Annotated in this window: 107 protein-coding genes, 1 rRNA gene and 1 riboswitch (1 of these 109 cut by a window edge); of the genes, 51 read left to right on the top strand and 57 right to left on the bottom strand. The window is 71.7% G+C overall.

Annotation, left to right across the window (positions count from 1 at the left end; translation table 11 throughout):
- Together ACFWJX_RS07985 and ACFWJX_RS07990 are read right to left on the bottom strand one after the other, a co-directional pair.
- Nucleotides 1–85 (bottom strand): 16S ribosomal RNA (locus ACFWJX_RS07985); the annotation flags it as partial.
- A gap of 560 nt (nt 86–645) precedes the next feature.
- A complete protein-coding gene (locus ACFWJX_RS07990; protein ID WP_383238496.1) occupies nt 646–1287 on the bottom strand; it encodes a DNA-3-methyladenine glycosylase in 642 nt (213 codons plus the stop codon).
- Between the two features lie 155 nt (nt 1288–1442).
- Between ACFWJX_RS07990 and ACFWJX_RS07995 the strand changes: the two genes are divergently transcribed.
- From ACFWJX_RS07995 to ACFWJX_RS08005, 3 genes are all read left to right on the top strand, one after another.
- A complete protein-coding gene (locus ACFWJX_RS07995; RefSeq protein WP_383238499.1) occupies nt 1443–2225 on the top strand; it encodes a sporulation protein in 783 nt (260 codons plus the stop codon).
- 43 nt (nt 2226–2268) lie between these two features.
- The gene (locus ACFWJX_RS08000) at nt 2269–2805 is read left to right on the top strand and encodes a YbhB/YbcL family Raf kinase inhibitor-like protein (RefSeq protein ID WP_383238502.1); all 537 of its coding nucleotides are present in this window, start codon (nt 2269–2271) and stop codon (nt 2803–2805) included.
- Nucleotides 2806–3018: 213 nt separating this feature from the next.
- The gene (locus tag ACFWJX_RS08005) at nt 3019–3525 is read left to right on the top strand and encodes an HNH endonuclease (RefSeq protein ID WP_383238505.1); all 507 of its coding nucleotides are present in this window, start codon (nt 3019–3021) and stop codon (nt 3523–3525) included.
- A gap of 103 nt (nt 3526–3628) precedes the next feature.
- On the opposite strand, the gene ACFWJX_RS08010 is transcribed toward ACFWJX_RS08005, so the two are convergent.
- From ACFWJX_RS08010 to ACFWJX_RS08020, 3 genes are all read right to left on the bottom strand, one after another.
- Nucleotides 3629–4579, bottom strand: a complete 951-nt coding sequence (locus ACFWJX_RS08010; protein WP_086772527.1) for an SPFH domain-containing protein — start codon at nt 4577–4579, stop codon at nt 3629–3631.
- A gap of 140 nt (nt 4580–4719) precedes the next feature.
- A complete protein-coding gene (locus tag ACFWJX_RS08015; RefSeq protein ID WP_383238509.1) occupies nt 4720–5151 on the bottom strand; it encodes an NfeD family protein in 432 nt (143 codons plus the stop codon).
- Between the two features lie 54 nt (nt 5152–5205).
- The gene (locus ACFWJX_RS08020; RefSeq protein WP_383238512.1) at nt 5206–6003 is read right to left on the bottom strand and encodes an ABC transporter ATP-binding protein; all 798 of its coding nucleotides are present in this window, start codon (nt 6001–6003) and stop codon (nt 5206–5208) included.
- Between the two features lie 154 nt (nt 6004–6157).
- On the opposite strand from ACFWJX_RS08020, the gene ACFWJX_RS08025 reads away from it, so the two are divergent.
- The gene (locus ACFWJX_RS08025) at nt 6158–6952 is read left to right on the top strand and encodes a hypothetical protein (protein WP_383238515.1); all 795 of its coding nucleotides are present in this window, start codon (nt 6158–6160) and stop codon (nt 6950–6952) included.
- A gap of 385 nt (nt 6953–7337) precedes the next feature.
- Here the strand turns inward: ACFWJX_RS08025 and ACFWJX_RS08030 are convergent, their stop codons facing one another.
- From ACFWJX_RS08030 to ACFWJX_RS08045, 4 genes are all read right to left on the bottom strand, one after another.
- Entirely contained in the window at nt 7338–7577 is a 240-nt protein-coding gene (locus ACFWJX_RS08030) for a chaplin (protein ID WP_383238518.1), read from the bottom strand.
- Nucleotides 7578–7752: 175 nt separating this feature from the next.
- A complete protein-coding gene (locus tag ACFWJX_RS08035; RefSeq protein ID WP_086772532.1) occupies nt 7753–7998 on the bottom strand; it encodes a chaplin in 246 nt (81 codons plus the stop codon).
- 147 nt (nt 7999–8145) lie between these two features.
- Complete coding sequence (locus ACFWJX_RS08040) at nt 8146–8787, bottom strand: response regulator (protein WP_383238522.1); 642 nt, start codon at nt 8785–8787, stop codon at nt 8146–8148.
- Nucleotides 8780–9949, bottom strand: a complete 1170-nt coding sequence (locus ACFWJX_RS08045; protein ID WP_383238525.1) for a GAF domain-containing sensor histidine kinase — start codon at nt 9947–9949, stop codon at nt 8780–8782. Before ACFWJX_RS08045 ends, ACFWJX_RS08040 begins: the two co-directional genes overlap by 8 nt.
- A gap of 211 nt (nt 9950–10160) precedes the next feature.
- Between ACFWJX_RS08045 and ACFWJX_RS08050 the strand changes: the two genes are divergently transcribed.
- From ACFWJX_RS08050 to ACFWJX_RS08060, 3 genes are all read left to right on the top strand, one after another.
- Nucleotides 10161–10859: an SDR family NAD(P)-dependent oxidoreductase gene (locus ACFWJX_RS08050; RefSeq protein WP_383238528.1), complete on the top strand. Its 699-nt coding sequence runs from the start codon at nt 10161–10163 to the stop codon at nt 10857–10859.
- A complete protein-coding gene (locus ACFWJX_RS08055; protein WP_383238531.1) occupies nt 10856–11935 on the top strand; it encodes an S-adenosylmethionine:tRNA ribosyltransferase-isomerase in 1080 nt (359 codons plus the stop codon). Before ACFWJX_RS08050 ends, ACFWJX_RS08055 begins: the two co-directional genes overlap by 4 nt.
- Before the next feature lie 302 nt (nt 11936–12237).
- On the top strand, nt 12238–12960 hold the full coding sequence (locus ACFWJX_RS08060) for a transglycosylase SLT domain-containing protein (protein WP_383238534.1): 723 nt from the start codon (nt 12238–12240) through the stop codon (nt 12958–12960).
- 90 nt (nt 12961–13050) lie between these two features.
- Here ACFWJX_RS08060 and ACFWJX_RS08065 read toward each other — a convergent pair whose 3' ends face one another.
- Entirely contained in the window at nt 13051–15573 is a 2523-nt protein-coding gene (locus ACFWJX_RS08065; RefSeq protein WP_383238537.1) for an FHA domain-containing protein, read from the bottom strand.
- Between the two features lie 245 nt (nt 15574–15818).
- Here ACFWJX_RS08065 and ACFWJX_RS08070 point away from each other — a divergent pair, with 245 nt between their 5' ends.
- Nucleotides 15819–17687 carry a streptophobe family protein gene (locus ACFWJX_RS08070; RefSeq protein WP_383238540.1) on the top strand — a complete coding sequence of 623 codons (1869 nt, stop codon included), beginning with the start codon at nt 15819–15821 and terminating at the stop codon, nt 17685–17687.
- Between the two features lie 215 nt (nt 17688–17902).
- On the top strand, nt 17903–19126 hold the full coding sequence (gene serB / locus ACFWJX_RS08075) for a phosphoserine phosphatase SerB (RefSeq protein WP_383238542.1): 1224 nt from the start codon (nt 17903–17905) through the stop codon (nt 19124–19126).
- A gap of 64 nt (nt 19127–19190) precedes the next feature.
- On the opposite strand, the gene ACFWJX_RS08080 is transcribed toward serB, so the two are convergent.
- The 4 genes from ACFWJX_RS08080 to ACFWJX_RS08095 all read right to left on the bottom strand — a co-directional run bounded on the left by ACFWJX_RS08080 (nt 19191) and on the right by ACFWJX_RS08095 (nt 21693).
- Nucleotides 19191–19709 carry a SixA phosphatase family protein gene (locus tag ACFWJX_RS08080; protein WP_383238545.1) on the bottom strand — a complete coding sequence of 173 codons (519 nt, stop codon included), beginning with the start codon at nt 19707–19709 and terminating at the stop codon, nt 19191–19193.
- Between the two features lie 106 nt (nt 19710–19815).
- The gene (locus ACFWJX_RS08085) at nt 19816–20022 is read right to left on the bottom strand and encodes a hypothetical protein (RefSeq protein WP_383238548.1); all 207 of its coding nucleotides are present in this window, start codon (nt 20020–20022) and stop codon (nt 19816–19818) included.
- Nucleotides 20023–20195: 173 nt separating this feature from the next.
- Nucleotides 20196–20312, bottom strand: coding sequence for an SGM_5486 family transporter-associated protein (locus ACFWJX_RS08090; RefSeq protein WP_383238551.1), 117 nt, complete (start codon nt 20310–20312; stop codon nt 20196–20198).
- 70 nt (nt 20313–20382) lie between these two features.
- A complete protein-coding gene (locus ACFWJX_RS08095; protein ID WP_383238554.1) occupies nt 20383–21693 on the bottom strand; it encodes a CynX/NimT family MFS transporter in 1311 nt (436 codons plus the stop codon).
- 82 nt (nt 21694–21775) lie between these two features.
- Between ACFWJX_RS08095 and ACFWJX_RS08100 the strand changes: the two genes are divergently transcribed.
- Nucleotides 21776–22465, top strand: a complete 690-nt coding sequence (locus ACFWJX_RS08100; protein ID WP_383238557.1) for a FadR/GntR family transcriptional regulator — start codon at nt 21776–21778, stop codon at nt 22463–22465.
- Here ACFWJX_RS08100 and ACFWJX_RS08105 read toward each other — a convergent pair.
- The 3 genes from ACFWJX_RS08105 to fabG form a co-directional block, all read right to left on the bottom strand.
- The gene (locus tag ACFWJX_RS08105; RefSeq protein WP_383238560.1) at nt 22446–22799 is read right to left on the bottom strand and encodes a hypothetical protein; all 354 of its coding nucleotides are present in this window, start codon (nt 22797–22799) and stop codon (nt 22446–22448) included. The genes ACFWJX_RS08100 and ACFWJX_RS08105 overlap by 20 nt on opposite strands.
- A gap of 158 nt (nt 22800–22957) precedes the next feature.
- Nucleotides 22958–23725 carry an enoyl-ACP reductase FabI gene (gene fabI, locus ACFWJX_RS08110; protein ID WP_073496525.1) on the bottom strand — a complete coding sequence of 256 codons (768 nt, stop codon included), beginning with the start codon at nt 23723–23725 and terminating at the stop codon, nt 22958–22960.
- Nucleotides 23726–23730: 5 nt separating this feature from the next.
- Nucleotides 23731–24435, bottom strand: a complete 705-nt coding sequence (gene fabG / locus ACFWJX_RS08115; RefSeq protein WP_383238562.1) for a 3-oxoacyl-[acyl-carrier-protein] reductase — start codon at nt 24433–24435, stop codon at nt 23731–23733.
- A 242-nt stretch (nt 24436–24677) separates the two neighbouring features.
- Between fabG and ACFWJX_RS08120 the strand changes: the two genes are divergently transcribed.
- Genes ACFWJX_RS08120 through tyrS form a run of 3 tightly spaced genes read left to right on the top strand, consistent with a single transcriptional unit; the run spans nt 24678 to nt 28917 of the window.
- A complete protein-coding gene (locus ACFWJX_RS08120; RefSeq protein WP_383238564.1) occupies nt 24678–26201 on the top strand; it encodes a TldD/PmbA family protein in 1524 nt (507 codons plus the stop codon).
- Nucleotides 26198–27592, top strand: coding sequence for a metallopeptidase TldD-related protein (locus ACFWJX_RS08125; RefSeq protein ID WP_383238567.1), 1395 nt, complete (start codon nt 26198–26200; stop codon nt 27590–27592). Before ACFWJX_RS08120 ends, ACFWJX_RS08125 begins: the two co-directional genes overlap by 4 nt.
- 56 nt (nt 27593–27648) lie before the next feature.
- A complete protein-coding gene (tyrS, locus tag ACFWJX_RS08130; protein ID WP_383238569.1) occupies nt 27649–28917 on the top strand; it encodes a tyrosine--tRNA ligase in 1269 nt (422 codons plus the stop codon).
- An 80-nt stretch (nt 28918–28997) separates the two neighbouring features.
- On the opposite strand, the gene ACFWJX_RS08135 is transcribed toward tyrS, so the two are convergent.
- Nucleotides 28998–29276, bottom strand: coding sequence for a GlsB/YeaQ/YmgE family stress response membrane protein (locus ACFWJX_RS08135; RefSeq protein WP_086769327.1), 279 nt, complete (start codon nt 29274–29276; stop codon nt 28998–29000).
- Between the two features lie 199 nt (nt 29277–29475).
- On the opposite strand from ACFWJX_RS08135, the gene ACFWJX_RS08140 reads away from it, so the two are divergent.
- Together ACFWJX_RS08140 and ACFWJX_RS08145 are read left to right on the top strand one after the other, a co-directional pair.
- Entirely contained in the window at nt 29476–29922 is a 447-nt protein-coding gene (locus tag ACFWJX_RS08140) for a DUF3099 domain-containing protein (protein ID WP_383238572.1), read from the top strand.
- 175 nt (nt 29923–30097) lie between these two features.
- Nucleotides 30098–30355 carry a hypothetical protein gene (locus ACFWJX_RS08145; RefSeq protein ID WP_383238575.1) on the top strand — a complete coding sequence of 86 codons (258 nt, stop codon included), beginning with the start codon at nt 30098–30100 and terminating at the stop codon, nt 30353–30355.
- Here ACFWJX_RS08145 and moaA read toward each other — a convergent pair.
- The 3 genes from moaA to ACFWJX_RS08160 all read right to left on the bottom strand — a co-directional run bounded on the left by moaA (nt 30352) and on the right by ACFWJX_RS08160 (nt 33493).
- Nucleotides 30352–31341, bottom strand: a complete 990-nt coding sequence (moaA, locus tag ACFWJX_RS08150; protein ID WP_383238578.1) for a GTP 3',8-cyclase MoaA — start codon at nt 31339–31341, stop codon at nt 30352–30354. The two genes, ACFWJX_RS08145 and moaA, sit on opposite strands and share 4 nt — an antisense overlap.
- A gap of 161 nt (nt 31342–31502) precedes the next feature.
- Complete coding sequence (locus ACFWJX_RS08155) at nt 31503–33140, bottom strand: cation acetate symporter (RefSeq protein WP_383238581.1); 1638 nt, start codon at nt 33138–33140, stop codon at nt 31503–31505.
- Nucleotides 33137–33493, bottom strand: a complete 357-nt coding sequence (locus ACFWJX_RS08160) for a DUF485 domain-containing protein (protein ID WP_383238584.1) — start codon at nt 33491–33493, stop codon at nt 33137–33139. The genes ACFWJX_RS08155 and ACFWJX_RS08160 overlap by 4 nt, the downstream gene beginning before the upstream one ends.
- A gap of 309 nt (nt 33494–33802) precedes the next feature.
- Between ACFWJX_RS08160 and ACFWJX_RS08165 the strand changes: the two genes are divergently transcribed.
- Both ACFWJX_RS08165 and ACFWJX_RS08170 read left to right on the top strand, forming a co-directional pair.
- On the top strand, nt 33803–35332 hold the full coding sequence (locus tag ACFWJX_RS08165) for a S8 family serine peptidase (protein WP_383238587.1): 1530 nt from the start codon (nt 33803–33805) through the stop codon (nt 35330–35332).
- 92 nt (nt 35333–35424) lie between these two features.
- Nucleotides 35425–36786 carry a CoA transferase gene (locus tag ACFWJX_RS08170; protein ID WP_383238590.1) on the top strand — a complete coding sequence of 454 codons (1362 nt, stop codon included), beginning with the start codon at nt 35425–35427 and terminating at the stop codon, nt 36784–36786.
- Between the two features lie 18 nt (nt 36787–36804).
- On the opposite strand, the gene ACFWJX_RS08175 is transcribed toward ACFWJX_RS08170, so the two are convergent.
- Nucleotides 36805–37515: a VIT family protein gene (locus ACFWJX_RS08175; RefSeq protein WP_383238593.1), complete on the bottom strand. Its 711-nt coding sequence runs from the start codon at nt 37513–37515 to the stop codon at nt 36805–36807.
- Nucleotides 37516–37780: 265 nt separating this feature from the next.
- Here ACFWJX_RS08175 and ACFWJX_RS08180 point away from each other — a divergent pair, with 265 nt between their 5' ends.
- The 5 genes from ACFWJX_RS08180 (at nt 37781) to ACFWJX_RS08200 (ending at nt 42637) form a co-directional block, all read left to right on the top strand.
- Entirely contained in the window at nt 37781–38773 is a 993-nt protein-coding gene (locus ACFWJX_RS08180; RefSeq protein ID WP_383238595.1) for a DEDDh family exonuclease, read from the top strand.
- 79 nt (nt 38774–38852) lie between these two features.
- Nucleotides 38853–39086, top strand: coding sequence for a hypothetical protein (locus ACFWJX_RS08185; protein ID WP_073496546.1), 234 nt, complete (start codon nt 38853–38855; stop codon nt 39084–39086).
- Nucleotides 39087–39136: 50 nt separating this feature from the next.
- Nucleotides 39137–39943 (top strand): SURF1 family protein, encoded by an 807-nt coding sequence (locus tag ACFWJX_RS08190; RefSeq protein WP_383238600.1) that lies wholly within the window; start codon nt 39137–39139, stop codon nt 39941–39943.
- 142 nt (nt 39944–40085) lie between these two features.
- Complete coding sequence (locus tag ACFWJX_RS08195; RefSeq protein WP_383238603.1) at nt 40086–41876, top strand: glycoside hydrolase family 15 protein; 1791 nt, start codon at nt 40086–40088, stop codon at nt 41874–41876.
- 5 nt (nt 41877–41881) lie between these two features.
- Nucleotides 41882–42637 carry an SDR family oxidoreductase gene (locus tag ACFWJX_RS08200; RefSeq protein ID WP_383238606.1) on the top strand — a complete coding sequence of 252 codons (756 nt, stop codon included), beginning with the start codon at nt 41882–41884 and terminating at the stop codon, nt 42635–42637.
- A gap of 19 nt (nt 42638–42656) precedes the next feature.
- On the opposite strand, the gene amaP is transcribed toward ACFWJX_RS08200, so the two are convergent.
- From amaP to ACFWJX_RS08225, 5 genes are read right to left on the bottom strand one after another with little or no spacing between them, the layout of a single operon-like run.
- The gene (amaP, locus tag ACFWJX_RS08205) at nt 42657–43244 is read right to left on the bottom strand and encodes an alkaline shock response membrane anchor protein AmaP (protein ID WP_383238609.1); all 588 of its coding nucleotides are present in this window, start codon (nt 43242–43244) and stop codon (nt 42657–42659) included.
- Nucleotides 43241–43888 carry a DUF6286 domain-containing protein gene (locus ACFWJX_RS08210; RefSeq protein ID WP_383238612.1) on the bottom strand — a complete coding sequence of 216 codons (648 nt, stop codon included), beginning with the start codon at nt 43886–43888 and terminating at the stop codon, nt 43241–43243. The genes amaP and ACFWJX_RS08210 overlap by 4 nt, the downstream gene beginning before the upstream one ends.
- Complete coding sequence (locus tag ACFWJX_RS08215; RefSeq protein ID WP_383238615.1) at nt 43885–44268, bottom strand: Asp23/Gls24 family envelope stress response protein; 384 nt, start codon at nt 44266–44268, stop codon at nt 43885–43887. The genes ACFWJX_RS08210 and ACFWJX_RS08215 overlap by 4 nt, the downstream gene beginning before the upstream one ends.
- A gap of 5 nt (nt 44269–44273) precedes the next feature.
- On the bottom strand, nt 44274–44459 hold the full coding sequence (locus ACFWJX_RS08220; protein ID WP_073499200.1) for a hypothetical protein: 186 nt from the start codon (nt 44457–44459) through the stop codon (nt 44274–44276).
- A 43-nt stretch (nt 44460–44502) separates the two neighbouring features.
- Nucleotides 44503–44985 carry an Asp23/Gls24 family envelope stress response protein gene (locus ACFWJX_RS08225; protein WP_383238617.1) on the bottom strand — a complete coding sequence of 161 codons (483 nt, stop codon included), beginning with the start codon at nt 44983–44985 and terminating at the stop codon, nt 44503–44505.
- Nucleotides 44986–45072: 87 nt separating this feature from the next.
- On the opposite strand from ACFWJX_RS08225, the gene ACFWJX_RS08230 reads away from it, so the two are divergent.
- Nucleotides 45073–45789, top strand: a complete 717-nt coding sequence (locus tag ACFWJX_RS08230) for a nucleopolyhedrovirus P10 family protein (RefSeq protein WP_383238620.1) — start codon at nt 45073–45075, stop codon at nt 45787–45789.
- A gap of 40 nt (nt 45790–45829) precedes the next feature.
- Here the strand turns inward: ACFWJX_RS08230 and ACFWJX_RS08235 are convergent, their stop codons facing one another.
- The 3 genes from ACFWJX_RS08235 to ACFWJX_RS08245 all read right to left on the bottom strand — a co-directional run bounded on the left by ACFWJX_RS08235 (nt 45830) and on the right by ACFWJX_RS08245 (nt 48920).
- Nucleotides 45830–46633, bottom strand: coding sequence for an enoyl-CoA hydratase/isomerase family protein (locus ACFWJX_RS08235; protein WP_383238623.1), 804 nt, complete (start codon nt 46631–46633; stop codon nt 45830–45832).
- Nucleotides 46634–46751: 118 nt separating this feature from the next.
- Complete coding sequence (locus ACFWJX_RS08240) at nt 46752–46973, bottom strand: helix-turn-helix domain-containing protein (protein WP_004002281.1); 222 nt, start codon at nt 46971–46973, stop codon at nt 46752–46754.
- A gap of 348 nt (nt 46974–47321) precedes the next feature.
- Entirely contained in the window at nt 47322–48920 is a 1599-nt protein-coding gene (locus ACFWJX_RS08245) for an ABC-F family ATP-binding cassette domain-containing protein (RefSeq protein ID WP_383238627.1), read from the bottom strand.
- 314 nt (nt 48921–49234) lie between these two features.
- Between ACFWJX_RS08245 and ACFWJX_RS08250 the strand changes: the two genes are divergently transcribed.
- Nucleotides 49235–49648, top strand: a complete 414-nt coding sequence (locus tag ACFWJX_RS08250; protein ID WP_383238630.1) for a VOC family protein — start codon at nt 49235–49237, stop codon at nt 49646–49648.
- A gap of 14 nt (nt 49649–49662) precedes the next feature.
- Here ACFWJX_RS08250 and ACFWJX_RS08255 read toward each other — a convergent pair whose 3' ends face one another.
- The 3 genes from ACFWJX_RS08255 to ACFWJX_RS08265 form a co-directional block, all read right to left on the bottom strand.
- On the bottom strand, nt 49663–51099 hold the full coding sequence (locus ACFWJX_RS08255) for a hypothetical protein (protein ID WP_383238633.1): 1437 nt from the start codon (nt 51097–51099) through the stop codon (nt 49663–49665).
- Between the two features lie 184 nt (nt 51100–51283).
- Nucleotides 51284–52423 (bottom strand): alpha/beta hydrolase, encoded by a 1140-nt coding sequence (locus ACFWJX_RS08260; protein ID WP_383238636.1) that lies wholly within the window; start codon nt 52421–52423, stop codon nt 51284–51286.
- 95 nt (nt 52424–52518) lie between these two features.
- Nucleotides 52519–53211 carry a class II aldolase/adducin family protein gene (locus tag ACFWJX_RS08265; RefSeq protein WP_383238639.1) on the bottom strand — a complete coding sequence of 231 codons (693 nt, stop codon included), beginning with the start codon at nt 53209–53211 and terminating at the stop codon, nt 52519–52521.
- 220 nt (nt 53212–53431) lie between these two features.
- On the opposite strand from ACFWJX_RS08265, the gene ACFWJX_RS08270 reads away from it, so the two are divergent.
- From ACFWJX_RS08270 to cobI, 9 genes are all read left to right on the top strand, one after another.
- Nucleotides 53432–54670, top strand: a complete 1239-nt coding sequence (locus ACFWJX_RS08270; protein WP_383238641.1) for an anion permease — start codon at nt 53432–53434, stop codon at nt 54668–54670.
- A gap of 34 nt (nt 54671–54704) precedes the next feature.
- Nucleotides 54705–54926, top strand: a complete 222-nt coding sequence (locus tag ACFWJX_RS08275; protein WP_383238644.1) for a hypothetical protein — start codon at nt 54705–54707, stop codon at nt 54924–54926.
- A gap of 143 nt (nt 54927–55069) precedes the next feature.
- Nucleotides 55070–55202, top strand: a riboswitch (cobalamin riboswitch).
- Nucleotides 55203–55302: 100 nt separating this feature from the next.
- Nucleotides 55303–56271: a cobalamin biosynthesis protein gene (locus ACFWJX_RS08280; protein ID WP_383238646.1), complete on the top strand. Its 969-nt coding sequence runs from the start codon at nt 55303–55305 to the stop codon at nt 56269–56271.
- Nucleotides 56268–57800 carry a cobyric acid synthase gene (locus tag ACFWJX_RS08285; RefSeq protein ID WP_383238649.1) on the top strand — a complete coding sequence of 511 codons (1533 nt, stop codon included), beginning with the start codon at nt 56268–56270 and terminating at the stop codon, nt 57798–57800. Before ACFWJX_RS08280 ends, ACFWJX_RS08285 begins: the two co-directional genes overlap by 4 nt.
- A complete protein-coding gene (gene cobN / locus ACFWJX_RS08290) occupies nt 57797–61453 on the top strand; it encodes a cobaltochelatase subunit CobN (protein WP_383238651.1) in 3657 nt (1218 codons plus the stop codon). Before ACFWJX_RS08285 ends, cobN begins: the two co-directional genes overlap by 4 nt.
- Nucleotides 61450–63465: a putative cobaltochelatase gene (locus tag ACFWJX_RS08295; protein ID WP_383238654.1), complete on the top strand. Its 2016-nt coding sequence runs from the start codon at nt 61450–61452 to the stop codon at nt 63463–63465. Before cobN ends, ACFWJX_RS08295 begins: the two co-directional genes overlap by 4 nt.
- Nucleotides 63465–64064, top strand: coding sequence for a cob(I)yrinic acid a,c-diamide adenosyltransferase (gene cobO / locus ACFWJX_RS08300; RefSeq protein WP_383238657.1), 600 nt, complete (start codon nt 63465–63467; stop codon nt 64062–64064). The genes ACFWJX_RS08295 and cobO overlap by 1 nt, the downstream gene beginning before the upstream one ends.
- Nucleotides 64061–65446, top strand: coding sequence for a cobyrinate a,c-diamide synthase (locus ACFWJX_RS08305; protein WP_383238658.1), 1386 nt, complete (start codon nt 64061–64063; stop codon nt 65444–65446). Before cobO ends, ACFWJX_RS08305 begins: the two co-directional genes overlap by 4 nt.
- Nucleotides 65443–66192 carry a precorrin-2 C(20)-methyltransferase gene (gene cobI, locus ACFWJX_RS08310; protein WP_383238661.1) on the top strand — a complete coding sequence of 250 codons (750 nt, stop codon included), beginning with the start codon at nt 65443–65445 and terminating at the stop codon, nt 66190–66192. Before ACFWJX_RS08305 ends, cobI begins: the two co-directional genes overlap by 4 nt.
- Nucleotides 66193–66866: 674 nt before the next feature.
- Here the strand turns inward: cobI and ACFWJX_RS08315 are convergent.
- A complete protein-coding gene (locus ACFWJX_RS08315) occupies nt 66867–67631 on the bottom strand; it encodes a ZIP family metal transporter (protein WP_383238663.1) in 765 nt (254 codons plus the stop codon).
- Nucleotides 67632–67738: 107 nt separating this feature from the next.
- On the opposite strand from ACFWJX_RS08315, the gene cobM reads away from it, so the two are divergent.
- The 6 genes from cobM to cobC are packed head-to-tail and all read left to right on the top strand — an operon-like array spanning nt 67739 to nt 74044.
- A complete protein-coding gene (cobM, locus tag ACFWJX_RS08320; RefSeq protein WP_383238666.1) occupies nt 67739–68557 on the top strand; it encodes a precorrin-4 C(11)-methyltransferase in 819 nt (272 codons plus the stop codon).
- Nucleotides 68554–69804 carry a precorrin-6y C5,15-methyltransferase (decarboxylating) subunit CbiE gene (gene cbiE, locus ACFWJX_RS08325; RefSeq protein WP_383238668.1) on the top strand — a complete coding sequence of 417 codons (1251 nt, stop codon included), beginning with the start codon at nt 68554–68556 and terminating at the stop codon, nt 69802–69804. The genes cobM and cbiE overlap by 4 nt, the downstream gene beginning before the upstream one ends.
- Nucleotides 69801–71483, top strand: a complete 1683-nt coding sequence (gene cobJ, locus ACFWJX_RS08330; RefSeq protein WP_383238671.1) for a precorrin-3B C(17)-methyltransferase — start codon at nt 69801–69803, stop codon at nt 71481–71483. Before cbiE ends, cobJ begins: the two co-directional genes overlap by 4 nt.
- Complete coding sequence (locus tag ACFWJX_RS08335) at nt 71480–72070, top strand: precorrin-8X methylmutase (RefSeq protein WP_383238674.1); 591 nt, start codon at nt 71480–71482, stop codon at nt 72068–72070. Before cobJ ends, ACFWJX_RS08335 begins: the two co-directional genes overlap by 4 nt.
- Nucleotides 72067–72999, top strand: a complete 933-nt coding sequence (locus ACFWJX_RS08340; protein WP_383238677.1) for a sirohydrochlorin chelatase — start codon at nt 72067–72069, stop codon at nt 72997–72999. The genes ACFWJX_RS08335 and ACFWJX_RS08340 overlap by 4 nt, the downstream gene beginning before the upstream one ends.
- Nucleotides 72977–74044, top strand: a complete 1068-nt coding sequence (gene cobC / locus ACFWJX_RS08345; RefSeq protein WP_383238680.1) for an Rv2231c family pyridoxal phosphate-dependent protein CobC — start codon at nt 72977–72979, stop codon at nt 74042–74044. Before ACFWJX_RS08340 ends, cobC begins: the two co-directional genes overlap by 23 nt.
- Before the next feature lie 97 nt (nt 74045–74141).
- On the opposite strand, the gene ACFWJX_RS08350 is transcribed toward cobC, so the two are convergent.
- The 5 genes from ACFWJX_RS08350 to ACFWJX_RS08370 all read right to left on the bottom strand — a co-directional run bounded on the left by ACFWJX_RS08350 (nt 74142) and on the right by ACFWJX_RS08370 (nt 78751).
- Nucleotides 74142–75044, bottom strand: a complete 903-nt coding sequence (locus tag ACFWJX_RS08350; protein ID WP_383238683.1) for an SCO1860 family LAETG-anchored protein — start codon at nt 75042–75044, stop codon at nt 74142–74144.
- Nucleotides 75045–75166: 122 nt separating this feature from the next.
- A complete protein-coding gene (locus ACFWJX_RS08355) occupies nt 75167–76264 on the bottom strand; it encodes an amidohydrolase family protein (protein ID WP_383238686.1) in 1098 nt (365 codons plus the stop codon).
- Between the two features lie 14 nt (nt 76265–76278).
- Entirely contained in the window at nt 76279–77070 is a 792-nt protein-coding gene (locus ACFWJX_RS08360; protein ID WP_383238690.1) for an amino acid ABC transporter ATP-binding protein, read from the bottom strand.
- On the bottom strand, nt 77067–77903 hold the full coding sequence (locus tag ACFWJX_RS08365; RefSeq protein ID WP_383238693.1) for an amino acid ABC transporter permease: 837 nt from the start codon (nt 77901–77903) through the stop codon (nt 77067–77069). The genes ACFWJX_RS08360 and ACFWJX_RS08365 overlap by 4 nt, the downstream gene beginning before the upstream one ends.
- Entirely contained in the window at nt 77900–78751 is an 852-nt protein-coding gene (locus ACFWJX_RS08370; RefSeq protein ID WP_383238696.1) for a transporter substrate-binding domain-containing protein, read from the bottom strand. The genes ACFWJX_RS08365 and ACFWJX_RS08370 overlap by 4 nt, the downstream gene beginning before the upstream one ends.
- Nucleotides 78752–78925: 174 nt before the next feature.
- On the opposite strand from ACFWJX_RS08370, the gene ACFWJX_RS08375 reads away from it, so the two are divergent.
- The 6 genes from ACFWJX_RS08375 (at nt 78926) to thpD (ending at nt 84144) form a co-directional block, all read left to right on the top strand.
- Nucleotides 78926–80026 carry a pyridoxal-phosphate-dependent aminotransferase family protein gene (locus ACFWJX_RS08375; RefSeq protein WP_383239677.1) on the top strand — a complete coding sequence of 367 codons (1101 nt, stop codon included), beginning with the start codon at nt 78926–78928 and terminating at the stop codon, nt 80024–80026.
- Nucleotides 80027–80115: 89 nt separating this feature from the next.
- Nucleotides 80116–80628 (top strand): DinB family protein, encoded by a 513-nt coding sequence (locus ACFWJX_RS08380; RefSeq protein WP_383238699.1) that lies wholly within the window; start codon nt 80116–80118, stop codon nt 80626–80628.
- A 284-nt stretch (nt 80629–80912) separates the two neighbouring features.
- Nucleotides 80913–81422 (top strand): diaminobutyrate acetyltransferase, encoded by a 510-nt coding sequence (ectA, locus tag ACFWJX_RS08385; protein WP_383238701.1) that lies wholly within the window; start codon nt 80913–80915, stop codon nt 81420–81422.
- A 76-nt stretch (nt 81423–81498) separates the two neighbouring features.
- On the top strand, nt 81499–82788 hold the full coding sequence (gene ectB, locus ACFWJX_RS08390) for a diaminobutyrate--2-oxoglutarate transaminase (protein WP_383238704.1): 1290 nt from the start codon (nt 81499–81501) through the stop codon (nt 82786–82788).
- 41 nt (nt 82789–82829) lie between these two features.
- On the top strand, nt 82830–83234 hold the full coding sequence (locus ACFWJX_RS08395) for an ectoine synthase (RefSeq protein WP_150470364.1): 405 nt from the start codon (nt 82830–82832) through the stop codon (nt 83232–83234).
- A gap of 7 nt (nt 83235–83241) precedes the next feature.
- The gene (gene thpD, locus ACFWJX_RS08400; RefSeq protein ID WP_383238708.1) at nt 83242–84144 is read left to right on the top strand and encodes an ectoine hydroxylase; all 903 of its coding nucleotides are present in this window, start codon (nt 83242–83244) and stop codon (nt 84142–84144) included.
- Between the two features lie 180 nt (nt 84145–84324).
- On the opposite strand, the gene ACFWJX_RS08405 is transcribed toward thpD, so the two are convergent.
- The 4 genes from ACFWJX_RS08405 to ACFWJX_RS08420 form a co-directional block, all read right to left on the bottom strand.
- Nucleotides 84325–85377 carry an aminotransferase class V-fold PLP-dependent enzyme gene (locus ACFWJX_RS08405; protein ID WP_383238711.1) on the bottom strand — a complete coding sequence of 351 codons (1053 nt, stop codon included), beginning with the start codon at nt 85375–85377 and terminating at the stop codon, nt 84325–84327.
- A gap of 112 nt (nt 85378–85489) precedes the next feature.
- Nucleotides 85490–86215, bottom strand: coding sequence for a DsbA family oxidoreductase (locus ACFWJX_RS08410; protein ID WP_383238714.1), 726 nt, complete (start codon nt 86213–86215; stop codon nt 85490–85492).
- A gap of 192 nt (nt 86216–86407) precedes the next feature.
- The gene (locus ACFWJX_RS08415; RefSeq protein WP_383238716.1) at nt 86408–87016 is read right to left on the bottom strand and encodes a DUF1349 domain-containing protein; all 609 of its coding nucleotides are present in this window, start codon (nt 87014–87016) and stop codon (nt 86408–86410) included.
- Between the two features lie 40 nt (nt 87017–87056).
- Nucleotides 87057–88586 carry an aldehyde dehydrogenase (NADP(+)) gene (locus ACFWJX_RS08420; RefSeq protein ID WP_383238719.1) on the bottom strand — a complete coding sequence of 510 codons (1530 nt, stop codon included), beginning with the start codon at nt 88584–88586 and terminating at the stop codon, nt 87057–87059.
- A 144-nt stretch (nt 88587–88730) separates the two neighbouring features.
- On the opposite strand from ACFWJX_RS08420, the gene ACFWJX_RS08425 reads away from it, so the two are divergent.
- The 3 genes from ACFWJX_RS08425 (at nt 88731) to ACFWJX_RS08435 (ending at nt 91564) form a co-directional block, all read left to right on the top strand.
- On the top strand, nt 88731–89504 hold the full coding sequence (locus tag ACFWJX_RS08425; protein ID WP_033283195.1) for an IclR family transcriptional regulator: 774 nt from the start codon (nt 88731–88733) through the stop codon (nt 89502–89504).
- 3 nt (nt 89505–89507) lie between these two features.
- Nucleotides 89508–89990 carry a GNAT family N-acetyltransferase gene (locus ACFWJX_RS08430; RefSeq protein WP_383238722.1) on the top strand — a complete coding sequence of 161 codons (483 nt, stop codon included), beginning with the start codon at nt 89508–89510 and terminating at the stop codon, nt 89988–89990.
- A gap of 125 nt (nt 89991–90115) precedes the next feature.
- A complete protein-coding gene (locus ACFWJX_RS08435) occupies nt 90116–91564 on the top strand; it encodes a peptidoglycan D,D-transpeptidase FtsI family protein (RefSeq protein WP_383239680.1) in 1449 nt (482 codons plus the stop codon).
- Nucleotides 91565–91627: 63 nt separating this feature from the next.
- Here ACFWJX_RS08435 and ACFWJX_RS08440 read toward each other — a convergent pair whose 3' ends face one another.
- Nucleotides 91628–93079: an NCS2 family permease gene (locus ACFWJX_RS08440; protein ID WP_383238724.1), complete on the bottom strand. Its 1452-nt coding sequence runs from the start codon at nt 93077–93079 to the stop codon at nt 91628–91630.
- Between the two features lie 273 nt (nt 93080–93352).
- Here ACFWJX_RS08440 and ACFWJX_RS08445 point away from each other — a divergent pair, with 273 nt between their 5' ends.
- From ACFWJX_RS08445 to ACFWJX_RS08455, 3 genes are all read left to right on the top strand, one after another.
- Nucleotides 93353–93922 carry a SigE family RNA polymerase sigma factor gene (locus tag ACFWJX_RS08445; protein ID WP_383238727.1) on the top strand — a complete coding sequence of 190 codons (570 nt, stop codon included), beginning with the start codon at nt 93353–93355 and terminating at the stop codon, nt 93920–93922.
- A complete protein-coding gene (locus tag ACFWJX_RS08450; protein ID WP_383238730.1) occupies nt 93919–94785 on the top strand; it encodes a hypothetical protein in 867 nt (288 codons plus the stop codon). Before ACFWJX_RS08445 ends, ACFWJX_RS08450 begins: the two co-directional genes overlap by 4 nt.
- A gap of 118 nt (nt 94786–94903) precedes the next feature.
- Nucleotides 94904–95734: a pectate lyase gene (locus tag ACFWJX_RS08455; RefSeq protein WP_383238733.1), complete on the top strand. Its 831-nt coding sequence runs from the start codon at nt 94904–94906 to the stop codon at nt 95732–95734.
- 194 nt (nt 95735–95928) lie between these two features.
- Here ACFWJX_RS08455 and ACFWJX_RS08460 read toward each other — a convergent pair whose 3' ends face one another.
- The 13 genes from ACFWJX_RS08460 to ACFWJX_RS08520 all read right to left on the bottom strand — a co-directional run.
- Complete coding sequence (locus tag ACFWJX_RS08460) at nt 95929–97083, bottom strand: right-handed parallel beta-helix repeat-containing protein (RefSeq protein ID WP_383238735.1); 1155 nt, start codon at nt 97081–97083, stop codon at nt 95929–95931.
- Between the two features lie 138 nt (nt 97084–97221).
- Complete coding sequence (locus ACFWJX_RS08465) at nt 97222–98334, bottom strand: chondroitinase-B domain-containing protein (protein ID WP_383238738.1); 1113 nt, start codon at nt 98332–98334, stop codon at nt 97222–97224.
- A gap of 77 nt (nt 98335–98411) precedes the next feature.
- On the bottom strand, nt 98412–99566 hold the full coding sequence (locus ACFWJX_RS08470; RefSeq protein ID WP_383238741.1) for a dienelactone hydrolase family protein: 1155 nt from the start codon (nt 99564–99566) through the stop codon (nt 98412–98414).
- Nucleotides 99553–100593 carry a pectinesterase family protein gene (locus ACFWJX_RS08475; protein ID WP_383238744.1) on the bottom strand — a complete coding sequence of 347 codons (1041 nt, stop codon included), beginning with the start codon at nt 100591–100593 and terminating at the stop codon, nt 99553–99555. Before ACFWJX_RS08475 ends, ACFWJX_RS08470 begins: the two co-directional genes overlap by 14 nt.
- A gap of 1 nt (nt 100594) precedes the next feature.
- A complete protein-coding gene (locus ACFWJX_RS08480) occupies nt 100595–101722 on the bottom strand; it encodes a pectinesterase family protein (protein WP_383238747.1) in 1128 nt (375 codons plus the stop codon).
- A 245-nt stretch (nt 101723–101967) separates the two neighbouring features.
- Nucleotides 101968–103287, bottom strand: coding sequence for a polysaccharide lyase family 1 protein (locus ACFWJX_RS08485; RefSeq protein WP_383238750.1), 1320 nt, complete (start codon nt 103285–103287; stop codon nt 101968–101970).
- A gap of 54 nt (nt 103288–103341) precedes the next feature.
- Complete coding sequence (locus tag ACFWJX_RS08490; RefSeq protein ID WP_383238753.1) at nt 103342–104136, bottom strand: rhamnogalacturonan acetylesterase; 795 nt, start codon at nt 104134–104136, stop codon at nt 103342–103344.
- A 147-nt stretch (nt 104137–104283) separates the two neighbouring features.
- Nucleotides 104284–105624, bottom strand: a complete 1341-nt coding sequence (locus ACFWJX_RS08495; RefSeq protein WP_383238756.1) for an ABC transporter substrate-binding protein — start codon at nt 105622–105624, stop codon at nt 104284–104286.
- A 69-nt stretch (nt 105625–105693) separates the two neighbouring features.
- Nucleotides 105694–107673 carry a pectinesterase family protein gene (locus ACFWJX_RS08500; RefSeq protein ID WP_383238759.1) on the bottom strand — a complete coding sequence of 660 codons (1980 nt, stop codon included), beginning with the start codon at nt 107671–107673 and terminating at the stop codon, nt 105694–105696.
- A gap of 33 nt (nt 107674–107706) precedes the next feature.
- Nucleotides 107707–109215 (bottom strand): family 43 glycosylhydrolase, encoded by a 1509-nt coding sequence (locus tag ACFWJX_RS08505; RefSeq protein ID WP_383238762.1) that lies wholly within the window; start codon nt 109213–109215, stop codon nt 107707–107709.
- A complete protein-coding gene (locus ACFWJX_RS08510) occupies nt 109212–110063 on the bottom strand; it encodes a PmoA family protein (protein ID WP_383238765.1) in 852 nt (283 codons plus the stop codon). The genes ACFWJX_RS08505 and ACFWJX_RS08510 overlap by 4 nt, the downstream gene beginning before the upstream one ends.
- Nucleotides 110063–111259: a Gfo/Idh/MocA family protein gene (locus ACFWJX_RS08515; protein WP_383238768.1), complete on the bottom strand. Its 1197-nt coding sequence runs from the start codon at nt 111257–111259 to the stop codon at nt 110063–110065. Before ACFWJX_RS08515 ends, ACFWJX_RS08510 begins: the two co-directional genes overlap by 1 nt.
- Nucleotides 111256–112111, bottom strand: partial view of a polysaccharide lyase family 1 protein gene (locus ACFWJX_RS08520; RefSeq protein ID WP_383238771.1) — the 3' portion only. 425 nt of this gene lie beyond the right edge of the window; only the last 856 of its 1281 coding nucleotides appear in the window; its start codon lies beyond the right edge, outside the window; the stop codon is at nt 111256–111258. Before ACFWJX_RS08520 ends, ACFWJX_RS08515 begins: the two co-directional genes overlap by 4 nt.

Below are 112111 nucleotides of genomic sequence, written 5' to 3' on the forward strand. Positions count from 1 at the left end.
CCACCGAAGTGGTTCATCGTTCGACTTGCATGTGTTAAGCACGCCGCCAGCGTTCGTCCTGAGCCAGGATCAAACTCTCCGTGAATGTTTTCCCGACTGCGTCTAATAAAAGACTGCGGGATCGCACATCACGAGAGCGGAACGGTCAGGCGGAATAGGCCCGACCGTTCACAGCGTCCTCGCTGTGTTTTCTTCAAAGGAACCTCATCCTCGGCTATCACTGCCGGGGACGGGGTATCAACATATCTGGCGTTGATTTTTGGCACGCTGTTGAGTTCTCAAGGAACGGACGCTTCCTTTGTACTCACCCGAGAGACTCTCTCAGGCTTTCCTCCGGGCGCTTCCCTTCGGTCTTGCGTTTCCGACTCTATCAGACCGTTTTTTCCGGTCCGATTCCCTGTCGGCGGGATTTGTCTTGGGCTTTTGGCTTTCGCCTGTCGGCCTTTCGACATTCACTACGTTAGCCGATTCCCTCGCCAGCTCATAATCGAGCTTCGCCGAGTTCGAATTCAGACATGCGGACACGTCGAATTCGACCCCCGCTGAGGGGCGTTGTAGGTAGTGGGTTGACCGCTTCCGGCTGCAGGCGAACGCCGTACCCGGGTCAAGCGGCTCGGGCTACGTTACGCCGCTGCCCAAGGCGAGTCAACTTCGGCGGCGCCGGGGGGCATGGGCCCGATACGGGCTCACTGTCGGGTCGTTGGCGACCCAGTACCGCCAGGGGTGGACGGCTCCGTCGCCGGAGACTCCGGTGCGAGGACCGTTGCGCACCTGGTCGGCGGGTACCGGGGTACCCGAGAGGATGCGGATCGGGGTGTCGCCGGCGGCGCAGGCGTCCGTGCCGTCGAGGGCCCGGTCGACGTCCAGGGCCGTGGCCAGGCGGGCGGGGCCTTTGGCCAGTTCCTTGTCGTTGCGGGCCGAGAGTCGACGTTTGCGGGCCTGCTCGGCGCCCTCGGTCACCTCGCCGGCGCGGAGGAGGACACCGCTCGCTTCGCCCTCCGGGCCACAGACGAGGTTCATGCAGTGCCACATGCCGTAGGTGAAGTAGACGTACACATGTCCCGCCGGGCCGAACATGACGCCGTTACGGGCCGTGCGGCCGCGGAAGGCGTGGGAACCCGGATCGTTGGGGCCGTCGTAGGCCTCGACCTCGGTGAGGCGCAGGGTGATCGGGCCGTCCGGGGTGGTGCGCACGATGAGGCGACCGAGGAGGTCGGGGGCGACCTCCAGGACAGGGCGCTCGAAGAAGGTCCTGGACAGGGGCGTACGGTCGGGGGTCGCGATCATGCCCTCCGAGCGTAGTGGAGACGGTCGGTGCGCCGGGGTGGCCAGCCCGCACTCGGCTTGTCAGGGTGGAGCGCGGAACCGGCCCCGGCCGGATTGCGTTGGTAGGGATCAAGGATCTCGTCGTACAGGTCCGTAAAGGTCGTAGAGGGAGAGTCATGGCGTTCAAGAAGCTGCTCGCGAGTCTCGGGGCCGGTGGGGCCTCGGTCGAGACGGTGCTGACCGAGGTCAACGTCGTCCCGGGTGGCGTGGTGCAGGGTGAGGTGCGGATCCAGGGCGGGTCCGTCAGCCAGCAGATCGAGGGGCTGTCGGTCGGCCTTCAGGCCAAGGTCGAGGTCGAGAACGGCGACCAGGAGTACAAGCAGGACATCGAGTTCACCAAGCAGCGTCTGGGCGGGGCCTTCGAGCTCCAGGCGAACGCGGTGCACGCCGTGCCGTTCGGGCTGGAGATTCCGTGGGAGACGCCGATCACGATGATCGACGGACAGGCGCTGCGCGGGATGAACATCGGGGTGACCACCGAGCTGGAGATCGCTCGGGCCGTGGACTCCGGTGACCTGGACCCGGTGAACGTGCACCCGCTCCCCGCGCAGAAGGCGATCCTGGACGCCTTCCTCCAGCTCGGCTTCCGCTTCAAGAACGCGGACCTCGAGCGCGGTCACATCCGGGGTACGCGGCAGAAGCTGCCGTTCTACCAGGAGATCGAGTTCTTCCCGCCGACGCAGTACCGCGGTCTCAACCAGGTCGAGCTGAGCTTCGTGGCCGACGAGCAGGCGATGGACGTCGTCCTGGAGATGGACAAGAAGCCGGGCCTGTTCAGCGAGGGCAGCGACACCTTCCGCTCGTTCAAGGTCGGGCTGAACGACTTCCAGGGGACCGACTGGACGGCGTACCTCAACCAGTGGCTGTCCGAGGTCGGCAGCAAGCGCAACTGGTTCTAGGCTCGGAGCCACTGATTCCAGAACCGATTCGGGAGGTACCGAGGTGACCCAGCTCCAGCGGCGGCCGCTCCCCCATGACTTCCATCCGCCCGTGCCGTCGTTCACGGTGACGAGCGAGGACGTCGAGGAGGGCGCGAAACTCAAGGGCGACCAGGTCCAGGCCGGCGGGAACACCTCGCCGCACCTGCGGTGGGAGGGTTTCCCACCGGAGACCAGGAGCTTCGCGGTGACCTGCTACGACCCTGACGCCCCCACGGGCAGCGGGTTCTGGCACTGGGTGCTGTTCGACATCCCCGCCTCGGTGACCGAGCTTCCCGCGGGTGCGGGCGGCGGCAAGTTCGAGGGCCTGCCCGAAGGCGCCGTACACGCGCGCAACGACTACGGGACGAAGGACTTCGGCGGGGCCGCGCCGCCGCCCGGGGACGGCCCGCACCGGTACGTCTTCACGGTGTATGCGGTGGACCAGGAGAAACTCGGTCCTGATTCCGATGCCTCTCCGGCCGTCGTCGGGTTCAACCTGCGGTTCCACACGATCGCGCGAGCCCGGCTCATCGGTGAGTACGAGAACCCCGCGAGCTGAGCCGGCCCTCGGCTGAGTCAGCTCATCGTTCATTCAACGTTTGCCCGTCCCCGGTCTTGGAAGTGATCAGGGGCGGGCATTTTGTTGCCGGGGGCGCGGGGGGGCACCCCCCGTGGGAGCAGCAGATATTGCGTTGTCCATCTCGGCGTGCCCGGCCAGAGTTGACCCCAGCCCGCCAGGGGGTGGGCCGGTGCACACAGGAGGTGGGCTGGTATGCGGGACACGCTGGTGCTGAACGCGAGCTTCGAGCCGCTGTCGACGGTGACGTTGAACCGCGCCGTCGTTCTGGTGCTTCAGGACAAGGCCGTCGTCGAGCAGGCCCACCCCGAACTGCGGATGCGGGGAGCGGAGGTGGACATACCGGCACCCCGGGTCATCAGGCTGTGCAGGTACGTACGGGTGCCGTTCCGAAGACAAGCTCCGTGGTCGAGGCGGGGTGTGCTGGTCAGGGACCGGCACCGGTGCGCGTACTGCGGCCGCCGCGCGACCACGGTGGACCACGTGGTGCCGCGGGCTCAGGGCGGTCAGGACTCCTGGCTCAATACCGTCGCCTCGTGCGCGGAGGACAACCACCGTAAGGCGGACCGGACTCCGGACCAGGCGGGGATGCCGTTGCTGCGGCTGCCGTTCGAGCCGACACCGCAGGACGCGATGCTTCTCGCCCTGGGCCAGGACGACTTGGCCGCGCTGCCGGAGTGGCTGACCATGGACGCCGCCTAGCGGACCCGTCGTCGTCCGCGGCTCGTACGTGGCTGTACGCGCAGTTCCCCGCGCCCCCTGAGGAGGGGACGCGGGGAACTGTTCGTTTGCGGGGTTTTGCGTGTCAGTCGATCGACGGCTTCTCGCGGCGTTCCTTCGGACTGTCCGAGCCGCCGCCGTTGGAGCCCGAACCACCGCCCATGCCGCCGAAGTTGCCCATGGCGCCGGACAGGCCCTTGAGGGCGTCGCCGATTTCGCTGGGGACGATCCAGAGCTTGTTGGCATCGCCCTCGGCGATCTTCGGGAGCATCTGGAGGTACTGGTAGGAGAGAAGCTTCTGGTCCGCGTCGCCGGCGTGGATCGCCTCGAAGACCGTGCGGACGGCCTGGGCTTCACCCTCGGCGCGCAGGGCGGCGGCCTTGGCCTCACCCTCGGCCCTGAGGATGGCGGACTGCTTCTCGCCCTCGGCCGTGAGGATCGCGGCCTGGCGCGTGCCTTCGGCGGTGAGGATCGCGGCGCGCTTGTCACGGTCGGCGCGCATCTGCTTCTCCATCGAGTCCTGGATGGAGGTCGGGGGCTCGATCGCCTTCAGTTCCACGCGGTTGACGCGGATGCCCCACTTGCCGGTGGCCTCGTCGAGGACTCCGCGCAGGGCCGCGTTGATCTCCTCGCGGGAGGTCAGGGTGCGTTCGAGGTCCATGCCACCGATGATGTTGCGCAGGGTGGTGACGGTGAGCTGCTCGATCGCCTGGATGTAGCTGGCGACCTCGTAGGTCGCGGCGCGGGCGTCGGTCACCTGGTAGTAGATGACCGTGTCGATGTTGACGACCAGGTTGTCCTGGGTGATCACCGGCTGCGGCGGGAACGGCACGACCTGTTCACGCAGGTCGATGCGGTTGCGGATGGTGTCGATGAACGGAACGACGATGTTGAGGCCCGCGTTGAGCGTCCGCGTGTAGCGGCCGAACCGCTCCACGATCGCGGCGCTCGCCTGTGGGATGACCTGGATCGTCTTGATCAGGGCGATGAAGACCAACACCACCAGGATGATCAAGACGATGATGACCGGTTCCATCGTGCTCCCCGTACCCTTCTCCGCCTCGGCGCTTTCGGAAGATCTTAGGCTTGTCGAAGATCTTGCTGGTCGAGTGTGACAGACCGTCGTCCGGCTCGTGGGCTGTTCTGTTCACTTACGCGGTGCGGGAGTTGACGAGGTCAGATGATGATCGCCGTGGCCCCCTCGATGTCCACGACATCGACTTCCTGCCCCACGTCATAGACCCGGTCGGTGTCGAGAGCGCGCGCCGACCAGACTTCGCCGGCCAGCTTGATGCGTCCACCCGAGCCGTCGACCCGCTCCAGGACAACGGCTTGCTTGCCCTTCAACGCGTCCACTCCGCTGGCGAATTGGGGCCGCTGGGCGCTGTGCCGGGCCGCGATGGGCCGTACGACGGCGATGAGGGCGACGGAGACGGCCACGAAGACGAGTACCTGGGCGACCACGTCGAAGCCGAGCCCTGCCGCGATTGCCGCCGCCACCGCGCCGACCGCGAACATGCCGAACTCCGGCATCGCGGTGACCACCAGCGGGATTCCGAGCGCTGCCGCGCCTACGAGCCACCACACCCACGCGTCGATGTCGTTCACACGTTCATGGTAGGTCCGGCAGGTGTGCCGCCGACAGGGCGCGGACGGGGGCGGTCAGGCGAGCGGCAGTCCTTGGGCCGTCCAGCGGTCGCCGACCTGTTCCACGACGAGGGGCAGGCCGAAGCAGAGGGAGAGGTTGCGGGAGGTCAGTTCGAGTTCGACCGGTCCTGCCGCGAGGACCTTGCCCTGACGGATCATCAGGACGTGCGTGAAGCCGGGGGCGATCTCCTCGACATGGTGCGTGACCATGATCATCGAGGGGGCGATCGGGTCGCGGGCGAGGCGGCCGAGGCGGCGGACGAGGTCCTCGCGGCCGCCGAGGTCGAGACCGGCGGCCGGCTCGTCCAGCAGCAGCAGCTCGGGGTCGGTCATCAGGGCGCGGGCGATGAGCGTGCGCTTGCGCTCGCCCTCGGAGAGGGTGCCGAACTTGCGGTCCAGGTAGTCGGTCATACCGAGACGGTCGAGGAAGGCGCGGGCGCGCTGCTCGTCGATCTCCTCGTAGTCCTCCTGCCAGCTGGCCGTCATGCCGTACGCGGCGGTCAGGACGGTCTGCAGGACCGTCTGGCGCTTGGGGAGCTTGTCGGCCATCGCGATGCCGGCCATGCCGATGCGGGGGCGCAGCTCGAAGACGTCGGTGCCGGGGGTGCCGAGGGTCTCGCCGAGGATGGTGGCGGTGCCGGTGCTGGGGTAGAGGTAGCTGGACGCGACGTTCAGCAGGGTCGTCTTGCCGGCTCCGTTGGGGCCGAGGATGACCCAGCGCTCGCCTTCCTTGACCGACCAGGAGACCTGGTCCACCAGAGCCCGGCCCTCGCGGACCACGGATACGTCCTGAAGCTCCAGAACATCGCTCATGAGCGCGTTGTCTCCCCTTGCAGTGTGGCCGGTCTCGGTTGTCGCGTACGCCAGTGGCTCGGACCGCCGCGCGCGGGTGGGCGCGGCCCTCCGGGAAAATCTACGCCACCGGTCGGGGGGACCGTTCCATCGGTCCGGTCCTTAGGCTGGGGGCATGCTTTCGGAACCGCGCTCTGGTCGCCTCGCCGCTTGGGGAAATGCCCTTTTGGCCGGACTTGTCTCTCCGGACGACGCCGTACTCGCCATCGTCGGGTCGGACGCCGTACACCGGGTGGAGGGACTGCCCGGCGAGTCCGCGCCCGTCGGACTCACGCTCGCCCTGGGGCGGCTGCGGACGCTCGGGGTGAGCGGGCTACGGGTGGCGCTGCCGGCGCCGGGGCATCCGCTGGGGCTGAGCGGGCCGCCGGAGTTCAACGCGCGGGCGCTGGAGGCCGAGGAGGCGGTGGTCTGTCACGGGGCCGCGCTCGGGCTGGTGCCGGAGGTGTACGAGGCGGGGCCCGAGGGTGATGCGCATGTGGAGGATGTACACGTGGAGGTGGTCTGGCACTGCCTCCCGGTGCGGGAGGCTCCGCCGGCGGACGTGCCGTCGCTGGGCGAGGCCGAGCGGGAGCTGGCGGAGGCGCTGCGCGACGCTACGACCGTGCTGGCGCGGTTGGACGTGGCCGGCTCGGGGCCGGTGGCGGAGGCGGCGATCGAGGCGTACCGGGCTCGGGCGGAGCGGGGACGGGAGATGTTGGCACCGGGGTATCCGCCGCGGGCGGTGCGGGTGCTGGAGCTTGCGCAGCGGGTGGGGTTGTTGGTGTCGCTGGCGCACGAGAACGGGCACGGGGGTGCGGTGAGTGCGTCGGAGATGGGGGCTCGGGTTGCCGCGTTGCGGCCGGTGGAGCGGACGGGGCGGCGGGCGCAGGTGGCTGCGTACAACGCGTATGTGGAGGAGCGGGAGCGGTGAGGTTCTGTGGGTGGGTGGGTGGGGTGAGCGTGCCTTGAGCGGTGGCCGGGGTTGGGGCGGGGGCGGGGTGGGTCGCGCGGCCCGGCGCTTTTGGGGTGCCGCCTGTGCCCACCCGTGCCGCCCCAGGCGGCACGCATGCCCACAGCCTGACGGCGGCGGGTGACCACAGGCGGCCGCAGGCCGGGCGGGGGCACGGCGGCTGACGGCGGCGGGTGGCCGTTGGCCGGGGTGGGGGCGGGTGCCATAGGCCGGAATGGGGGCGGGTGGCCGGCAGTCGGGCCGAGGCCGGTAACCGGCAGCCGGGCCGAGGCCGGTGGCCGGTGGCTTGGTGTGGCGAAGGGCCCCGCACCTTGGTGGTGTGGGGCCCTTGGCTGTCGTGGGGGTGTCAGTCGTTGACGCCCGTGTTGCCGAAGGCCGGGTTCAGGAGACCGATGACGTTGACGCTGTTGCCGACGACGTTGACCGGGATGTGGACCGGGACCTGGACGACGTTGCCCGAGCCGACGCCCGGCGACTTCACGGCCGCGCCCTCGGCGCCCGCGTCGGCGACAGCGGCACCGGCGGAGGCGCCGGCCGCGATACCGGCGACCGTGAGGGCCAGAGCGGCCTTCTTGGCGATGTTCATGAGAAGGGTTCCTCCTGCTGTTGCATGGGCAACCCGGCCGCGGATCGTGGATCAACACGGGAGGGCCGCCAGTGGTACGGGACCTGGCGCGGAACGGCCCGTTCGGGCGATTCGGGCGACAAGCAGACCGGCCTCCCCCGGAGTGGGGTCGGGGGAGGCCGTAGGGGCTGGGGACTCAGTGGTTGAGGCCCAGGTTGCCGAAGGCGGGGTTCAGCACGCCGATGACGTTCACGCTGTTGCCGACGGCGTTGACCGGGATGTGCACCGGGGCCTGGATGACGTTGCCCGAGACGACGCCCGGCGAGCGCTCGGCCACACCGTCGGCCGAGGCACCGCTGGTGGCGGAGGCCATCCCGGCGCCCGCGGCCACCAGCCCACCGGCCACCATCGTCACGGCCGCTGCCTTCTTCAGGTTCTTCACTTCTGACCCCTCCTGGCGATTGCCGCGGCGATCACCGCGGCACGCACTGGAGAACGCCGGTGGCCGATGAAGGATGCGCCATTCGGGGGACATTCCCACGACGGTATGAATCTCAGACCGGAGGAGACACGTCCGGATGGGCGGGGTTCAGCCGGCCGCGCCGTGGCGTACGGCCCACAGGGCGGCCTGGGTGCGGTCGGCGAGGTCGAGCTTCATCAGGATGTTCGAGACGTGGGTCTTGACGGTCTTCTCGGACAGCACGAGGGCTCGGGCGATCTCCCGGTTGGAGCGGCCGTCCGCTATCAGGGCGAGGACCTCACGCTCCCGCTCGGTGAGCGAACCGCCCCTGCCCTGACCGGAGTTGGCCTCCTCCTGGGAGAGGAGGGCGCCGGCGACCTCCGGCTGGAGCAGGATGTGGCCGGCGTGGACCGAGCGGATGGCGCCGGCCAGCGCCTCGGGGTCGACGTCCTTGTAGACGTACCCGGCGGCGCCCGCGCGCAGGGCGGGGACCACCGTGCGCTGCTCGGTGAAGCTGGTGACGATCAGCACGCGCGCGGGGTTGGCCAGTTCCCGGAGTTTGCGGAGTGCCTCCACGCCGTCCATGCCCGGCATCTTGACGTCCATCAGGACGACGTCGGGCTTCAGTTCCTCGGCGCGGGCGACTCCCTCGGCGCCGTCGGCCGCCTCGCCGACGACCTCGATGTCGTCCTGCACCTCCAGGAAGGTGCGCAGGCCCCGGCGGACGACCTGGTGGTCGTCGACGAGCAGCACCTTGATTGCGTCAGCCACCGGGAGCCTCCAGTTCGATCGTGGTGCCCTTGCCGGGCGCCGATTCCACGGTCAGGCTGCCGCCGATCCCGCCGGCCCGGTCGCGCATGGACACCAGGCCGAGGTGGCGGCCGGCCCTGCGGACCGTCGTGGGGTCGAATCCGCTGCCGTCGTCCGTGACGCGCAGGACGGTGTCCGGGCCCCGCTTGTGGAGGGTCACGTCGACATGCTCCGCGCCGGAGTGGCGCAGCGCGTTGTGCAGGGCCTCCTGGGCGACGCGCAGAAAGGCCTCCTCCTGGGCGGCGGGCAGGGCGCGGACGCCGTGGCCGGTGAAGGTCACGCGCGCGGAGTGGGCGCGGTCCAGGACCTGGATCTGGGTGCGGAGGGTGGCCACCAGGCCGTCCTCGTCGAGAGCGGCGGGGCGCAGCTCGACGACGGCGGCGCGCAGTTCGTCGGCGGCCTCGGCGGCGAGGGCGGCTACCTGCTGGAGTTCGCCCTTGGCGCGGGAGGGGTCGCGGTCGACGAGGGTGGCGGCGGCCTGGGCGGTCAGGCGCAGGGAGAACAGTTTCTGGCTGACGGCGTCGTGCAGTTCGTGGGCGAGCCGGGAGCGCTCCTCGGCGATGGTGAGTTCGCGGCTGCGCTCGTAGAGGCGGGCGTTGGTGAGAGCGATCGCGGCGTGCTGGGCGAGGATCGAGAGCAGTTCCTCGTCGTCCTCGGTGAAGCCGCAGCGGCCCTCGGGCTTGGGGCGCGGGGGGCTTCCCTCCGCGGTGCACAGTTTGTTGGCGAGGAAGAGGGCGCCGATGACCTCGTCGCCGTCACGGATGGGCAGACCCAGGAAGTCGGACATCTCCGGATGGGCGGACGGCCAGCCCTCGAAGCGGGGGTCCTTGCGCACGTCGGCGAGGCGCTCGGCCTTGGCCTCGTGCAGCATCGCGGCCAGGATGCCGTGCTGCCGGGGCAGCGGGCCGATGGCCTTCCACTGTTCCTCCCCGATCCCGTCGACGACGAACTGGGCGAAGCCTCCGTGGTCGTCCGGGACGCCGAGCGCGGCGTACTGCGCGTCGAGCAGCTCGCGGGCCGAGGCGACGATCGTCTTCAGGACGTCGCGCACCTCGAGGTGTCTGCTCATGGCCAGCAGCGCGGAACTGACCGCGGCGAGGCCGGACCGGGGGCCTTGACTCATGCTCCTCACGGTACCGGCGGGGTGTGACAGCGGGCATCGGACCTGTGACCCAGCGGGGTAGGCCGCGAGGCCTAGGGCCGAGGTCCCCGGTGCCGAGGGCGTACGTCGAAGGGCCCCGGTGGGCCCCGTCCCGCGTCCGAGGCGGCAGGGGCGGTCGCGTTCCTACGGTGAGGGGACCGCCGAGTGGCGGGTCGACGAGGGGACGGTTGTCATGCCGGTTGCGATCATCACGGGGGCTTCGAAGGGGCTGGGCCGGGCGCTCGCCGATGCCCTGGCCGCACGGGGCTGGGACCTGGTGCTGGACGCCAGGACGGCGGAGGTGCTGAAGGAGACTGCTGCGGCGGTCGCGGAGCACGGGACGAGGGTCGAGGCGCTCGCGGGGGACGTGACCGATCCCGCTCACCGCAGCGCGCTGGTGGCGGCCGCCCGGCGGCTCGGGGGGTGCCGGCTGCTGGTGAACAACGCGAGCGCGCTGGGCGCAGAGCCGCTGGTACGGCTGGCGGAGCTGCCCCTGGACGGGCTGCGGCGGGCCCTGGAGGTGAACGTCGTGGCCGCGCTCGGCCTGGTCCAGGAGGCACTGCCGCTGCTCCGCGCGGCGCAGGACGGCGCGGTGATCACGGTCAGCTCGGACGCTGCGGCCGAGGCGTACGGGACGTGGGGCGGCTACGGGGCGTCGAAGGCGGCCCTCGACCAGCTCGCGGCGGTGCTCGGGGAGGAGGAGCCGGAGCTGCGGGTGTGGGCGGTGGACCCCGGGGACATGGCGACGGACCTGTACGCGGCGGCCGTACCGGAGGATGACGGGGCGCGGCCCGAGCCGGGCAGTGTGGTGCCGGCGTTTCTGCGGTTGCTGGACGAACGGCCGCCGAGCGGGCGGTTCGGGGCACCGGCCCTGCTGGAGGGACGGCGATGACGCTGGCCCTGAAGGTGCCGGAGGAGCTGTCGGCGCGGGTTCCGGTCGAGCAGCGCGGGCCGGGGCGCGAACGGGACTCCGTGCGGCTGCTGGTGTCGCGTGGGAGCGAGCCGGCGCATCACGTGTTCCGGGAGCTGCCGGGCCTGCTGCGGGCCGGGGATCTGCTGGTGGTGAACACCTCGCCGACGCTGGCCGCCGCCGTGGATGGGCGGATCGGGCACGCGCGCGTGGTGGTGCACTTCTCCACGCTCGGGGACGACGGGCGGTGGGCGGTCGAGCTGCGGGAACCGGACGGGCGGGGCACCACGCGCCCGCGTGCGGGAGGGCCGGCCGGGACGGAGGTGCGGCTGCCTGCGGGGGTACGGCTGGTGCTGGAGGAGCCGCTGAGCGGGCCCGGCGGACGGCTGTGGTGGGCGCGGGTGTCCGAGGGGGCGGTGCCGGGGCTGCTGCGGGAGCACGGGCGGCCCATCCGTTACTCGTACACGGAACGGGATCAGCCGTTGTCGGTGTACCAGACGGTGTTCGCGCTGCCGTCGGCCGACGGTTCGGGGAGCGCGGAGATGCCGAGCGCGGCGCGGCCCTTCACGGCGCGGCTGGTGGCCGAGCTGGTGAGCCGGGGGGTGCAGTTCGCGCCGGTCACGCTGCACACCGGGGTGGCGTCGGCGGAGGCGCACGAGCCGCCGTACCCGGAGCGGTTCGCGGTGCCGGAGGCGTCGGCCCGGCTGATCAACGCGGCGCGGGCGCGGGCCGGCCGGGTCGTCGCCGTGGGGACGACCGCCGTACGGGCCGTGGAGTCGGCGGCGGGGGCCGACGGGGTCGTACGCGCGCGTGCGGGGTGGACGGACCTTGTCGTCACTCCGGAGCGTGGCGTGCGGGTGGTGGACGGGCTGCTGACGGGGCTGCACGAGCCGGAGGCCTCGCATCTGCTGATGCTGGAGGCGGTGGCCGGGCGGGCCGCGATCGACCGCGGGTACGAGGAGGCGCTTCGGGGCTCCTACCTGTGGCACGAGTTCGGGGACGTGCACCTCCTCCTGCCGGAGGAGCCCACTCACACAGAGCATTGCGCCAGCAACTGATGGTGAGAAAACCTCTGCACCCCTGTGAGCCCGCACATAGGGCGCACATCACGTACGAAGGGCGATAGGAGTCAAAAGGTACCCCTCTGAACGGGATAGACGCCCTGATCTGTCCCGTTTTGCCCTTCCCCGATCCACTACCGAGGTTAGTACGTCACACCTTTGCCTGGGCATTTTGCGGCCGCTAACAATGGCTCTCGTCGCTCAGCGCCGCGGGTTTCTCCCCGCGGCGTCGTGCCGAAAGCACCCGCCGCCGGACGAAGAGAGCGACCTCCGCGCTATTCGAAGAGGTCCCTTCCGCCATGCCCAAGAACACTCACAAGATCGCGATCGCTGGTGTCGCCACCCTCGGCGCCGCAGCCATCGCCTTCACCGTGGTTCCGGCCGACGGTCAGACGACCACCACGGACTCCCTTTCCTCGTCCCGGGTGGCCTACAGCTCCGAGCAGGTGCGTGACGTCAAGGCCACCGTGACCGACCAGCTGGCCGGCGCCAGCCTGAAGGTCGAGGCCATCGAGGCCAAGAAGAAGGCCGCCGCCGACGCGGTGGCCGCGAAGAAGAAGGCGGCCGCCACGGCCGCGGCGAAGAAGAAGGCGGCAGCCGCTGCCGCCGCGAAGAAGGCCGCCGCCGTACGCAAGGCCAAGGCCGCCGCGAGCCGGTCCGTGAGCCGTCCCGTGGTCAAGCAGGTCGTCGTCAAGAGCTACCCGAACAACCTCGACGGCTGGATCCGCGAGTCTCTCGCCATCATGAAGAAGAAGGGCATCCCGGGCTCCTACCACGGGCTGCACAAGAACATCATCCGCGAGTCCTCGGGCAACCCGAAGGCCATCAACGACTGGGACATCAACGCCATCAACGGCATCCCGTCGAAGGGCCTGCTCCAGGTGATCCCGCCGACCTTCAAGGCGTACCACGTCCCGGGCACCTCCTGGAACATCTACGACCCGGTCGCCAACATCACCGCCGCCGCCAACTACGCGGCCGACCGGTACGGCACGATCGACAACGTCAACAGCGCGTACTGAGTGTCCTGAGTACCGCCGAGGCCCCCACGCGCCGAAGGGCGGCACCCCTGACCGGGGTGCCGCCCTTCGGCGTCGTACGACCGCTCGCGACTACTTGCGCATGACCTCGGGCTCGTGGCGGCGCAGGAAGCGGGCCACGAAGAAGCCGCAGATCACGCCGAGGACGAGCAGGGCGGCCATGTCCATGCTCCAGGCGCCGACGGTGTGCTCCCACAGCGGGTCGGGGTCGCCGCCGTCCGCGGGCGGGCTGATCTTGTTGAAGTCCAGCGTGGCGCCCGCCGCGGCGACCGCCCAGCGCGACGGCATCAGATACGAGAACTGGTTGACGCCCACCGCGCCGTTCAGCGAGAACAGGCAGCCGGTGAACACGACCTGGATGATCGCGAACATGACCAGCAGCGGCATGGTCTTCTCGGCCGTCTTCACCAGCGAGGAGATGATCAGGCCGAACATCATCGAGGTGAAGCCCAGCGCCATGATCGGGATGGACAGCTCGATCATCGTGGCGGTGCCGAGCACCAGGCCCTGCGCCGGGATCTCCCGGCTGGAGAAGCCGATGACACCGACCAGCAGGCCCTGGAGCACGGTGATCACACCGAGCACGAACACCTTGGACATCAGGTACGCCGAGCGCGACAGGCCGGTCGCGCGCTCCCGCTCGTAGATCACCCGTTCCTTGATCAGCTCACGGACGGAGTTCGCCGCGCCCGCGAAGCAGGCGCCGACCGCGAGGATCAGCAGCACCGTGGTGGCCGTGCCGTTGGGGATGATCCGCCCGCTCTTGGGGTTGACCGGGTTGGGCAGCAGGCTGTTGCCCGAGTCGATGAGGAGACTCACCGCGCCCAGGACGGCCGGCAGGATCACCATCAGGCCGAGGAAGCCCTTGTCGGAGACGATCACCGACGTGTAGCGGCGCACCAGCGTGACGAACTGGGACATCCAGCCCTGCGGCTTCGGCGGCTTCATCGCCTGCATGGGCGTCATCGATACGGGCTGCGGCGCGATGGCGTCGATGTCCGCGGCGTACATCTGGTAGTGCTGCGAGCCCTTCCAGCGGCCCGCCCAGTCGTAGTCGCGGTAGTTCTCGAAGGCGGAGAAGACATCGGCCCAGGTGTCGTAGCCGAAGAAGTTCAGCGCCTCCTCGGGCGGGCCGAAGTAGGCGACGCTGCCGCCGGGCGCCATCACGAGCAGCTTGTCGCAGATCGCGAGTTCGGCCACCGAGTGGGTGACCACCAGGACCGTACGGCCGTCGTCGGCGAGACCGCGCAGCAGCTGCATGACATCGCGGTCCATGCCCGGGTCGAGACCCGAGGTCGGCTCGTCGAGGAAGATCAGCGACGGCTTGGTCAGCAGCTCCAGGGCGACCGACACGCGCTTGCGCTGGCCACCGGAGAGGGAGGTGACCTTCTTCTCCTTGTGGATGTCCAGCTTCAGCTCGCGCAGCACCTCGTCGATGCGGGCGTCGCGCTCGGCGGCCGTGGTGTCGGCCGGGAAGCGGAGCTTGGCCGCGTACTTGAGGGCCTTCTTGACGGTCAGTTCCTTGTGCAGGATGTCGTCCTGCGGGACCAGACCGATGCGCTGGCGCAGCTCGGCGAACTGCTTGTAGAGGTTCCGGTTGTCGTAGAGGACGTCGCCCTCGTTGGCGGGCCGGTAGCCGGTCAGCGCCTTGAGCAGGGTGGACTTGCCGGAGCCGGACGGGCCGATGACCGCGATCAGCGACTTCTCCGGGACGCCGAAGGAGACGTCCTTGAGGATCTGCTTGCCGCCGTCGACCGTCACCGTCAGGTGGCGTGCGGAGAAGGAGACCGCACCGGTGTCGACGAACTCCTCGAGCCGGTCGCCCACGATCCGGAACGTCGAGTGGCCGACGCCCACGATGTCGGTGGGGCCGAGCAACTGCGAGCCGCCCTTGGCGATCGGCTGGCCGTTGACGTAGGTGCCGTTGTGCGAGCCGAGGTCGCGGATCTCCATGCGCCCGTCGGGCGTCGAGTGGAACTCGGCGTGGTTGCGCGAGACCTGGAGGTCGGACACGACCAGGTCGTTCTCCAGGGCACGGCCGATGCGCATGACGCGGCCGAGGGAGAACTGGTGGAACGTGGTCGGGCTGCGGTCGCCGTAGACCGGCGGCGCCCCCGCGCCGACGCCGGGGCCGTGCTGCTGCGGAATGGGCGCGTTGACCTTCTGCGGCGGCTCCCATCCGGGCTGCGGCTGCTGCGGCGCCTGCTGCTGGGGCGGAGCCTGCTGCGCCCAGCCCGGGTTGGCGGCCTGCGCGGCGTACGGCTGCTGCGGCTGCTGCGCGACCGCCGCCTGCGCGCCGGAGAGGTTCAGGCGCGGGCCGTCGGTGGCGTTGCCCAGGTGCACAGCCGAGCCGGGCCCGATGTCCACCTGGTGGACGCGCTGGCCCTGTACGAACGTTCCGTTGGTGCTGCCGTGGTCCTCCAGTGTCCAGCCGCGGCCGTTGAAGCTGACCGTGGCGTGACGCCAGGAGACCCTGGCGTCGTCGAGGACGACGTCCCCCTGCGGATCTCGTCCGAGGGTGTATGACCTGGACGGATCGAGCGTCCAGGTGCGTCCGTTCAATTCCAGTACGAGTTCCGGCACTCCATGCCCCACTGAGTAGTCCCCCGAGTTACCCCCATCACAGGGAGTCTAGGGATGTCGAACATCGTCGGGAACTATTTCAGGCCCGGCCCCCTGACCGAAAGTCGGGCCTTGCGAACGGGCCGTGCCGGGGTCACGCGGTCTCATCCGCCGTTGCCGTTGACGGGGTTGAAACCGGGCCGGAGAGTGGTAAACGCACGCGAGGGGGACGGAAGCGGTGATCTTCACCGCTCCGTGCCGCGGATCGGGGGGTCTGCATGGGTGCCGGCACGAGCATCGAGAACGGCGGGAGCGCGGCGTACGACCAGGGTGTGCCGTGGCTGGACGTGCTGCTGTCCGCGATCGCCGCGGTGAGCTGGGCGTTGATCGGGATGGCGGGGACGGCGGCGCTCGGCCTGCACCTGCTGGGGGCGGACAGCGCGGGTTCGCTGGGGCCGATGACGGCGGCGGTCGTGGCCCTCGGGGCGGGCGGGTCCGTGACGCCGTCGGGCGATGTGTCCGCGTTCGGCCTGACGGGCGCGGAGGCGCACACGGCCATCGACATCACGCCACTGGGCGTGAGCCTCGTCGGAGCGCTGCTGCTGTCGTGGTTCTTCCTACGGTCCCTGCGCACGGCCGGAGTTGTGGTCGCGCCGGCCGAACTGCTGGCGCGCGCGGGCACGGTGGTCGCGCTGTTCGTGGCCATGCTGGGCGGTCTGGCCTGGGCCGGGCACGATGTCGTCACGATCGACGGCGGGGCGCTCGGGCTGGACGACCTGCCCGGCGGGGGCGGCGGAGGCGGCGTCGAGATCCCGGGGCTGGGCGATCTCGGGGACATCGGCGGGCTACTGCCCGACCGGCTCGGGGATCTGGTCGACGCCCAGGCGGCGGTCGGGTTCACCGTGGACACGGCCGCGACCCTGCTCGGCGGGCTCCTCTGGTCGGCCGCGGTGCTGCTGATCGCCCTGCTGGCCTCGCGCCGTACGCCGTTGCCGCACGGCTGGGACGCCGTGCACCGGGTGGTACGGCCCGCCGTGTCCGCAATCGTGACGGTGCTGCTGGTGGCGGTGGCCGCCGGGTTCGCGGCGGCGGCGTACGCGGCGATCGGTGACGACCATCCGAAGCGGATCGCGGGCGCGGCCCTCCTGGGGGCGCCCAACGGGGTGTGGCTGGGCGTGGACGTCGGTCTGTTCGTGCCGTGGGACGGCAGGGCGACGGGTGTCCTGACGCGTGTGCTGCCGGATCCACTCGACGACGTGCTGGGCACCGACACCGATCAGTCGGTGACACTGGGCCGGCTGGCCGAACTGGACGGCCGTGTATGGCTGTTGGCGGTCGCGGCGGCGGCGATGATGCTGCTGGCCGGGGTGTTGGCGGCGGTGCGGAGCCCGATCGGACCGGTGAGCGCGGGCGCCGCGGATTCCGGTTCCTGGGTGGTACGGGGTACGGGCGTCGCCGGTTTCGTCGGGCGGTGCGCGGTGCGGCTGGCCGTCGTGACCGCGCTGGCGCTGCCGTTGCTCGCATGGCTGGCGGACGTGTCCGTGGGCGCCTCCCTGTCGGTGCTCGGGTTCGACGCCTTCGGCGCGGGCGTGGAGCTGCACGGGCATCTCGGCATGGCCTTTCCGCTCGGGGCCGCGTGGGGGGCGGGGGCGGGGGCGGCCGGTGCGCTGCTCGCCCGCGCGACCGGGGCGGCGGGAACGTGGGCGGCGGCGTTGGCACTGCGTGACACGGCCGCGGGAGGCGAGCGGGTGGCCCCGGTGCCTGGACCGGTCGGGCAGCGTCCGTACGGGCACGGTCCGGGGCGGACGGCGGAGGGGGCCGGGCAGCTCCGGGAGACGGACGGCCACTCCGGGCCGTACGTGCCGGGTGCGCCGTACCGGCCGCCCAACCCCGCGACCAATCCGTATCTGCGGATGCCGGACGGGCCGGGGAAACCGCGGGACACGCGGTCCGGGGACGACGATGTGTACGACGCCCCCACGGTGGTGGGCCCCTTCGAACCACCCTCCCGGCCACCCCGCCGCCCGTCCCGCCCGCCACGGTCCGGCTCTCCACGTTCCGGGAGGCGGTCACCGGACGACGGCCCCATGCCGCCGCCCCCGCCGCCTCCGCCCCCACCGCCGGACAGGCCGGGCGGGGGCCGGTGAGTCACGGAAGCGGGCGGTGTCCCGTTGCACGTCACGGATCCGGCCTGCGGACGGCGCCCGGACGGCGGCATGAGTGCGACTGCTCATCCGTGCCTCGCCAACTGCTTACCGTCGTTCCTCGACGCCATCGCCGCGCGCACGACACCCACTTTCCGTGTCCGCCAGGCGGACCTCGGCGGCGGGAGGCACTGGGTGCCGGATACGGTGGGTGCACCATGAGCGCTTCGCAGACCTCGCCGACCTCGCCCTCCGATGTCCCGACTCTCCTTGTCAAGATCTTCGGCAAGGACAGGCCGGGTATCACGGCCGGCCTCTTCGACACCCTCGCCGCCTACTCCGTCGACGTGGTCGACATCGAGCAGGTCGTCACCCGTGGCCGCATGGTGCTGTGCGCGCTCGTGACCGAGCCGCCGCGCGGGCTGGAGGGAGACCTGCGGTCGACCGTCCACAGCTGGGCTGAGTCGATGAAGATGCAGGCGGAGATCATCTCCGGCCTCGGCGACAACCGGCCGCGTGGCCTCGGGCGGTCCCTGGTCACCGTGCTCGGGCATCCGCTCACCGCGGAGGCCACCGCCTCCGTCGCCGCCACGATCACCAAGGTCGGCGGCAACATCGACCGTATCTTCCGGCTGGCGAAGTACCCGGTCACCGCCGTCGAATTCGCGGTCTCCGGGGTGGAGACGGCGCCGCTGCGCACCGCCCTGGTCACCGACGCTGCGGCACTCGGTGTCGACGTCGCCGTGGTGGCCGCGGGTCTGCACCGGCGCGCCCAGCGGCTGGTCGTCATGGACGTCGACTCCACACTCATCCAGGACGAGGTGATCGAACTCTTCGCGGCGCACGCCGGCTGCGAGAACGAGGTCGCGGAGGTCACGGCGGCGGCGATGCGCGGCGAGCTGGACTTCGAGCAGTCGCTGCACGCGCGGGTGGCGTTGCTGGAAGGGCTGGATGCCTCGGTCGTGGACAAGGTGCGCGCCGAAGTGCGGCTGACGCCGGGCGCCCGTACGTTGATCCGCACGCTGAAGCGGCTGGGCTACCAGGTGGGGGTCGTCTCCGGCGGCTTCACCCAGGTCACCGACGACCTCAAGGAACGGCTGGGGCTGGACTTCGCGCAGGCCAACACCCTGGAGATCGTCGACGGGAAGCTGACCGGCCGGGTCACCGGGGAGATCGTGGACCGCGCGGGCAAGGCGAGGCTGCTGCGCAGGTTCGCCGCGGAGGCGGGCGTACCGCTGTCGCAGACGGTGGCGATCGGTGATGGCGCCAATGACCTGGACATGCTGAACGCGGCCGGTCTCGGGGTCGCCTTCAACGCCAAGCCGGTGGTGCGGGAGGCCGCGCACACGGCGGTGAACGTGCCGTTCCTGGACACCGTCCTGTATCTGCTGGGCGTCACCCGGGAAGAGGTCGAGGCGGCGGACACGCACGACGACCGGTAGCGGCGGCGGATGTACGACCGCGGGGCCCGGCGTGCCGCCGGGCCTCACGCATGCCGGGCCGGTGCTACTCGGACGGCGCCCAGTAGTCGACGAGCGTGGCCGCACCGGGCTCCAGGGACTTCCAGGAGCCGTCGAAGGTCAGGACGGCGAAGGCGGCCGCGGGGAAGCCGCGGCGGGTCATCCGCTCGCGGGCGTCGCCCTCGGCGGCACCGGAGAGGATGTCGGCGAGGCCCTCGATGCCCGGGTTGTGGCCGACCAGGACGACGTTGCGCACGTCGTCCTGGACCTCGTTGAGCAGGGCGATCAGCTCGCCCGGGGAGGCCTCGTAGATCCGCTCCTCGTAGACCGTCTTCGGCCGGTGCGGAAGCTCGTGGACGGCGAGCTTCCACGTCTCGCGGGTGCGGGTCGCGCTGGAACACAGGGCCAGGTCGACGGGGATGCCGGTGTCGGTCAGCTTGCGTCCGGCGACGGCTGCGTCCTGGCGGCCCCGGTCAGCGAGCGGTCGCTCGTGGTCGGTCACCTGTGGCCAGTCGGCTTTCGCATGCCGGAAGAGGACGATCCTGCGGGGTTCTGCGACGCTCATGGCTCCCAGCTTCGCATGAAACAGGCCATGGGGCGCAGGGAGTTGACATGCGCCTTCACCTGGGGTCGGGGTGTGAAGCCGTGCGCCCGGGGCGTGATCGACAGCGCTAGCGCGCGACGAGCTGCCGTACGCGGTCGACGAGGTCGGTGATCAGCGGGTCGCCGGAGGCCGCCTGGGCGTCGGACGGGTTCAGTATCAGCGCGAGGAGGGCCACGAAGGCCAGGGTCGGCAGGGCCAGCGCCCACCAGGGCAGCCGGGTGCCGACTCCGCCCGGGGCGGCCCGGTGGGGCCTGGTGTGCGTGGTGGCCGACATGGGTGCCTCCGCTGGTCTTCGAGGGGTCCGGGCCGCGTCACGCGGCCACATCTCGAAGGTACGGACCCGGCGACTCCCGGCCCATCCGGTGATCCACCCACTTGACCCTGACCCTCACCCCCTAGGGGACAGGGGGGTTAACCCCACCGTGCCCGGCCGGGGGCCGGGCCGCGTCAGGGGGAGGCGATGGTGGCGATGATCCCGATGATCACAAAAATGAGGAGGAACGAGCCGAAGACGAGCAGCATCTTCTTCTGGCCGTTCTTGGGGTTCGGGTCGAGCACTGGCATGCGCCCAGTCTCGCACCCGGCGCACGGTGCGGTCCCCGCGGGGTCGGCGGGCTCTCAGGCTTCGGCGCCGTCAGCGGGCGGCCTCGTCCTCCACCGTGCGGTCACGGCCGGCGAGGACGCCCACGGCCATCTGCGGGATCATCAGCGCCGCCATCAGCGCGAGGGGCAGACCCCAGCCGCCGCTGTGCTGGTAGAGCACGCCGACCAGGAGTGGGCCCGGGATCGACAGCAGGTAGCCGGCGCTCTGCGCGAAGGCCGACAGCTGGGCCACTCCCCCGCCGGTCCTGGCCCGCATCCCGACCAGCGTGAGGGCCAGCGGGAAGGCGCAGTTCGAGACGCCGAGCAGCAGGGCCCAGGCCCAGGCGCCGGCGGCGGGGGCGAGGTGCAGACCGGCGTACCCGACGAGGCCGCACAGGCCGAGCGCGACGACGATGGGGCCCTGGTGCGGCAGCCGGGTCGCCACGCGCGGGATGACGAAGGCCAACGGCACCCCCATCACCATCGTGACCGCCAGGAGCAGTCCCGCCGTGCTCGCGGGCACGCCCGCGTCGCGGAAGATCTGCGGCATCCAGCCCATGGTGATGTAGGCGGCGGTGGCCTGGAGCCCGAAGAAGACGGCGAGCGCCCAGGCGGTGGGGCTGCGGGTGATGCGCAGAACCGCCGGTGCCTCCACGCGCGCGGAGGCCTGCGCGGCGGGCGTCGTCCCCCGCTCCCGGGCCGCCAGCGGCAGCCACGGCAGTACGGCCGCTGCCGCCAGGCCCGCCCAGACCACCAGCCCGGACCGCCAGCCGCCGCCCAGCGCGTCGGTCATGGGCACGGTGACCGCGGCGGCGGCCGAGGTGCCGAGGGCTAGGGCCATCGAGTAGAGGCCGGTCATGGAACCGACCCGGTCGGGGAACCAGCGCTTGACGATGACCGGCATCAGGACGTTGCTGACGGCGATGCCCATGAGGGCGAGGGCGCTGGCGGCGAGGAAGCCGGCCGTACCGCCCGCGTACGGCCGTATGAGCAGGCCCGCGGTGATGGCGGCCATGCCCGCGCAGACCACCGCGGCGGCGCCGAAGCGGCGGGCGAGGCGGGGCGCCATGACGCCGAAGACGGCGAAGCAGAGCGGGGGCACGGAGGTGAGGAGACCGGCCACGCTGCCACTCATGCCGAGGCCGTCACGGACCTCTTCCAGGAGGGCGCCGAGGCTGGTGATGGCCGGGCGGAGGTTGAGGGCGGCGAGCACGATGCCGACGACGACCAGGCGGGTCGCCCACGCGCGCGGGGCGGGCGGCCGGGGCACCGGGTGCCCCGGGGGGCCCGCCTCGCCGACCGGCGGGGGCCCGTCGGTCGCGGGGGCCGTGTCGCGCATGCTCGTGGTGTCCTTGCTCGCCATGCCACCCATCATAGAATCATGGGATGATTGGTTGTCCATCCCCGGATTCCCGCCGCCGGCCCGGCCCGTGCGAAGGTGTGCCATGCCCCTGAGCCATCCCCGTCGCTCGGCGCTGTCCGAGCAGGTCATCGCCGCGCTGCGCACCCAGATCACCTCGGGCGAGTGGCCGGTCGGCTCGCGCATCCCGACGGAGCCCGAGCTGGTCGAGCAGCTGGGCGTCGCGCGCAACACCGTCCGTGAGGCCGTCCGCGCGCTCGCGCACAACGGCCTGCTGGACATCCGTCAGGGATCGGGCACCTACGTGGTGGCGACCAGCGAGCTGGCGGGCGTGATGCACCGCCGCTTCGCGGACGCCGACCCGCGGCACATCGCGGAACTGCGCGCCACCCTGGAGTCGGGCGCGGCACGGCTGGCCGCCGAGCGGCGTACGGAGAAGGACCTCAAGCAGCTGGACACGCTGCTGCTGCGCCGCGAGGAGGCGTGGGAGTCGGGGGACGCCGAGGCCTTCGTGACGGCGGACGCGACCTTCCACCTGGCGGTGGTGGCCGCCTCCCACAACGACGCGATGACCGCCATGTACGCCGATCTCGGCGAGGTCCTGCGGGACTGGCTGCGCGAGGACGTCGGCGACGAACTGACGCCGGAGACGCACATGGACCACACGCGGCTGGTCGACGCGATCCGCGCGGGGGACGCGGAGACTGCGGCCGTCGAGGCGGCGAGCTATCCCTTCCTGTGCCGGCCCGGACGGTTCACACCCGCTGGTGGCTGACCCAGGCCGCGCCGACCTCCTTCCAGCAGCGACCGGTCAGCCGTACGGTCACGGCGGGTCCCACGTCGGCGGGGGCGCCGTCGGTGTCCAGGTCCCACCAGCGCGCGCACTCGATGTGCAGGCGTACCCGGTCGGTGACGGCGTAGGGGTTGTGGCAGTAGGCGGTCACCCGGGACCCGTCGACGCTGGTCCGGCACTCCGCGGCGAGCAGTTCCTCGGCTACGGCGGCGGCGTGCCCTGCCGGCACGCGCGCGTGGGGCAGCGCGTCGCGCGGCAGGGACAGGACGAGGGAGACGGCGACGGTCACTGGGGCCACGCTGCGGAACAGGCGCACAAAGGGACCTCCTCGGCCGGGCTGGGGAGGGAAGCGCTACGGACGCGCACTTCAGAGTGCGGTGCGCGGCTGCTCCGCCGCCCGGCCGGGTGCGCCGAACGGGTGACGCCCCGCTTCCCGCGCGAGGCGGGCGGCGGGGCGTCGACGAGGGGGGTGGATCAGGCGCCGATGGCGTGCAGGCCGCCGTCCACGTGGATGATCTCGCCGGTGGTCTTCGGGAACCAGTCGCTCAGCAGGGCGACGATGCCACGGCCGGCCGGATCGGGGTCCTTGAGGTCCCACTCGAGCGGGGAGCGGGTGTCCCACACGGCGGCCAGGTCGCCGAAGCCCGGGATGGACTTCGCGGCCATCGAGCCGAGGGGGCCCGCGGAGATGAGGTTGCAGCGGATGTTCTGCTTGCCCAGGTCGCGCGCCATGTAGCGGCTGGTGGCCTCCAGGGCCGCCTTGGCCGGGCCCATCCAGTCGTACTGCGGCCAGGCGTACTGCGCGTCGAAGGTGAGGCCGACGACGGAGCCGCCGTTCTGCATCAGCGGCAGGCAGGCCATGGTGAGCGACTTCAGGGAGAACGCCGAGACGTGCATCGCCGTGGCGACCGACTCGAACGGCGTGTTGAGGAAGTTGCCGCCGAGGGCGTCCTGCGGGGCGAAGCCGATGGAGTGCACGACGCCGTCGAGGCCGCCCAGCTCCTCGCCGACGACGTCGGCCAGGCGGCCCAGGTGCTCGTCGTTGGTCACGTCCAGCTCGATGACCTTGGTGGGCTTGGGCAGCTTCCGGGCGATGCGCTCGGTCAGCGTGGGCCGCGGGAACGCGGTCAGGATGATCTCCGCGCCCTGCTCCTGGGCCAGCTTGGCGGCGTGGAAGGCGATGGAGGACTCCATCAGCACACCGGAGATCAGGACGCGCTTGCCCTCGAGAATTCCGCTCATGGTGATCAGTGACCCATTCCCAGTCCGCCGTCTACGGGGATGACGGCTCCAGTGATGTACGAGGCGTCGTCCGAGGCGAGGAACCGCACCGTCGCGGCGATCTCGTCGGGCTGCGCGTACCGGCCGAGCGGCACCTGCGAGACGATGTTCGCGCGCTGCTCGTCGGTCAGCGCCTGCGTCATGTCGGTGTCGACGAAGCCCGGCGCGACGACGTTGAAGGTGATGTTGCGCGACCCCAGCTCACGGGCGAGGGAACGCGCGAAGCCGACCAGGCCGGCCTTGGAGGCGGCGTAGTTCGCCTGCCCCGCGGAGCCGAGCAGCCCGACCACCGAGGAGATGAGCACGACACGGCCCTTGCGGGCGCGCAGCATGGCGCGGTTGGCGCGCTTGACGACGCGGAAGGTTCCGGTGAGGTTGGTGTCCAGGACCGAGGTGAAGTCCTCCTCGGACATGCGCATCAGGAGCTGGTCCTTGGTGACGCCTGCGTTGGCGATCAGGACCTCGACCGGGCCGTGCTGGGCCTCGATCTCCTTGTAGGCCTGCTCCACCTGCTCGGGGTCGGTGATGTCGCACCTGACGGCCAAGAAGCCGGCCGGCGGCTCCCCCGACCGGTATGTGATCGCGACCTTGTCGCCTGCGTCGGCGAACGCGCGGGCGATGGCGAGGCCGATGCCTCGGTTGCCTCCGGTGACGAGAACCGAGCGGCTCAACGGATCACCCTTTCCGTAGGGGTCTTGACACACCGCCCGAGACCTGAAAGGCAGGCGGCTTCCCTCGAAACCTATCGGTACGCCGACGCCGTCGGACATCAGGGCACCGACAGCGCGTCACGGGGCTGGCTGTGGGGTTTCTACAGAAATTGCCTGAGCGGGCCGGAAAGCTGTGGTCCGGGGGTTCGCTCGCGCGACATGATCGAAGCCATCACAGGCGACGACCACAGGGAGATACCCAGGTGCCTCACAGCATCGACGAAAGTTTCACGGCACTGCCGTTGCGGGCCCTCGCGGACGCCGCCCTGGCACGCGCGCGTGCGCTCGGCGCGGACCACGCCGACTTCCGGTTCGAGCGGGTGCGCAGCGCGTCCTGGCGGCTCCGGGACGCCCGGCCCTCGGGGTCGTCGGACACCACCGACCTCGGGTACGCGGTGCGCGTGGTGCACGGCGGGACGTGGGGGTTCGCGTCCGGTGTGGATCTGACGATGGACGCCGCGGCCAAGGTCGCCTCGCAGGCGGTGGCGATGGCGAAGCTGTCCGCGCAGGTGATCAAGGCGGCCGGGTCCGACGAGCGCGTGGAGCTGGCCGGCGAGCCGGTGCACGCCGACCGCACCTGGGTCTCGTCGTACGAGATCGATCCGTTCACGGTGCCGGACGAGGAGAAGGCGGCGCTGCTCGCGGACTGGAGCGCGCGGCTGCTGGCGGCCGACGGGATCAACCATGTCGACGCGTCGCTGCTCACCGTCCACGAGAACAAGTTCTACGCCGACACGGCGGGCACGGTGACCACCCAGCAGCGGGTACGGCTGCACCCGGCGCTGACGGCGGTGTCGGTGGACGAGTCCAGCGGTGAGTTCGACTCGATGCGGACGATCGCGCCGCCGGCCGGGCGCGGCTGGGAGTACCTCACCGGCACCGGCTGGGACTGGGACGAGGAGCTGGAGCGGATCCCGGAGCTGCTCGCCGAGAAGATGCGGGCGCCGAGCGTCGAGCCGGGTCTGTACGACCTGGTGGTCGACCCGTCCAACCTGTGGCTGACCATCCACGAGTCCATCGGGCACGCCACCGAGCTGGACCGGGCCCTCGGCTACGAGGCGGCCTACGCCGGTACCTCCTTCGCCACCTTCGACCAGCTCGGCAAGCTGCGGTACGGCTCGGATCTGATGAACGTGACCGGTGACCGTACCGCCGAGCACGGTCTGGCGACCGTCGGCTTCGACGACGAGGGCGTCGAGGCGCAGTCATGGGACCTGGTCAAGGACGGCACGCTCGTCGGCTACCAGCTGGACCGGCGGATCGCGAAGCTGACCGGGTTCGAGCGCTCCAACGGGTGCGCGTTCGCCGACTCCCCCGGGCATGTGCCGGTGCAGCGCATGGCCAATGTGTCGTTGCGTCCCGACCCGGCGGGGATGCCCACCGAGGGCCTGATCGGCAGCGTGGACCGCGGGATCTACGTCGTCGGGGACCGGTCCTGGTCGATCGACATGCAGCGCTACAACTTCCAGTTCACCGGGCAGCGGTTCTTCCGGATCGAGAACGGGCGGATCACCGGGCAGCTGCGGGACGTGGCCTACCAGGCGACGACCACCGACTTCTGGGGCTCCATGGCGGCCGTCGGCGGCCCGCAGACGTACGTCCTGGGCGGCGCCTTCAACTGCGGCAAGGCCCAGCCGGGCCAGGTCGCGGCCGTGTCGCACGGCTGCCCGTCCGCCCTGTTCAAGGGCGTCAACATCCTCAACACGACGCAGGAGGCCGGCCGATGAGCGCCCGTACCGACAAGCCGCACGAGGTCGTGGAGCGCGCGCTGGAGCTGTCGCGGGCCGACGGCTGTGTCGTGATCGCCGACGAGCAGTCGACCGCCAATCTGCGCTGGGCGGGCAACGCGCTGACCACCAACGGCGTCACGCGCGGGCGCACGCTCACCGTGATCGCGACCGTCGACGGCAAGGAGGGCACCGCCTCCGGGGTCGTGTCGCGGTCCGCGGTGACCGCGGACGAGCTGGAGCCGCTGGTGCGGGCCGCCGAGGCCGCCGCGCGCGGTGCCGCACCCGCCGAGGACGCGCAGCCGCTGGTGACGGGCGTGGCGCAGTCCCCCGAGTTCACCGAGGCTCCCGTCGAGACCTCGTCCGCGGTGTTCGCCGACTTCGCCCCGGCCCTGGGCGAGGCGTTCGCCCGCGCGCGTGCGGGTGGCCGGGAGTTGTACGGCTTCGCCAATCACGAGCTGGTCTCGACCTACCTGGGCACGTCGACGGGGCTGCGGCTGCGGCACGACCAGCCCAACGGGACGCTGGAGTTGAACGCCAAGTCGCCGGACCGTACGCGGTCGGCCTGGGCGGGCCGCTCGACGCGGGACTTCAAGGACGTCGACCCGGCGGCGCTCGACGCCGAGCTGGCCGTACGGCTGGGCTGGGCGGAGCGGCGGATCGAGCTGCCCGCGGGGCGGTACGAGACGCTGCTGCCGCCGACCGCGGTCGCGGACCTGATGATCTACCAGCTGTGGTCGGCGTCGGGCCGGGACGCGGTCGAGGGGCGGACGGTGTTCTCGAAGCCGGGCGGTGGCACCCGTCTCGGCGAGCGGCTGACCGAGCTGCCGCTGACCCTGCGCAGCGACCCCAACGAGCCGGGTCTGGAGTCGGCGCCGTTCGTCGTGGCGCACTCCTCGGGCGGCGACCGGTCGGTGTTCGACAACGGGCTCCCGATCCCGGCCACCGAGTGGATCGGCGGCGGCGAACTGAAGCACCTCACCACGAGCCGGCACAGCGCGGCCCTGACCGGCCTGCCGGTGGCTCCCGGTACCGACAACCTCATCCTGGACGGCGGTTCCGACCGGTCGCTGGACGACATGGTCGCGAGCACCACGCGCGGGCTGCTGCTGACCTGCCTGTGGTACATCCGCGAGGTGGACCCGGCGACGCTGCTGCTGACCGGGCTGACCCGGGACGGCGTCTACCTCGTCGAGGACGGCGAGGTCGTGGGCGAGGTGACCAACTTCCGGTTCAACGAGTCCCCGGTCGGCCTGCTGGGCCGGGCCACGGAGGCCGGGCGCACGGAGAAGACGCTGCCCAGGGAGTGGAGCGACTGGTTCACCAGGTCCGCGATGCCCGCGCTGCGGGTGCCGGATTTCAATATGAGTTCTGTCAGTCAGGGCGTATAACCTCGTAGCCGGTGGTCGCTCGGCCGCCCGAAGATCATCAAGGAGATACGAGAACAGTGACGGACATCGTCGACGAACTGAAGTGGCGCGGGCTGATCGCCCTCTCCACCGACGAGGACGCATTGCGCAAGGCGTTCGCGGACGGTCCTGTCACGTTCTATTGCGGCTTCGACCCGACCGCGCCCAGCCTGCATCTCGGCAACCTCGTGCAGATCCTCACGATGCGCCGGATCCAGCAGGCGGGCAACCGCCCGCTGGGCCTGGTCGGGGGTGCCACCGGTCTGATCGGTGACCCGAAGCCGAACTCCGAGCGCACGCTGAACGCCCCCGAGGTCGTCGCCCAGTGGGTGGAGCGGCTGCGCGGCCAGATCGCCCCGCTGCTGGACTTCGAGGGCCCGAACGCGGCGGTCATGGTCAACAACCTGGACTGGACGCAGGGCCTGTCGGCCATCGAGTTCCTGCGCGACATCGGCAAGCACTTCCGGGTCAACAAGATGATCGCGAAGGAGGCCGTCGCCCGGCGGCTCAACTCCGACGCGGGCATCAGCTACACCGAGTTCAGTTACCAGATCCTGCAGGGCATGGACTTCCTGGAGCTGTACCGGCGGTACGGCTGCACGCTGCAGACCGGCGGCAGCGACCAGTGGGGCAACCTCACCTCGGGCACCGAGCTGATCCACAAGGTCGAGCCCGACGCCGTGGTGCACGCCCTGGGCACGCCGCTGATCACCAAGGCCGACGGCACCAAGTTCGGCAAGACGGAGTCCGGCACGGTCTGGCTCGACCCCGAGATGACCACGCCGTACGCCTTCTACCAGTTCTGGCTGAACGCGGACGACCGGGACGCCTCCAAGTTCCTGCGCATCTTCAGTTTCAGGTCGCGCGAGGAGATCGAGGAGCTGGAGCGGCAGACCGCGGAGCGGCCGCAGGCCCGTGCCGCGCAGCGCGCGCTGGCCGAGGAGCTGACGACGCTGGTGCACGGCGCCGACCAGACGGCAGCCGTGACCGCCGCGTCCAGGGCCCTCTTCGGGCAGGGCGAGCTGGCCGAACTCGACGAGAGGACGCTGGCCGCGTCCCTCTCCGAGGTGCCGCACATCCAGGTCTCCGAGCTGGGCCTCGTGGTCGACCTCTTCGCCGAGGTCGGCCTGGTGGCCAGCAAGTCCGCGGCCCGGCGGACGGTGAAGGAGGGCGGGGCCTACGTGAACAACGTCAAGGTCACCGCGGAGGACGCCGTCCCGGCGGCGGAGGATCTGCTGCACGGGCGCTGGCTGGTGCTGCGGCGCGGCAAGAAGAACCTGGCCGCCGTCGAGGTGACCGGGGCGTAGGCGCCTAAGGGGCGCGGGTCCGCTGCGCGGGCCGCGGGTTCCGCGGCCGGTCGCGCGCCGGCCCGCGCCCCTTCGCATGCTCAGGTGCGCTGCTTGCGCTTGCCCAGCGTCGCCATGTACAGCATGTCGCCGAAGGCCACGATGATGACCGCGGCGATCAGCTGGAAGATGTGACGGCTCCAGTCGATGCCGTTGGTCTCGTCGACTCCGAAGCCCCGGGCGACGGCGTTGCCGACGATCGCGCCCAGGATGCCGAAGATGGTGGTCAGCCACAGTGGGCTGTGCTGCTTGCCCGGGATGATCGCCTTCGCGATCAGGCCCAGCACGAATCCCACGATGATCGCCCACAACCAGCCCATGGCTGCCTCCTCGTACGGCTCTACGCCAGCATTGATCTCAGTGTCGGCCCGGCCTCCGTACGCCGCATGTCGGAGACGCCGTACGCGGTACGGCGCACCCCGTTCGCCCGGACCGGCGGCGACCCGCTTTCGGGGGCGGCCCGGCAGCGGCGTACCGTGGTGGACGGGGCGAGTTCGAGCGGGCGGATGGTGGAATGTGATGCGGAAGCAGCACGGCGGCGGCGACGTCCAGGTGTTCCGGATCACCGGGGCACGTCAGGGGCTCCAGGATGATGTGCGGGGCCGGCAGCGGCGGTATGTGATCTCGATGTCGGTCCGTACCGTGGCGGTGGTCCTGGCGGCGACGCTGTGGAACGTGGAACGGCATGTTGCGGTGGTGGCGCTGGTCCTGGGTGTGGTCCTGCCGTATGTCGCGGTGGTGATCGCCAATGCCGGGCGGGAGAACGCGCCGGGACTCCCGTCGACGTTCGTGACCGCCCCGCTGCCGCCGATGATCACTCCCCCGCGCGCGGACGAAGCGGAGGAACGGGCGGCGCAAGAGGAGCCCCTCGCGGAATCCGCGCGGGAGGAAACGGCATCCACGCGAGAGGAAACCGAGCCCCTTCCGGGGGACATGGAGGCCGGTCCGGCTGAACGGCGGCCCTGAGCCGGCTCTGCGCCGAGCCCAATAAAAGCTGTGGTTCCAGTGCCGTGGCCCCGGGTCGCCGTGACATACTTCGTACGCGCTCCGCATCCCCCGTCGGAGCGACGGACCGACGCCGGGCAGCTCCCCCCGTGGCTGCTCGGCGTCGCCTTTTTCAGCGCACCTGTGAGACGAACCTGTGAGTGACGAGACCCCGGTCTGCTCCGCGAAGGGCTGCCGCACCGACGCCCTGTGGGTGCTGGCGTGGAACAACCCGAAGATCCACACGCCGGAGCGCCGTAAGACGTGGCTGGCGTGCGAGGAGCATCGGGAGCACCTGTCGCAGTTCCTCGGGGTGCGCGGCTTCCTCAAGGACGTGGTCCTGCTGACGGAGTGGGAGGCCCCCGGCGGATCCGCCGGGGGATCCGCGGGCGGCTCCGCGCAGGGTGGTTCCTAGCCGCCGATCGCCGACATCGGCCGGTCCGGCTGGACGAACGTCGGGTCGTCCAGGCCCGCGCCCGCCTTCTTGCCCCACATCGCCAGGCGCCAGATGCGCGCGATCTCCTCGTCGGAGGCGTCCGAGCGCAGGGCCGCGCGCAGGTCGGTCTCCTCGCGGGCGAAGAGGCAGGTGCGGACCTGGCCGTCGGCCGTGAGGCGGGTGCGGTCGCAGGCCGAGCAGAACGGGCGGGTGACGGAGGCGATGACGCCGACGCGGTGCGGGCCGCCGTCGACGATCCAGCGTTCGGCCGGGGCCGAGCCGCGCTCCCCCGAGCCCTCCTCGGTGAGGTCGAAGCGGGTGCGCAGGGCGGCGAGGATGTCGCCTGCCGTGACCATGCCGTCGCGCTTCCAGCCGTGCTGGGCGTCCAGGGGCATCTGCTCGATGAACCGCAGTTCGTAATCGTGCTCGACGGCCCAGGCGAGGAGGTCGGGGGCCTCGTCGGCGTTCAGCCCCGGCATCAGGACCGAGTTCACCTTGACCGGGGTCAGGCCCGCGTCCCGGGCGGCCTGGAGACCTTCGAGGACGTCCTTGTGGCGGTCACGGCGGGTGAGGGTCTTGAAGACGTCCGGGCGGAGCGTGTCGAGGGAGACATTGACCCGGTCCAGACCCGCTGCCTTGAGGGCCGACGCCGTGCGCCTGAGGCCGATGCCGTTGGTGGTCAGGGACATCTGGGGGCGGGGGCTCAGGGCCGCGACGCGCTCGACGATGCCGACCAGGCCTGGGCGCAGCAGGGGCTCGCCGCCGGTGAAGCGGACCTCCTCGATGCCGAGGGAGGTGACGGCGATGTCTATCAGGCGGACGATCTCGTCGTCCGTGAGCAGGTCCGGCTTGGCCAGCCACTGCAAGCCCTCTTCGGGCATGCAGTAGGTACAGCGCAGGTTGCACCGGTCGGTCAGTGAGACGCGCAGGTCGGTGGCGACCCGGCCGTAGGTGTCGATGAGCACGTGGGCCCCCTCCCGCGTAGCGGATCGCAAGTCTTCCGTCACCTGTGAGCCTACGTGACCCCACCGACAACGAGGGGGCCCGATCTCCACGAGGTACGAAGGGGCCGCGTCGTAGGGATCTACGGATCACCCGCGACGCGGCCCCTTTCGGAAGGGGTGCGTCAGTGTGCGCCGGTGCCGGTCAGGGACCGTACCTCCAGCTCCGCGTACTTGCCGGTGTCGGGCTTCTCCTTGGTGAGGACGGTGCCGAGGAAGCCCATCAGGAAGCCGAAGGGGATGGAGATGATGCCGGGGTTCTTCAGCGGGAACCAGGCGAAGTCGACGTCGGGGAACATCGCCTTGGGGTCGCCGGAGACCACGGGCGAGAACAGCACCAGGCCGACCGCCACGATCAGGCCGCCGTAGATGGACCACAGGGCGCCCTGGGTGGTGAACCGCTTCCAGAACAGGCTGTAGAGGATGGTCGGCAGGTTGGCGGAGGCGGCGACCGCGAAGGCCAGTGCGACCAGGCCGGCCACGTTGAGGTCGCGGGCGAGGGCGCCCAGGCCGATGGAGACGATGCCGATGAAGACGGTCGCCCAGCGGGCCGCGCGGACCTCCTCCGCGCCGGTCGCCTCTCCCTTGCGGATGACGTTGGCGTAGATGTCGTGCGCGAAGGACGACGAGGACGCGAGGGTGAGGCCGGCGACCACGGCGAGGATCGTCGCGAAGGCCACCGCCGAGATCGTGGCCAGCAGGATGGCGCCCCAGGCCGAGTCGACGCCGCCCAGGTGCAGGGCGAGCAGGGGTGCCGCCGTGTTGCCGGACGGGTTGGACGCGATGATCTCTTCCTGCGAGATCAGGGCTGCGGCGCCGAAGCCGAGCGCGATGGTCATCAGGTAGAAACCGCCGATGATGCCGATCGCCCAGTTCACGGACTTCCGGGCGGCCTTGGCGTTGGGCACCGTGTAGAAGCGGATCAGGATGTGCGGCAGGCCGGCGGTGCCGAGGACCAGGGCGATGCCCAGGGAGATGAAGTCCAGCTTGGAGGTGCCGGTGGCGCCGTACTGGAGGCCGGGTTCCAGGAAGGCCGTGCCCTTGCCGCTGTTCTCGGCGGCGCTGCCGAGCAGGTCGGAGATGTTGAAGTTGAACTTCAGCAGCACCAGGAAGGTGATCAGCAGGGTGCCGGTGATGAGCAGCACGGCCTTGACCATCTGCACCCAGGTGGTGCCCTTCATGCCGCCGATGGAGACGTACACGACCATCAGGAGGCCGACCAGGGCGACGATGGCGATCTTGCCGGCGTCGGAGGTGATGCCGAGCAGCAGGGAGACGAGGACGCCCGCGCCCGCCATCTGGGCCAGCAGGTAGAAGATCGAGACGACGATCGTGGAGGTGCCGGCCGCGGTACGGACCGGGCGCTGGCGCATGCGGTAGGCGAGGACGTCGCCCATCGTGTAGCGGCCGGAGTTGCGCAGCGGTTCGGCCACCAGCAACAGGGCCACCAGCCAGGCGACCAGGAAGCCGATGGAGTAGAGGAAGCCGTCGTAGCCGAAGAGGGCGATGGCGCCGGCGATGCCGAGGAACGAGGCGGCCGACATGTAGTCACCGGAGACGGCGAGGCCGTTCTGGAAGGCGCTGAACTGGCGGCCGCCCGCGTAGAAGTCGGCCGCGTCCTTGGTCTGGCGACCCGCCCAGACGGTGATGATGAGCGTCGCTACGACGAACAGGCCGAACAGCGTGATGATGAGCGGCCGGTGCTCGCTGGCCTCGTTGGCCGCGAGGTCGGCGGCGAGAAGAGTCTGCTGCGCGGAAATCATGCGTTGCCCTCCATCCGGGACTTGATCGCCTCGGCCTTGGGGTCGAGCTTCGCGGCGGCGTGCCGCGAGTACCACCAGGCGATGAGGAACGTGGTGAGGAACTGGGCGAGCCCCAGCGCCATGGCGACGTTGATGTTGCCGACGAGCTTGGTGCCCATGAAGTCGCCCGCGTAGTTGGACAGCAGGACGTACAGCAGGTACCAGGCGATGAAGGCGACGGTCAGCGGGAAGGCGAAGCCGCGGTAGGAACGGCGCAGTTCACCGAACTCCGCGCTCTCCTGCACCGCGACGAACTCCTCGGTGGAGGGGAGTTGGGCTGGGGAATTCGAGGGGGGCGGTGTCTCGGTGGCCACGGAGTCTCCTCGCGTTGCGGATGTGGTGGGTAAAGGGGGCGGGCGAGTGTCCTCGCCGTCCCTGCCCAAGGTCACGGCGGCGCACGACGACGGGTTCAACACCTCGCACGGGTTTCCGAAGTGACCTCGGCAGCTCATGGCCAACGAGCGGCGCCCGCCGTAGGTCATGGCCGGTGAACTCACCTGCCGAAGGTCATTGCTGGCCGACGAGTCGGGGAGATAGTTTCGGGCGAGCACCACCCGTCATGTACCTGTCCAGGCACGACCCGTGTCCGGGCAGGTCTCGCTTCCGGATGATGTGGAGACCCCATGGCTCATCTGCCTTCCAGACGCCGCCTCGCCCTCGCGGTGCCCGTCGTGCTGTCGCTGACCGCCTCCCTCGGCTTCCTGCCGACGGCGGCCTCGGCGGCTCCGGTCACGGCTCAGGCCACCCTGACGGCCGACGCCGGAACGCTGGCGTACGTCGTCAACACCAAGGTGGACCACCGCACGATCGGGTCGGTGAAGAAGGCTATCGCCGCGGCCGACGGCACTGTCGTCGCGACCTACGCGAAGATCGGCGTCATCGTCGTGCACTCGGCGAACCCCGACTTCGGCGCACAGATACGCGCGGTGCGCGGGGTGCAGTCGGCGGGCGCGACCCGCACGGCGCCGCTGAGTCTCGCGGGGACGACCGACGAGGGCGCCGCCAAGCTGATGTCCGCGGCCGAGGCCGCGAAGACGGCGAGCGCGTCCGCCGCGGCGGGCGCGAGCGAGCCCCTCGAGGCCGACCAGTGGGACCTGCGCGCCATCGGCGCCGACAAGGCCGCCGCGATCAACCCGGGCAGCGGCAAGGTGACCGTCGCCGTCATCGACACCGGTGTGGACGACACCCACCCGGACCTCGCCCCGAACTTCTCCGCCGCCCAGTCGGCCAACTGTGTCGGCGGTGTCGCGGACACCTCCGAGGGGGCCTGGCGTCCGTACACCGCGGAGGACTACCACGGCACGCATGTCGCCGGTGAGATCGCCGCGGCCCGCAACGGCATCGGCGTGGCCGGCGTCGCGCCCGGCGTGAAGGTGTCCAGCATCAAGGTGAGCGACCCGAAGGACGGCCTCTTCTACCCGGAGAACGTCGTCTGCGCCTTCGTGTTCGCCGCAGATCACGGCGTCGAGGTCACGAACAACAGCTACTACGTGGACCCGTGGCTGTACAACTGCATGGACGACCCCGACCAGAAGGCCATCGTCGACGCGGTCAACAGGGCGCAGCTGTACGCGCAGAAGAAGGGCACGCTCAACGTCGCCTCGGCGGGCAACTCCAATCACGATCTGGACTCCGACGCGATCGTCGACTCCTCCAGCCCGGACGACTCCACTCCGGTGACGCGGACGATCGACCCGCACGAGTGCTTCGACGTGCCGACCCAGCTGCCGGGGGTCGTCACGGTGAGCGCGACGGGCGTCAAGGGCACCAAGTCGTACTACTCCACGTACGGTCTGGGCGCGGTCGACGTGGCGGCGCCGGGCGGCGACCGGTACCAGATCCCGGAGACCCCGTCGGCCAACGGCCGCATCCTGTCGACGATGCCGAACAACGCGTACGGCTTCCTTCAGGGCACCTCGATGGCGTCCCCGCACGTCGCCGGTGTGGCCGCGCTGCTGAAGTCGACCCACCCGTGGGCCTCTCCGGCGACGCTCCAGGCGCTGCTCAAGGCGCAGGCCGACAACCCGGGCTGCCCGGCCGAGCCGTACGACGGCAACGGTGACGGTGTGGTGGACGCGACCTGCGAGGGCGGCAAGCGCGTCAACGGCTTCTTCGGCTTCGGCGTGGTGAACGCGCTGCGTGCGGTGAAGTAGCGGGACGTTCCCGAAGGCCGGGCGGAGTGATCCGCCCGGCCTTTCCCGTCCGTCTCCATATGTTGATTCAATCAATCATGCATAGTGCAGTCATGACCGACATCGAGTTCGCCTGGTCCGAACTGGGCGGCGATCCCGCCCTCCTCGCGCGCGTGTCGACCGTCGCACGGCGGGACACGCTCCCGGCCCGGCTTCCCGTACGGGAGTTGGCGCGGGCCTCGGTGGGAGTGTGCGCGCTCGCCGCGGCCGAGCTGGGGGCGCGGCGGGCCGGGCTCGCCGAGGTGCCGCGGGTGCGTCTGGACGACGGGGCGGTGGCCACCGCGTTCGCCAGTGAGCGGCATCTGCTGGTCGACGGACGGGCGCCGGACACGTTCGCGCCGCTGTCACGGTTCTGGCGGACGGCCGACGGCTGGGTGCGCACGCACGCCAACTATCCGCACCACCGGGAACGGCTGCTGCGGGCACTGGACCTCCCCGAGGACCCGGCAGCCGTCGAGGCGGCCCTGGCCGAGCGGTCCGCCCTTGAGGTGGAGGAGACGGTGTACGCCGCCGGCGGCCTGGCCGTCGCGGTGCGTACGCCCGCCGAGTGGGCCGCGCACGAGCAGGCGGCGGCGATCGTCCGGCGGCCGCTGGTCGAGACCGAGCGCCTGGACACCGCACGCGCGCGCGTGCTCCCGTCGCTCACCGGCAGTCCCCTGCTGCCCGCCGCCGGGCTGCGCGTCCTGGACCTGACCCGGGTGATCGCGGGCCCGGTCGCCACCCGCACGCTCGCCCTGCTGGGCGCGGACGTGCTCCGCCTCGACGCCCCCGGGTCGGCCGAACTGCCCGACCAGCACGCCGACACCGGCTTCGGGAAGCGGTCGGCGACGCTGGACCTCGCCGTCGGCCGACGGACCTTCGAGGAGTTGCTGGCCGCGGCGGACATCGTCGTCACGGGATACCGGCCCGGCGCCCTGGACCGGTTCGGGCTCTCGCCGGAGGCGTTGGCGGAGCGTCGGCCGGGGCTGGTCGTGGCGCAGTTGTCGGCGTGGGGCGCGTACGGGCCGTGGGCCGGGCGGCGCGGCTTCGACAGCCTGGTGCAGGCCGCGACGGGCATCGCGGCCGTCGAGGGGAGCCCCGAACGGCCCGGCGCGCTGCCGGCCCAGGCCCTCGACCACGGCACCGGCCACCTCATGGCGGCGGCCGTCCTGCGGGCCCTCACCGAGCAGTCGTCCGAGGGCTACGGCCGTGTCGTGCGACTGGCGTTGGCGCGGACGGCGGCATGGCTGACGGACGGCATCGAGCCGGGCGGGGCGGGCCTCGGCGACGGCCTGCCGCAGTCCTGGCTCGCCGAGACCGACAGCCCGATCGGGCGGCTGCGGTACGCGCTGCCGCCGGTGTCCTTCGACGGCGGGCCGGGCGACTGGGCGCGGCCACCGGGCCCCTGGGGAGCGGACCCGGCGAGATGGGCGTAGAGAGACGACGAGGTCCGCTCACACCCCCGCGGCGCCCAGCAGCACCCCGGTCACGTACGTCACCGTCATCGCCACCGCGCCGCCGCCCATGTTGCGTACGACCGCCCGCGCGGGTGCCGCGGCTCCCAGGCGGGCGCTGCTCCAACCGGTGCAGGCGAGGGCGAGGAGGACCGACACCACGGTGACGGGCAGCCGCCGGTCCGACGGGGGCAGCACGATCGCCAGCAGCGGGAGCAGGGCGCCCGCCGTGAAGGCGAGGAAGCTCGCCCAGGCCGCGTGCCAGGGGTTGGTGAGGTCGTCGGGGTCGATGCCCAGCTCCACGCGCGCGTGGGCGCGCAGCGCGTCGCGTTCCGTCAGCTGGACGGCCGCGTCCCGGGCCACGGCGCGGGTCAGACCCCGTTCCTCCAGCAGCTCGGTCAGCTCCTCCAGCTCGGCCTCCGGCTGCTCCCGCAACTCGCGTCGCTCCAGCGCGAGGGCGGCCATCTCCGAGTCGCGCTGCGTGGACACCGACACGTACTCCCCCGCGGCCATCGACATCGACCCGGCGAGCAGACCGGCCAGCCCCGCCGTCAGCAACGTCGAACGGTCACCGGTGGCGCCGGCCACACCGACCACGAGGCCCGCGGTGGACACGATGCCGTCGTTGGCGCCGAGCACGGCGGCTCGCAGCCAGTTGAGGCGGGATCCGAGCGACCCGCCGTGGGCCTCGTCGTGGGTTGGTTCCGTCACACGGGGAGGATCGCATCCGGGACGGCGGGGACCCGTACCGACGCTCCACGCGCGCGTACCGAAGTGGGCCTGCCGGAGAGGAGGTTGGCGTCGAGAACCGGGGCGTGGCGGGCATCGGCCCGCGCCGGCCGGTCCCGGCGTCGAACTCCCGTGCGCCTACCGCGTCTTCCGTCCGGCTTCGTCTCGCACGCGCGTGTGGGTGTGTCCGGCGGCGAGGTGGGAGGCGTGCGTCCGCTGTCGGTGGCGGCCCGTATCCTCAATGACCATGCTCGAAGACCGTACGCCCACAGCGTCCTCCCCCACGGAGTGGCCGGCCGCGTATCCGCAGGGATACGCGGTCGTTGACGTGGAGACCACCGGCCTGGCCCGCGACGACCGGATCATCTCCGCCGCCGTCTACCGGCTGGACGCGCGCGGTGAGGTCGAGGACCACTGGTACACGCTGGTGAACCCGGAGCGCGACCCGGGCCCGGTGTGGATCCACGGTCTGACGAGCGAGGCGCTGGAGGGCGCGCCCCTCTTCCAGGACGTGGCGCAGGAGTTCGCGGACCGGCTCGACGGCCGGGTGCTGGTCGCGCACAACGCGGTGTTCGACTGGCAGATGATCGCCCGTGAGTACGCGCGCGCGAAGCGCGAGGCCCCGGTGCGGCAGCGGCTGTGCACCATCGCGCTCTCCAAGGAACTGGCCCTGCCGCTGCCCAACCACAAGCTGGAGTCGCTGGCCGCCCACTTCGGTGTCGTCCAGCGGCGGGCGCACCACGCGCTGGACGACGCGCGCGTGCTGGCCGAGGCGTTCCGGCCGAGCCTGCGGGCCGCGGCGGCGGGCGGCGTACGGCTGCCGCTGCACGAGTGCCGGCCGCTGACGGAGTGGCAGGACCGGCCCGCGCCGCGGATCGGGCAGCAGGCGGGCGGCCCCGGCGGCTATCGGCCGACGAGTTGGCGTCCGGCCCGCAAGCGGCCCGCGTGCCCCTACCCCAATCCCGGGCGGTACGAAGACGGCAAGCGCCTCAGGCAGGGCATGCGGATCGCGTTCTCCGGGGACACCTCGATCGAGCGCGAGCTGCTGGAGGACCGCGCGACCGAGGCCGGACTGCATGTGGCCACGTCGATCTCCCGGCTGACCAGCCTGCTCGTCACCAACGACCCGGACTCGGGCACCTCCAAGGTGGTCAAGGCCCGCCAGTTCGGCACGCCGGTGGTGGACGAGGCGGCGTTCGGCCAGCTGCTGCGCGATGTCGAGCCGGCCGCGGGGCAGTGACCGTACGGACGGGTGATTGGCGGGCGACTCGCCCGGCACCGTCTGGCCCGCGCCGCACCGACGGCTCACCCTGTGGCGCATGGCGACATGTGAAGTTTGCGGCAATAACTACGGAATGACCTTCGAGGTGCACGCGCAGGGCGCGGTGCACGTCTTCGACTGCTTCTCCTGTGCGATCCACCGCATGGCACCCATCTGCGAGCACTGCCGGGTGCAGATCATCGGCCAGGGCGTCGAGGTCGAGGGGCAGTGGTTCTGCGGTGCCCACTGCGCCCGCGCGGAGGGAAAGGCGGGCATCGTGGACCGGGTCTGAAGCGGGCCCCCACGCGAGGACACCCCACGGCCGGGAGGTACGGTCGTGGGGTGTACCGCTTCCTTTTGTCCCGGCAGTGGGTGATCATCACGCTCGTCGCCCTCCTCCTGATCCCCACGATGATCAGGCTGGGCATCTGGCAGATGCACCGCTACGACGAGCGCACCGCCCGCAATCAGCTGGTGTCCGACGCACTCACCGCCGACCCCGTGCCGGTGGAGAAGCTGACCTCCCCGGGCCACACCGTCAGCACCGATCAGCGGTACCGGTCCGTGACCGCCGTGGGCCGCTTCGACACCGATCGGGAGGTCGTCGTCCGGCGGCGCGTCAACGGCGACGAGGAGGTCGGCTTCCTCGTCCTCACCCCCTTCGTCCTGACGGACGGCAAGGTGCTGCTGGTCAACCGCGGCTGGATCCCCGCCGACGCCCCCAGCCAGACCACGTTCCCCAAGGTCCCCGCGCCGCCCGCCGGGCAGCTCACCGTGACCGGGCGGCTGATGCCCGACGAGACGACCGCGGCGAGCGGCATCAAGAACCTCCAGGGACTGCCGGACCGGCAGGTCATGCTGATCAACAGCGAGCAGGAGGCGCGCCGCCTCGGCGAGCGGGTCCTCGGCGGCTATGTGGCGCAGACGGCGCCCGAGCCGAAGAACGGCACCCCCGAGCTGGTCGGCCGGCCCGGCAACGAGGACGCCGCGCTCAACTACGCCTACGCCATCCAGTGGTGGCTGTTCTCCGCGGGCGTACCGATCGGCTGGGTGGTCCTGGTCCGGCGGGAGATGCGCGACCGCAGGGAGGCCGCCGCCCAGGAGTCGACGGCGGAGACGGCGGAGTCGGACCAGCCCGCGGCGGTCTGAGCCACCGCCGAACACGCATCCGCACGGGAGCGTCCCGCCCCGCCCTGCGGCCGGGCCGCAGTCGGCCGAACATCGCGCCCCCGTGTCACCCGCCCGGCCCCCGCCCCGGTTGCCCTGCCGTGCTGCTGGGAACCCGCACCCCGTGCACCCCCGCATCGAGGACTACGCCGTCATCGGCGACGAACAGACCGCGGCCCTGGTCGGTATGGACGGCTCGGTCGACTGGCTGTGCCTTCCCCGCTTCGACTCCGGGGCCTGCTTCGCGCGCCTCCTGGGCGACGAGGGGAACGGCCACTGGCGCATCGCGCCCAAGGGCGCGGACGGGCAGTACTGCACCCGCCGCGCCTACCGCCCCGACACGCTCGTCCTGGACACCGAGTGGGAGACGGACGAGGGCGCGATCCGCGTCACCGACCTGATGCCGCAGCGGGACGCCGCCCCCGACGTCGTACGCGTCGTCGAGGGACTGCGCGGGCGGGTCACCGTCCGCAGCACACTGCGGCTGCGTTTCGACTACGGCTGGGTCGTCCCGTGGATGCGCCGGGTCGACGGCCACCGGGTGGCGGTCGCCGGGCCGGACGCGGTCTGGTTCCGCAGCGAGCCGGAGGTGCGCACCTGGGGCGAGGACTTCGGCACCCACGCGGAGTTCACGGTCGCCGCGGGCGAGTCGGTCGCGTTCGTACTGACCTGGCACCCCTCGCACCACGCGCGCCCGCCGCTCATCGACCCGTACGAGGCGCTGCGGGCCAGCGTCCAGGACTGGCAGGCGTGGTCGGCGCGCTGCCGTTACGACGGACCCCACCGGGACGCCGTGGTCCGCTCCCTCATCACCCTCAAGGCCCTCACCTACGAACCGACGGGCGGCATCGCCGCCGCGCTCACCACGTCCCTGCCCGAGGAGCCGGGCGGGGTCCGCAACTGGGACTACCGCTACTGCTGGCTGCGCGACTCCACCCTCACCCTCGGAGCCCTGCTGGCGGCCGGTTACGCGGAGGAGGCCGAGGCCTGGCGGAACTGGCTGCTGCGCGCCGTCGCGGGCGACCCCGCGGACCTTCAGATCATGTACGGGCTGGCGGGCGAGCGCCGGCTGCCCGAGTGCGAGCTGCCGTGGCTGTCCGGCTACGCGGACTCCCGTCCCGTACGCATCGGCAACGGCGCCGTGAACCAGCTTCAGCTGGACGTGTACGGCGAGGTGATGGACTCGCTGTCGCTGGCCCGTACCTCGGGCCTGTCGCCCAAGCCGCATATGTGGTCGCTGCAGAGCGCGCTGATCAACTGGCTGTGCGAGAACTGGCGGCAGCCCGACGAGGGGCTGTGGGAGGTGCGCGGCGGCCGTCGTCAGTTCGTCCACTCCAAGGTGATGGTGTGGGTGGCCGCCGACCGCGCCGTCCGCGCGGTCGAGCGGTACCCACGGCTCAGCGGTGACGTGGCGAGATGGCGGGCGCTGCGCGACGAGGTGCACCGCGAGGTGTGCGAGAAGGGCTACGACCCCGAGCGCAACACCTTCACCCAGTTCTATGGCTCGCGCGAACTGGACGCCTCCCTGCTGCTCATCCCGCGCGTCGGCTTCCTCCCACCCGACGACCCGCGGGTGGTCGGCACCGTCGACGCCGTCCGCGAGGAACTCGGGTACCGCGGTCTGCTGCGCCGCTACAGCACCGCCGGGCGGGCCGTCGACGGCCTGCCCGGCGACGAGGGCACCTTCCTGGCGTGCTCCTTCTGGCTGGCGGACGCTCTGCACATGACGGGCCGGACCCAGGAGGCGCGGGAGCTGTTCGACCGGCTGGTGGCCCTGGCCAACGACGTGGGGCTGCTGGCCGAGGAGTACGACCCGAAGGCCGGCCGCCATCTCGGGAACTATCCGCAGGCGTTCAGCCACATCGGCCTCGTCAGCACCGCCCTCATGCTGTACGGGGGCGAGCAGGCAGGATAGGGGCCATGGATCTTGGACTGAAGGACCGGGTGTACATCGTCACCGGGGCCACCCGCGGCCTCGGCAACGCAGTCGCGCGCGAGCTGGTCGCGGACGGCGCGAAGGTGGTCGTCACCGGGCGGGACGAGGAGCGTACCGCCGAGGCGGCGAAGGCGCTGGGGCAAGGCGCGATCGGGGTGGCCGTCGACAACGCCGATCCCGAGGCGCCCGCGCGGCTGATCGCGGCCGCGCGTGAGGCCTTCGGCCGCTTCGACGGGGTGCTGGTGAGCGTGGGCGGGCCGCCGCCCGGGTTCGCCGCGGACACCACGGACGAGCAGTGGCAGATGGCGTTCGAGTCGGTGTTCCTGGGCGCGGTGCGGCTGGCACGGGCGGCCGCCGCCGAACTGGAGGCCGGGGGTGTCATCGGGTTCGTGCTGTCCGGGTCGGTGCACGAGCCCATTCCCGGGCTGACGATCTCGAACGGGCTGCGGCCGGGGCTGGCCGGGTTCGCCAAGTCGCTCTCCGACGAGCTGGGGCCGCGTGGGATCCGCGTGGTGGGGCTGCTGCCGGCCCGGATCGACACGGACCGCGTGCGCGAGCTGGACGGGCTGTCGGCCGATCCGGAGGCGACCCGGGCCGCGCACGAGTCCCGGATCCCGCTGCGGCGGTACGGGGCGCCGGAGGAGTTCGGTCGGGTGGCGGCCTTCCTGCTGTCGCCGGCCGCGTCCTACCTGACCGGCATCATGGTTCCGGTGGACGGCGGGATGCGGCACGGGTTCTGAGGCCCGTCCCTCCGGGTCGTCAACTCACCCGTTCCGCCTTGTGCTTGGCCGTCCTCAGGCGGACCTCCGCGGGCAGCGACTCCAGCGCCGCCGAATCGCGCGCGTGCGCCAGGGACTCGTTCGTCAGATGGTCCAGGGCCACGGCCGGGTCCACGTGCGGTTCGAGCAGGAGCCGTACGTGGGCCTCCGGGGCGTCCCTGCGGCCCGTGAGGTGGGCGTGGCTGTGGGACACGCCGTCCAGGCGGGCCGCGTCGTCGGCCAGGACGCCCTCCAGGGCCCGGCCGCGCAGCAGGGCGCCCGCGCCGTCGCCGGTGTCGACGAGGACCTCGCCGAGCCGGCGGCGGCGCAGGACCGCGACCAGCCACCACAGGGCGAGCAGGACCAGCACCGTCAGCACGGCGATGACGGTCGGCCACCACCAGCCCTCGTGCCGCCACCGGGTGCGCTCGGCGGTGCTGAGCAGAACGTCGTGCCTGCCGTCGTGGAGCCACCAGGCGGGAGGGTCCGCGCCCAGGCCGACGGCGAGCACGGCGCCGCCGACGGCCAGCAGGACGAGGCCCACGAGTCCCAGGGCCACGCGGTTGACGGTCCTGAGCATCGTCCTCATCCCTTCCGTCCGGGCCGGCGCACCCGCACGGACAGCGCCGGCGGCCGGGCCAGGCCCAGGCCACGGACGGCGTCGCCGAGCACCGCGTCCAGGTCGGTGCGTACGTCGTCCAGGTCACGGAAGTGGGAGACCGCGCGCACATCGGCCCGGCGGCGCCCGGCCCGGACGTGGACCGACTGCACACCGGCGACCTCCATGGCCCGGTCGCGCAGCACCAGTCCTGCGGCATCCCGGTGAAGTGCCGCGCGGACGTCGGGGTGGGGCCGCCGCATCGGCAGGACGGCGCGCAGGCCCGGCGTGACGGCGAGGAGGATCAGCCACAGGCCGAGGGCCGCGGCGACGCCCGCGCCGACGAGGACCCAGACGTCGTCCAGCGGCCGTTCGGCGAGCTGCCGCGCCAGCTCCCGGCGTACCCGCAGAACCGGCCGGTCGGCGCGCACCGCGGCGATGTCGTACAGCAGGACGCCCGCGAGGGCGGCGAGCAGCAGCGCGACGACGGCCGCCGGGACCCGGCGGGCCGACCAGAAGCGTCCGCTGCCCGGCGCGGGGGCGGGTTCGGGTGGTGCGGGTACGTCGTCCTCGGCCGTCTTCTCGAGAACCGGCAGTCTTCGTGTGGTGCCCTCGGAGCCCAGGGGCTCGCTCATGGCGTCCTCCCGTGTGCCACGCCGTGTTCCGCCGTCAGATGCAGGCGTTCGACCTGGACGGCGACTTCCGGCACCTCCATTCCCACCAACGCGCCTACCCGCTCGGTGACGTGACGACGCACCGCATGGCAGCGCGGACCGATGGCGGTCGGGTAGCCGAGTTCGAGGTGGACGCGGATGTGAGCGGCGTCGTGGTGGACGACCACGGTGGCGTGCGGGCGGGCGGCGTCGGACGGCAACGGTCCCACCGCCTCGCGCGCGGCCTGCGCGGCGATCTTCGCCACGACCCGGTCGGCGATCCGGGTGGCGCCCCGCTCTCCCGGCGGGACCGTGGCCGGGCGGGTGCCGGGCGTGCCGGTCCCCTCGCTCGCCGGCGTCACCGACCTCACCGGCGCCGGTCGTCGCGCGTGCGGAAGAAGTCGCCGAGTTCCAGGTCCCCTTCGATGAACCGTCCGACGACGAACCCGACGGCGCCCAGCGCCGCCACCAGCAGGAAGGCCCCGAACCCGCCGAAGTATCCGGCGAAGCCCAGCGCCATGCCGGCGATCATGCCCACCACGGCCATGTTCACGGTGCACTCCCCTCAGCGGCCCGGTCACCCGATGGCCGGCATGTCACTGGAGCCGGGACTCCGGCTCCTCGTCCTCGTCCTCGGGCAGCTTGACGTCGCTCACCGCGATGTTGACCTCCACCACCTCGAGGCCGGTCATCCGCTCGACGGCGGCGACGACGTTCTCGCGCACGTCCCGGGATACCTCGGTGATGGACACGCCGTAGTCGACCACGATCTCCAGGTCGAGCGCGGTCTGCACCTCGCCGACCTCGGCCTTGACGCCGCGGGTGACGGACTTCGTGCCGCCGGGCACGCGGTCGCGCACGGCTCCGAAGGTGCGGCTCATGCCGCTGCCCATCGCGTGCACGCCGACCACGTCGCGGGCCGCCAGTCCGGCGATCTTCTCCACGACGCCGTCGGCGATGGTGGTGCGTCCGCGGGACGCCGGGTCCCCGCCGCCGCGCCTGGTCGCCTTCCGCGTCGACACCGTCTCCGTGCCGTCGTCCGGGAGTTGCGTCCTGCTCTGTCCCGTCGTCTCACTCATCGCCGTACGTCCTTTTCGGTCGTCGTCCTTATGCCACCGTAAGCGCGGTGAGCCGACCGCGCTCCAGGGATGCGGCAGGCTGGAGGAATGACGGCGGACAAATGGACGCGCGCGGTGCGCGAACAGCTCGGAATGGGCCGGCTGCTCCCCCTGGGTGAGCCGCGGGACGGTGCGTGGATCACGGAGGAGGCGGCGGAGGCGGTGCTGCGCGGGGCGGCACGGGAGCTGCCCGGCGTGCGCCTGGGCGTGCTGCGGATCGCGATGGCGGACCCTGAGCGGACGTACGAGCCGGTGGTTCCGGCGCCGCCGAGCGCACTGCCGCCGGGGCCCTTGCGGGTGACGGCGGACTTCACTGCGGCGGCCTCCGAACCGCTGCCCACGACCGCGTCCCGGCTGCGTACGGCGCTGGCGCTGGCGGCGACGGAGCGGATCGGGCTGGTGGTGGCCGAGGTGGACCTGCGGGTGACGGCGCTGCTCGACGAGGAGGAGGAGCGGCCCGAGCCGGAGTCCGGGCGGCCGCCCCGGCCGGCCGGGGCGGCGCGGGAGGGCGACGAGGCGCGGGTCGCCGAGGCCGCGCTCGCGGTGCCCGGGGTCTCCGCGCTGACGGACGTGCTCGGGCGGGCGGTGCGCCTGGAGGATCGGCAGGACGGGACGGCCACCCTGCCGCGGCGGCACGCGCGCGTGGAGATCGCGGTGCGCGCGGACCACCGGGCGCTGGAGGTGGCCCGGGAGGTCCGCTCGGCGGTGTCGGACGCGCTGACGGATCAGCCGACGGTGGCGGTGCTGGTGACGGCGGCGGGCTGAGCGCCCGCCGCGCGTGCCGGACCCGCCGTCGTCACCGTACTCACTCTCCGAGGCCGGCCAGGTCCCGCAGGCGGCGGGCCTGGGAGGCGCGCTCGGCCGCCCGCTGCTCGTCGTACGTCCTGTCGCCGGCGCCGCGCAGCAGCGTCTTCGTCTCGACGACGGCGTCGCGTGGCGCGGCCAGGATCGGCGCGGCCAGCTCTCGGACCGTGGCGTCCAGTTCGGCGACGGGCACGGCGACGTTGGCGAGGCCGGTGGCGACCGCCTCCTGCGCGTGGACGAAGCGGCCGGTCAGGCAGATCTCGACGGCACGGCCGTATCCCACGAGGGAGACGAGGGGGTGTGTGCCGGTGAGGTCCGGTACCAGGCCGAGGCCGGTCTCGCGCATGGCGAACTGCACGTCGTCGGCGACGACGCGCAGGTCACAGGCGAGGGCCAGTTGGAAGCCCGCGCCGATGGCGTGGCCCTGGACGGCGGCGATCGACACGAGGTCGTTGCGCCGCCACCAGGTGAAGCCCTCCTGGAACTCGGCGATGGCGGCGTCGAGTTCGGCGTCGCCACTGCGCGCGAGATCGATGAAGGACGGCTCGCCCTCGATCCCCTCGGGCAGGAACATCTGCCGGTCGAGGCCGGCGGAGAAGGACTTGCCCTCGCCGCGCAGCACGACCACACGGACGGAGCCCGGCAGCTGCCGGCCAGCTTCGGCCAGCGCGCGCCACATCGCAGGGCTCTGCGCGTTGCGCTTGGCCGGATTGGTCAGCGTCACCGTGGCGAGTGCGTCGTCGACGGTGAGCCGTACGCCGTCCTTGTCGAGCAGGGGAACGAGTTCCTGGTCGGGCGTGGCCATGGGGCGCCTCCGATGGGTGCGGTCAGCTAGCGGTCAGCTAAGTGACTGCACAGTAACCACCCGGCCGATCGGAAGACCGACCGGGTGGTCACCATCGAAGCCGATGGGCCGCCCGAGGTCAGGACGAGGCGGCCTTCTTGCCGCGGGTCGCTCCGCCACGCCCACGAAGCGTGACGCCCGACTCGCTGAGCATCCGGTGCACAAAGCCATACGAGCGGCCGGTCTCCTCGGCCAATGCCCGGATGCTCGCACCGGAGTCGTACTTCTTCTTCAGGTCTGCCGCGAGCTTGTCGCGCGCGGCGCCGGTTACCCGGCTGCCCTTCTTCAGAGTCTCGGCCACCCGTGCCTCCTCATGGGAAGTGCGCTCTGGTCCCCTCATGATCACCCCTCCGGGGCCTGATGGCCACCCATTCGGCAAGGTCCGTGCGACAGGGTTTTGACGACAGGAGCGCACCTCCATAAACGGAACCCGTTATTCCAGCGATGGACGTTCGTACGGCCGAACGGGTTCTTCGGCGAAGTGCCAGGTCAGGGACGCACGACGGCCGACCCCTGTCGGAAAAGGGGTCGGCCGCGAAATCGATGTAGGACACACCTCGATACGAGGAGATCTCACACAGATGATGGATCACCGGTAGGCCGAATGATCCATACGCCGTGGATCACTCATCCGATCAAGCCGGTTCGATCAAGCCAGGGCGACGAGGTCCGCGTAGTCGGAGCCCCACAGGTCCTCGACGCCGTCGGGCAGCAGGATGATCCGCTCGGGCTGGAGCGCGTGCACGGCGCCCTCGTCGTGGGTGACGAGGACGACCGCGCCCTTGTAGGTGCGCAGCGCGCCGAGGATCTCCTCACGGCTGGCCGGGTCGAGGTTGTTCGTGGGCTCGTCGAGCAGCAGCACGTTGGCCGAGGAGACCACGAGGGTGGCCAGCGCCAGCCGGGTCTTCTCGCCACCGGACAGGACACCGGCCGGCTTGTCGACGTCGTCGCCGGAGAACAGGAACGAGCCGAGCACCTTGCGGACCTCGACGAGGTCCAGGTCGGGGGCCGCGGAGCGCATGTTCTCCAGGACCGAGCGCTCCGGGTCGAGGGTCTCGTGCTCCTGGGCGTAGTAGCCGAGCTTGAGGCCGTGGCCGGGGCGCACCTCGCCCGTGTCGGGCGTCTCCACGCCGCCGAGCAGGCGCAGCAGAGTGGTCTTGCCGGCGCCGTTGAGGCCGAGGATGACGACGCGGGAGCCCTTGTCGATGGCCAGGTCGACGTCGGTGAAGATCTCCAGCGAGCCGTACGACTTCGACAGGCCCTCGGCCATCAGCGGCGTCTTGCCGCAGGGCGCGGGCTCCGGGAAGCGGAGCTTGGCGACCTTGTCGGAGGCCCGCACCGCCTCGAGCCCGGCGAGCAGCCGGTCGGCCCGCTTGGCCATGTTCTGCGCGGCGACCGTCTTGGTGGCCTTGGCGCGCATCTTGTCGGCCTGCGAGTGCAGCGCGGCGGCCTTCTTCTCGGCGTTCTGCCGCTCGCGCTTGCGGCGCTTCTCGTCGGCCTCGCGCTGCTGCTGGTAGAGCTTCCAGCCCATGTTGTAGACGTCGATCTGGGAGCGGTTGGCGTCCAGGTAGAACACCTTGTTGACGACCGTCTCGACCAGCTCGACGTCGTGGGAGATGACGATGAAGCCACCGCGGTAGGTCTTGAGGTAGTCCCGCAGCCAGGCGATCGAGTCGGCGTCCAGGTGGTTCGTCGGCTCGTCGAGGAGCAGGGTGTCCGCGTCGGAGAACAGGATGCGGGCCAGCTCGACCCGGCGGCGCTGACCGCCGGAGAGCGTGTGCAGGGGCTGGCCGAGCACCCGGTCGGGCAGGTTGAGCGCGGCGGCGATGGTGGAGGCCTCGGCCTCGGCGGAGTACCCGCCCTTGGTGAGGAACTCCGTCTCCTGGCGCTCGTACTGCCTGAGGGCCTTCTCGCGGGTGGAGCCCGAGCCGTTGGCGATGCGCTGCTCGTTGTCGCGCATCTTGCGGATCAGTACGTCGAGACCGCGGGCGGAGAGGATGCGGTCGCGGGCGAGGACGTCGAGGTCTCCGGTGCGGGGGTCCTGCGGGAGGTAGCCGACCTCTCCGGAACGGGTGACCTGGCCCGCGGCGGGGATGCCCTCACCGGCGAGGACCTTGGTCAGCGTGGTCTTGCCGGCGCCGTTGCGCCCGACCAGGCCGATGCGGTCGCCCTTGGCGATGCGGAAGGAGGCGTTCTCGATGAGGATGCGGGCACCGGCGCGCAGCTCGATGCCGGAGGCGGAGATCACGGACAGACTCCAGAGCGGGTGGGGGCGGGATGGGCGGCTGAGGACGTTCCCGCCGTCTAATGCGCGAGGAGAATGGCCATGGGGCCATTCTACCGGGGCCGTGCAAGCACTTTTTCTGCGTGCGGGTGTTCGATCTTCGCGGGGCGCTGCGCGCGGGGAGCGGGGCCGTGGCGCGGTGCGGCAGGTTCCGCCGGCCTCGCGTCCCGGTCGCGCGGTGCCGCGTACCGGGGGCATTGTCGGTGGTCGCTGCCAGACTGGGCCGTGAGTGACATTTCCGGCAGGAATCGCGCTGGGATCACAAGGGAGTGATCGGCATGGCAGGCACGAGCGGCGGACGCCCCAGCATCTACCCGACGGTGTTGTACCGGGACGCGAAGGCGGCGATCCGGCAGCTGACGGAGGTTTTCGGCTTCTCCGAGCTGTCGGTGTTCGAGGGCGAGGACGGCTCGGTGCTGCACGCCGAGCTGGTACAGGGCAACGGCGCGGTGATGCTCGGTTCGAAGGGCCGCGGCGGTCTCTTCGACGCGGCGATGAAGGACGCCGGCCCGGCCGGGGTGTACGTCGTCGTGGACGACGTCGACGCCCACCACCGGCGGGCCGTGGAGCACGGCGCGGAGATCCTGATGCCCCCGACGGACCAGGAGTACGGCTCGCGGGACTACCTGGCCCGTGACGTCGAGGGCAACATCTGGAGCTTCGGCACGTACGCGCCCGAGATACAGGGCTGACACCGGCGCCGGGTTCAGCCCCCGGTGTGGACCTGGAAGGCGGCCCGGCGGACGGCCTTGGCCAGCGCCGGGTCGGGGTGCGCGGCAGCGAGGGCCACCAGGACCTGCACGGTGCGCGGGTGCCCGACGGAGCGGACCTCGGCGAGCAGCGCGGGCACGGTCGGCTGGAGCGCGGACTCCAGGTGCCGTACCAGCATCGGCGCCTCGCCGTGGTCGGCGACGGCCGCGGCGGTGTCGACCCACAGCCAGGTGGCCTCCTCGCGGGTGAGCACCTCGTGGGCGTCCTCGGGGTCCACCCCGTCGTGCTCGGCCAGCCACAGCAGGGCGTACGGCCGCAGGGCGGGCTCCTCCACGACGGCGCGGACGTCGGGCTCGGCGGGGGCGCCGACGACGCGCAGGGCCTCGAAGGCGAGGCCTCGCAGCAGGGCGTCCTCGCCGCGGGCGGCGGCGAGCAGGTCGCCGACGGCACTGCCGACGGGGCGGGCGGCGAGCCAGGCGCGGTACTCGGCGCGGGCGGCGTTCGGGCGGAGCTGGGCGCAGCCGCGGAGCATCTCCTCGGCGGCGACCTCGATGTTGCCGGCGGGGCTCTGCGCGGCGACGCAGATCTGCTCCAGCTTGACCCAGACCGCCCAGCTGCCGAGCGGTGTGAGAGTGGCGTGGCCGTCGCCGCAGGTGAGGGCACCCACGGAGGCGAGGGCGTGCAGGGCCCAGTCGAGGAGGGGGGCGAGTTCGGCTGCGCGGGCGGGCTCCGCCGGGTCGGCGTCGGCGGAGGGGCCGGACGGCCTGGGGCTCGCGGTGTCGGCGTCCTCGGGGCCGTAGGAGACCTCGCAGCGTTCGGTGCGCAGTTCGGTGACGCGCTGGCGCAGCAGGTCGAGAAGCTGCTCCACGGGGACCGGGCCGGCGGACAGCTGGAGGAAGGAGAGCACCTGCGGCATGGCCGAGACGACCTCGGCGACGGCGCCGGGCTCCTGGTCGGCGGGTTCCGGGGTGGCCAGCGACCAGGCGTCGAAGAGAGCGACCCAGCCGCGCAGGACGGCGCTGTCGTCACGGTTCCAGGCGCGCAACCGCCAGCCGGGGCGGGCGCTGTCTCCGTGCACCTCGACGAGGCCGGCGAGGCGGGCGGTGTCCCAGTCGGCGCGGACCTGAGCCGTGGTCAGACCCAGATCCGACGCGGCGCGTTCGGCCGTCGTCGCGGAGAGGGTGGCCTTGCCGTCGTCGGTGGCGGCGTCCCGGCCGGGGCCGAGGGCGTTGTCCGCCCAGCGGGCGACACGGGCCGCGGACGCCAGACCGGAGCGCGCCATTCTGGCCAGCTCCGCCGGGGCGGGGGTGCCCTCCGGCGGGCGGGGTACGGGGCGGCGGGGGCGCCGCTGGTTCACAGCTGAGGGGGCGGCGGCCAGGGGTCGTGGGCGGACGAGTCGAAGCCTGGAGTCGCGCGGGATACGGGACGTCACGGGTGCAGTCTTCCGGTTGACGGTCGGAAAACCCAAACGGAATGTCACGGCGGGCTACGGGACTGGCCAACGCACGGGGTTGGGGGAGGGGTGAGGGGGTGTGTTCAGGCCAGCGGTACAGCCTTAAACGGAACCTCAGGCACCGCTCCGGGCACGGTACGGGCGCGGTTCTCGCTCCGGTGTCTCACATCAATGGGGTGAGGAAGCGGCGCAGGGCTTCCTCGTACGCGGCCGGGTCGGGGTTCCACATGGCGGCGTGCGGAGCGTGCGGGACGGGGTGGAGCGTGACCAGACCGGGGCGGCGGGCGGCGAAGCGGCGGGAGACCGCCCAGGGGGCCACCCTGTCGTCCGGGCCGTGGAAGACCAGGGTCGGTACGGCCGGCCAGGCCGGGTCGGCCGTACCGTCGGAGAGGCCGGCGTTCAGGCCGGCGCGTCCCTGGGCGGCGCGGACGGCCAGCGGCAGCAGCGCGCCCGGGGTGTGCCGGGCGGAGGCGAGGGCCCGCAGGGTCGCCTGCCAGTCCAGGACCGGGGAGTCCAGCACCAGTCCGGACACGAGGTCGCGCAGCCCCGAGCGGGCGGCGGCGCGCAGCGCCATGGTGGCGCCGGTGGACCAGCCGAGCAGGACGATGCGCTCGGCGCCGTAGCGGACGGCGTACCGCATCGCCGCGTCCAGGTCGCGCCACTCGGACTCGCCGAGGTGGTTGAGGCCGTCCGGGGAGCGGGGCGCGCCCAGGTCGCCGCGGTAGGCGAGGGCGAGGACCGGGAAGCGGCGGCGGTGCAGGAAGCCGGTCAGGTTCAGGGCGTGCTCGCGGGTGGTGCCCAGGCCGTGCACGGCGATCACCCAGGTGCGGCGGGCGCCGGGGACGAACCACGCGGGCAGCGGGCCCAGCTCGCCGGGGACGTCGACGTCGGCGTGGTCGAGGCCGAGCGCGGTGTCCGGGTTGCCGACGTACAGGTTCGGGGTGAGCCACACCGTGTCGCCGGCGCTCAGGGTGCCGTGGGTGACGCGCTCCAGGCGGCGTACGACGGTGTCGGCGGAGTGCGGGGCGGTGGCCAGGACGGGGCCGACGACCGCGTGGGAGCCGTCGCCCGCGAGGCCGTAGGTGCCGGGGCGCAGGGCGGCGAGGTCGCGGGTGAGGGTGACCTGGCCGGCGGCTGTGCCGTGCACGGTGAGCCGGGGTTCGGTGGGCAGGGGGCGGCCGGGTGACGCCTTCAGCGCCGCGTCGCTGGCCAGGCGGCCCGCGGCCACGCTCGCCGCGCCGGCGGCGAGGGCTGCGGCTGCGGCTGCGGCTGCGGTGACTGCGGTTGCGGTGACTGTGCGCACTCGTCCAGTGTCCTGGCCGATCCTCTTCGCGGCCAGTGGTGGGGGTTCAGGGCGTCATGGGCGGGTGCGGGTCCTCGGATCCCGGAGACCTCGCCTCACGTCTTCTGGCCGTAGCCGCTCAGCTTCTCCCCCGCCTCCCTCACCTGCCCCTCCGTCAGCAGGTTCGGGGTGTGGCCCGGGACGGACGCCGCTGTCAGCCACAGGTGGCACATCCATTCCAGCTGGGCTGTGCGGTCGTAGGCCTCGTCGAGGGTGGTGCCGTAGGTGAGGGTGCCGTGGTTCTGGAGGAGGCAGGCGGTGCGGTCGGTGAGGGCGTGGAGGAGGTTGCCGGCCAGTTCCTCGGTGCCGTAGGTCGCGTAGGGGGCGACGCGGACGGGGCCGCCGAGGGCGCCCGTCATGTAGTGGACGGGCGGGAGTTCGCTCACCAGGGTCGAGACGGCGGTGGCGTGCACGGCGTGGGTGTGGACGACGGCGCGGGCGTCGGTGGTGCGGTGGACGGCGAGGTGCATGGGCAGTTCGCTGGTCGGGGTGAGGGTGCCGAGGACCTGTCGGCCGTCGAGGTCGACGCCGGTGACGTCGTCGGGGGTGAGGCGGTCGTAGGGGACGCCCGAGGGGGTGACCAGGACGAGGTCCCCGACGCGGACCGAGACGTTGCCCGAGGTGCCGACGACGAGGCGGTCGGCGACGGTGCGGCGGGCCGTGGCCACGAGCTGTTCCCAAACCCGTGCGACCTCTCCTGCTTGCAGGTCGTGGGTGCCGTCGTCGGTGTCGCGTCGCTGGTCGGTCATGCCGTGATCCTGCCACGTGACCAATGTCTCTTTCACTGCTCTTCGGGGCCCTGGAGAAGTACCCCCGGAACTCCGGCCCGTGCGGCGTCTGGGGCGTCGAGGCGGAGCGGAACGAGTCCCGCCGATTGTGGACACCGTGATGCCCTGCCCAGTTCACCTTCCGTTCACTCAGGTTCCCTACGTTCATCCAGCCAATGACCTCGAACGATTGCCTGGGTAAATGGAAAGCTTCTCGCTGATCCTCGCGATTGTGGTAATAACCGCTCTCGCGTTCGATTTCACGAACGGTTTCCACGACACCGCCAACGCGATGGCCACCACCATCTCGACCGGTGCGCTCAAGCCCAAGGTCGCGGTGGCCATGTCCGCCGTGCTGAACCTTGTAGGCGCCTTCCTCTCCGTGGAGGTCGCGAACACGATCTCCAAGGGTCTCGTCGACGAGACCGGCATCCGTCCCGAGGTCATCTTCGCCGCGCTGGTCGGCGCGATCCTCTGGAATCTGGCGACCTGGCTGGTCGGGCTGCCGTCCAGCTCCTCGCACGCCCTGATGGGCGGCCTGATCGGCGCCACCATCGCCTCCGCCGGTGTCGGCGCGGTCCACGGTGACGTGCTGGTCACCAAGGTCCTGATCCCGGCGATCGCCGCACCGATCGTGGCGGGCCTCGCCGCGATGCTCGCGACCCGGCTGTCGTACACGCTGGGCAAGAAGGCCGACGGCAAGGCCGCCGCGAAGGGCTACCGCACCGGCCAGATCGCCTCCGCGGGCCTGGTCTCGCTGGCCCACGGCACCAACGACGCGCAGAAGACGATGGGCATCATCACCCTCGCCCTGGTCGCCGGCGGCGCCGTCGCCCCCGACTCCGACCCGCCGATGTGGGTCATCCTGTCCGCGGGTGTGGCCATCGCGCTCGGCACCTACCTCGGCGGCTGGCGCATCATCCGCACGATGGGCAAGGGCCTGACCGACCTCCAGCCGCAGCAGGGCTTCGCCGCCCAGACCAGCGCGGCCACCGTCATCCTGGCCTCCTCCCACCTCGGCTTCTCGCTCTCCACCACGCACTCGGTCTCCGGATCGGTGATGGGCGCCGGCCTGGGCCGCAAGGGCGGGGTCGTCCGCTGGTCGACCGCCACCCGGATGTTCGTGGCCTGGGGCCTGACGCTGCCGGCCGCGGCCCTGGTCGCCGCCCTCGCCGAGTACGTGACCGGCTTCGGCGACTGGGGCACGGCGCTCGTCGCGGTGTTCCTCGTCGCCTCCAGCGCCGCGATCTGGAAGCTCTCGCGCCGCGAGATCATCGACCACACCAACGTCATCGACGTGCCCGAGGAGCCGGCCGGCGTGGTGACCACCGCGATCGCCGCCGTGACCCCGCCCCCGGCGGGCACGGTCACCGAGGACCTGACGGCCACCATCCCCGCCCGCGTGGCGGAGTCGGCCCCGCCGGCCACCACCAGCGTCTGAGTCCCGCCCCCACCGGTACGAAGGAAGAAGCAGCATGAAGATCGACTGGGCGGCTCTCGGCTCCGTCTTCGGCGTCAGCCTCCTCATCACCGTGGCCCTCGTGGCCCTGTTCACTCTCGGCATCATGGGCCTCTCCCGCCGCGAGCGGGCCGCGGCCCAGGGTGACTCCGCCACCCTGGCGGTCACCGGCGCGTACGCGTGCTTCGCGGCGTGCGCGGCGGCGGTGGCGTACGGGATCTCGCTGATCGTCGCCTGACGGACGGACGGCGCACGCGCGCGTGGGGCGCGGGACGGATCACCGTCCCGCGCCCCACGCGTGCGTGACGGCCGTGACCGGAGGTGTGTGGGGTTCTGCACACTGTCCCGCCGCAGGTCAACAGCGAGTTGACGGCCGTTCCGGGCACGTGGTGGACTGCCGGGGCCATGTACGGCGACAGAAGAGGAAGCCGGTGTGAATCCGGCGCGGTCCCGCCACTGTCACCGGGGTAGACACCCCCGGGAGCCAGGAACTCTCGTCGCCGGTCTCGTCGAACCAGGGCGTGGACACCCTGAGTGAGGACATATCGCCATGCTCGGCTGCCGTTCGAGGTTCAGCACCAGGTCGTTGCCCGACCCGTCGGCCGGCTGAGCCGGTGGGTGCCGATCGCCGCTACGCGTACGGTGCCGCCGCCGGCCTCCTGGGGGACCTGCTCCTCGGCGATCCACGCCGGGGACATCCGGTCGCCGTGTTCGGGCGGGCCGCGGCCGCCGCGGAGCGGGTGCTGTGGCGGGACCACCGCGGGTGGGGCGCCCTGCACACCGCCGTGTGCGCCGGTGGCGCCGTGGCCCTCGGGGCCGCCGCCACACGTGCCGTACGACGCTCCCCCGCCGCCTCCGTCGCGTTGACCGGCGCCGCCGCCTGGGCCGTCGTCGGCGGCACCTCGCTGGTGCGGGAGGCCCGGACCATCGGGCGGGCCCTGGAAGCGGGGGACGTCGAGGGCGCGCGGGCGCGGCTGCCGCATCTGTGCGGGCGGGACCCGCAGTCCCTGGACGCCGACGGGATCGCCCGCGCGGTCGTCGAGTCCGTCGCCGAGAACACCTCCGACGCGGTCGTGGGCGCCCTCGTGTGGGGGGCCGTCGGCGGAGTGCCGGGACTGCTCGGGTTCCGGGCCGTCAACACCCTGGACGCCATGGTCGGCCACCGGTCGCCGCGCCACCGCCGGTTCGGATGGGCCTCGGCCCGGCTGGACGACGTCGCCGGATGGCCGGGCGCGCGGCTGACCGCCGTACTCGCCGCCGTCGGCGGGGACGATCCGCGGGGTGCGGTGCGGGCCTGGCGGGCCGACGCGCGCCGGCATCCCAGCCCCAACGCCGGTCCCGTGGAGGCGTCGTTCGCCGGTGCCCTCGGGGTGCGCCTCGGCGGGACGCTGTCGTACGGCGGGCGGGTCGAGCACCGGCCCGTGCTGAACGGGGAGCGGGGGCGGCCCGTGGTGCCCCGGGACATCGAACGTGCCGCGCGGCTCTCCCGCCGGGTCGGCCTGCTCGCGCTCGGCGTCACCGTCGCCGCGCGCGTCATCACCGCGCGCGTCGTCGCCGCGGGAGCGAAGGGGCGTACGTCATGAGCGGGGGTCTCCTCGTCGCCGGCACCACCTCCGACGCGGGCAAGAGCGTCGTCACGGCCGGGATCTGCCGGTGGCTGGTGCGGCAGGGGGTCAAGGTCGCGCCCTTCAAGGCGCAGAACATGTCCCTCAATTCGTTCGTGACCCGCGAGGGTGCCGAGATCGGGCGGGCGCAGGCCATGCAGGCGCAGGCCTGCCGGGTCGAGCCGACCGCACTGATGAATCCCGTGCTGCTCAAGCCCGGCGGTGAGCGGAGCAGCCAGGTGGTGCTGCTCGGGAAGCCGGTCGGTGAGATGAGCGCGCGCGGCTATCACGGGGGGCGGCAGCAGAAACTCCTGGGAACCGTTCTCGACTGTCTGGCCGAGTTGCGGGGCACGTATGACGCGGTGATCTGTGAGGGGGCGGGCAGTCCCGCCGAGATCAATCTGCGGCGGACCGACATCGTGAACATGGGCATCGCGCGGGGGGCACGGCTGCCGGTGCTGGTGGTCGGTGACATCGACCGGGGCGGGGTCTTCGCCTCGTTCTTCGGGACCGTCGCGCTGCTCTCCCCGGAGGACCAGGAGCTGGTCGCCGGGTTCCTCGTGAACAAGTTCCGCGGTGACGTCTCGCTGCTGGAGCCGGGCCTGGACATGCTGCACGGGCTGACCGGGCGGCGGACGTACGGGGTGCTGCCGTTCCGGCACGGGCTGGGGATCGACGAGGAGGACGGGCTGCGGGTGTCGCTGCGCGGGACCGTCCGGGAGTCGAACGTCTCCCCGCCCGTCGGTGAGGACGTGCTGCGGGTCGCCGTGTGCGCGGTCCCGCTCATGTCCAACTTCACCGACGTGGACGCGCTGGCCGCCGAACCGGGCGTCGTGGTGCGGTTCGTGGACCGGCCGGAGGAGCTGGCCGACGCCGACCTCGTGGTGATCCCCGGGACGCGGGGGACGGTCCGGGCGTTGGAGTGGCTGCGGGAGCGGGGGCTCGCGGAGGCCATCGGGCGCAGAGCCGCCGAAGGCCGGCCCGTCCTCGGCATCTGCGGCGGCTTCCAGGTCCTCGGTGAGCACATCGAGGACGAGGTCGAGAGCCGGCGAGGCCATGTCGACGGACTCGGGGTGCTGCCGGTCCGCGTGCGGTTCGCCCGCGAGAAGACGCTCACCCGGCCGGTGGGGGAAGCCCTCGGCGAGCCGGTCGAGGGGTACGAGATCCATCACGGGGTCGCCGAGGTCAGTGGCGGTGAAGCGTTCATCTCCGATGACCGGGGACACCGCCTGGACGGCTGCCGGGTCGGACAGACCTGGGGCACCCACTGGCACGGCTCACTGGAGTCGGACGGTTTCCGCCGGGCGTTCCTGCGGGAGGTGGCGGCCGCCGCGGGCCGCCGTTTCGTGCCGGCCGCCGACACCTCGTTCGCCGCGCTGCGCGAGGAGCAGCTCGACCGGCTCGGCGACCTCATCGAACAGCACGCGGACACGGACGCGCTGTGGCGGCTCATCGAGTCGGGCGCGCCGCAAGGACTGCCTTTCATTCCACCGGGAGCGCCCGCATGAGCACAGTGTTGTTGTTGTCGACCGCCGACACCGATCTGCTGGCGGCACGGGCCGCCACCGGCGCCTCGTACCGGATCGGCAATCCGACCCGCGTGGACGTCGCGGAGGAGCTCCCGGCCCTGATCGAGGGCTCGGACATCGCCGTCGTACGGCTGCTCGGCGGGAAGCGGGCCTGGGAGGACGGGCTCGCCGCGCTCAGGGCGTCGGGCATCCCCACGGTGCTGCTGGGCGGGGAGGCGGTGCCCGACGCGGAGTTGATGGCCGAGTCGTCCGTGCCCGCGGGTGTGGTGGCGGAGGCGCTCAGGTATCTCGTCGAGGGCGGGCCCGCCAACCTCACCGAGCTGGCGCGGTTCCTCTCCGACACCGTGCTGCTGACCGGCGAGGGGTTCGAGGAGCCGCACAGGATGCCCGGGTACGGCGTCCACGGGGACCGGGTGTTCCAGGACGGCCGTCCGACCGTCGGTGTGCTCTTCTACCGCGCCCATGAACTGAGCGGCAACACCGCGTTCGTGGACACGCTGTGCGACGCGATCGAGGCCGCCGGGTCCAACGCCCTCCCGGTGTACTGCGGTTCCCTGCGCGACGCCGACCCCGGCCTGTACGAGATCCTCGGCACGGCCGACACCCTGGTCGCCACGGTCCTCGCCGCCGGCGGCACGCACGCCTCGCAGGCCTCGGCCGGCGGCGACGAGGAGGCCTGGGACATCGGAGCCCTCGCCGACCTCGACGTACCCGTCCTGCAAGGCCTTTGCCTGACCTCCTCGAAGGCCGCCTGGGACGCCTCCGACGCCGCCCTCTCCCCCATGGACGCGGCGATGCAGGTCGCGATCCCGGAGTTCGACGGGCGGCTGATCACGGTCCCGTTCTCCTTCAAGGAGCAGGGACCGGACGACGTTCCGGTGTACGTCGCCGATCCCGAGCGGGCCGCGCGCGTCGCCGGAATCGCCGTACGGCACGCCCGGTTGAAGCACAAGGCGAACGCCGACAAGAAGCTCGCGCTGGTCTTCACCGCCTACCCGACCAAGCACTCGCGGGTGGGCAACGCGGTCGGCCTCGACACGCCCGCCTCGGCCGTCCGGGTCCTGGACGCCCTCGCCGGAGCCGGCTACTCGCTCACCGCATACCCCGACAACGGCGACGAGTTGATCCACCGGCTGATCAACGCCGGTGGCCACGACGTCGAATGGCTCACCGAGGAGCAGCTCGCCGCCGCGCCCGCGCGGGTGCCGCTGGCCGACTACCGGGCCTGGTTCGACAGGCTCGACCCCGACCTCAGGCAGGGCATGCTGGACGCGTGGGGCGAGCCGCCGGGCAGCCTCTACGTCGACGGCGACGACATCGTCCTGGCCTCGCTCCGGTTCGGGAACGTCGTGGTGATGATCCAGCCGCCGCGCGGCTTCGGCGAGAACCCCATCGCGATCTACCACGACCCGGACATGCCGCCGTCGCACCACTACATGGCGGCCTACCGGTGGCTGGAGAACAGTTTCGGCGCCGACGCGATCGTCCACATGGGCAAGCACGGCACGATGGAGTGGCTGCCGGGCAAGGGGCTCGGGCTCAGCGGCGGCTGCGCCCCCGACGCCGTACTCGGTGAACTCCCGCTGATCTACCCGTTCATCGTCAACGACCCCGGCGAGGGCACCCAGGCCAAGCGGCGCGGGCACGCCACCGTCGTCGACCACCTGGTGCCGCCGATGGCGCGCGCCGACACCTACGGCGACCTGGCCAAGCTGGAGCAGCTCCTCGACGAGTACGCGCTCGTCTCCGACCTGGACCCGACGAAGGCGCCGGCCGTGCGGGCGCAGATCTGGACGCTGGTGAAGGCTGCCGAGCTGCACCACGACCTGCATGTCGACGACCAGCCGGACGACGAGGCGTTCGACGAGTTCGTCATGCACATCGACGGCTATCTGTGCGAGATCAAGGACGTTCAGATCCGCGACGGCCTGCACATCCTCGGCGGCGGACCGGTCGGCGAACCGCGCGTGAACCTGGTGCTGGCCGTGTTGCGGGCCTCGCAGGTGTGGGGAGGGCGGGCGAACGCGCTGCCCGGTCTGCGGGCCTGCCTCGCGGAGCACTTCGGGCTCGTCGAGAAGGAGCTGCTCGCCGAGCCGGGGGCGCCGGTCAAGGTCCCGGTGGAGCTGACGGACCTCGTGGACGGTCCGTCCCGCTCGGCCGCCGACGCGGTCGACCTGCTGGAGCAGCTGTGCCGGCGGATCGCGGAGGGCATGGAGGCGCGGGGATGGGCGGCCGGCGAGAGCCGGGCGCTCGTCGGGGAGGTCCTGGGCACCGAACTCCCGGACGCCGTCGCGGTGGTGGAGTTCGCCTGCACGGAGGTCGTGCCCCGGCTGGAGAGGACCACCGACGAGATCGGGCACATCCTCAAGGCCCTGAACGGCGGTTACGTCCCGGCCGGCCCGTCCGGTTCGCCGACGCGCGGACTGGTCAACGTCCTGCCGACCGGACGCAACTTCTACTCGGTCGACCCCAAGGCCATTCCGTCCCGGCTGAGCTGGGAGGTCGGGCAGGCCCTCGCGGACTCGCTCGTGCAGCGCTATCTCCAGGACACCGGCGAGTACCCGAAGTCGGTCGGCCTCACGGTGTGGGGCACGTCCGCCATGCGCACCCAGGGCGACGACATCGCCGAGATCCTGGCGCTGCTGGGCTGCCGCCCGGTGTGGGACGACGCCTCGCGCCGGGTGACCGGCTTCGAGGTCGTGCCGGCGGCGGAGCTGGGCCGGCCCCGCATCGATGTGACGGTCCGCATCTCCGGCTTCTTCCGGGACGCGTTCCCGCACGTCGTGGGGCTGATCGACGACGCGGTGCGGGCCGTGGCCGAGCTGGACGAGCCGGCCGACGTGAACTACGTCAAGGCGCACGCCGACGAGGACACCGCCGAGCACGGCGACCGACGCCGGGCCACGGCCCGTGTCTTCGGCTCCAAGCCGGGTGCGTACGGCGCCGGACTGCTGCCGCTGATCGACGCCCGCAACTGGCGCTCGGACGCCGACCTCGCCGAGGTGTACGCCGTCTGGGGCGGGTACGCCTACGGGCGCGGGCTCGACGGGCGGGCGGCGCGCGGGGACATGGAGACCGCGTTCAGGCGGATCGCCGTCGCCGCGAAGAACGTCGACACGCGCGAGCACGACCTCGTCGACGCCGACGACTACTTCCAGTACCACGGCGGCATGGTCGCCATGGTGCGCCATCTGACGGGCGCCTCCCCCGAGGCGTACGTCGGCGACTCGGCCACCCCGGACCAGGTGAAGACCCGCACGCTCGGCGAGGAGACCCACCGCGTGTTCCGCGCGCGGGTGGTCAACCCGCGCTGGATGGCGGCCATGCGGCGGCACGGCTACAAGGGCGCCTTCGAGATGGCGGCGACCGTCGACTACCTCTTCGGGTACGACGCCACGGCGGGCGTGGTCGACGACTGGATGTACGAGAAGCTCAGCGCGGAGTACGTCTTCGACGCGGAGAACCGCGACTTCATGAAGAAGTCCAACCCGTGGGCCCTGCGCGGCATCACCGAGCGGCTTCTCGAGGCCGCCGAGCGCGGCCTGTGGGCCGAACCGGACGCGGACACGATCGAGCGGCTCCGGGCCACCTACCTGGAGCTGGAAGGCGACTTGGAGGGCGACGACAAGTGAGTACCCCGTTCCCGTTCACGGCCGTCGTCGGCCAGGACGACCTGCGGCTCGCGCTGTTGCTGAACGCCGTGTCACCGGCGGTCGGCGGGGTGCTGGTGCGCGGCGAGAAGGGCACCGCCAAGTCGACGGCGGTGCGCGCCCTCTCGGTGCTGTTGCCGGCGGTTTCCGTCGTTTCCGGATGCCGTTTCTCCTGCGATCCCGCCCGTCCCGACCCTGCGTGCCCGGACGGGCCGCACGAGCCGGGGGCGGGCGTGGAACGGCCCGCGCGGATGGTCGAGTTGCCGGTCGGCGCCTCCGAGGACCGGCTGGTGGGGGCGCTGGACATCGAGCGGGCGCTCTCGGAGGGCGTGAAGGCCTTCGAGCCCGGCCTGCTCGCCGACGCGCACCGCGGCATCCTGTACGTCGACGAGGTCAACCTCCTCCACGACCACCTGGTCGACCTGCTGCTGGACGCGGCGGCCATGGGCGCGTCGTACGTCGAACGCGAGGGTGTCTCCGTACGGCACGCGTCGAAGTTCCTGCTCGTCGGGACCATGAACCCGGAAGAGGGCGAGCTGCGGCCTCAGTTGCTCGACCGGTTCGGCCTGACGGTCGAGGTCGCCGCCTCGCGGGAGCCCGACCAGCGCGTGGAGGTCGTACGGCGGCGGCTCGCCTACGACGACGACCCGGCCGGTTTCGCCGGGCGGTGGGCGGACGAGGAGGCCTCCGTGCGGGCGCGGATCGTGGCGGCCCGCAAGCTGCTGCCGTCGGTGCTGCTGGGCGACGGGGCGCTGCGGCAGATCGCGGCGACCTGCGCCGCGTTCGAGGTGGACGGCATGCGGGCCGACATCGTGATGGCGCGGACGGCGACGGCGCTGGCGGCCTGGGCCGGGCGGACCGAGGTGCTCGCGGAGGACGTCCGGCAGGCCGCGCTGCTCGCCCTGCCGCACCGGCGGCGCCGCAATCCCTTCGACGCGCCCGGACTCGACGAGGACAAGCTCGACGAGACGCTGGAGGAGTTCGGCGGCTCCGACGACGAGGATCCCGACCCCGATCCCGGCCCGGACGGGCCCGGCGGCGGTGACGGGGGTGGCGGGCAGCCGCCGTCGGAGGGGCCCGAGGGCGGTGACACGGGGGCGCGTCCCGAGGCCGGGGACAGCGGTGAACCGCAGACCTCGGGGGGCGGCGCCGGTGAGCAGCAGCCCGCGCGTGCCGCCGAGCCCTTCCGGACGAAGGTGCTGAGCGTGCCCGGCCTCGGCGAGGGTGCCGCCGGGCGGCGCTCGCGTGCGCGGACCGAGCAGGGGCGGACCACCGGGGCCCGGCGGCCGCGCGGGGCGCTGACCAAGCTGCACCTGGCGGCGACCGTGCAGGCGGCGGCGCCGCACCAGCGGGCGCGCGGGCGCTCGGGGCGCGGTCTCGTCGTACGCCGGGACGATCTGCGGCAGGCGACGCGGGAGGGGCGCGAGGGGAATCTCGTGCTGTTCGTCGTCGACGCGTCGGGGTCCATGGCGGCCCGGCAGCGGATGGGTGCGGTGAAGGGTGCCGTGCTGTCGCTGCTGCTCGACGCCTACCAGCGGCGGGACAAGGTGGGGCTGGTGACGTTCCGCGGCTCGGCCGCCGAGGTGGCGCTGCCGCCGACCTCGTCCGTGGACGCGGCGGCCGTACGGCTGGAGTCGCTGCCGACCGGAGGACGCACGCCGCTCGCGGCCGGGCTGCTCAGGGCGCACGACGTGCTGCGGGTGGAGCGGCTGCGGGACCCCGCCCGGCGGGCGCTGGTCGTCGTGGTGACGGACGGACGCGCGACCGGCGGGCCCGAGCCCGTCGCCCTCGCCGGGCGGGCGGCCCGGCTGTTCGCGGCCGACGGGGTCGCCTCCGTGGTCGTGGACTGCGAGTCGGGGCCCGTACGGCTGGGGCTCGCCGGGCAGCTCGCGGGCGAGCTGGGCGGCAGCGCCGTCACGCTCGACGAGCTGCGGGCGGACTCGATCGCCGGGCTGGTCAGGGACGTGCAGGGGACTTCGAGGAGGGCCGCGTAATGCCGCAGGGGCAGCCGAGTGTCGTACCGGACGACGGACTGACCACGCGTCAGCGGCGTAACCGGCCGCTGGTGATCGTGCACACCGGGGTCGGCAAGGGGAAGTCGACCGCGGCGTTCGGGCTCGCCCTGCGGGCCTGGAACCAGGGGTGGCCCGTCGGGGTGTTCCAGTTCGTCAAGTCGGCGAAGTGGAAGGTCGGCGAGGAGCGGGCGCTGCGGGTGCTCGGGGACTCCGGGGAGGGCGGGTCCGTCGCCTGGCACAAGATGGGCGAGGGCTGGTCCTGGGTGCAGCGGGACTCCCAGATGGACAACGAGGAGAAGGCCCGCGAGGGCTGGGAGCAGGTCAAGCGGGACCTCGCCGCGCAGACGTACCAGCTGTATGTGCTGGACGAGTTCGCCTACCCCATGCACTGGGGGTGGATCGACACCGACGAGGTCGTGTCCGTGCTGCGGGAGCGGCCGGGGAACCAGCACGTCGTGATCACCGGGCGGAACGCGCCCGGGAAGCTGGTGGAGTTCGCGGACCTGGTGACCGACATGTCCAAGGTCAAGCACCCCATGGACGTGGGGCAGAAGGGGCAGAGGGGCATCGAGTGGTGACGTCCTCCGTCCCACGGCTGGTCATCGCCGCGCCCTCGTCGGGCAGCGGCAAGACGACCGTCGCCACGGGGCTGATGGCCGCGCTCGCCGCGCGGGGGCTCGCCGTGTCCCCGCACAAGGTCGGGCCGGACTACATCGACCCCGGATACCACGCGCTCGCCACCGGGCGGGTGGGGCGGAACCTCGACGCGTACCTGTGCGGTCCCGAGCTGGTCGCTCCGCTGTTCCTGCACGGGGCGCGGGGCTGCGACATCGCCGTCGTCGAGGGGGTGATGGGGCTGTACGACGGGGCCGCGGGGCAGGGTGAACTGGCGTCCACGGCGCAGGTGGCGAAGGAACTGCGAGCGCCGGTCGTGCTGGTCGTGGACGCGTCGTCGCAGTCGCGGTCGGTGGCGGCGCTCGTGCACGGGTTCGTGTCCTGGGACCCGGCGGTGCGGATCGGGGGCGTGATCCTGAACAAGGTCGCCTCCGACCGGCACGAGGCGCTGCTGCGGGAGGCGTTGGAGTCGGTGGGGGTGCCGGTGCTGGGCGCCCTGCGGCGGGCCGCGCCGGTGGAGACGCCGTCGCGCCACCTGGGGCTGGTGCCGGTGGCCGAACGGGGGGCTGCCGCGGTGGCGGCGGTCGCGGCGATGGCCGCGCAGGTCTCCGACGGGTGTGATCTGGAAGGGCTGCTGGCGTTGGCGCGGGGGGCGGGCGCGTTGTCGGGCGCGGTCTGGGATGCGGGCGAGGCCGCGGCGTCGCCCACCCACGACCGTCCGACCCGGTCGGCCGGGAAGCCGGCGCCCGTCGTCGCGGTCGCCGGTGGGGCAGCGTTCACGTTCTCCTATGCCGAGCACGGTGAGCTGCTCTCCGCCGCCGGGGCCGAGGTCGTGACCTTCGATCCGCTGCGGGACGAGCAACTCCCGCCGGGGACGAGCGGGTTGGTCGTCGGGGGTGGGTTTCCCGAGGTGTACGCCGCCGAGTTGTCCGCGAACAAGGGGCTGCGCGAGGAGGTCGCCGCGCTCGCGGAGAGCGGCGCGCCCGTCGCCGCCGAGTGTGCGGGCCTGCTGTATCTGTGCCGGGAGCTGGACGGGCAGCCCATGTGCGGGGTGCTCGACGCCACGGCCCGCATGACCGGGCGGCTCACCCTCGGATACCGGAACGCCGTCGCCGTGAGCGACAGCGTGCTCGCCGGGGCGGGGACACGGATGCGGGGGCACGAGTTCCACCGGACCGTCGTCGAGCCGGGCGCCGGGGCGGCTCCCGCCTGGGGGGTCCTCGCTCCCGAGAAGCGGGTCGAAGGCTTTGTGGAACGCGGTGTGCACGCGAGTTATCTGCACACGCACTGGGCGTCGTCGCCCGGTGTGGCCCGTCGGTTCGTGGAGAGGTGCCGGACGTCATGAGCAGCAGGCTGATCGGAGTCGGGGTCGGTCCCGGGGATCCCGAGCTGGTGACCGTGAAGGGCGTCAACGCTCTGCGGGCCGCCGAGGTGGTCGTCGTACCGGTGATGGCTGCGGCTGATGGGACAGCGGGCGTGGAGCGGGGGCGCGCCGAGGCGACGGTGCTCCACTACGTGCCCGCGGAGAAGGTCGTCCGGGTCGTGTTCGCGCTGAACGAGCGGACCGACCGGGGCCGGCGGGAGGCCGCCTGGGACGCCGCCGGGGAGCGGGTGGCACAGCTGCTCGCGCAGTACGACAGCGTCGCCTTCGCCACCATCGGCGATCCGAACGTGTACTCGACGTTCACGTATCTCGCCCAGACCATCGGCGAGCTGGTGCCGGGCACCGTCGTGGAGACCGTGCCCGGGATCACCGCCATGCAGGACCTCGCGGCGCGGTCGGGGGCCGTGCTGACCGAGGGGACGGAGCCGTTGACGCTGGTGCCCGTGACGGCGGGGTCGGCCGTGCTGAAGGACGCGCTGGCCGGGCCCGGCACGGTCGTCGCCTACAAGTTCGGCCGGCAGGCCGCCGAGGTCGCCGAGGCGCTGCGGGAGACCGGACGGCTCGAGGACGCGGTGTGGGGCTCGGCGCTCGGCCTGTCCGAGGAGTCCATCCGCCCCGCCGCCGAGCTGGACGGGGAACCCCTCCCCTACCTCTCGACGCTCATCGCACCGGCCCGACGCGACGGCGTCCGGGGCGGCAAGCTGTGAGACGGCCCGCGACAGAGCCTGCGGCACGAGAACGGGCTGCCGGGGCGGGCGGGTCGAGCGGGGTGGGCGGGTCGAGCGGGGCCGGTGCCGGTGGGGCCGGTGGGTCCGGCGGACGGTCGGCCGTGGGCTCGCCGGTCCAGCCCGGCCGACGGGCTGCTGCGGGCTCGTCCGACGGCGCCCGGCATCAGTCGGCCGCAGGCTCGACCTGCCCAACCCGGCATCAGGCAGCCGCGGGCTCGCCGGTCCCGCCCGGCCGACGGGCTGCTGCGGGCTCGTCCGACGGAGCCTGGCATCGATCTGCCGCGGGCTCGTCCGGCGGCGCCCGGCATCAGTCGGCCGCAGGCTCGACCTGCCCAACCCGGCATCAGGCAGCCGTGGGCTCGCCGGTCCGGCCCGGCCGACGGGCTGCTGCGGGCTCGTCCGGCGGCGCCTGGCCTCGGTCTGCCGCGGGCTCGCACGGTGGCGCCCGGCGTCAGTCGGCCGCAGGCTCGACCTGCGCAACGCGGTATCAGGCAGCCGCGGGCTCGTCCGACGGAACCCTCCGCCAGTCGGCCGCAGGCTCGGTCTGCGCAACCCGGCATCAGTCAGCCGCAGGCTCGACCAGCGGAACCCGGCGTCAGTTTGCCGTGGGTTCGTTCGGCAGGGTCTGGCGTCGGTGCTTCGGCGGTGGGGTTTCACTCCGCCATGCCCACCACCAGCCAGATGAAAGCCGCGCCCGCGATCGTGCACAGGACCGTCGAGCGGGCGGGGTGTTCGTGGTGGGCCTCGGGGAGGATCTCGGCCGCTGCCAGGTAGAGGAGTGCGCCGGCGAAGAAGCCGAGGTAGGCGCCGAGCAGTGGTTCGGGGATGGTGACGAACGCCGTGGAGGCGGCTCCGACGACCGGTGCCGCGGCGTCCGCGAACAGCATGGCGAGGGCTCTGCGGCGGGCGTTCCCGTACAGGCTCGTGATGGTGTAGGTGTTGAAGCCGTCCGCGAAGTCGTGGGCGATGACGGCCAGCGCGACGGCCGTGCCCATGCCGCCGCCGACCTGGAAGGCCGCGCCGATCGCGACGCCGTCCATGGCACTGTGACCGACCATCGCCGCGGCGGCCGTGAGGCCCACCTCGGGGCTGCGGCCGTTGTGTTCGCCGGCGCCGTGCGAGGCCATGGGGGTCCCCCCGCTCGAGCGAAGTCGAGAGCGGGGGAGGTGGGCCAGCAGACGTTCCACCAGATGGGCCAGCAGGAAGCCCGCCACGAACAGCAGCAGTGCGGCGGGGACGCCGAAGACCTCCGTGCCGGCCGCCTCCAGGGCCTCGGGCAGCAGGTCCAGGCCGACCACGCCCAGCATCAGGCCTCCGGCCAGGCCCAGTACCAGGTGGCGGCGGTCGGTCACGCGCTGTGCCGTCCAGCCGCCGGCCAACGTCATCAGGAACGCGCCGAGCGCGACGATCACCGCCATGTGCCCTTCGTATCGGATCGGGCGCCGGCCACGCGCCTTCGCCACCAGCTGTTTCCCACACCGTTTCCGCCCCTGTTTCCCACCCCGTGATGAGAGGACCCGAACCCATGGCCGACGCCCCCACCGGCAAGGTGACCTTCGTCGGCGCCGGTCCCGGCGCCGCCGACCTGCTGACGTTCCGTGCCGCGCGCGCCATCGCCGATGCCGACGTCGTGATCTGGGCCGCGAGCCTGGTCCAGGCGGAGGTTCTCGAGCACGCGCGCGAGGACGCGGAGATCCTCGACTCGGCGACCATGTCCCTGGAGGACGTCGTCGCCGTCTACGAGCGGGCCCACCGGGACGGCATCAAGGTGGCCAGGATCCACTCCGGCGACCCCGCCCTCTGGGGCGGTACGCAGGAGCAGGTGGACCGCTGCGACGAGATCGGCATCGACACCGAGATCGTGCCCGGGGTGTCCTCGTTCTCCGCCGTCGCCGCGCTCGCCCGGCGCGAGCTGACGATCCCGGAGGTCGCGCAGTCCGTGATCCTCACCCGGCTGGGCGGCGGCAAGACGCCGATGCCGCCCGGCGAGGAGGTGCGGGAGTTCGCCAAGCACGGCACGACGATGGCCGTCTTCCTGTCGGCCGCGCGCAGCGGGCAGTTGGTGCGGGAGCTGCTGGAGGGCGGCTACCCGACCGCGACGCCCGTCGTCATCGCCTATCAGGCGACCTGGCCGGAGGAGCTGGTCGTGCGGTGCACGATCGGCACGCTGGAGGAGACGGTCAAGGAGCACAAGCTGTGGAAGCACACGCTGTTCCTGGTCGGCCCGGCGCTCGCCGCGCAGGGCACCCGCTCGCACCTGTACCACCCCGGTCACTTCCACGGCTACCGCAAGCCCGACCCCGAGGCCCGCAGGGCCCTGCGCGAGCGGGGTGCCAGTACGTGAGCCGTCCGATCACGGTCGTCGGCACGGGCACCGGGTCGCCCGTTCCCGCGGAGGCGACGGCGAGGGCGGACCTCGTCGTCGGCGGGCGGCGGCATCTGGACGCCGCTGCCCTGCCGGAGGGCGTCGAGCGGATCGTGCTCGGGCCGCTGGCGCCCGCGCTCGACGCGATCGAGCAGTACGTCGCCGACGGGCGGCGGGTGGTGGTGCTGGCGTCGGGTGACCCCGGGTTCTTCGGGATCGTGCGGGCGCTCGCGGAGCGGTTCGGCGCGGACCGGCTGGACGTCGTGCCGGGGGTGTCCTCCGTCGCCGCCGCCTTCGCTCGGCTGGGGCTGACCTGGGAGGACGCCGTTGTCGTCAGTGCGCACGGGCGGGACCCGCGGACGGCCGTGCAGGTGTGCCGGGCGTATCCGAAGGTGGCCGTGCTGACCGGGCCCGGCGCCGGTCCCGCCGAGCTGGGCGCCGCGCTGGCCCGGACCGCTCCCGGCCGGGTGCTCGTCGTCGCGTCCGCGCTGGGCGACCCGGTGCGCGAACGCGTGGAGCGGGTCACGCCCGCCGAGGCGGCGGGCCGCGACTGGGGGCCGGCGGTGAGTGTCGTGCTGTGCCTGGACGAGGCGCGGGCGCACGGCCCGGTGCGGACGCTCGCGGGGCCGGTGCGCCGGCCCGCCGGATGGGCGCTGGACGAGGCCGACTTCGCCCACCGCGACTCGATGATCACCAAGTTCGAGGTGCGGGCGCTGGCCCTGGCCCGGCTCGGGCCGCGCCCCGGCGACCTGGTCTGGGACGTGGGCTCCGGTTCGGGTTCGGTGGCCGTGGAGTGCGCGCGGCTGGGCGCCGCCGTCAGCGCCGTGGAGAAGGCCGCGGACGGTGTCGGCCGGATCCGCGCCAACGCTGCGGCGCACGAGGTCGACGTCCACGTGGTGCACGGCAGCGCACCGGACGTACTCGGCGAACTCGACGACCCCGACGCGGTGTTCGTCGGCGGCGGCGGGCGGGAGCTGCCCGGCATCGTCGGCGCGTGCGCGCGCCGGGCCCGGCGGACCGTGGTCGTCGCGATGGCCGCGCTGGACCGGGTGCCGGCGGCGCGGGCCGCGCTGACCGACGCCGGGTTCGACGTGGACGGCGTACTGCTCCAGTCGTCGCGGCTGGCGCCGCTGCCGGGGGACGTGACCCGGCTGGCGGCGACCAACCCCGTTTTTCTGCTGTGGGGGTCCAGAACCCCCGTCCCTGATGAAGGAGTTGCTCTGTGATCGGCCTCATTTCCGCGACCGTGGCGGGGGCGGCGGCGCGCGACCGGCTGGCCGCGGCGTGGCCGGACCGCACGCGCGTGTACGACGGTCCCGTCGGGGACGCCGTCCGGCGGGCGTTCGCGGAGTGCGAGCAGCTCGTGTGCTTCCTGGCGACGGGCGCCGTCGTACGGCTCGTCGCTCCCCTGCTGTCCGACAAGGCGTCCGACCCGGGTGTGGTGTGCGTCGACGAGGCGGGCCGGTTCGCGGTCCCGTTGGTCGGCGGGCACGCGGGCGGTGCCAACGAACTCGCCCGCGAGGTGGGCGAGTTGCTGGGTGCGCTGCCCGTGGTGACGACGGCGACGGACGCCGTCGGCATCCCCGGTCTGGACACCTTCGGGCTGCCGGTGGAGGGCGATGTCGCGGGTGTGACGCGGGCCCTGCTGGACGGTGAGCCGGTCGCGCTCGACGCGGAGGTGGCGTGGCCGCTGCCGCCGGTGCCGTTCGCCGACCGGGGCGCCCACACCGTGCGCATCACGGACCGGGCCGTGGAGCCGGCCGACCGCGAGGTGCTGCTGCGTCCGCCGTCCCTCGTCGTCGGCGTCGGCGCGTCCAGGGGGGCGCCGGTCGAGGAGGTCCTCGACCTGATCGAGGGCGCGCTGCGGGACGCGGGACTGTCGCCTCGTAGCGTCGCCGAACTGGCCACCGTCGAGGCCAAGGCGGACGAACCCGGCATCGTGCGGGCCGCCGCGCGGCTCGGCGTGCCCGTGGTGACGTACTCCGCCGAGGAGTTGGCCACCGTCGAGGTGCCGAACCCGTCCGCCGCGCCGCTCGCCGCCGTCGGCACGCCCTCGGTCGCCGAGGCCGCCGCCCTGGTCGGCGGCGGCGAACTCCTCGTGCCCAAGCGCAAGTCGGCCGGCGTCCCCGCGACGGCGACCTGCGCGGTCGTACGGCGGCCCGGACGCGGCCGGCTCGCGGTGGTCGGGCTCGGGCCCGGCGCCCGCGACCTGCTCACCCCGCGTGCGAAGGCCGAGCTGCGGCGCGCCTCGGTGCTCGTCGGACTCGACCAGTACGTCGACCAGATCCGTGACCTGCTGCGGCCCGGCACCCGGGTCCTGGAGTCAGGGCTCGGCGCGGAGGAGGAGCGGGCGCGCACGGCCGTCGCCGAGGCCCGCCGCGGACACGCCGTCGCACTGATCGGCAGTGGGGACGCCGGTGTGTACGCGATGGCCTCGCCCGCGCTCGCCGAGGCGTCCGACGACATCGACGTGGTCGGCGTGCCCGGTGTCACCGCCGCGCTGGCCGCGGCCGCGATCCTGGGCGCGCCACTGGGCCACGACCACGTGTCGATCAGCCTGTCCGACCTGCACACGCCGTGGGAGGTCATCGAGCGGCGGGTGCGGGCGGCCGCCGAGGCGGATCTCGTCGTGACGTTCTACAACCCGCGCAGCCGGGGCCGGGACTGGCAGCTGCCGAAGGCGCTGGCGATCCTCGCCGGACACCGGGAGCCGACGACGCCGGTGGGTGTCGTACGCAACGCCTCCCGGCCGGACGGGACCGCGCGGGTGACGACGCTCGCGCTGCTCGACCCGGCGACGGTGGACATGATGACGGTCGTGACGGTGGGCAACACCGCGACCCGGGACATCGCCGGCCGCATGGTGACTCCGCGCGGCTACCGCTGGCAGGAGGAGCCGAAGTGAACCGTGTGGTCCACCCGATCGAGCAGGAGTCCTTCCGGCGGCTGCGCGCCCGTCTGGACACCTCGCACCTCCCGCCGCTGACCCGGGCGGTGGTGGAGCGGGTCATCCACTCCGCCGCCGACCTGGAGTACGCGAGCGACCTCGTCATGGACGAGGACACGCTGGAGAAGGCGCACGCCGCGCTGCACGCCGGGGCGCCGGTCGTCGTGGACGTGGAGATGGTCGCCGCCGGCATCACCCGTCGGGAGACCGTCTGCCGGCTCAAGGACGCCAAGGCCGGTCCCGGGCTGACCCGTTCCGCGCACGCGGTCCAGCTGGCGTACGAGCAGGTGGGGCCCGGCGCCCTCTGGGTGATCGGCTGCGCGCCGACCGCCCTGGAGGAGCTGCTCACCCTCGACGCCTCCCCCGCGCTCGTCATCGGCCTGCCCGTCGGTTTCGTCGGCGCGGCCGAGTCCAAGGCCGCGTTGCGCGAGAGCGGCCTGCCCGCCGTGAGCAACGTGTCCGAGAAGGGCGGCTCGGCGGTCGCCGCCGCCGCGCTCAACGCCCTGCTGTACACCCCCCTTTCGCACTCCGAGGAGAAACAGTGACCACCCCGCCGCCCGCCCTGCTCATCGCCGGCCATGGAACCCGGGACGATGCCGGAGCCGAGGCGTTCCGCGACTTCGTCCGGGAGCTGGGCCGCCGCCACCCCGAACTGCCCGTCGCGGGCGGCTTCATCGAACTGTCCCCGCCGCCGCTGGGCGAGGCGGTGACGGAACTGGTGGAGCGCGGCGTACGGCGGTTCGCGGCCGTACCGCTGATGCTGGTGTCCGCCGGGCACGCCAAGGGCGACATCCCGGCGGCGCTGGCCCGCGAGAAGGAGCGGCACCCGGGCATCTCCTACACGTACGGCCGTCCGCTGGGCCCGCACCCGGCGCTGCTCAACGTGCTGGAGCGGCGGCTGGAGGAGGCGCTGGGCACGGCGGGGCGTACGCCCGAGGATCTGGCCGACGTGACCGTGCTGCTGGTGGGTCGCGGGTCGACGGACCCGGACGCCAACGCCGAGGTGCACAAGGCGGCCCGGCTGCTGTGGGAGGGGCGCGGGTACGCCGGTGTCGAGACGGCGTTCGTGTCGCTCGCGGCGCCGGACGTGCCGAGCGGACTCGACCGGTGCGTGAAGCTCGGCGCGCGGCGGATCGTCGTTCTCCCCTACTTCCTGTTCACCGGGATCCTGCCGGACCGGGTACGGCACCAGACCGAGGGCTGGGCGGCCGCTCACCCGGAGGTCGAGGTGCGGTCGGCGGACGTCATCGGGCCCGAGCCGGAGCTGCTGGACCTGGTGATGGAACGGTACGCGGAGGCCGTCGAGGGCGATCTGCGGATGAACTGCGACTCGTGCGTGTACCGCATCGCGCTGCCCGGCTTCGAGGACAAGGTGGGGCTGCCGCAGCAGCCGCACTTCCACCCCGACGACGAGGGGCACGACCACGGCCACGGCCACCATCACGGAGGGCATGCGCATTCCCATGCACACTGACGGGCACGACCTGCGCCACCACGGTGACGCGGAGGTACGTGACGACGGCTCGGCGCTGGTCGACCTCGCCGTCAACGTCCGCGCGGACACGCCCCCCGCGTGGCTGCGCGAGCGCATCGCCGCGTCCCTGACCGGCCTCGCCGCCTATCCCGACGGGCGGGCCGCACGGGCGGCCGTCGCGGCGCGGCACGGGCTGCCGGTCGAACGGGTGCTGCTGACGGCGGGCGCGGCGGAGGCGTTCGTGCTGCTCGCCCGTGCCCTGAAGGTCCGTCGACCGGTCGTGGTGCACCCGCAGTTCACCGAGCCGGAGGCGGCCCTGCGGGACGCCGGGCACAGTGTCGGCCGGGTGCTGCTGCGGGAGGAGGACGGCTTCCGGCTCGACCCGGCGGCCGTCCCCGAGGACGCCGACCTCGTGGTGATCGGCAACCCGACCAACCCGACGTCGGTGCTGCACCCCGCCGCCACGATCGCCGGGCTCGCCCGGCACGGGCGGACGCTGGTCGTCGACGAGGCGTTCATGGACGCGGTGCCGGGTGAGCGGGAGGCGCTGGCCGGGCGGACGGATGTGCCCGGTCTGGTGGTTCTGCGCAGCCTGACCAAGACGTGGGGGCTGGCGGGGCTGCGGATCGGGTACGTCCTCGCCGCGCCGGACATCATCCGCGAGCTGGAGCGGGCTCAGCCGCTGTGGCCGGTGTCCACGCCCGCGTTGGCGGCGGCGGAGGCGTGCGTGTCGCCTCCGGCGCTGGCCGAGGCGGCGCGTGCGGCGCACCGCGTGGCCGCCGATCGGGGGTATCTCCTGGCCGGGCTCGCGGAGTTCGCGGGGTGTGGGGTGCGGGTGGCCGGTCCCGCGGAGGGGCCGTTCGTGTTGGTGCGGGTGGATCGGGCGGGGGCGGTGCGGCGGGAGCTGCGTGCCCTCGGGTACGCGGTGCGGCGTGGGGACACGTTTCCCGGGCTCGGGGAGGAGTGGCTGCGGGTCGCTGTGCGGGACCGGGGGACGGTGGACGGGTTCCTGCGGGCGGTGGGGGTGGTGGTGGGGGCGGGGTGACGCCGGGGTGTTCTCGCCCCGCCCCTCACTTTCATCCCACCGAGTCGGGTGGTGGGTGGGCACAGCTCGGGGGTCCGGGGGCGGAGCCCCCAGGGCCTCAGCCCCGGCGTCGTGTCAGGGCCACCGCTCCCGCACCCGCCGCCAGCAGGGCAACCGCGCCGCCCGCGACGTACGGCGTCATCGAGCTGCCCCCCGTCTCCGCGAGGCCGGCCTCCGCGGGGGCGCCCTGTGCCTTGACGTCCCCGACGGGCCCGGCACTCGGCGGGGCCTCCTCGCTCCGCGCCACCGGCGTCTCGCAGGTCGCCTCGGCGAGGGTCACCGTGCCCGTGACCTCGGCGACGTTGAGGTTCAGCGGGTTGACGGAGACCGTCAGTCGGAGCGCGGTCGCGGCGGCCGTACGGGACGTCGTCCCGCGTTGCGCGAGATCCAGCCGGACCTCTCCGACTCCCGGCACCTTCACATCGGTGGGGCCGCCGGCCGAGACGGACACCCGCTTGCCGAGGACGGTGACCGCGCCGACCGGGTCGGACGTGGCGACCGGCGCCTTCCCGGCCTCGCAGACGGCCTTGGAGGAGACGGCCTCGATCTCGACGAGGGAGAGGAGGGGCAGGCCGGGCACGTGCAGCTTGGCGTGGGCGAGCCGGGTGGAGGCCTCTGCCCTGCCCTCCTCGAGGGTGGCCTTCGCCTCGGCCACGTCCGCGCGCAGGACGCTGAAGGGGCGGCCGCCGTCGACGCCGTCGAGTTCGGCGGTCAGCGCGGTCTTCTCGGCGCTCCGCGGCGCCCGGACCTCGTTGAGGGAGACGGCGAGGGGCACGTCGACGGTCTTGTCGAGCAGGGCCACGTCGAGGCCGGTGCGCAGCACGACGGCGGTCGCGCTCCCCTCGTTCGTCGCGTGCGCGGAGGGCGCACCGGCCAGCGCCGCGGGACCGGCGGCGAGGGCGGTGGCGGCCAGCACGGTGGCGCAACGGCGTGCGGGCATGCGGAAGTTGTAGCCGTTCAAGGTGTGGGACCCCCAGAGAGAATGCTTGGGACCTCGAAAGGATGTCGCACCGCCGCCCGTTCGACAGGGCCCTCACGCGACTTCACCCCAACGTGGCACACCCGCACACGCCTTCGACGTTTTCAGCCCACGATCCGCCCGTTCAGTACCAGTCGGGACGGCGCCGCCAGTACCCGTACGTCCGCCCGGGGGTCCTGTTCGTAGACCACCAGGTCGGCCGGGGCGCCCTCGTCGAGGGCGGGGCGGCCGAGCCAGGTGCGGGCCGACCAGGTGGTCGCCGCCAGGGCCCGCACCGGGGGGATGCCGGCCTTCACCAGTTCCGCGACCTCCGCGGCGACCAGGCCGTGGGGCAGGGTGCCGCCCGCGTCGGTGCCGACGAAGACGGGGATGCCGGCGTCGTAGGCGTTGCGGACGGTGTCGTAGCGGCGGGCGTGGAGGCGGCGCATGTGGGCCGACCAGGCCGGGTACTTGGTCTCGCCGCCGGCCGCGAGCTGCGGGAAGGTCGCGATGTTCACCAGGGTCGGGACGATCGCGACGCCGCGGGAGGCGAACAGGGGGATCAGGTCGTCGGTGAGGCCCGTGGCGTGTTCGATGCAGTCGATGCCCGACTCGACCAGGTCGCGGAGGGAGGACTCGGCGAAGCAGTGGGCCGTCACCCGGGCGCCCAGGCGGTGGGCCTCGGTGATCGCCGCCGCCACGGCGTCCCGTGGCCAGCAGGCCGTCAGGTCGCCCGCGTCACGGTCGATCCAGTCGCCGACCAGTTTCACCCAGCCGTCGCCGCGCCGGGCCTCGCGGGCGACGTGGGCGACGAGGTCGTCCGGCTCGATCTCGTGGGCGTAGCCGCGGATGTAGCGGCGGGTGCGGGCGATGTGCCGGCCCGCCCGGATGATCTTCGGGAGGTCCTCGCGGTCGTCGACCCAGCGGGTGTCGGAGGGCGAGCCGGCGTCGCGGATCAGCAGGGTCCCGGCGTCGCGGTCGGTGAGCGCCTGCTTCTCGGCGGCGTCGGCGTCGACCGGCCCGTGGGCGCCGAGACCGACATGGCAGTGGGCGTCGACCAGGCCGGGCAGCGCCCAGCCCGTCACCGTGCGGATGTCACGGGTGCCGGCGGGACGGTCGTAGGAGACCCGCCCGTCGATCACCCACAGTTCGTCGCGGACCTGGTCCTCGTCCGGTCCGGCGAGGACCCTGCCCTTCACGTGCAGCACCGTGTCGTCGCTCATGCACGGCACCTTAGTCAGGTGCCGCCGCCGACCTGGTCCGAGGTCTCCTCCTCCACCTCGGCCATCGCCGGGTCGAGGAGGCGGGAGAGGAAGTGGCGGGTGCGTTCGTGGCGGGGGGCACCGATGACCTGCGCGGGGGTGCCGTCCTCGACGATCAGCCCGCCGTCCATGAAGACGACCCGGTCGGCGACCTCGCGGGCGAAGGTCATCTCGTGGGTGACGACCATCATGGTCATGCCCTCGTTCGCGAGCATGCGCATGACCGCGAGGACGTCGCCGACCAGTTCGGGGTCGAGGGCCGACGTGGGCTCGTCGAAGAGCATCGCCTGGGGGCCCATGGCCAGCGCGCGGGCGATCGCCACGCGCTGCTGCTGGCCGCCGGAGAGGGAGGAGGGGTAGGCGGTCGCCTTCTCCGACAGGCCGACCCGCTCCAGGTTCTCGGCGGCGACGCGGGCCGCCTCCGCCTTGCCGCGCCCGAGCACCCGGCGCTGCGGCAGCGTCAGGTTCTCGGTCACGGTCAGATGCGGGAAGAGGTTGAACTGCTGGAAGACCATGCCGATACGGCGCCGGGCGGCGTCGATGTCGACGTCCGGGTCGGTCAGTTCGATGCCGCCGACGATCACCTGCCCCTCGGTGGGCTCCTCCAGGAGGTTCACGCAGCGCAGCAGGGTCGACTTGCCGGAGCCGGACGGGCCGATGACGCAGACGACCTCGCCCTGGCCGATCTCCAGGTCGATGCCGCGCAGCACCTCGTTGTCTCCGAACGACTTGTGCAGTCCTCGGACTTCGATCTCAGGTCGGCTCATTTCACGGCCTCCTGGGCCTTCGCCTCCATACGGCGCACGACGAAGCCGAGCGGGATCGTCACCAGCAGGTAGCAGAGGCCGGCGACGAGGATGGGTGTGGAGTTGGCGGTCGTACTGGCCAGGTCGCGGCCGTACTTGGACAGTTCGCGCTCCTCCAGGGTGACGCCGAGGAACAGCACCAGCGAGGAGTCCTTGAACAGGAGCACCAGTTCGTTGGTGAGCGGCGGGAGGATGATGCGGAAGGCCTGCGGGATGATGATCGAGATCATGGCGCGGGCGGGCGAGAAGCCCAGTGAACGGGCCGCCTCCATCTGCCCCTTGGGCACCGCCTGGATGCCCGCGCGGATCGTCTCGGCCATGTACGCCGCCGCGACCAGGCCGAGGGCCAGGGCCACCTTGCCGTACGTGCCGCCGATGATCTCCGTGCCCGGGAAGGCCAGCGGCACGGCGACGCCGATGAAGATGAAGATCAGCAGGGCGGGCAGGCCGCGGAAGATCTCGATGTAGATGCCGGCGAGCCAGCGGTAGGGGCCCACGGACGACAGCCGCATCAGCGCGATGACCATGCCGAGGGCCAGTCCGACGGCGAAGCCGGACAGGGTGTACAGCACGGTGTTCTTCAGCGCCAGCGTGATGACTTCGGGGAACATCTGCTCGGCGATGTCCGCCTGCGCGAACTGGTTCTGCAGCCGGTCCCAGTCCGCCGAGGCCGCGAACGCGATCAGGGCGGCGACGAAGACGACGTACTGGACGCCGCGCGACAGCCTTCGCTTCTGACTCCTCGTCAGCCCCTTTCGGCGGAGCGGGACTTCCTGCTTCGTGGCGTCCCTCATGAGGCGGACGGGGAGGCCGCGGTCGCGTCGTACGGGCCGATCCACTGCTCGTAGAGCTTCTTGTACGTGCCGTCGGCCCTGGCGTCGGCGATCGCCTTGTTGATGGCCGCCACCAGCTTGGTGTTGCCCTTCTTCACCGTGAAGCCGTACTGCTCACCGGTGTTGAGGTTGTCGACGATCTCGAAGGCGTCCGCGTTGGCCTTGTCCTTCAGCCAGCCCTGGACGACCGGGTAGTCGATGACGACGGCCTTGACCTGGCCGGTGCGCAGGCCGTTGAGGACGGCGTCGGAGGACTCGAAGGAGACCGGGTCGAAGCCCTGCTTCACCACGTAGTCCTCGCCGGTGGTCTGCGCCTGCGCGCCGAGCTTCACGTTCTCGGACTTGATCTCGGCGAGGGAGTCCACCCCGGCGTCCTTGTTCACCAGGACGGCCTGCGTGGCGTCGAAGTAGGGGTCGGAGAAGTCGACGTTCTTCTTCCGCTCCTCGGTGATGGTCATGCCGGCCGCGGCCAGGTCGCACTCGCCGGAGTTGAGGAAGGCACCGGTCTTGAAGTTCTCGAACGGCGTGTCCAGGATCTCCTGCTTCACGTCCAGGTCCTCGGCGACCAGGTCGATCAGGGAGACGTCGAAGCCCTGCACCTTGCCGTCGATCTCCGACTGGAACGGCGGGTAGGGCAGGTGGGTGCAGGTGGTGAGCTGCCCCGCCTTGACCAGCTCCACACCGCCCGCGGCGGTCTTGGAGCCGCTGCCGCCGTCGTCGCTGGAGGTACAGGCGGTCACGAGCATGAGCCCGGCCGCAGCGGTGGTGGCGGCCAGGACACGGGTGCGACGCCCGAGGAGCGTGTTCACGGCGGGCCTTCCTGTGGGAGAACTGTAGGTTCCGATTATAAGGAGAAGTTTGAGGCTCTCAAATCAAACCGTTGGCAGTTGGGTCCGCCGGCCTAAGAAGTCGCCGGTCGGGGTGGTAGGGGTCACTCCGGTTACTCTCGTCACCCTTACCCCGTGAGTGAAGAGAGCACCGCCGTGACCCACCCCTTCCTGGATCTCGCTCCGTTGAACGCCGCCCGGTTCGCCTCGATCGAGGACCGGGTGGCACGGCTGCTGGACACCCGGCAGGACGTCGTGATCATGCAGGGCGAGGCGCTGCTGCCGCTGGAGAGCGCGATCCGCGGGACGGCCGGGCCGGGCACGACCGCGCTGAACGTGATCACCGGTCCCTACGGGCAGACCTTCGGCGACTGGCTGCGGGACTGCGGCGCCACGGTGATCGACCTCGCGGTGCCCTTCCACACGGCGGTCAGCGCCGAGCAGATCCGCGCGGCCTTCGCCGAGCACCCGGAGATCGGCTTCGTGTCGCTGGTGCACGCCGAGGCGGCCACCGGCAACACCAACCCGGTCGCGGAGATCGGCGAGGTGGTGAAGGAGCACGGCGCGCTGTTCTACCTGGACGCCGTGGCCTCCGTGGGCGCCGAGCCGGTGCTGCCGGACGCATGGGGCGTGGATCTGTGCGTGATCGGCGCGCAGAAGGCGATGGGCGGCCCGGCAGGCGTGTCGGCGGTGTCGGTGAGCGAGCGGGCGTGGGCCCGGATGGCGGCGAACCCCAAGGCGCCGCGCCGCTCCTACCTGTCGCTGCTGGACTGGAAGGAGCGGTGGGTCGACGGCGGCCGCAAGGCGCTGCTGCACGCTCCGGCGCAGCTGGAGATGCTGGCGCTGGAAGCGTGCGTGGAGCGCATCGAGGCGGAGGGCCTGGAGACCGTGATGGCCCGGCACGCGTCCGCCGCCGCCGCGACCCGCGCGGGTGCGGTGGCGCTGAGGGCCGGGCTGGAGCCGTACGTGCACGAGGCGCGGGAGGCCGCGCCCGTCGCCACGACGCTGAGGGCGCCGACGGGTGTCGTCGCCTCGGAGCTGGTGGCGCGGGCACTGGCGAGCGACCCGGCGCTGCCGCTGGCCGCGGGCGGGGGCGCGCTGGCCAAGGAGATGATCCGGGTCAACCACTACGGGGCGGACGCGACACCGGGCGCGGTCCGCAGCAGCGTGACGGCACTGGGCGCGGCGCTCGTGGAGAGGGGCCTGGACGTGGACCTGACGGGCGCGCTGCGGGCGGCGGAGCAGGCCTGGCGGTGAGGAGGGGCGTCGGGGCGGTGTGATCCGGGGCGGGGCGACCGGGTCGCGCACGTGACCGGGCTGTCAGTGCTGCCTGCCATGCTCGCCGCATGACCACTCTCCCCGACGGCCGTGCCGTCCCCCTGATGACCGGTGACGAGCGGGCCATGCTCGACAGTTGGCTCGACTTCCATCGCGCGACCCTGAAGCTGAAGTGCGCGGGCCTGGACGACACCCAGGTCCGGCAGGCCTCGGCCGAGCCCTCCCCCCTCACCCTGCTCGGCCTGGTCCAGCATCTCGCCGAGGTGGAACGGAACTGGTTCCAGCGGGTGTTCGCGGGACTCGACGTACCGCCCGTGTTCGAGGAGCCCACCGGGTACGTCCTCAGCCCCGAGCGGGGGCTCGGGGAGGCGCTGACGGTGTGGCAGCGGGAGATCGCGCGGGGGCGCGAGCTGACCGCGGGGCGCTCACTGGACGACACCGGGCGGATCGCCGACGGGCCGGTCGCCGGGACGCAGGTCAGTCTGCGCTGGGTGCTGATCCACCTCGTCGAGGAGTACGCGCGGCACAACGGTCACGCGGACATTCTGCGGGAGCGTATCGACGGGGTTACCGGAGCCTGAATTCAAGGTAATTCCGCAGACCCTTTCTCCACATTTCCCTCTCGCTCTTTCCCCACCCTTTCTCGGGATAGCTTTCCCGAGTTCTTCTGCCCGGATCCCCCGGGCCTAAACACAGGGATTTTTCGAGCGCATTACGGACGCGTGACGCATTGCACAGGGGTGATAGTTCGCCCCATTTTGCGCGGTGCAAAACGGGATGAAGCACCCCCTGGCCACGAGGGCATCACCAAACCATCGCCACCTCTCCATGCATTTTTGAATTTCTCTCGGTAAGTTCAATCCGCATGACTGCCACACAAGCAGACCTGCGTATCGACCGCCCCTCGGTGGCGGACGGGGCCGCTCTCTGGCGAATCGCCAAGGAATCCGGGACGCTCGATCTGAACTCCTCCTACAGCTATCTGCTGTGGTGCCGGGACTTCGCCGGCACCTCGGCGGTGGCGCGCGCCGAGGGCGGCGAACCGGTCGGGTTCGTCACCGGGTACGTCCGTCCGGAGGCGCCGGAGACGCTGCTCGTCTGGCAGGTCGCGGTCGACGGCGCCTACCGCGGCCGCGGCCTGGCCGCCGCGCTGCTCGACGGGCTGACCGCGCGGGTCGCCGACGAGCGCCCGCTCACCACCGTCGAGACCACGATTACGCCGGGCAACGCCGCCTCGGAGCGGCTGTTCACCTCCTACGCCGCCCGGCACGGTGCGCAGGTCACGCGCGAGGTCCTGTTCGACACGGGACTGTTCCCGGACGGCCCGCACGACCCCGAGGTCCTTTACCGCATCGGCCCGTTGACCTCCCTCTGAGCCACCCCCGGGCACCCGGGATCCCCATCGCCGACCTCCGCACGACTCCCCCACCGCAACGAGGAGCGTTTTCGCCGTGACCATCACCCAGCCCGACCTCAGCGTGTTCGAGACCCTCGAGTCCGAGGTGCGCAGCTACTGCCGCGGCTGGCCCGTCGTCTTCGACCGGGCACAGGGCAGCCGGATGCACGACGAGGACGGACACCAGTACCTCGACTTCTTCGCCGGTGCCGGGTCGCTCAACTACGGCCACAACAACCCGGTACTGAAACGGGCGCTGATCGACTACCTGATGCGTGACGGCGTCACCCACGGGCTCGACATGTCCACCGTCGCCAAGCGGACCTTCCTCCAGACCTTCCAGGACCTGGTGCTGCGGCCGCGTGACCTGCCGTACAAGGTCATGTTCCCGGGCCCGACCGGCACCAACGCCGTGGAGTCCGCGCTGAAGCTGGCGCGGAAGGTGAAGGGGCGCGAGGCGATCGTGTCGTTCACCAACGCCTTCCACGGGATGTCGCTCGGCTCGCTCGCCGTCACCGGAAACGCCTTCAAGCGGGCCGGGGCGGGCATCCCGCTGGTGCACGGCACGCCGATGCCGTTCGACAACTACTTCGACGGCCAGGTCCCGGACTTCCTGTGGTTCGAGCGGCTCCTGGAGGACCAGGGCTCCGGGCTCAACAAGCCGGCCGCCGTGATCGTCGAGACCGTGCAGGGCGAGGGCGGCATCAACGTGGCGCGGCCCGAGTGGCTGCGGGCGCTGGCCGAGCTGTGCGAGCGGCAGGACATGCTGCTGATCGTCGACGACATCCAGATGGGGTGCGGGCGCACCGGTGCCTTCTTCTCGTTCGAGGAGGCGGGCATCACCCCGGACATCGTCACCGTGTCCAAGTCCATCAGCGGCTACGGCCTGCCCATGTCCCTGTGCCTGTTCAAGCCCGAGCTGGACGTGTGGGAGCCGGGCGAGCACAACGGCACCTTCCGCGGCAACAACCCGGCGTTCGTCACGGCCACCGCCGCGCTCGAGACGTACTGGGCCGACGGGTCGGCGATGGAGAAGCAGACCCGCAAGCGCGGTGAGCAGATCGAGCAGCAGCTGATCTCGATCACCGAGGAGAACCTCGCCGACATCAAGGAGTACCGCGGCCGCGGCCTGGTGTGGGGTCTGGAGTTCCACGACAAGGAGCGGGCCGGGCGGGTGGCGCACCGCGCCTTCGAACTCGGGCTGCTGATCGAGACGTCCGGCCCCGTGAGCGAGGTCGTCAAGCTGCTGCCGGCGCTCACCGTGACGCCCGAGGAACTGGACGAGGGCATGAGCATCCTCGCCCGCGCCGTACGGGAGACCGTCGCCGTACCCGAAACCGCCTGAACCCCCAGGCGCACCACCTATCGAGGAGGGATCGCAACACCGTGATCGTCCGTTCGTTCAAGGACATCGAAGGCACCGACCGGCATGTGAGGTCGGCGTCCGGCACCTGGGAGAGCAAGCGCATCGTCCTGGCCAAGGAGAGGGTCGGTTTCTCCCTGCACGAGACGATCCTGTACGCGGGCACGGAGACGTCGATGTGGTACGCGAACCACGTCGAGGCCGTCGTCTGCGTGGAGGGCGAGGCCGAACTCACCGACCACGAGACCGGGCTGGCGCACACCATCACGCCCGGGACCATGTACCTCCTCGACGGGCACGAGCGGCACACGCTCCGCGTCAAGGAGGACTTCCGCTGCATCTGCGTGTTCAACCCGCCCGTCACGGGACGGGAGGACCACGACGAGAACGGCGTCTATCCCCTGCTCACCGAGCCCGAGGAGGTGTGACATCCCCATGACCACTGTCACCGGCACCCACGTCACCGATCTCTATCCCAGCCGCGGCGCCACCGAGGTGACCGTCCCCCGCCAGGACCCGGTCGTCTGGGGCGCCCCGGACGCGCCCGGCCCGTTCGAGCCACTCGACCTCCAGTCGTTCGAGCGGGACGGCTTCGCCGCCGTCGACCAGCTCCTCACAGATGACGAAGTAGCCGTTTACAAGCGGGAGTTGGACCGTCTGGTGGACGACCCGGCGATCCGGGCCGACGACCGTTCCATCGTCGAGCCGAGGACCAAGGAGATCCGGTCCGTCTTCGAGGTGCACCGGATCAGCGAGGTCTTCGCCCGGCTGGTGCGCGACGAGCGGGTCGTCGGGCGGGCCCGGCAGCTCCTCGGCTCGGACGTGTACGTCCACCAGTCGCGGATCAACGTCAAGCCCGGTTTCGGCGCCTCCGGCTTCTACTGGCACTCCGACTTCGAGACCTGGCACGCCGAGGACGGTCTGCCCCGGATGCGCACGGTGTCCGTCTCGATCGCGCTCACCGAGAACCACGACACCAACGGCGGCCTGATGATCATGCCGGGTTCGCACAAGACGTTCCTGGGCTGTGCCGGGGCGACGCCGAAGGACAACTACAAGCAGTCGCTCCAGATGCAGGACGCGGGTACGCCCTCCGACGAGGCGCTGACCGACATGGCGTCCGCGTACGGCATCAAGCTGTTCACCGGCCGGGCCGGATCGGCGACCTGGTTCGACTGCAACTGCATGCACGGGTCCGGCGACAACATCACACCGTTCCCGCGCAGCAACGTCTTCATCGTGTTCAACAGCGTGGAGAACGCGGCGGTCGAGCCGTTCGCGGCACCCGTGCGGCGACCCGAGTTCATCGGGGCGAGGGACTTCACGCCGGTGCGCTGAACCCGGCCGGGGCCCCGAGGGTCGCCCCCCGGAAGACACAGCATCGGCGCGAGGGACCTCACGCCGGTGCGCTGAACCCGGCCGGGGCCCCGAGGGTCGCCCCCCCCGGCCGACACAGCATCGGGGCGAGGAACCTCACGCCGGTGCGCTGAGCAGTCCCGTCCAGCGCACTCGGTGTGCTCAGCCCGACAGCACGTCCAGCAGCCGGTCCACGTCCGCCGTCGTGTTGAACAGGTGGAAGGCCGCACGCAGGTTGCCCGCGCGGTTGGAGACCTCGATCCCGGCGCGGCTCAACTCCGGCTGCCGGACTCCGAGTCCGGGCACCGAGACGATCGCCGAGCCCGGTGCGGGCACGGGCTCGTGGCCGAGTGCCACGAGCCCGGCCCGGAACCGGTCGGCGAGGGCCAGGTCGTGGGCCTGTACGGCGGCGACCCCGAGTTCCTCGATGAGATCGAGGGAGCGGCGCAGCCCGGCGTAGGTGAACAGGGCGTGACTCAGATCGAACCGCCGTGCCGAGTGGGCGAGTTCGGCGACGGGTCCGTAGCAACTGTCCCACGGCACCTCGGCGGCGACCCATCCCGCCAGCACCGGCGTGAGCCCCCCGAAATCCTCCGGGACGACGAGGAAGGCGGCCCCGTGCGGGCCGAGCAGCCACTTGAACGAGACGGAGACGGAGTAGTCGTACGCGTCGGCGTCCATCGGCAGCCAACCGGCCGACTGGGAGAAGTCGACGTAGGTGCGCGCTCCATGGGTGCGGGCCGCCTCGCGCAGGGCGGACAGGTCCGCGATCCGGCCGTCGGCGGACTGGGCGGCGCTGACCGCCACGAGCGCGGTGCCTGGGCGGACGGCCTCGGCGATCCGCTCCAGCGGAACCGCGCGGACCTTGAGGTCGCCGCGGACGTGGAACGGGTTCAGCACGGACGTGAAGTCGTCCTCGGCGGTGAGGACCTCGGCGCCCGCCGGCAGCGAGGCGGCGATGACGCCGGTGTGCGCGGCGACCGAGGCACCGGCCGCGACCCGGGTGACCGGGACGCCGGCCAGCCGGGCGTACGCCGCCCGGCTGGCCTCCACGTCCTCGTACAACGAGGTCAGCGGCCTGCCCTCGGCCCGCAGCAGCGCCGCCTCGTGCAGGGCGGTGACGGTACGGGCGGGGAGCAGGCCGTTGCTCGCGGTGTTCAGGTAGGTGTTCTTCGGGGCGAACTCGGCGCGGACGAGGGTCTCGAAGGTCTCCATGGCTCCACTCTGCGGCCCACGGAAGTCGAAGTCCATTGCGAATTCTTACGCGGTTTCCCTAAGGAACGCTTATGGATCCGCCGTCACCTGCATGTTTCGGCACCGCGGCGTCTCAGTGCTGCGGTACGTGCGGTACCGCGCAACCGTCGGGGCCGCACGCCTCGGCGTCGCCCTGGTCGACGAGCTTGAGCGGAGAGCGCTCGCCCCAGGCCTGGGTGAGGGCCTGGGCGAAGACCTCGGCGGGCTGGGCGCCGGAGACGCCGTACGTGCGGTCGAGGACGAAGAAGGGCACGCCGTTCGCGCCGAGCTGGGCGGCCTCGGCCTCGTCGGCGCGGACCTCGTCGGCGTAGGCGGCCGGGTCGGCGAGGACCGTGCGGGCGGCGTCGGCGTCCAGGCCGGCCTCGACGGCCAGCTCCACGAGCCGGTCGTCGCCCTCGCCGAACAGGGACCGCTCCTCGGCGAAGTTGGCCCGGTAGAGGAGCTGGATCAGCTCGTCCTGGCGGCCGTGCTCCTTGGCGAAGTGCAGCAGGCGGTGCATGTCGAAGGTGTTGCCGTGGTCGCGGTCGCGGGTGCGGTAGTCGAGACCCTCGGCGGCGGCCTGGGCGCCGAGGTTGTCCTCGCCGGCCTGGGCCTGGGCCTCGCTCATGCCGTACTTCTTGGTCAGCATGGCCAGCACGGGCTGGACGTCGCCCTTGGCGCGGCCGGGGTCCAGCTCGAAGGAGCGGTGCACGACCTCGACCTGGTCACGGTGCGGGAAGGCGTCGAGCGCCTTCTCGAAGCGGGCCTTGCCCACGTAGCACCACGGGCAGGCGATGTCGCTCCAGATCTCGACGCGCATGTCTCGGCTCTCTCCAGGTCCACGGGTACGGAGACTCCCTCCGCCGAGTATGTGAACGTTCAAACGGTCGGCCTCATTCCCCGCTCACCGAAGAAACGCAGGAGGAGGTGGTGATCGCCGCTCGGGGTGCGGATCGCCGCCCACCGGTCGGTGGACGTGCCGCCCACCGGTCCGGTTCCGGAGCGGCCCCGGTCAGCTGCCGTTGCGGAGGTCGTCCGGCCAGCTCGGGCGGAACTCCAGGTGGTCGTACGTGACGACGCACCCCTCGCCCATCGGCGCCTGCGCCATGAAGCCGACGAGGGCCGCGCCCGTCTCCTTCTCGTCGCCCAGCGTGAACAGCCGGACGAAGATCCAGTGCTTGCCGTCGCGGGAGGCGTGGAAGGCGAAGGCCCGGCCGGTGCGGCTGACTCGCAGCCAGACCGAACTTCCGTCCACGGTGAAGGAGTTGGCGTCGTCGGAGTGGCCGCGGGTGACCACCGTGCAGACAGTGGGCACGTCCGGGGAGTACTCCAGGCAGAGCTTGGCCCAGGCCCGTTCGCCGACATGGACGTACAACACCCCGGCGTCGAAGCCGCCGTTGAAGCCGACGGTCACCCGGGCGATGAACTGGAAGTCGCCCTCGGGCGCCCCCAGCAGCCGGGGTGCGTCGGCGGCCGGGTCGAGCGCCTCCGCGGTGGGCGGGACGAACCGGTCCTGGCGGGGACCGGCCCATCCGGTGAGGACCCCGTCCTCGTAGCTCCAGTGCCCGTCGGGCCCGTAGGTGCGCAACGGGAAGGGGAGTTCTGCGAGTTCGAGGTCCATGCTCAGAGTTTCCCAGATTCTCTCTGTCGCCCGGTGCCGGTCAGCGCTCGAGGTGGTTGTTGAAGCGCCGGGGCACGCCGAGGGGGTTGTCGTCGCGCAGCTCGGGCGGCAGCAGGGCCTCGGGGGTGTTCTGGTAGGCGACCGGGCGCAGCCAGCGCTCGATGGCCGTACCGCCCACCGAGGTGGAGGTGGAGGTGGTCGCCGGGTAGGGGCCGCCATGGTGCTGCGCGGGGGCCACGGCGACGCCGGTCGGCCAGCCGTTCACCAGCACGCGGCCCGCGAGCGGGGTGAGTTCCGCGAGGATCTCGGCGCCGCGGCCCTCGCCGGCGGCCTCCTGCGTCGACAGGTGCACGGTGGCGGTGAGGTTGCCGGGGAGCCGCGAGAGGACGGACCGCGCCTGGTCGTCGTCGTCGTAGCGCGCCACCACGGTCACCGGGCCGAAGCACTCCTCCAGGAGCAGGTCGTACGCCCCCTCGTCGGTGAGCTTCCCGGCCGGAACCGTCAGGAAGCCCGCGCTCACGGTGTGCTCGCCGCCCGCTCCGGGCGTGACCGGCGTCTCGACCTCGGGCAGCTGCGCCCGCTCGGCGACACCGGCGAGGAAGTTGTCGCGCATGCGGTGGTCGAGCAGGACGCCCGCGTCGGTGTCGCTGACCGCGTCGGTCAGCGACTTGACGAGGCCGTCACCGGCCGCGCCGGACGGCACGAGGACCAGGCCCGGCTTCACGCAGAACTGTCCGACGCCCAGCGTCATCGAGCCGGCCAGGCCGGTCCCGATGGCGTCCGCGCGCTCGGCGGCGGCTGCCTCGGTCACGACGACCGGGTTGAGCGAGCCCAGCTCGCCGTGGAAGGGGATCGGTACGGGCCGTGCGGCCGCCGCGTCGAACAGCGCGCGACCGCCCCGGATGGACCCGGTGAAGCCGGCGGCGGCGATCAGCGGGTGCTTGATCAGCTCGACGCCCGCCTCGAAGCCGTGCACCAGACCGAGCACGTCCTCGGGGATGCCGTGCTCGGCGGCGGCCCGGCGGACCACCTTGGCGACCAGCTCGGACAGGCCCGGATGGTCGGGGTGGGACTTGACGACGACCGGGTTGCCCGCGGCCAGCGCGCTCGCGGTGTCGCCGCCGGCGACGGAGAACGCGAAGGGGAAGTTGGACGCCGAGTAGACGGCGACGACGCCCAGCGGCACCTTGTAGCGGCGCAGGTCGGGCACCGGCGGGGTCGCCGTGTCGTCGGGGTGGTTGATGACGACGTCGAGGAAGGCACCCTCCTCGACGATGTCGGCGAAGGCGCGCAGCTGGTAGCAGGTGCGGGCGAGTTCGCCGGTCAGCCGGACCGGGCCGAGCGCGGTCTCGGCGTCGGCCACCTCGACGAGCTGGTCCCTGGCCGCTTCCAGCCGGTCCGCGGCGGTGCGCAGGAAGGCCGTGCGGACGGTGCGGTCGGCGAGCGCCGCCCGTGTACCGTGCGCGGCGCGGACGACGGAGTCCACTTCCTGGGCCGTGGCCTCGACCGCAACCTGTTCACGCTGCTTCCCGGTTCGGGGGTCGACACTCCAGACTGGTGCTGCTGCCACCGCGGGTCCCTCCACGTTCGTCGCCGCATCGCAATGCCGCTGTACTTACCTCACCACCAGGGACGTTCGATATACTGAACGCTGTCTCTGATGATGAATATGCTGTTGGAGACTATTTCCCGTCGAACGAAGGGGTCAAGGGCGATGTCGGCTGGCGAGACGGGGGGCGGGGCGCAGGTCAAGTCCGCGGTGCGGACGGTTGAACTGCTCGAGTACTTCGCCGGCCGCCCCGGTATGCACTCCCTCGCGTCGGTCCAGGAGGCCGTCGGTTATCCCAAGTCCAGCCTCTACATGCTGCTGCGCACGCTGGTGGAGCTGGGCTGGGTGGAGACGGACGCGACGGGCACGCGGTACGGCATCGGCGTACGGGCGCTGCTGGTCGGCACCTCCTACATCGACGGCGACGAGGTGGTCGCGGCCGCCCGTCCCACACTGGACCGGCTGTCGGACGACACCACCGAGACCATCCACCTGGCGCGGCTGGACGGCACCAACGTGGTGTACCTAGCCACCCGCCAGTCGCAGCACTATCTGCGCCCCTTCACCCGGGTCGGCCGCCGGCTGCCGGCCCACTCCACCTCCCTCGGCAAGGCGCTGCTGAGCACGTACAGCGACGAGCAGGTCCGCAAGATGCTCCCGGAGACGCTGCCCGCGCTGACCGAGCACACCATCACCGACCGCGAGAAGCTCATCGAGGAGCTGCACCAGGTCCGTGAGCAGGGCTTCGCCGTGGACCGCGAGGAGAACACGCTGGGGCTGCGCTGCTTCGGCGTCGCGATCCCCTACCGCACCCCCGCGCGGGACGCGATCAGCTGCTCGGTGCCGGTGGCCCGGCTGACGCCCGCGCACGAGCAGATGGTGAAGGACGCGTTGTTCGACGCGCGTGACCGGCTGACCCTGGCGACCCGTAGGCTCTGAGGCATGCAGATCGCCCTGCGCCCGGTCCATGACAGCGATCTGCCGGTGTTCTACCGGCAGATGAACGATCCCGAGTCCCTGCGGATGGCCGCGTTCACCCCGAAGGACCCGGCCGACCGGGACGCCTTCGACGCCCACTGGCGACGGATTCGCGCCTCCACCGACGTGGTGCGCGCGATCCTGGCCGACGGTGACGTGGTGGGCAGCGCGGCGGTCTACGGCGAACCGGGCGAGCGCGAGGTCACGTACTGGGTCGACCGCGCCTACTGGGGCCGCGGCATCGCCACGGCCGCGCTGGGAGTCCTCCTCGCGGAGGTCTCCGAACGCCCGCTCCACGCGCGCGCGGCGGAGGACAACGCAGGTTCCCGGCGGGTCCTGGAGAAGTGCGGATTCCGGCTGAGCGCGCGGGCCACCGGGTACGCCCACGCGCGCGGTGCGGAGATCGACGAGGTCGTCCTGGTCCTGGAGGACGCTCCCGGGCCGTGATCGTGGCGCACGAGCGCACGAGCGCACGAGGACCGTGGCGCACGAGGCGGACTTCATGAACGCTCGATGAGAAATCCGGGCGGATGGGAACGATTGCGTTCATCCCGTTCGTCTGTCTGATCGCGATGAACAAGACGATCAGGCGCGCCTCGGTGTTCGCGCTGCTGCTGGTGTTCTCCCTGCTGGTCCGGGCGACCTGGGTGCAGTTCTACGAAGGCCGGGCGCTGGCGGACGACAAGGACAACCGGCGCAACGCGATCGAGACGTACGCGGAGCCGCTCGGGAACATCATCGTGGCCGGAAAGGCGGTCACCGGCTCAGCGGCCACGCCGGACAGCGACCTGAAGTACAGACGCACGTACACGGACGGCGAGTTGTACGCCGCGGTCACGGGCTATGCCTCGCAGGCCTACGCCCCGACGCAGCTGGAGGGCATCTACGCCGACCTGCTCAACGGCACGGACACCCGGCTGAAGACCGTGGTGGACACGGTCACGGGCGAGCGGGCCGACCCGGGCAACGTGATCACCACGATCGACCCGGACGTGCAGAAGGCCGCGTACGACGCGCTCGGCGACAAGAAGGGCGCCGCCGTCGCGATCGACCCGGCGACGGGCAGGATCCTCGCGGTGGTGTCGACGCCGTCGTACGACCCGTCCTCGCTCACCGACGCCAACACCGCGGGCACGGCCTGGAAGAAGCTCACCGCTGACGCCGACAAGCCGCTCACCAACCGGGCGCTGCGCCAGCCGCTGCCGCCGGGGTCGACGTTCAAGCTGGTCGTGGCGGCGGCCGCGCTGGAGGACGGGCTCTACTCGTCGGTGGACGAGAAGACGGACAGCACCGACCCGTACACCCTGCCCGGCACGACCACGGTGCTGAGCAACGAGAACCCTTCGGCGCCCTGCGAGGACGCCACGATCCGGGTCGCGCTCCAGTACTCCTGCAACAACGTCTTCGCGCACATGGCCGTCCAGCTCGGACAGGACAAGCTGCGGGCGACGGCCGAGAAGTTCGGCTTCGACGACGAGACGCAGGACGTGCCGGTGCGGGCCTACCCGAGCGTCTACCCCTCCGGCATGGACGAGTCGTCGACCGCCCTCACCGGCATCGGCCAGTTCGACGTGACCGCCACCCCCCTCCAGATGGCGATGGTGTCGGCCGCCCTGGCCAACGGCGGCAAGCTGGTGTCGCCGCACATGGTCTCCCAGGTCACCGACGGCGGCGGGAACGTCCTCACCGACTACGACGACGAGGCCTCGACCACGCAGGTCGTCAGCTCCGGCACCGCCCAGCAGTTGCAGTCGGCGATGCAGACGGTCGTCGAGGAGGGCACCGGCACCAACGCCCGTATCGACGGGGCGACCGTCGGCGGCAAGACGGGCACGGCCCAGCACGGCGAGAACAACAGCCAGACGCCGTACGCCTGGTTCACGTCGTACGCCAAGGCCGACGGCAAGGAGGTCGCCGTGGCAGTGGTCGTGGAACAGTCGAACGCGGCCCGCTCGGAGGTGAGCGGCAACGGCCTGGCGGCACCGGTGGCCAAGGCGATGATGCAAGCGGCGATCAGCTAGCGCGCCCGAGGCGCGAGGCACCGCGCGATCGGCACGGCACCGCGGCCGATCGCGCAGCGTCCCTCACTTGACGCCCAGCACCTGCTCGATCGGGTCGATCGCGAAGTACACGACGAACAGGGCCGAGGCCCCCCACATGAGCCAGTGCACGTCCTTCGCCCTGCCCAGCACCGTCTTGATCACGACGAACGCGAGGAACCCCGCGCCGATGCCGTTGGTGATCGAGTAGGTGAACGGCATGACGGCGATGGTCAGGAAGGCGGGGATGGCGATCTCGTACTTGTCCCAGTCGATGGACTTGACCTGGGTCATCATCAGGAAGCCGACGGCGACCAGCGCGGGCGCCGCCGCCTGGAGCGGGACGATGGTGAGCAGCGGGGTCAGGAACAGGGCGAGGGCGAACAAGCCGCCGGTGACCAGGTTGGAGAACCCGGTGCGCGAGCCCTCTCCGACGCCGGCCGCCGACTCGATGTAGGAGGTCGCGGAGGACGAGGAGGCCGCGCCGCCCGCGACCGCCGCCGCGCCGTCGATGAGCAGCACGCGGCCCAGGTTGGGCACCTTGCCCTCGTCGTCGAGGAGCTTCGCCTCGGCGCTGATGCCGACGACCGTGCCCATGGTGTCGAAGAAGTCGGACAGGATCAGCGTGAAGACGAGCAGGACGACCGTGATGACGGTGGTCTCGCCGAACGCGCCGAACAGGCTGAAGTGCCCGATCAGTCCGAAGTCGGGGGTGTCGACGAGCTTGTCGGGCCACGCGGGCGTGGTCAGGCCCCAGGACTTGATGTCGGCGATCGAGTCGATGACGATCGCGAGAAGCGTCATCGTCACGATGCTGATGAGGATGGCACCCTTGACCTTGCGGGCCAGCAGTCCGATGGTCAGCAGCACGCCGAGGCAGAAGACGAGGATCGGCCACCCGCCGAGGGTGCCGGTGGCGCCGAGCTGGACCGGGACGGTGGTGCCGGCGACATCGGGGATGCGGCTGACGAAGCCGGCGTCGACGAAGCCGATGAAGGCGATGAACAGGCCGATGCCGACGCTGATCGCCTGCTTCAGCGGCTGCGGGATGGCGTGCATGACGGCCTCGCGCAGGCCGGTCACCACCAGCACGCAGATCAGCAGGCCTTCGAGGACGATCAGGCCCATCGCGTCGTCCCAGCTCATCAGCGGGGCGATCTGGAAGGCGACGACGGCGTTGAGGCCGAGCCCGGCGGCGAGGGCGAGCGGGAGGTTGCCGCCGACGCCCATGATGATCGTCATGACGGCGGCCACCAGGGCGGTGGCGGTGGTGAGCTGGACGGCGTCGAGTTGGTGCCCGAACTTGTCCTTGGCGCTGCCCAGGATGATGGGATTCAGGACAAGGATGTAGGCCATCGTGAAGAACGTGGCGAAGCCGCCGCGTATCTCCCGGCCGAAGGTCGACCCCCGTTCGGAGATCTTGAAGAACCGGTCGACGCTGTTCACCGCCCGGGGCGGGGGACTCGGCCGATCGGCCACCTTCTGCGTTTCGGACATGACGGACACTCCTCGTGACCTGGTGATCAGTGTGCGGATGCTGGCTGGATTGTTCCCCCGTTGAACCCGGTTCAGGTTTTCACCGTGTTACGGAATCGGGGTTCGGTCGGCCATACGTCGTTCGAACCCCTGTACCGAACAAGCGGTTGATCACTGCTACGCTTCCGGATCTCGTCCCGACCACCTCCCCGGGACATCCCCATGTCATTCACATGACACGCACAGCATCCACCCCCGTCGGGGTGCTGATTCCGCACCGAGAAGAGGTCACCCGTGGGCACAGTCGTCGACGACGCCGCCTCCGTGGAGTTCCATGCCTTCTTCGAACGCCACCACGCCGAACTGGCCCGGCTCGCCCATCTGTTGACCGGCGAGGCGGACGCGGCCGACGATCTGGCGGCGGACGCGCTGCTCGCGCTCTGGCACCGCTGGGACCGCGTGCGCGCGGCCGATCACCCGGTGGCGTACGCGCGAGGCGTCGTGGCCAATCTGGCCCGCACCCGGATCCGCAGCGCGGTCCGCGAGCGCCGCAGGATCGCCCTGTTCTGGTCGCAGCGCGAGGAGAAGACAGAGAATCCGGACGTCGCGGGCGTTGTGGACGTCCAGTCGGCGCTGCGTAGACTCCCCTTCCGCAAACGGGCCTGCGTAGTGCTCCGGCACGCGTTCGACCTCTCGGAGAAGGACACCGCGCTCGCTCTGGGCGTCTCGGTGGGTACGGTGAAGAGCCAGACCTCGAAGGGAATGGCCGAGTTGCAGAAGCTGCTCGGCGCCACAGGGGGTCCGCGGAAGGTGCACGCCGTGATGGCGGCGCGCACGGGTGAGGCCGGAGGAAGGGACCGATGACGATGCAGCGGGACGTGCACGGCGAGCTGCGCGCCCGGTTGCACGGGGCGGCCGAGGCGTACGAGCCGAACCGTGAGCGGATCCTCGCCCGGATCGAGCGCGGCATGGTGGAGCAGGAACGGCCCGGCGGTCACCGGTCGACGCGTCCGGTCCTGTGGGGCTGGGCGCGCATCGTGAGCGCCACGGCCGCGGTCGCGGGCATGCTCGCGGTCGGCGGCTACGCGGTGGCGTCCGCGGTGAAGGACGAACCGCCGCAGCAGCAGTCGGTCGCCGTCCCGCCGATGGTGGAGTCCCCGGACGCGACGAGCCGCCCGCCGGCCTCGCCGAAGGCGACGCCCAGCTCGGGCGGCGGCGGGCGGAACGAGGCCGAGCCGAGCAGTTCGCCGTCGAAGTCGGCGCAGGCCAAGCCCTCCGCGTCCGCGCCGGGCCTGCTGCCGGCCGTCGACGACACCGAGGACGGCCCGCTCTGGTCGGACGGCTCGGTGGACCCGCACAGCAACGACTTCTGGGCGCAGAGCAATGTGACACTCAAGGCCGCCCGGCAACTCACGGAGCTGACCGTGCAGTTGAAGGTCGCGCAGACCGGCGGGGTGTCCTCGGCGGGTGCCTGGCGTTCGCTGCCCGAGGGCGACTTCACGTTCACGGTCGAGGAGAGGGACGACTTCCTGGTCTACACCTGGGTGCTCAAGGAGGGCCGTACGGTCCCCAAGGGCGAGTGGGTGTTCGCCGGGCAGTACGACCACGACCGCGGCGGCCGGGACGCCAAGGACGACAGCTACGCGGTGGTCGGCGCGGCCGACGGCCAGAAGGGCTCCGTGGGCGGCGACTTCGCGGCCCAGGACGACGACGAGGGCGACTCGTAGAAGCCCTGGCGGCCGCAGAGATCTCGTGGCGAAAAAAATTTCGGCGAAGCGGCAACCCTTTCCTCACCGGTGACGACCACAAGGCGCAAGAGTCACCACCCACTTGAGGAATCGGTACATGACTGCACCAGCAGAACCGCGCGTCCGGCACCGCCGCAGGGTCACCAAGCGGCGTGCGCTGATCGCGGGCTCCGCCGCCTTCGCCATCTCCGGAGCCGCGATCGTCACCACGACGATGCTCTCGTCCGCGGGCGCCGCGTCGACCTGGCCGACGGCCAAGGGCAGCAAGGCGGTGTCCTCGACCATCAAGGTCACGGGCACCTACGACGGCAAGCTGACGAAGTTCTCCGGCGCCGGTGCACTGGGCGGCAGCGGCCAGGACGAGGGCCAGGACCCGATCTTCGAACTGGCCGACGGCGCCGTCCTGAAGAACGTGATCATCGGCACGCCGGGCGCCGACGGCGTCCACTGCAAGGGCTCCTGCACGCTCCAGAACGTGTGGTGGCTGGACGTCGGCGAGGACGCCGCCAGCTTCAAGGGCAAGTCCGCCTCGTCCGTGTACAAGGTCATCGGCGGCGGCGCGAAGAACGGCGCCGACAAGGTGCTCCAGTTCAACGGCGCCGGCACGCTGACCGTGACCGGCTTCCGGGTGGAGAACTCCGGCAAGCTGGTCCGCTCCTGCGGCAACTGCAAGACGCAGTACAAGCGCACGATCGTGCTGAGCGACATCGACATCGTGGCGCCCCTGAAGACCATCGTCGGCGTCAACGCCAACTACGGCGACACCGCGACCCTGTCGAAGATCCGCATCCAGGGCGACACCAAGAAGAAGACGAAGACCTGCGTCCGCTTCACGGGCAACAACACCGGCAAGGAGCCCACCGAGCTGGGCACCGGCGCCGACGGCAAGACCTGCAAGTTCTCGCCGTCCGACATCACGTACACGTAGGCGGGTCGACCCTCCCTCGATCACGCACGAGAAACAGCTCACGCGCCTTCGGTTACACCGACGATGGCGAGAACCACGTCGTCGACACGGGCACGTCGTTCGACTGCATGGACCTGCGGGCCCGAGCCCCTCTCGGGCCCGCACGGAAGAACGCCCCCGCCGGCGGTCACCGGCGGGGGCGTTCGGCTGCCCGGTCAGTTCATGGTGGTGCCGATCGTGGTGGACCCGGTGGTCAGGAACGCCGTCGCCGGCAGCGCCCCGTCCGCCCTGCGGGCTCCGTACGCCGTCGTCGCGTCCTTCGACCTGAAGGCCGGGGTGCTGACGCCGCCGTCCCAGTTGTTCGCCGCGGACACCGTGGCGGAACCCAGCTTCGACAGGCCGCCCTTGTTGCCCACGGCGAGGTTGCGGGCCAGGCGGGCCTCGCCGGTCGCGAAGAAGAAACCGGCCTGCGCGTTGGCGTACGCCGTGTTGCGGTTCAGGACGATCACGCCGGTGTTGGAGTTCTCGGTGAACCCGTTCAGGGCGTTGTCCCAGGCCGCGTTGTCGTTCACCACGTGCGCGACGACGACGCCCCCGCCGCCCAGCTTGAAGCCGTTGCCGTTGCCCTCGAAAGCCACGTCGCTCCAGCGGTTCCTGCCGTTGCCGAAGGCCCACGCGTGGTCGATGGTGATCGGCGTGGAGAACTGCCACAGGTCGAGGCCGTCGTCGGAGTTGTTGTAGAGGCGGGCGCCGGTGATCCGGTTGCCCGTCCCGGAGCCGAACTTGACGGCGATGCCGTCCGCGTTCTGCCCGTGTCCGGCGGCGTCGTAGTTGCCGTGACTGTCGAGGTTCTGCACGAGGTTGCCGACGGTGTTGTCGCCGCGCAGCGTGAAACCGGTGTCGCCGTTGTCGGCGGTGACCAGGTTCCTGAAGACGCCCCCGGTGGAGGAGGTGACGACGAAGCCCTGGGCCGGGGACTTCTGGAAGGTGAGGTTCTGCACGGTCCAGTAGCTGCCGTGGATCCCGGCGAGCCAGGAACCGGCCGGCAGCCTGGACCCGTCGATCTTCACCTTCTCGCTGCCGTACGCCTGGAGCGTGATCCGGTTCGTGGCGGTGCCGCTGGCCGTGGACTTCAGCGCGGCCGTCGGGCGGTAGGTGCCGCCGCGGACCTGGATGACGGTGCCCGCGGCGGCGTTCTTCACGGCCGCCTCCAACTGCGCGGTGGTCGACACGGTGACCGTCGCCGAAGCGGCCTGGGCGCCGTCGTTCGTCAGGCCGAGGTAGACGCCGCCCGCCCCTGAGGCGAGGGCCACCGCGGCGGCGATCGAGAGGGTGCCCGTCCTGCGGTGGCGTCCGGTGCTCAAACGCACGGGGCGTTCCTTTCCTGAGGGGGAGGGAGAGGAAACGCGCCGGAGGGTCCGCTCCGGCCCGTTTCCGCACTCCAGTCGCCGCCATGGCCGGAAAAGGTTGCCGGACCGTGCGAAAAGGGGCCGAAACTTTCGCGGCGGTCAGTTCATCGTCGCCCCGATGGTGGTGCTGCCCGTGGTCAGGAAGGTGGTCGCGGGCAGCGCGCCGCCGGACTGGCGGGCGTTGTACGTGCTCGAGGCGTCCGTGGAGCGGAAGGCGGGCGTGGCGATACCGGAGTCCCAGTTGTTGCCGGCCGAGGTGACCTTGGAGCCCTTGTTGACCTGGCCGCCGCCGTTGCTCACCGCGAGGTTCTTGCCGAGCTTCGCGGAGCCGGTCGCGAAGTAGTAGCCCCACTTGGCGTTGGCGTAGGAGGTGGTGCGGTTGATGCTGATGGCGCCGGTGTTGGAGTTCTCGGTGAAACCGTTTCCGGCATTGCCCCAGGCGGCCGAGTTGTTGATGACGTGGGCGACGACCTCGCCGTCGCCGCCCAGTTTGTAGCCGTTGCCGTCGCCCGCGAAGGCGGAGTCGGACCAGCGGTTGGCGCCGTTGCCGAAGGCCCAGGTGTGCTCGACGGTGACGGGCGAGGAGAAGGACCAGAAGTCGAGGCCGTCGTCGGAGTTGTTGTAGAGGCGGGCCCCGGTGATCAGGTTGCCGGTGCCGGAGCCGAACTTCACGGCGATGCCGTCGGCGTTCTCGCCGTGGCCCGCGGCGTCGTAGTGGCCGTAACTGTCGATGTTCCGCACGGTGTTGCCGACCGTGCCGTCGCCGGTGAGGGTGAAGCCGGAGTCGCCGCCGTTGATGGTCTTGATGTTGTTCCAGTTCGTCCCGGTGCAGGACTGGCAGACGACCGCGCTGTCCGGCGAGTTCTGGAAGGTGAGGTTCGAGACGTTCCAGTGGTCGGCGGTCAGTTTGAGGATCCAGCCGCCGGCGGGAAGGTTCGAGCCGTCGATCTTCACGGTCTCCGAGCCGTACGCGGTGAGGGTGACCGGCGCGGACGAGGTGCCGTTGGCGGTGGACTGGAGGGTGGCCGTCGGGTAGTAGGTGCCGCCGCGGACCTGGATGACGGTGCCGGCGGTGGCGTTCTTGACGGCGTTGGAGAGGTCGGTGGAGTTGCTCACCACGACGGTGGCGGCCTGCGCCTGGGTGGGGAGGACGGCGAGGCCGACGCCGAGGGCGAGGGCGGCCAGGGCGGGGAGAGCGGTGCGACGAGACATGGAGTGCGGGTCCTTCGCTCGTGGGGTGGGGGGATCACTCATGGGACGGGGACGGGGAGATCCCTGGGAGTGGGGGGTCAGAGGACGCGGTCCAGCCAGCCGAAGACCTCGTCCTGCATGCGGTCGACGAAGACGTGGCCGAGGTCGGGCCAGGTCCGCAGGTGCAACCGCTCCTCGGCGTGGCGGGAGCGCCAGACGGCGCGCAGCTTCTCGTGGGCCACGCGGACGCCGTCGGCGGGGAACAGCGGATCGAGACCGCCGTTGACGAAGAGCATCGGCCTGGGTGCGGCGATGCTCGCCACGTCGGGGAAGTCGAGGTGACGGGGGAGTCCCGGGTGGAGCATGTAGTAGGAGGACTGCCCGCGCAGGGTGTTGTTGCCGGGGACCATCATCTCCTTGAGTCCGGTCATCCAGCAGACGGCGGCCGTGGCGGCGAGGCCGTCGGTGAGCGCCGCCGCCTGCCAGGCCCGGAAGGCGCCCATGGAGAAGCCGACGGCCGCGATCCGCCGCCGGTCCACGCGCTCCAGCCGGGCGAGGAAGCCGACGGCGCGGGCGTCCTCACGGGCCATGAGCCCGGCCAGGGAGGAGCCCAGGTGGTAGAAGTTGCTCGCCAGGGCCTGTTGCTGGTCGTAGGCGAGGGGGCCGCGGTCGCCCCAGCCGAGGGCGTCGGCGACGAGGACGACGTATCCGCGCCGGGCCAGTTCGTCGCCGACGAACCGGCCGCTGAAGTACTTCTCCGTCCAGGCCTGCGCGGAGGCGAGCCGGGCTCCGTCGTACCAGGGCCGGACCAGTTTCTCCTTGCCGATGTCGAACTTCGCGCCGTGGTCGTGCAGGAGGAGCACGGCCGGGAAGGGGCCCGGCCCGTGCGGCGTGAGCAGGGCGGCGCGGACGCGTTCGTGACGGGTGAGGGAGAGCGTCACCAACTCGGCGGTGTAGCCGTCCTGTTCGGTCCGCAGCTGGAACTCGGGGGCGTACGGGGTCCCGTCCTCCCGGTCGACGAGCAGTGACTCCTCGACCTTGGCCCGAGCCGCCCGGCGCCAGGCGCGGAAGTCCCGGATCGGGGAGTTTCCCCAGGCGAGCGGGAAGGTGAGGGCGTCCTTGAGGGCGGGGTGGAAGTCGGGCAGCGGGCCGTCGGTGACCGCCGCCCGAGCCACACCTGCCTGGCCGGCCAGCAGGGCCGCCCCCGTCCCGACCACGAACGCCCGCCGGCCCACCGGTTCACGGCCGTTCATACGGCCTCCAGCCCTCGAGATAGGTGCGCCGGGTGTGCACGGCCGCCTCCGCCGGCGTCAGCTGCGGCCGGTTGTCCGGCTCGGAGATCACCGCACCGGGGCCCGCGTTGCCGTACTCGCGGAAGCGCATGGTCTGCCAGGGGTAGGCCTCCCGCATGTCGGTGTACGGGGCGGCCGGGTCGATGCCGGGGCCGATCCAGGAGTCCCGCACGACGAGCGAGGGCCAGGCGGTCGTCTCGTACGACGGCACCCACGGCCGGGCCAGCTTGTACGCCGCGTCCTCGGCGCCGGAGGTGAACCGGCCGCGGACGGCGAGGAAGCCGTAGGGGTTGGCGCGGGCGGTGGCCGGGGCGAAGACCATGCCCTTGGGGGTGAAGGCGACGTCCCTTTGGAGGGTGTGGAAGCGGCAGTCGTCGAAGACGGCCCGCGCCCGGCCGAAGACGAAGTCGACGTCTCCCTCGATGTGGCAGCGGCGGTAGTACTGCCGGTCGAAGGCGTCCAGGGCGGTGGTGTCCGCGAAGAGGGTGTCCTGGTGGGCGAGGAAGCGGACGTTGTCGAAGCGGGAACGGTCCCCGGTGACGTAGGCGGCGACCGCCTGGGTGCCGGTGATGTCGGGGTGGTCGGCGCGCAGCCAGTCGTTGGCGAGGGTGAGGTCGCGGACGGTGAGGCCGGGGGCGGCGGAGGTGAAGGTGGCGGAGCCGGCGGTGCCGTACGTGGTGCCGTCGGGCTTCTTCGTGCCGTTGGCGTTGTCGTACACGAGGACGGCGGCGCGCGGGTCGTGGGAGGCGCCGCGCAGGGTCAGGTCCGCCTTGTCGGCGGGGACGGTGACGACCTCGCGGTAGGTGCCGGGGTGCACGACGATCGTCCAGCCGGGCCCGGTGACCGTGTCCACCGCGGCCTGGACGGAGTCGCCGGGGCGGACGTGCAGGACACGGCGGCCTCCCGTGACCGGGCCGGCCGCGAGGGCGGGGGTGCCGGTGGCGGCGAGGCCCGCGGTGAGGCCGGCCAGGAGGGTGCGCCTGCGCATGTCAGCAGCTCTCCTTCCACGGCGCCCAGTCGCCCAGGTGCGCCGTCCGGGTCGCCGACTCGGCCTGCTCCGGGGTGAGTTGGGGCCGGTTCTCCGGGACGGTGATGACCGCGCCGGGTCCGGAGTTGCGGTACTCGGCGAACCGCTGGTTCTGCCAGGGGAAGGAGGCCGACATGTTGGTGTAGGGCGCGACCGCGTCGATGCCGGCGTCGAGATGGGTGTCGCGGACGGTGAGCATGGGGCGCGCGGTGGTGTCGGAGCTGGGCACCCAGGGACGGGCCAGTTTGTAGTGGCCGTCCGGGGCTTCGCTCGTGACGCGGCTCCGGGTCACCAGGTAGCCGCGCGGGTTCGCGCCGGCCGTGGAGGGGGCGAAGACGAAGCCGTACGGGGCGGCGGCCAGGTCGGTGCGGTTCAGGGTCCGGAAGTGGCAGTGCTCGAAGACGGCGGTGCCCCGGCCGAAGACGAAGTCGACGTCGCCCTCGGCGTAGCAGTGGGAGAAGTACTGCCGGGCGAAGGTGCCGAGCGCCATGGAGTCGGCGTAGAGGGTGTCCTGGTGGCCGAGGAAGCGGCAGTGGTGGAAGGCGGAGCGGTCGCCCTGGACCTTGATCGCGACGGCCTGGGTGCCGGCGATGCCGGGATGGTCGGCGCGCAGCCAGTCGTTGGCGAAGGTGATCCAGCGGGCGGTGAAGCCGTCGGCCTGCACGGTGGTGGTGGCCGAGCCGGTGGTGCCGTAGGTCCCACCGCCGGGCTTGGGGGTGCCGGCCGCGTTGTCGAACACGATCACGACGTCGCCGGGGTTCTCGGAGGCACCGATCCAGGTCGCCTCGGTGCGGGTGGCGTCGACGGCGACCGTCTCCCGGTAGGTGCCGGGGGCGAGGACCAGGGTGCGGCCGGTGCCGGTGGCGGCGGCCACGGCGTCCCGGACGGAGGTGTGGTCACCGCGTCCGCGCGCGTCGACGTACAGGGTCCCCGGGGTGAGGCGGGCGGACGGGGAGCCGAAGCGGCCGAACGGCCGGCGGGTGTTCGCCCGGACGGGGCCGGCCGACAGACCGAGGGCGGCGCCCGCCCCGGCGCTCGCCAGGAGGAAACCTCTTCTGGACAGGGGCGGTTGGACGTGGGGCGAGGGCATGCGGGTGCTCCTTGGGGGCGCGGCTCGTGGGACGGGGACCTGAGGCCTCGCGTGGGTGGGGTGGCGCGGCTCGTGGGACGGGGACCTGGGGCCTCGCGTGGGTGGGATGGCGCGGCTCGTGGGACGGGGACCTGAGGCCTCGCGTGGGTGGGATGGTGCGGCTCGTGGGACGGGGACCCGGGGCCTCGCGTGGGTGGGATGGCGCGGGCCGGGGCGGCGGGGCCCCGGCCCGTACGGTCGTGGGGTCAGCAGATCTTTCCGGCGCCGGCCCGGCCGGTGACGATGCCGGGGACGGCCTTCGCCGGGTCGACCTTCGTGCGCAGGGTGGGCGTCCAGCCAGCGCCGGACTGGAGGGTCTCGGCGGGGATCTCCGCGTTGTGCACGGCGATCAGGTCGACGGGCTTGCCGTTGACGTAGTTGCCGTCGGCGGTGACCGGCGCCTCGCTCCACTTCTTCAGCGCCTTCGCCGCGCTGACGCCGGTGGGCAGCGTGAACGCGTTGTGCTGGGCGACGAGCTGGGACTCCTTGCCGATGCCGAAGCTGTAGGCGTAGGAGGCGTCGGCGACGAAGTGGTTGTTGTAGGAGTCGACCTGCCCGAACCGGACCCGGGGCGCGCGCTCGACCAGCTTGGAGAACAGGTTGTGGTGGAAGGTGACCTTCAGCTTGCCCCGGTCGCCCACGGCGGTGGACTCGCTGTCGCTGTTGCCGATGAGGATCGTCTTGTCGTGCTCGGTGAAGACGTTCCAGGAGGCGGTGACGTAGTTCGAGCCGCGGACGATGTCCAGTTCGCCGTCGTGCTGCTGGTAGAGCATGCCGAAGTAGGTCGGCGCGGCGCTGTCGGGGTGGGAGCCGTCGGTGAACGTGTTGTGGTCCAGCCACACGTGCGTGGACCCGTAGACGACGGCGGTGTCGTACTCGGAGTTCCAGTTGCCCTTCGAGCCGTCGGTGGGGTCCCACTGCGGGAAGCAGTCGATGGGGCTCTCGAAGGCGATGTTGCGGATGATCACGTTGTCGACGGCCTTGATCTGGAGGCTGGCGCCCTTGATGCCCGCGTTCCTGCCCACGCCGATGATGGTGGTGTTGGCGGGGACGTTGACCTTGATCGCCTTGTCCTGGTTGGCGGCGGAGGTGCGCCGCAGGCCCTCGGGGCTGTCGGCGGGCTCGGCGCTCAGGTCGGTGTCGAGCCCCCACACCTCCGGCGCGTACGCGGCGAGGTAGGCGTCGAAGTCGTAGCCGGGCGCGGCGAAGGCGTCGCATCCTTCGGAGACGGCGTCGATCGTGCCCTTGACCTTGATGATCTTCGGTGCGCTGCCGCCGGCCTCCAGGGCGGACCTGAACTCCGCCCAGGTGGTGACGGTGTACACGTGCTCGGCGTCGGCGGCGGCACCGCCGGTGGTGCCGGTGCCGTACGCGGCCCAGCCGTCGTTGGCCGGCAGGGTCTGCCGGGCGACGTCACGGGGGGAGTGCGCCTGGGCGGTGGTGCCGGTGACCGTCATGGCCAGAGCGGTGCAGCCGACCACGACGGCCGATTTTGTGGCATGCCCATGCCATCTCTGTGCATTCATTGTGCGGCTCTCTTTCGAGGAATTCGAGGAGGGAGAAGGAAAGGAGGAGAGGGGTTACGCGGTGGCCGGGGGCCAGGTGATCCAGGACTCCGGGATCTGCGTGTCGAGCCGGCGCACGTCGCGCGCCGACAGCACCCGGCGGCGCAGCAGCTCGGCGGCGACGAGCCGGGCCAGCGCGATCGCGCCCGGCGGATTGAAGTGCGTGTTGTCCTGCTCGGTGCCGGTCCAGTTGAAGTACTTCTTGGTCTCCTCGACCCCGAGCTTCTGCCACAGCTCCAGCGACAGCGCCTGGAGGTCGAGCAGCGCGACGTCCTCCTCCGCGGCGAGCGCACGCATCGCCGCCGGGTAGTCGCCGTGGGTGGGAAGGGCGTTGCCGCCCGCGTCGAACCGGCGGCGCTCCACGGGGGTCGCCAGCACGGGCCGCGCCCCTCGGGAACGCGCTCCGTCGACGTACAGCCGCAGATGGTCCTGGTACGTCGTCCAGGGCTCGGTGTAGCGGGCCGGGTCGGTGGTCTTCTCGTCGTTGTGCGCGAACTGGATCAGGAGGAAGTCCCCCGGCCGGATCGAGGCGAGAACGACGTCGAGGCGCCCCTCGTCGACGAAGCTCTTGGAACTCCGGCCGTTCACCGCGTGGTTGGCGACGGGCCGGTCCTTGTGCAGGAAGAACGGCAACGCCATCCCCCACCCGGTCTCGGGCGCGGCGTCGGCGAACTTCTGGGCGGCGGTGGAGTCACCGGCGATGTAGAGGGTGCGGGGTCGCTGCGCGGCCTGGGCGGTGCCGGTGGCCGCGACCCCGAGAGGGAGGGCGGCGAGGGCCGCGGAGGTGACCTGTCTGCGGGTGAGGGACACGGGCGTGCACCTTTCAACAGCGTTCAACAGGAAGGGGAGCCGCGCCCTCGGGGGGCGCGGGACGGTACTCATGTGCGGCTCCGCCGCGAGGACGGCGGCCGGCCACAGTGCCCCCGCGGCCGGCCGCCCACGATCCGGACCGAAGTCCTAGCCCTTCTGTTCCTTCCACTCCGCCTGCGCCGTGTTCAGCTGGTCGGCGAGGGTGTCCAGGAAGTCCTTGGCACTGAGCTTGCCCAGCAGGACCTTCTGGAAGTTGGGCTCGTTGTCGGACTTGGAGATGGTGCCCCAGTCCGGCAGGTAGTACGGCAGCTGCACGATCGTCGTGGATCCGTCGGACAGCGCCTGCGCGGCCAGCTTGGTCGGCTCGGCCTGGGAGATCCACGCGTCCTTCGCCGCCGCGTTGTTCGACGGCACCTGGCCGGCCGACTCGTTGAACTTCGAGTTCTCCGCGTGCGAGGTGGCGAACTCGATGAACTTCCAGGCGGCTTCCTTGTTCTTCGAGCTCTTGAACAGGCCGAGACCGTCGACCGGGTTGGACACCTGCACCCGCTTGCCGGAGGAGCCGATCGGCTGCGGGATGCCCCGGAACTTGTCGGTGCCGAACGCCTTCACGTGGTCCTGGTACGAGCCCAGGTTGTGGTTCAGCATGCCGATGGTGCCCGAGTCCCACTGGGCGACCATCTTGGTGAAGTCGTTGTTGAGGTCGGCCGCCGGGGTGACCTTCTTGTACAGGGCCGCGTACTTCTCCAGCGCCTCGACGTTCTTGGGGTCGTTGACGGTGGTCTTGTCGCCGTTCCAGAACGAGGTGATCCCGCTCTGCCCGTACATCGCGTCCAGCGCCTGGGCGATGGAGCCGGCGCCGCCGCGGATGGTGTACCCGAACTGGTTCTTGCCGACGTTCGTCAGCTTCTCCGCCGCCGTGTAGAACGCGTCCCAGGTGGTCGGCTCGGCCAGGCCCGCGGCCTTGAACAGGTCGGTGCGGTAGTAGAGGACACCGTTGTTCGCGGAGGTCGGGATCGAGTAGAGCGCGTCGCCGCCGCCTGCGGACTTCAGCGACTCGATCATGGACTCGTTGAGCTTGCCGTTGAGGGAGGACTTGGCGAGGCGGTCGTCCAGCGGCTCCAGCGCGTCCTGGGCCGCGATCCCGGCCGCCATCGACGCGCCGATCCCGCCGACGTCCGGCAGGCCGCCGCCCTGGATGGCGGTGTCGACCTTGGACCCGTACTCGGTGGAGGCGATGCCGACGTACTCGACGTCGATGTCCGGGTTGGCCTTCTCGAAGTCGGCGATGACCACCTTCCAGATGTCGGTGCGGACACCGCCGTTGTTGTCCCAGAAGACGATCTTGCCCTTGCCGCTGCCGTCGGCTCCCTTGTCCCCGCCGGCGCCGCTGCCGTCGTCACCGCAGGCGGTGACGGTCAGGGCGAGCGCGGCCCCCAGGGCGACGGCCGTCGCGGCGCGCCTGCTTCTGTGGATGCTGATCTTCATTGGTCGGCTCTCTTCTTCTTGTTCTTCTGGATCCAACGGGCTGTGCAGGTACGTGGGGGGCGCGCGGGGTCAGCGGCGGGCGTGGGGAGCCCAGTCGTCGGTGCCCCTGAGGTAGTCGGCGACGGTGTGGGTCCGTGCCTCGGCGTCGTTCATCTGCGGCCGGTCCGCGGTCACGGCCGCGCCGGGGCCGTGGTTGCGGTACTCGGCGAACCGCGCGTCCCGCCACGAGAAGCCGCTCATGTCGGTCCACGGGGCGGCCTTGACCGCGGCGGGCAGCTCGGTGTCGCGGATCAGCACCTGGGCGACCGCGGCGGGTTCACCGCCCGGGTGCCAGGGCCGTCCGAGGTGGAAGGTCCCGGCCGGCGCGTCGCTCACGATCCTGGACCGGGTGATCAGGAACCCGTACGGGTTGCCCGTCCAGGTGGAGGCGGCCGTGATGTAGCCGTTGTTGCTGTCGGACCCGCGGCTGAGCGCCCGGATCACGGACCGCTCGATAACGGTGGTCGCCCGTCCGTAGACGAAGTCGACGTCGCCCTCGATGTAGGAGTCGCGGATGTAGACCCGGCTGATCACGTCCAGCCTGGGGCTGTCGGTCATCAGCGTGTCCTGGTTGCCCAGGAAGGCCGTGTCCTCGAAGACGATCCGGTCGCCGGTCGTCTTCACCGCCAGCGCCTGCTCGGCGTTCAGCTCGTGGGCGGCCTCGTCGAAGTCGTTGCTGAAGGTGAGGTGGCGGGCGGTGACGTCGTGGGCCGCGATCCGGACCGTGGCGCTGCCCGTCGAACCCCCGTACGCCGCAGGCGTGTCGTAGACGATGACGGTGTCGGAGCGGTCCTGTCCAGTCCCCTGCAACGAGATGTTCGGCTTGCCCGCCGGGATGAACACCTTCTCCCGGTAGACGCCCGGCGCGACGGCGACGGTGACCGGCACGGAGTTGCCCTCGGGCACGGCGTCGACGGCCGCCTGGACGGTCGGGTAGTCACCCGGCACCTGGAGCGTCACCGCGCTGCCGATCCGCTGCTGCGGCCCGGAGAACCTGCTGACGAGCGCGGGCACGGCCGCCGCCGGGTCCAGCCGGTACGCGTAGAAGTCCCGTGGATCGAAGGCGGCACCCCACTCGTCGTGCCGGCCCGTGGTGTTCTTCAGGATCGACCCGCGCTGCACCAGCTCGGCGGTGGTGTCGGCCTGGTAGGGGTGCTGGACGTCCCGGTAGTAGCTGTTCTCGATGACCATCTTCGTCCGGCCGCGCGACCAGTTCCCGTACGTCCACACCGGGTCGCCCGGATCGGCCTGTGCCGTCAGGTGGTTGTTGTAGAGGTGGGCGTAGGCCGCGTTGTCGACGGACGGGTTGCGCTGCTTGGTGTTGGCGAACAGGTTGTGGTCGACGGTGATCTGCGTCTTGACGTTCGTGGTCCAGCCCAGCCCGAACGTCTTGTTGTTGTTCTCGAACCGGTTGTAGGAGACGGTGATGTACTCGCTGTCCTTGCGGACGTCGAGCTGACCGTCGCAGATGTTCGAGAAGCGGTTGTGGTCGACCCAGACGTGGTGGACGGTGTCCATCTGGATGCCGTCGAAGTCGGTGTCCTTGCAGTCCCAGTCGCCCTCGACGGCCGAGTCGCGGATCGTCAGGTTGCGGATGATCACGTTGTGGGTGCCGGGGGCCAGGTGCAGTTCCCCGTGCACGATCTCCCCGGTGTCACCGACGCCGATCAGCGTCTTGTCGGAGGCGACGGCGATGTCCGCGCCGAACGGCTCCACCGCGATCGTCCCGGCGATCCGGATGACGTACGGCTCCTCGGCCGCGGCGTACGCGGCGAGGGAGGCCTGGTCGGTGACGGTGACGACCTTGCCGCCGGCCCCGCCGGAGGTGCCTCCGGCCAGGGAGGCGAATCCGTGGGCCCGGTCGGACCAGCGCGGCGCGGCGGCGGTGGCCGTGTCCGGCGCGGAGTGCGCCTCGCCGACCGTGCCGAGGCCCAGCGCGGCGACCAGTCCGGCCACGGCGGCGAGAACGACGCCTGGTCTCGACAAGCGCTTGCTATGGAAGTGCGTCATTGCGGCTCCCAACAGGCTTACGACTGCGGTGGGTTAGAGGTTGCTGATCCGGAAGTGCGTGAACGTGGCCGCCCCGGCCTGTCCCGGTCCGTCGGGTGCGAGGGCGAACAGGCCGAGCAGGGCGCCGACCCACCGCCAGGGGGTGGCGGTGAAGACGGGGCCCGAGTGGTGCGGGCCGTCGCCGAGGTCGTAGGTGAAGCGGCAGCGGGCGCCGGCGCCGATCTCGATGCGCAGGCGGACCTTGCCGTGCGGGACGAGCCGTGGGTGGGCGGCGTCCCGTTCCTGCTCGGCGACCGCCTCGGCGAAGCGGTGCACGAGGTGGACCGTGCCGTCGGTGCCGCGTTGCAGTCCGATCCAGGAGAAGGCGTCCCCCAGCACCGCGAGTCCGGCGCGTGCGCCGGGCTCCTCGCCGTGCAGTTCGAGATCCACCTCGACGGCCGACGGGGTGCCGGGCAGCCGCTGGGTGAGCACGTGGGGCAGTTTGCGCAGGTCGTGCGCGTCGGCCGTACGGACGCAGGACAGGCGCAGGCCGTCGCCGGTGTGCTGGGTGGCCCAGCCGTCCTGCGGGTTGGCCGTCCACTGCCACTGCCTGCCGAAGCGTCCGCCGGGAAAGTCGTCGTCGGTGGCGGGCACGGCGGCCGGCTGCGGCGGCAGATCGGGCCTGCGGTGTACGGCGACGGGGGCGCCCTCGTCGCCGATGACCGGCCAGTCGTCCTTGCCCCACCGCATCGGCTGGAGGTGGACGACCCTGCCGTAGGCGCCGCGCTGCTGGAAGTGCAGGAACCAGTCCTCGCCGGACGGGGTGCGCACCCAGCCGCCCTGGTGGGGGCCGTTGACCTCGGTGTCCTTCTGCTCCAGGACGATCCTCTCCTCGTAGGGGCCGAAGAAGTCCCGGGCGCGGAAGGCGCCCTGCCAGCCGGTGTCCACTCCCCCGGCCGGGGCGAGGATCCAGAACCAGCCGTCGTGCCGGTACAGCTTGGGGCCCTCGAGGGTGAACCAGCCGGGGATGCGGTCCCCGTCGACGATCAGCTTGCCGTCGTCGAGGAGCGAGGTGCCGTCGGGGTGCATCCGGTGGCCGGTGAGGCGGTTCTTGACGCCGGAGCGGGACTTCGCCCAGGCGTGGACCAGGTAGGCCTCGCCGGTCTCCTCGTCCCACAGGGGGCAGGGGTCGATCAGGCCCTTGCCCTCCTTGACCAGGTGCGGCCGGGTCCAAGGGCCTCGGATCTCGGGGGCGTTGACCTGGAAGATGCCCTGGTCGGGGTCGCCCCAGAAGATCCAGAAGCGGTCGTCGTGGTGGCGCAGCGCGGGCGCCCACACCCCGCAGTCGTGACGCGGGAACCTGAACTCGGCCGCCGGTTCCAGGCGTTCGAGGGCGTGTCCGACCAGGGTCCAGTTGACCAGGTCCCGCGAGTGCAGCAGCGGCAGACCGGGGGCGCGGCCGAAGCTGGAGGCGGTGAGGTAGAAGTCGTCGCCGACGCGCACCACGTCCGGGTCCGACCAGTCGGCGTCGAGGACCGGGTTCGCATACGTTTCGTCTGTCACTGGGTGACCGCCTTCCGGACGAGGGTGGCCGCCTCGTCGCGGCCGAGGCGGCCGTCGGCGACGACGGTGACGACGCGGCGGACGGCGGTGTCGCCGGGCGCGATCGCGAGCCGCTCGGCGGAGGCGAGCGAGGAGCCGACGCCCGGGTACTCACCGGTGCGCACGAACCAGGGGTCCCGGCGGGTGGCGTCGGTGGCGCCCGCGAACACCAGGCTCCAGTCCGTGCCGGTCAGGGCGAGCCAGTCGGCGCGCCCGCCGTGCACGCCGGCCTCTCCCTCGGTGTCGGCGGTGAAGACGTCCGGGGCCCGGTCCTCCTTGCGGGCGCGCCAGAAGAAGCCGCCGTAGGCCGCGCCGGGGCGTCCGTTCGTCGCCGGGCTGCCGATGGTCACCGGGTCGGGGGTGCCGTTGGTGAGGGAGAAGGTGAAGTCCAGCGCCCAGGCGGTGTCGGTGAGTTCGGTGGCGGCGACCGTACGGCGCTCGCGCAGCAGCTCGGTTCCGGCGGCCACCCAGCGCAGCTCCTCCACGAACCCGTCGGAGTCGCACAGCTGGAAGGCGACGTGCCGCTGGGTGCCGTGGTTGTCGAGTTCGGTCGGGCCCTGGTCGCGGACGTAGGTACGGCCGCCCCAGAAGTTGTGCCCCTCGACGTCGGGAACGGCGACACCGACGCCGAGGTGGTGGGTGTGGTCGGCGGGGCTCAGTTCGGTGACCACCGTGCCGGCCAGGGTGGTGACGGGGTGCAGACAGGGGCGCGGGGAGAGCCGGGCGGGCAGCTCCGGCCGGGTGAGGTAGCGGCCGACCGGGCGGCCCGCGACTCGCAGCACGACGGGTGCGTCGGGTGCCTGTGCCATCAGGTGCTCACCTCTTTCGGGTGCACGGTCGGGGACGCCCAGGCGGCGCCCAGTTCGGAGAAGAGGGCGAGGGTGTCGGCGGCGGCCGCGACCAGCCCGTCGACGCCGGGGACGACCCGGCGGTCCTCGCCGGGGAGCCGGTGCCAGGCCTCGTCGGGCAGTTCGAGCGGGTCGGGGGCGACCCGGATCGCCTCGACGACCCGCATGAACGCCTCGGTCGCGGCCGGCGGGACCAGCAGGTCGGTGCCGTCGGTGAGGTGGTCGACGAGGTTCTCCAGCAGGTCGGTGCGGCCGTACTCGAACTCCTCCGGGCCGTGGCCGCCGCGCTGGAGCAGGACGCGGTCCTGCTTGTACCAGAAGGTGATCCGGCCCTGGCTGCCGTGGACGACGACGTAGGGGTCGTCGGGGTCCTCGGCGCACAGGGTCGCGGCGACGACGACCGCACGTCCGGCGGCGGTGGTGATCCGGACGCAGGAGGTGTCGTCGGACTCGATGGCGTTGGCGTGCGCCAGCTCGGTCTCGATGCCGGTGACGTCCTCCGCGCGGGTGACGCCGGCCAGTGCCAGGGCGGTGGCGACGGCGTGCGCGAGCGGGTTGGTGAGGGCGCCGTCGATCACGTCGACACCGTTCATCCGCCGCTTCCCGGCCCAGGGCGCGCGCCGGAAGTAGGCCTCCGGGCGGGCCCAGGCGCCGGCCCCGCCGACCCCGGAGATCTCGCCGATCACCCCGTCGCCGATCATCTCGCGGACCGCGGGCAGGGCGTGCGAGCCCAGCGACTGGAAGCCGATCTGGCAGACCACGCCCGCCTCGGCGACCCCGTCGGCCATCCGGCGGAACTCCGCGTACGACGGCGCCGGGGGCTTCTCCAGCAGCAGGTGCACGCCCTTGCGGGCCGCGGTCAGCGCCAGGTCGGTGTGGGTGGGGATCGGGGTGCAGACGACGGCGATCCGGGCGCCGGTCGCGTCCAGCAGCGCGGCGAAGTCGGCGGACTGCTCAGGCGCGCCGAGGCCCTCCGGGATCTCGTCCGGGGTGAGCGGGGTCAGCTCGCAGATGCCCGCGAGACGGACGATGCCCTTGTCCTGGAGCCGGCGGATGTTGTCCAGGTGCCAGCGGCCGTGGCCGCGCGCTCCGGCCAGGACGACCGGGACGCCCGCGCCCGCCGGCTCCGGCGTGCTCATCGGTTCGGGGGTGTTCATGGGATCCTCCCTGCGCCCGCGCCGCGTGCCACCTCGCGGTCGGCCACCGCGGCGCTGTCGATCTTTGTGTGCAGGGTAGGTGTCCAGCCGACGTCCGCCGTGAGGTCGCGTTCGCTGCCGCCGTTGTAGGCGTTGTGGATCGTGAGGAGGTCGACGGGGTAGCCGTTGAAGAGGGTGCCGCTCTGGTGCAGGGCGGTGCCGTTCCAGCTCTTGACCAGGTCGGCGACCTCGATGCGGCCGGGGGTGTGGAAGGCGTTGTTCTCGGCGTGGATGCCGGACTCGGTCGACACGCCGACGGAGTACCGGTGGCCGTCGGTGACCTCGTAGCGGTTGTTGTAGAGGTGCACCTGTCCGAAGCGGACGCGGGGCGCGCGCTGGGCGATCGACTCGAACGCGTTGTGGTGCAGGGTGACCCGCAGCTTGCCGCGGTCGCCGGTGACGGTGTCGCCGTTGCCGATGAGGATGGCCTTGTCGTGGCCCGTGAACCGGCTCCAGGAGACGGTCACCAGGTCTGAGCCGTTGGTGATGTCCAGCAGGCCGTCGTGGCGCAGGTAGTTGCGGGCGAAGTAGGTGGGTTCGGCCTCGTCGGGATGGCCCTTGTCGGAGGCGGTGACATGGTCGATCCACACGTGCGTCGAGCCGGTCAGCCAGATGTTGTCGTAGGCCGTCTTCCAGTCGCCGAGGCCGCCGGTGTTGGGCTGCCAGACGGGGAAGCAGTCGTAGGAGTCGCGCAGGTCGAGGTTGCGGACGATGACATTGTCCGCGTTCCTGACCTGGAGGCTCGCGCCCTTCAGCACCGCGCCGCGGAGTCCGACGATGGTGGTGTTGGAGCCGACCGGCAGCACGATCCGC

It is taken from the genome of Streptomyces sp. NPDC058335 (genome assembly GCF_042723915.1).
Lineage (GTDB): Bacteria > Actinomycetota > Actinomycetes > Streptomycetales > Streptomycetaceae > Streptomyces.

Coding starts and splice junctions, on each gene's coding strand:
- ACFWJX_RS07990 (WP_383238496.1), bottom strand. CDS start 1,287: ATGATCGCGACCCCCGACCGTACGCCCCTGTCCAGGACCTTCTTCGAG.
- ACFWJX_RS07995 (WP_383238499.1), top strand. CDS start 1,443: ATGGCGTTCAAGAAGCTGCTCGCGAGTCTCGGGGCCGGTGGGGCCTCG.
- ACFWJX_RS08005 (WP_383238505.1), top strand. CDS start 3,019: ATGCGGGACACGCTGGTGCTGAACGCGAGCTTCGAGCCGCTGTCGACG.
- ACFWJX_RS08010 (WP_086772527.1), bottom strand. CDS start 4,579: ATGGAACCGGTCATCATCGTCTTGATCATCCTGGTGGTGTTGGTCTTC.
- ACFWJX_RS08020 (WP_383238512.1), bottom strand. CDS start 6,003: ATGAGCGATGTTCTGGAGCTTCAGGACGTATCCGTGGTCCGCGAGGGC.
- ACFWJX_RS08025 (WP_383238515.1), top strand. CDS start 6,158: ATGCTTTCGGAACCGCGCTCTGGTCGCCTCGCCGCTTGGGGAAATGCC.
- ACFWJX_RS08030 (WP_383238518.1), bottom strand. CDS start 7,577: ATGAACATCGCCAAGAAGGCCGCTCTGGCCCTCACGGTCGCCGGTATC.
- ACFWJX_RS08045 (WP_383238525.1), bottom strand. CDS start 9,949: ATGAGTCAAGGCCCCCGGTCCGGCCTCGCCGCGGTCAGTTCCGCGCTG.
- ACFWJX_RS08050 (WP_383238528.1), top strand. CDS start 10,161: ATGCCGGTTGCGATCATCACGGGGGCTTCGAAGGGGCTGGGCCGGGCG.
- ACFWJX_RS08055 (WP_383238531.1), top strand. CDS start 10,856: ATGACGCTGGCCCTGAAGGTGCCGGAGGAGCTGTCGGCGCGGGTTCCG.
- ACFWJX_RS08060 (WP_383238534.1), top strand. CDS start 12,238: ATGCCCAAGAACACTCACAAGATCGCGATCGCTGGTGTCGCCACCCTC.
- ACFWJX_RS08070 (WP_383238540.1), top strand. CDS start 15,819: ATGGGTGCCGGCACGAGCATCGAGAACGGCGGGAGCGCGGCGTACGAC.
- serB (WP_383238542.1), top strand. CDS start 17,903: ATGAGCGCTTCGCAGACCTCGCCGACCTCGCCCTCCGATGTCCCGACT.
- ACFWJX_RS08080 (WP_383238545.1), bottom strand. CDS start 19,709: ATGAGCGTCGCAGAACCCCGCAGGATCGTCCTCTTCCGGCATGCGAAA.
- ACFWJX_RS08085 (WP_383238548.1), bottom strand. CDS start 20,022: ATGTCGGCCACCACGCACACCAGGCCCCACCGGGCCGCCCCGGGCGGA.
- ACFWJX_RS08090 (WP_383238551.1), bottom strand. CDS start 20,312: ATGCCAGTGCTCGACCCGAACCCCAAGAACGGCCAGAAGAAGATGCTG.
- ACFWJX_RS08095 (WP_383238554.1), bottom strand. CDS start 21,693: ATGGCGAGCAAGGACACCACGAGCATGCGCGACACGGCCCCCGCGACC.
- ACFWJX_RS08100 (WP_383238557.1), top strand. CDS start 21,776: ATGCCCCTGAGCCATCCCCGTCGCTCGGCGCTGTCCGAGCAGGTCATC.
- fabI (WP_073496525.1), bottom strand. CDS start 23,725: ATGAGCGGAATTCTCGAGGGCAAGCGCGTCCTGATCTCCGGTGTGCTG.
- ACFWJX_RS08125 (WP_383238567.1), top strand. CDS start 26,198: ATGAGCGCCCGTACCGACAAGCCGCACGAGGTCGTGGAGCGCGCGCTG.
- ACFWJX_RS08135 (WP_086769327.1), bottom strand. CDS start 29,276: ATGGGCTGGTTGTGGGCGATCATCGTGGGATTCGTGCTGGGCCTGATC.
- ACFWJX_RS08140 (WP_383238572.1), top strand. CDS start 29,476: ATGCGGAAGCAGCACGGCGGCGGCGACGTCCAGGTGTTCCGGATCACC.
- ACFWJX_RS08155 (WP_383238581.1), bottom strand. CDS start 33,140: ATGATTTCCGCGCAGCAGACTCTTCTCGCCGCCGACCTCGCGGCCAAC.
- ACFWJX_RS08165 (WP_383238587.1), top strand. CDS start 33,803: ATGGCTCATCTGCCTTCCAGACGCCGCCTCGCCCTCGCGGTGCCCGTC.
- ACFWJX_RS08170 (WP_383238590.1), top strand. CDS start 35,425: ATGACCGACATCGAGTTCGCCTGGTCCGAACTGGGCGGCGATCCCGCC.
- ACFWJX_RS08180 (WP_383238595.1), top strand. CDS start 37,781: ATGCTCGAAGACCGTACGCCCACAGCGTCCTCCCCCACGGAGTGGCCG.
- ACFWJX_RS08185 (WP_073496546.1), top strand. CDS start 38,853: ATGGCGACATGTGAAGTTTGCGGCAATAACTACGGAATGACCTTCGAG.
- ACFWJX_RS08200 (WP_383238606.1), top strand. CDS start 41,882: ATGGATCTTGGACTGAAGGACCGGGTGTACATCGTCACCGGGGCCACC.
- amaP (WP_383238609.1), bottom strand. CDS start 43,244: ATGAGGACGATGCTCAGGACCGTCAACCGCGTGGCCCTGGGACTCGTG.
- ACFWJX_RS08210 (WP_383238612.1), bottom strand. CDS start 43,888: ATGAGCGAGCCCCTGGGCTCCGAGGGCACCACACGAAGACTGCCGGTT.
- ACFWJX_RS08225 (WP_383238617.1), bottom strand. CDS start 44,985: ATGAGTGAGACGACGGGACAGAGCAGGACGCAACTCCCGGACGACGGC.
- ACFWJX_RS08230 (WP_383238620.1), top strand. CDS start 45,073: ATGACGGCGGACAAATGGACGCGCGCGGTGCGCGAACAGCTCGGAATG.
- ACFWJX_RS08235 (WP_383238623.1), bottom strand. CDS start 46,633: ATGGCCACGCCCGACCAGGAACTCGTTCCCCTGCTCGACAAGGACGGC.
- ACFWJX_RS08250 (WP_383238630.1), top strand. CDS start 49,235: ATGGCAGGCACGAGCGGCGGACGCCCCAGCATCTACCCGACGGTGTTG.
- ACFWJX_RS08265 (WP_383238639.1), bottom strand. CDS start 53,211: ATGACCGACCAGCGACGCGACACCGACGACGGCACCCACGACCTGCAA.
- ACFWJX_RS08270 (WP_383238641.1), top strand. CDS start 53,432: ATGGAAAGCTTCTCGCTGATCCTCGCGATTGTGGTAATAACCGCTCTC.
- ACFWJX_RS08275 (WP_383238644.1), top strand. CDS start 54,705: ATGAAGATCGACTGGGCGGCTCTCGGCTCCGTCTTCGGCGTCAGCCTC.
- ACFWJX_RS08285 (WP_383238649.1), top strand. CDS start 56,268: ATGAGCGGGGGTCTCCTCGTCGCCGGCACCACCTCCGACGCGGGCAAG.
- cobN (WP_383238651.1), top strand. CDS start 57,797: ATGAGCACAGTGTTGTTGTTGTCGACCGCCGACACCGATCTGCTGGCG.
- cobO (WP_383238657.1), top strand. CDS start 63,465: ATGCCGCAGGGGCAGCCGAGTGTCGTACCGGACGACGGACTGACCACG.
- cobI (WP_383238661.1), top strand. CDS start 65,443: ATGAGCAGCAGGCTGATCGGAGTCGGGGTCGGTCCCGGGGATCCCGAG.
- ACFWJX_RS08315 (WP_383238663.1), bottom strand. CDS start 67,631: ATGGCGGTGATCGTCGCGCTCGGCGCGTTCCTGATGACGTTGGCCGGC.
- cobM (WP_383238666.1), top strand. CDS start 67,739: ATGGCCGACGCCCCCACCGGCAAGGTGACCTTCGTCGGCGCCGGTCCC.
- cobC (WP_383238680.1), top strand. CDS start 72,977: ATGCGCATTCCCATGCACACTGACGGGCACGACCTGCGCCACCACGGT.
- ACFWJX_RS08355 (WP_383238686.1), bottom strand. CDS start 76,264: ATGAGCGACGACACGGTGCTGCACGTGAAGGGCAGGGTCCTCGCCGGA.
- ACFWJX_RS08360 (WP_383238690.1), bottom strand. CDS start 77,070: ATGAGCCGACCTGAGATCGAAGTCCGAGGACTGCACAAGTCGTTCGGA.
- ACFWJX_RS08365 (WP_383238693.1), bottom strand. CDS start 77,903: ATGAGGGACGCCACGAAGCAGGAAGTCCCGCTCCGCCGAAAGGGGCTG.
- ACFWJX_RS08380 (WP_383238699.1), top strand. CDS start 80,116: ATGACCACTCTCCCCGACGGCCGTGCCGTCCCCCTGATGACCGGTGAC.
- ectA (WP_383238701.1), top strand. CDS start 80,913: ATGACTGCCACACAAGCAGACCTGCGTATCGACCGCCCCTCGGTGGCG.
- thpD (WP_383238708.1), top strand. CDS start 83,242: ATGACCACTGTCACCGGCACCCACGTCACCGATCTCTATCCCAGCCGC.
- ACFWJX_RS08405 (WP_383238711.1), bottom strand. CDS start 85,377: ATGGAGACCTTCGAGACCCTCGTCCGCGCCGAGTTCGCCCCGAAGAAC.
- ACFWJX_RS08410 (WP_383238714.1), bottom strand. CDS start 86,215: ATGCGCGTCGAGATCTGGAGCGACATCGCCTGCCCGTGGTGCTACGTG.
- ACFWJX_RS08415 (WP_383238716.1), bottom strand. CDS start 87,016: ATGGACCTCGAACTCGCAGAACTCCCCTTCCCGTTGCGCACCTACGGG.
- ACFWJX_RS08425 (WP_033283195.1), top strand. CDS start 88,731: ATGTCGGCTGGCGAGACGGGGGGCGGGGCGCAGGTCAAGTCCGCGGTG.
- ACFWJX_RS08430 (WP_383238722.1), top strand. CDS start 89,508: ATGCAGATCGCCCTGCGCCCGGTCCATGACAGCGATCTGCCGGTGTTC.
- ACFWJX_RS08435 (WP_383239680.1), top strand. CDS start 90,116: ATGAACAAGACGATCAGGCGCGCCTCGGTGTTCGCGCTGCTGCTGGTG.
- ACFWJX_RS08440 (WP_383238724.1), bottom strand. CDS start 93,079: ATGTCCGAAACGCAGAAGGTGGCCGATCGGCCGAGTCCCCCGCCCCGG.
- ACFWJX_RS08450 (WP_383238730.1), top strand. CDS start 93,919: ATGACGATGCAGCGGGACGTGCACGGCGAGCTGCGCGCCCGGTTGCAC.
- ACFWJX_RS08455 (WP_383238733.1), top strand. CDS start 94,904: ATGACTGCACCAGCAGAACCGCGCGTCCGGCACCGCCGCAGGGTCACC.
- ACFWJX_RS08465 (WP_383238738.1), bottom strand. CDS start 98,334: ATGTCTCGTCGCACCGCTCTCCCCGCCCTGGCCGCCCTCGCCCTCGGC.
- ACFWJX_RS08470 (WP_383238741.1), bottom strand. CDS start 99,566: ATGAACGGCCGTGAACCGGTGGGCCGGCGGGCGTTCGTGGTCGGGACG.
- ACFWJX_RS08475 (WP_383238744.1), bottom strand. CDS start 100,593: ATGCGCAGGCGCACCCTCCTGGCCGGCCTCACCGCGGGCCTCGCCGCC.
- ACFWJX_RS08480 (WP_383238747.1), bottom strand. CDS start 101,722: ATGCCCTCGCCCCACGTCCAACCGCCCCTGTCCAGAAGAGGTTTCCTC.
- ACFWJX_RS08485 (WP_383238750.1), bottom strand. CDS start 103,287: ATGAATGCACAGAGATGGCATGGGCATGCCACAAAATCGGCCGTCGTG.
- ACFWJX_RS08495 (WP_383238756.1), bottom strand. CDS start 105,624: ATGAAGATCAGCATCCACAGAAGCAGGCGCGCCGCGACGGCCGTCGCC.
- ACFWJX_RS08500 (WP_383238759.1), bottom strand. CDS start 107,673: ATGACGCACTTCCATAGCAAGCGCTTGTCGAGACCAGGCGTCGTTCTC.
- ACFWJX_RS08510 (WP_383238765.1), bottom strand. CDS start 110,063: ATGGCACAGGCACCCGACGCACCCGTCGTGCTGCGAGTCGCGGGCCGC.
- ACFWJX_RS08515 (WP_383238768.1), bottom strand. CDS start 111,259: ATGAACACCCCCGAACCGATGAGCACGCCGGAGCCGGCGGGCGCGGGC.